This is a genomic window from Sulfurimonas hydrogeniphila (assembly GCF_009068765.1).
Classification (GTDB): domain Bacteria; phylum Campylobacterota; class Campylobacteria; order Campylobacterales; family Sulfurimonadaceae; genus Sulfurimonas; species Sulfurimonas hydrogeniphila.
Genome location: NZ_CP035534.1, coordinates 690,039 through 804,224 on the forward strand (window position 1 = coordinate 690,039; position 114,186 = coordinate 804,224).

Annotated in this window: 122 protein-coding genes, 7 tRNA genes and 1 pseudogene (1 of these 130 cut by a window edge); 75 read left to right on the plus strand and 55 right to left on the minus strand. The window is 37.6% G+C overall.

Annotation, left to right across the window (positions count from 1 at the left end):
- The first annotated feature begins 14 nt into the window (after nt 1–14).
- From rplU to ETP70_RS03770, 27 genes are all read left to right on the plus strand, one after another.
- Nucleotides 15–323: a 50S ribosomal protein L21 gene (gene rplU, locus ETP70_RS03640; protein ID WP_151899903.1), complete on the plus strand. Its 309-nt coding sequence runs from the start codon at nt 15–17 to the stop codon at nt 321–323.
- 19 nt (nt 324–342) lie between these two features.
- Nucleotides 343–600 carry a 50S ribosomal protein L27 gene (gene rpmA / locus ETP70_RS03645; RefSeq protein ID WP_151899904.1) on the plus strand — a complete coding sequence of 86 codons (258 nt, stop codon included), beginning with the start codon at nt 343–345 and terminating at the stop codon, nt 598–600.
- A gap of 149 nt (nt 601–749) precedes the next feature.
- A complete protein-coding gene (gene obgE, locus ETP70_RS03650; protein ID WP_151899905.1) occupies nt 750–1,850 on the plus strand; it encodes a GTPase ObgE in 1,101 nt (366 codons plus the stop codon).
- 4 nt (nt 1,851–1,854) lie between these two features.
- Nucleotides 1,855–2,616: a glutamate 5-kinase gene (gene proB / locus ETP70_RS03655; RefSeq protein WP_151899906.1), complete on the plus strand. Its 762-nt coding sequence runs from the start codon at nt 1,855–1,857 to the stop codon at nt 2,614–2,616.
- Between the two features lie 2 nt (nt 2,617–2,618).
- Nucleotides 2,619–3,533 carry a methionyl-tRNA formyltransferase gene (gene fmt, locus ETP70_RS03660; protein ID WP_151899907.1) on the plus strand — a complete coding sequence of 305 codons (915 nt, stop codon included), beginning with the start codon at nt 2,619–2,621 and terminating at the stop codon, nt 3,531–3,533.
- Nucleotides 3,514–4,149, plus strand: a complete 636-nt coding sequence (locus tag ETP70_RS03665; RefSeq protein ID WP_230973304.1) for a biotin--[acetyl-CoA-carboxylase] ligase — start codon at nt 3,514–3,516, stop codon at nt 4,147–4,149. Before fmt ends, ETP70_RS03665 begins: the two co-directional genes overlap by 20 nt.
- Nucleotides 4,146–4,928, plus strand: a complete 783-nt coding sequence (locus ETP70_RS03670) for a ParA family protein (RefSeq protein ID WP_151899909.1) — start codon at nt 4,146–4,148, stop codon at nt 4,926–4,928. Before ETP70_RS03665 ends, ETP70_RS03670 begins: the two co-directional genes overlap by 4 nt.
- Nucleotides 4,928–5,776 carry a ParB/RepB/Spo0J family partition protein gene (locus ETP70_RS03675; protein ID WP_151899910.1) on the plus strand — a complete coding sequence of 283 codons (849 nt, stop codon included), beginning with the start codon at nt 4,928–4,930 and terminating at the stop codon, nt 5,774–5,776. The genes ETP70_RS03670 and ETP70_RS03675 overlap by 1 nt, the downstream gene beginning before the upstream one ends.
- 84 nt (nt 5,777–5,860) lie before the next feature.
- Nucleotides 5,861–6,283: a FoF1 ATP synthase subunit B' gene (locus ETP70_RS03680; protein WP_151899911.1), complete on the plus strand. Its 423-nt coding sequence runs from the start codon at nt 5,861–5,863 to the stop codon at nt 6,281–6,283.
- 9 nt (nt 6,284–6,292) lie between these two features.
- On the plus strand, nt 6,293–6,805 hold the full coding sequence (locus ETP70_RS03685; protein WP_151899912.1) for a F0F1 ATP synthase subunit B: 513 nt from the start codon (nt 6,293–6,295) through the stop codon (nt 6,803–6,805).
- A 1-nt stretch (nt 6,806) separates the two neighbouring features.
- Complete coding sequence (locus tag ETP70_RS03690) at nt 6,807–7,340, plus strand: F0F1 ATP synthase subunit delta (protein ID WP_151899913.1); 534 nt, start codon at nt 6,807–6,809, stop codon at nt 7,338–7,340.
- A 23-nt stretch (nt 7,341–7,363) separates the two neighbouring features.
- A complete protein-coding gene (gene atpA, locus ETP70_RS03695) occupies nt 7,364–8,881 on the plus strand; it encodes a F0F1 ATP synthase subunit alpha (RefSeq protein ID WP_151899914.1) in 1,518 nt (505 codons plus the stop codon).
- 10 nt (nt 8,882–8,891) lie between these two features.
- Nucleotides 8,892–9,782 (plus strand): ATP synthase F1 subunit gamma, encoded by an 891-nt coding sequence (gene atpG, locus ETP70_RS03700; RefSeq protein WP_151899915.1) that lies wholly within the window; start codon nt 8,892–8,894, stop codon nt 9,780–9,782.
- A gap of 11 nt (nt 9,783–9,793) precedes the next feature.
- Nucleotides 9,794–11,188 (plus strand): F0F1 ATP synthase subunit beta, encoded by a 1,395-nt coding sequence (gene atpD / locus ETP70_RS03705; protein WP_151899916.1) that lies wholly within the window; start codon nt 9,794–9,796, stop codon nt 11,186–11,188.
- A 27-nt stretch (nt 11,189–11,215) separates the two neighbouring features.
- Nucleotides 11,216–11,608 carry an ATP synthase F1 subunit epsilon gene (gene atpC, locus ETP70_RS03710; RefSeq protein ID WP_151899917.1) on the plus strand — a complete coding sequence of 131 codons (393 nt, stop codon included), beginning with the start codon at nt 11,216–11,218 and terminating at the stop codon, nt 11,606–11,608.
- 7 nt (nt 11,609–11,615) lie between these two features.
- Nucleotides 11,616–12,182 carry a MotA/TolQ/ExbB proton channel family protein gene (locus ETP70_RS03715; protein WP_151899918.1) on the plus strand — a complete coding sequence of 189 codons (567 nt, stop codon included), beginning with the start codon at nt 11,616–11,618 and terminating at the stop codon, nt 12,180–12,182.
- A gap of 7 nt (nt 12,183–12,189) precedes the next feature.
- Nucleotides 12,190–12,579: an ExbD/TolR family protein gene (locus ETP70_RS03720; protein ID WP_151901492.1), complete on the plus strand. Its 390-nt coding sequence runs from the start codon at nt 12,190–12,192 to the stop codon at nt 12,577–12,579.
- A complete protein-coding gene (locus tag ETP70_RS03725) occupies nt 12,572–13,288 on the plus strand; it encodes a TonB C-terminal domain-containing protein (RefSeq protein WP_151899919.1) in 717 nt (238 codons plus the stop codon). Before ETP70_RS03720 ends, ETP70_RS03725 begins: the two co-directional genes overlap by 8 nt.
- A gap of 3 nt (nt 13,289–13,291) precedes the next feature.
- On the plus strand, nt 13,292–14,542 hold the full coding sequence (gene tolB, locus ETP70_RS03730; protein WP_151899920.1) for a Tol-Pal system protein TolB: 1,251 nt from the start codon (nt 13,292–13,294) through the stop codon (nt 14,540–14,542).
- Between the two features lie 72 nt (nt 14,543–14,614).
- On the plus strand, nt 14,615–15,172 hold the full coding sequence (gene pal, locus ETP70_RS03735) for a peptidoglycan-associated lipoprotein Pal (protein ID WP_151899921.1): 558 nt from the start codon (nt 14,615–14,617) through the stop codon (nt 15,170–15,172).
- 9 nt (nt 15,173–15,181) lie between these two features.
- Entirely contained in the window at nt 15,182–16,087 is a 906-nt protein-coding gene (locus ETP70_RS03740; protein WP_151899922.1) for a tetratricopeptide repeat protein, read from the plus strand.
- 75 nt (nt 16,088–16,162) lie between these two features.
- Nucleotides 16,163–16,687: an FKBP-type peptidyl-prolyl cis-trans isomerase gene (locus ETP70_RS03745; protein ID WP_151899923.1), complete on the plus strand. Its 525-nt coding sequence runs from the start codon at nt 16,163–16,165 to the stop codon at nt 16,685–16,687.
- Nucleotides 16,635–17,438, plus strand: coding sequence for a Fis family transcriptional regulator (locus tag ETP70_RS03750; RefSeq protein ID WP_230973305.1), 804 nt, complete (start codon nt 16,635–16,637; stop codon nt 17,436–17,438). Before ETP70_RS03745 ends, ETP70_RS03750 begins: the two co-directional genes overlap by 53 nt.
- Nucleotides 17,435–18,373, plus strand: coding sequence for an ACP S-malonyltransferase (fabD, locus tag ETP70_RS03755; RefSeq protein ID WP_151899924.1), 939 nt, complete (start codon nt 17,435–17,437; stop codon nt 18,371–18,373). Before ETP70_RS03750 ends, fabD begins: the two co-directional genes overlap by 4 nt.
- Nucleotide 18,374: 1 nt before the next feature.
- A complete protein-coding gene (locus ETP70_RS03760) occupies nt 18,375–19,097 on the plus strand; it encodes a nitrilase-related carbon-nitrogen hydrolase (protein ID WP_151899925.1) in 723 nt (240 codons plus the stop codon).
- 2 nt (nt 19,098–19,099) lie between these two features.
- Nucleotides 19,100–19,792 (plus strand): 5'-methylthioadenosine/adenosylhomocysteine nucleosidase, encoded by a 693-nt coding sequence (locus tag ETP70_RS03765; protein WP_151899926.1) that lies wholly within the window; start codon nt 19,100–19,102, stop codon nt 19,790–19,792.
- 16 nt (nt 19,793–19,808) lie between these two features.
- On the plus strand, nt 19,809–20,531 hold the full coding sequence (locus tag ETP70_RS03770) for a tRNA 2-thiocytidine biosynthesis TtcA family protein (protein WP_151899927.1): 723 nt from the start codon (nt 19,809–19,811) through the stop codon (nt 20,529–20,531).
- Here ETP70_RS03770 and ETP70_RS03775 read toward each other — a convergent pair.
- A complete protein-coding gene (locus tag ETP70_RS03775) occupies nt 20,515–21,018 on the minus strand; it encodes an RDD family protein (RefSeq protein ID WP_151899928.1) in 504 nt (167 codons plus the stop codon). The two genes, ETP70_RS03770 and ETP70_RS03775, sit on opposite strands and share 17 nt — an antisense overlap.
- Before the next feature lie 86 nt (nt 21,019–21,104).
- On the opposite strand from ETP70_RS03775, the gene ETP70_RS03780 reads away from it, so the two are divergent.
- Both ETP70_RS03780 and ETP70_RS03785 read left to right on the plus strand, forming a co-directional pair.
- Nucleotides 21,105–23,156, plus strand: coding sequence for a TonB-dependent receptor (locus ETP70_RS03780; protein ID WP_151899929.1), 2,052 nt, complete (start codon nt 21,105–21,107; stop codon nt 23,154–23,156).
- Nucleotides 23,150–24,493 (plus strand): PepSY domain-containing protein, encoded by a 1,344-nt coding sequence (locus ETP70_RS03785; protein WP_151899930.1) that lies wholly within the window; start codon nt 23,150–23,152, stop codon nt 24,491–24,493. Before ETP70_RS03780 ends, ETP70_RS03785 begins: the two co-directional genes overlap by 7 nt.
- Here the strand turns inward: ETP70_RS03785 and ETP70_RS03790 are convergent.
- The 6 genes from ETP70_RS03790 to ileS all read right to left on the minus strand — a co-directional run bounded on the left by ETP70_RS03790 (nt 24,486) and on the right by ileS (nt 33,675).
- Nucleotides 24,486–26,972: an EAL domain-containing protein gene (locus ETP70_RS03790; RefSeq protein WP_151899931.1), complete on the minus strand. Its 2,487-nt coding sequence runs from the start codon at nt 26,970–26,972 to the stop codon at nt 24,486–24,488. The genes ETP70_RS03785 and ETP70_RS03790 overlap by 8 nt on opposite strands.
- 80 nt (nt 26,973–27,052) lie before the next feature.
- A complete protein-coding gene (guaB, locus tag ETP70_RS03795; protein ID WP_151899932.1) occupies nt 27,053–28,498 on the minus strand; it encodes an IMP dehydrogenase in 1,446 nt (481 codons plus the stop codon).
- A gap of 65 nt (nt 28,499–28,563) precedes the next feature.
- Entirely contained in the window at nt 28,564–28,914 is a 351-nt protein-coding gene (locus ETP70_RS03800; RefSeq protein WP_230973306.1) for a hypothetical protein, read from the minus strand.
- 84 nt (nt 28,915–28,998) lie between these two features.
- Entirely contained in the window at nt 28,999–29,406 is a 408-nt protein-coding gene (locus ETP70_RS03805) for a hypothetical protein (RefSeq protein WP_151899933.1), read from the minus strand.
- 51 nt (nt 29,407–29,457) lie between these two features.
- Entirely contained in the window at nt 29,458–30,798 is a 1,341-nt protein-coding gene (gene gatA / locus ETP70_RS03810) for an Asp-tRNA(Asn)/Glu-tRNA(Gln) amidotransferase subunit GatA (RefSeq protein ID WP_151899934.1), read from the minus strand.
- A gap of 108 nt (nt 30,799–30,906) precedes the next feature.
- Complete coding sequence (gene ileS / locus ETP70_RS03815) at nt 30,907–33,675, minus strand: isoleucine--tRNA ligase (RefSeq protein ID WP_151899935.1); 2,769 nt, start codon at nt 33,673–33,675, stop codon at nt 30,907–30,909.
- Nucleotides 33,676–33,789: 114 nt separating this feature from the next.
- Here ileS and ETP70_RS03820 point away from each other — a divergent pair, with 114 nt between their 5' ends.
- The 7 genes from ETP70_RS03820 to ETP70_RS03850 all read left to right on the plus strand — a co-directional run bounded on the left by ETP70_RS03820 (nt 33,790) and on the right by ETP70_RS03850 (nt 35,991).
- Nucleotides 33,790–34,878 carry a CinA family protein gene (locus ETP70_RS03820; RefSeq protein WP_151899936.1) on the plus strand — a complete coding sequence of 363 codons (1,089 nt, stop codon included), beginning with the start codon at nt 33,790–33,792 and terminating at the stop codon, nt 34,876–34,878.
- Nucleotides 34,879–34,952: 74 nt separating this feature from the next.
- Nucleotides 34,953–35,028 (plus strand) — tRNA-Lys (locus ETP70_RS03825).
- 15 nt (nt 35,029–35,043) lie between these two features.
- Nucleotides 35,044–35,119, plus strand: a tRNA-Val gene (locus ETP70_RS03830).
- Nucleotides 35,120–35,372: 253 nt separating this feature from the next.
- A tRNA-Asp gene (locus ETP70_RS03835) sits at nt 35,373–35,449 on the plus strand.
- 32 nt (nt 35,450–35,481) lie between these two features.
- A tRNA-Glu gene (locus ETP70_RS03840) sits at nt 35,482–35,557 on the plus strand.
- A 28-nt stretch (nt 35,558–35,585) separates the two neighbouring features.
- Nucleotides 35,586–35,661 (plus strand) — tRNA-Val (locus ETP70_RS03845).
- A gap of 253 nt (nt 35,662–35,914) precedes the next feature.
- Nucleotides 35,915–35,991 (plus strand) — tRNA-Asp (locus ETP70_RS03850).
- Between the two features lie 139 nt (nt 35,992–36,130).
- Here ETP70_RS03850 and ETP70_RS03855 read toward each other — a convergent pair.
- Entirely contained in the window at nt 36,131–37,213 is a 1,083-nt protein-coding gene (locus ETP70_RS03855) for a glycosyltransferase family 9 protein (RefSeq protein ID WP_188110043.1), read from the minus strand.
- Nucleotides 37,214–37,305: 92 nt separating this feature from the next.
- Between ETP70_RS03855 and ETP70_RS03860 the strand changes: the two genes are divergently transcribed.
- The gene (locus tag ETP70_RS03860; RefSeq protein WP_188110044.1) at nt 37,306–39,018 is read left to right on the plus strand and encodes an ABC transporter ATP-binding protein; all 1,713 of its coding nucleotides are present in this window, start codon (nt 37,306–37,308) and stop codon (nt 39,016–39,018) included.
- A 9-nt stretch (nt 39,019–39,027) separates the two neighbouring features.
- On the opposite strand, the gene ETP70_RS03865 is transcribed toward ETP70_RS03860, so the two are convergent.
- Nucleotides 39,028–40,140 (minus strand): FtsW/RodA/SpoVE family cell cycle protein, encoded by a 1,113-nt coding sequence (locus ETP70_RS03865; protein WP_151899939.1) that lies wholly within the window; start codon nt 40,138–40,140, stop codon nt 39,028–39,030.
- Nucleotides 40,141–40,193: 53 nt separating this feature from the next.
- Here ETP70_RS03865 and ETP70_RS03870 point away from each other — a divergent pair, with 53 nt between their 5' ends.
- The 8 genes from ETP70_RS03870 to ETP70_RS03905 all read left to right on the plus strand — a co-directional run bounded on the left by ETP70_RS03870 (nt 40,194) and on the right by ETP70_RS03905 (nt 48,375).
- Nucleotides 40,194–41,168 carry an RluA family pseudouridine synthase gene (locus tag ETP70_RS03870; RefSeq protein ID WP_151899940.1) on the plus strand — a complete coding sequence of 325 codons (975 nt, stop codon included), beginning with the start codon at nt 40,194–40,196 and terminating at the stop codon, nt 41,166–41,168.
- On the plus strand, nt 41,116–42,501 hold the full coding sequence (locus ETP70_RS03875; RefSeq protein WP_151899941.1) for a fibronectin type III domain-containing protein: 1,386 nt from the start codon (nt 41,116–41,118) through the stop codon (nt 42,499–42,501). The genes ETP70_RS03870 and ETP70_RS03875 overlap by 53 nt, the downstream gene beginning before the upstream one ends.
- Nucleotides 42,501–43,673 carry a tRNA (guanosine(46)-N7)-methyltransferase TrmB gene (trmB, locus tag ETP70_RS03880; protein WP_151899942.1) on the plus strand — a complete coding sequence of 391 codons (1,173 nt, stop codon included), beginning with the start codon at nt 42,501–42,503 and terminating at the stop codon, nt 43,671–43,673. Before ETP70_RS03875 ends, trmB begins: the two co-directional genes overlap by 1 nt.
- Nucleotides 43,666–44,337: a cell division ATP-binding protein FtsE gene (locus ETP70_RS03885; protein WP_151899943.1), complete on the plus strand. Its 672-nt coding sequence runs from the start codon at nt 43,666–43,668 to the stop codon at nt 44,335–44,337. The genes trmB and ETP70_RS03885 overlap by 8 nt, the downstream gene beginning before the upstream one ends.
- A complete protein-coding gene (locus tag ETP70_RS03890; RefSeq protein ID WP_151899944.1) occupies nt 44,324–45,136 on the plus strand; it encodes a cell division protein FtsX in 813 nt (270 codons plus the stop codon). Before ETP70_RS03885 ends, ETP70_RS03890 begins: the two co-directional genes overlap by 14 nt.
- Entirely contained in the window at nt 45,136–46,362 is a 1,227-nt protein-coding gene (locus tag ETP70_RS03895) for a murein hydrolase activator EnvC family protein (RefSeq protein ID WP_151899945.1), read from the plus strand. Before ETP70_RS03890 ends, ETP70_RS03895 begins: the two co-directional genes overlap by 1 nt.
- Before the next feature lie 40 nt (nt 46,363–46,402).
- Complete coding sequence (thrC, locus tag ETP70_RS03900; RefSeq protein WP_151899946.1) at nt 46,403–47,875, plus strand: threonine synthase; 1,473 nt, start codon at nt 46,403–46,405, stop codon at nt 47,873–47,875.
- 89 nt (nt 47,876–47,964) lie between these two features.
- Nucleotides 47,965–48,375, plus strand: coding sequence for a hypothetical protein (locus ETP70_RS03905; RefSeq protein WP_151899947.1), 411 nt, complete (start codon nt 47,965–47,967; stop codon nt 48,373–48,375).
- Nucleotides 48,376–48,387: 12 nt separating this feature from the next.
- Here ETP70_RS03905 and ETP70_RS03910 read toward each other — a convergent pair whose 3' ends face one another.
- Nucleotides 48,388–49,146, minus strand: a complete 759-nt coding sequence (locus tag ETP70_RS03910; protein ID WP_151899948.1) for a pyrroline-5-carboxylate reductase — start codon at nt 49,144–49,146, stop codon at nt 48,388–48,390.
- A 66-nt stretch (nt 49,147–49,212) separates the two neighbouring features.
- On the opposite strand from ETP70_RS03910, the gene ETP70_RS03915 reads away from it, so the two are divergent.
- From ETP70_RS03915 to ETP70_RS03935, 5 genes are all read left to right on the plus strand, one after another.
- Nucleotides 49,213–50,445 (plus strand): glutamate-5-semialdehyde dehydrogenase, encoded by a 1,233-nt coding sequence (locus tag ETP70_RS03915; protein ID WP_151899949.1) that lies wholly within the window; start codon nt 49,213–49,215, stop codon nt 50,443–50,445.
- Nucleotides 50,442–51,089 (plus strand): Crp/Fnr family transcriptional regulator, encoded by a 648-nt coding sequence (locus ETP70_RS03920; protein WP_151899950.1) that lies wholly within the window; start codon nt 50,442–50,444, stop codon nt 51,087–51,089. The genes ETP70_RS03915 and ETP70_RS03920 overlap by 4 nt, the downstream gene beginning before the upstream one ends.
- Before the next feature lie 86 nt (nt 51,090–51,175).
- Nucleotides 51,176–51,523, plus strand: coding sequence for a hypothetical protein (locus tag ETP70_RS03925; protein ID WP_151899951.1), 348 nt, complete (start codon nt 51,176–51,178; stop codon nt 51,521–51,523).
- An 8-nt stretch (nt 51,524–51,531) separates the two neighbouring features.
- A complete protein-coding gene (locus ETP70_RS03930) occupies nt 51,532–52,770 on the plus strand; it encodes a hypothetical protein (RefSeq protein WP_151899952.1) in 1,239 nt (412 codons plus the stop codon).
- Nucleotides 52,771–52,792: 22 nt separating this feature from the next.
- Nucleotides 52,793–53,095: a metal-sulfur cluster assembly factor gene (locus ETP70_RS03935; RefSeq protein WP_151899953.1), complete on the plus strand. Its 303-nt coding sequence runs from the start codon at nt 52,793–52,795 to the stop codon at nt 53,093–53,095.
- Nucleotides 53,096–53,105: 10 nt separating this feature from the next.
- On the opposite strand, the gene ETP70_RS03940 is transcribed toward ETP70_RS03935, so the two are convergent.
- The 4 genes from ETP70_RS03940 to ahbA all read right to left on the minus strand — a co-directional run bounded on the left by ETP70_RS03940 (nt 53,106) and on the right by ahbA (nt 54,967).
- On the minus strand, nt 53,106–53,399 hold the full coding sequence (locus tag ETP70_RS03940; RefSeq protein ID WP_151899954.1) for a hypothetical protein: 294 nt from the start codon (nt 53,397–53,399) through the stop codon (nt 53,106–53,108).
- On the minus strand, nt 53,396–53,530 hold the full coding sequence (locus tag ETP70_RS12650; RefSeq protein ID WP_269138907.1) for a hypothetical protein: 135 nt from the start codon (nt 53,528–53,530) through the stop codon (nt 53,396–53,398). The genes ETP70_RS03940 and ETP70_RS12650 overlap by 4 nt, the downstream gene beginning before the upstream one ends.
- A 16-nt stretch (nt 53,531–53,546) precedes the next feature.
- Nucleotides 53,547–53,861: a hypothetical protein gene (locus ETP70_RS03945; RefSeq protein ID WP_230973307.1), complete on the minus strand. Its 315-nt coding sequence runs from the start codon at nt 53,859–53,861 to the stop codon at nt 53,547–53,549.
- A gap of 101 nt (nt 53,862–53,962) precedes the next feature.
- Nucleotides 53,963–54,967, minus strand: coding sequence for a siroheme decarboxylase subunit alpha (gene ahbA, locus ETP70_RS03950; RefSeq protein ID WP_151899955.1), 1,005 nt, complete (start codon nt 54,965–54,967; stop codon nt 53,963–53,965).
- Nucleotides 54,968–55,102: 135 nt separating this feature from the next.
- On the opposite strand from ahbA, the gene ETP70_RS03955 reads away from it, so the two are divergent.
- Genes ETP70_RS03955 through ETP70_RS03975 form a run of 5 tightly spaced genes read left to right on the plus strand, consistent with a single transcriptional unit; the run spans nt 55,103 to nt 59,458 of the window.
- On the plus strand, nt 55,103–55,669 hold the full coding sequence (locus tag ETP70_RS03955) for a precorrin-2 dehydrogenase/sirohydrochlorin ferrochelatase family protein (protein ID WP_151899956.1): 567 nt from the start codon (nt 55,103–55,105) through the stop codon (nt 55,667–55,669).
- Nucleotides 55,669–56,046: a hypothetical protein gene (locus ETP70_RS03960; protein WP_151899957.1), complete on the plus strand. Its 378-nt coding sequence runs from the start codon at nt 55,669–55,671 to the stop codon at nt 56,044–56,046. The genes ETP70_RS03955 and ETP70_RS03960 overlap by 1 nt, the downstream gene beginning before the upstream one ends.
- Before the next feature lie 31 nt (nt 56,047–56,077).
- On the plus strand, nt 56,078–57,280 hold the full coding sequence (locus ETP70_RS03965) for a cytochrome-c peroxidase (protein WP_151899958.1): 1,203 nt from the start codon (nt 56,078–56,080) through the stop codon (nt 57,278–57,280).
- Nucleotides 57,277–59,082: a multiheme c-type cytochrome gene (locus tag ETP70_RS03970; protein WP_151899959.1), complete on the plus strand. Its 1,806-nt coding sequence runs from the start codon at nt 57,277–57,279 to the stop codon at nt 59,080–59,082. Before ETP70_RS03965 ends, ETP70_RS03970 begins: the two co-directional genes overlap by 4 nt.
- A complete protein-coding gene (locus ETP70_RS03975; RefSeq protein WP_151899960.1) occupies nt 59,075–59,458 on the plus strand; it encodes a thioredoxin family protein in 384 nt (127 codons plus the stop codon). The genes ETP70_RS03970 and ETP70_RS03975 overlap by 8 nt, the downstream gene beginning before the upstream one ends.
- Nucleotides 59,459–59,478: 20 nt before the next feature.
- Here the strand turns inward: ETP70_RS03975 and ETP70_RS03980 are convergent, their stop codons facing one another.
- Together ETP70_RS03980 and ETP70_RS03985 are read right to left on the minus strand one after the other, a co-directional pair.
- Nucleotides 59,479–60,372, minus strand: coding sequence for a glycosyl transferase (locus tag ETP70_RS03980; protein ID WP_151899961.1), 894 nt, complete (start codon nt 60,370–60,372; stop codon nt 59,479–59,481).
- 55 nt (nt 60,373–60,427) lie between these two features.
- A complete protein-coding gene (locus tag ETP70_RS03985) occupies nt 60,428–60,775 on the minus strand; it encodes a hypothetical protein (protein WP_151899962.1) in 348 nt (115 codons plus the stop codon).
- A gap of 65 nt (nt 60,776–60,840) precedes the next feature.
- On the opposite strand from ETP70_RS03985, the gene ETP70_RS03990 reads away from it, so the two are divergent.
- Both ETP70_RS03990 and ETP70_RS03995 read left to right on the plus strand, forming a co-directional pair.
- Nucleotides 60,841–61,035 (plus strand): hypothetical protein, encoded by a 195-nt coding sequence (locus ETP70_RS03990; protein WP_151899963.1) that lies wholly within the window; start codon nt 60,841–60,843, stop codon nt 61,033–61,035.
- Nucleotides 61,036–61,048: 13 nt separating this feature from the next.
- Complete coding sequence (locus ETP70_RS03995) at nt 61,049–61,528, plus strand: tetratricopeptide repeat protein (RefSeq protein ID WP_151899964.1); 480 nt, start codon at nt 61,049–61,051, stop codon at nt 61,526–61,528.
- Here the strand turns inward: ETP70_RS03995 and cobA are convergent.
- From cobA to ETP70_RS04040, 10 genes are all read right to left on the minus strand, one after another.
- Entirely contained in the window at nt 61,525–62,259 is a 735-nt protein-coding gene (cobA, locus tag ETP70_RS04000; RefSeq protein WP_151899965.1) for a uroporphyrinogen-III C-methyltransferase, read from the minus strand. The two genes, ETP70_RS03995 and cobA, sit on opposite strands and share 4 nt — an antisense overlap.
- Complete coding sequence (locus ETP70_RS04005) at nt 62,252–63,358, minus strand: cytochrome D1 domain-containing protein (RefSeq protein ID WP_151899966.1); 1,107 nt, start codon at nt 63,356–63,358, stop codon at nt 62,252–62,254. The genes cobA and ETP70_RS04005 overlap by 8 nt, the downstream gene beginning before the upstream one ends.
- Nucleotides 63,358–64,479, minus strand: a complete 1,122-nt coding sequence (locus tag ETP70_RS04010) for a radical SAM/SPASM domain-containing protein (RefSeq protein WP_151899967.1) — start codon at nt 64,477–64,479, stop codon at nt 63,358–63,360. Before ETP70_RS04010 ends, ETP70_RS04005 begins: the two co-directional genes overlap by 1 nt.
- Complete coding sequence (locus tag ETP70_RS04015; RefSeq protein ID WP_151899968.1) at nt 64,479–64,787, minus strand: c-type cytochrome; 309 nt, start codon at nt 64,785–64,787, stop codon at nt 64,479–64,481. The genes ETP70_RS04010 and ETP70_RS04015 overlap by 1 nt, the downstream gene beginning before the upstream one ends.
- A 207-nt stretch (nt 64,788–64,994) precedes the next feature.
- Nucleotides 64,995–66,632 (minus strand): nitrite reductase, encoded by a 1,638-nt coding sequence (locus tag ETP70_RS04020; RefSeq protein WP_151899969.1) that lies wholly within the window; start codon nt 66,630–66,632, stop codon nt 64,995–64,997.
- A gap of 56 nt (nt 66,633–66,688) precedes the next feature.
- Nucleotides 66,689–66,841 (minus strand): hypothetical protein, encoded by a 153-nt coding sequence (locus ETP70_RS12375; protein WP_188110045.1) that lies wholly within the window; start codon nt 66,839–66,841, stop codon nt 66,689–66,691.
- 9 nt (nt 66,842–66,850) lie between these two features.
- The gene (locus ETP70_RS04025; protein WP_151899970.1) at nt 66,851–68,284 is read right to left on the minus strand and encodes a cbb3-type cytochrome c oxidase subunit I; all 1,434 of its coding nucleotides are present in this window, start codon (nt 68,282–68,284) and stop codon (nt 66,851–66,853) included.
- Entirely contained in the window at nt 68,274–68,927 is a 654-nt protein-coding gene (locus tag ETP70_RS04030) for a c-type cytochrome (protein WP_151899971.1), read from the minus strand. Before ETP70_RS04030 ends, ETP70_RS04025 begins: the two co-directional genes overlap by 11 nt.
- Nucleotides 68,928–68,969: 42 nt before the next feature.
- Nucleotides 68,970–69,296, minus strand: coding sequence for a hypothetical protein (locus ETP70_RS04035; RefSeq protein WP_151899972.1), 327 nt, complete (start codon nt 69,294–69,296; stop codon nt 68,970–68,972).
- A 231-nt stretch (nt 69,297–69,527) separates the two neighbouring features.
- Entirely contained in the window at nt 69,528–70,508 is a 981-nt protein-coding gene (locus ETP70_RS04040; RefSeq protein WP_151899973.1) for a response regulator, read from the minus strand.
- Between the two features lie 108 nt (nt 70,509–70,616).
- On the opposite strand from ETP70_RS04040, the gene rsmH reads away from it, so the two are divergent.
- The 5 genes from rsmH to ETP70_RS04065 all read left to right on the plus strand — a co-directional run bounded on the left by rsmH (nt 70,617) and on the right by ETP70_RS04065 (nt 75,510).
- A complete protein-coding gene (rsmH, locus tag ETP70_RS04045) occupies nt 70,617–71,543 on the plus strand; it encodes a 16S rRNA (cytosine(1402)-N(4))-methyltransferase RsmH (RefSeq protein WP_151899974.1) in 927 nt (308 codons plus the stop codon).
- Complete coding sequence (locus ETP70_RS04050) at nt 71,540–71,818, plus strand: hypothetical protein (protein ID WP_151899975.1); 279 nt, start codon at nt 71,540–71,542, stop codon at nt 71,816–71,818. The genes rsmH and ETP70_RS04050 overlap by 4 nt, the downstream gene beginning before the upstream one ends.
- Before the next feature lie 9 nt (nt 71,819–71,827).
- Entirely contained in the window at nt 71,828–74,929 is a 3,102-nt protein-coding gene (locus ETP70_RS04055; protein ID WP_151899976.1) for an efflux RND transporter permease subunit, read from the plus strand.
- Between the two features lie 2 nt (nt 74,930–74,931).
- Entirely contained in the window at nt 74,932–75,369 is a 438-nt protein-coding gene (locus ETP70_RS04060) for a globin domain-containing protein (protein ID WP_151899977.1), read from the plus strand.
- Between the two features lie 64 nt (nt 75,370–75,433).
- Nucleotides 75,434–75,510 (plus strand) — tRNA-Ile (locus ETP70_RS04065).
- Between the two features lie 250 nt (nt 75,511–75,760).
- On the opposite strand, the gene ETP70_RS04070 is transcribed toward ETP70_RS04065, so the two are convergent.
- From ETP70_RS04070 to ETP70_RS04095, 6 genes are read right to left on the minus strand one after another with little or no spacing between them, the layout of a single operon-like run.
- Nucleotides 75,761–76,435: a HesA/MoeB/ThiF family protein gene (locus tag ETP70_RS04070; protein WP_151899978.1), complete on the minus strand. Its 675-nt coding sequence runs from the start codon at nt 76,433–76,435 to the stop codon at nt 75,761–75,763.
- Nucleotides 76,435–77,250, minus strand: a complete 816-nt coding sequence (locus tag ETP70_RS04075; RefSeq protein ID WP_151899979.1) for a carbon-nitrogen hydrolase family protein — start codon at nt 77,248–77,250, stop codon at nt 76,435–76,437. The genes ETP70_RS04070 and ETP70_RS04075 overlap by 1 nt, the downstream gene beginning before the upstream one ends.
- Nucleotides 77,247–77,435: an exodeoxyribonuclease VII small subunit gene (gene xseB / locus ETP70_RS04080; RefSeq protein WP_151899980.1), complete on the minus strand. Its 189-nt coding sequence runs from the start codon at nt 77,433–77,435 to the stop codon at nt 77,247–77,249. Before xseB ends, ETP70_RS04075 begins: the two co-directional genes overlap by 4 nt.
- Complete coding sequence (gene metX / locus ETP70_RS04085; RefSeq protein WP_151899981.1) at nt 77,428–78,534, minus strand: homoserine O-acetyltransferase MetX; 1,107 nt, start codon at nt 78,532–78,534, stop codon at nt 77,428–77,430. The genes xseB and metX overlap by 8 nt, the downstream gene beginning before the upstream one ends.
- A gap of 51 nt (nt 78,535–78,585) precedes the next feature.
- Nucleotides 78,586–79,851 carry an O-acetylhomoserine aminocarboxypropyltransferase/cysteine synthase family protein gene (locus ETP70_RS04090; RefSeq protein ID WP_151899982.1) on the minus strand — a complete coding sequence of 422 codons (1,266 nt, stop codon included), beginning with the start codon at nt 79,849–79,851 and terminating at the stop codon, nt 78,586–78,588.
- 3 nt (nt 79,852–79,854) lie between these two features.
- Nucleotides 79,855–80,304 carry a hypothetical protein gene (locus tag ETP70_RS04095; RefSeq protein ID WP_151899983.1) on the minus strand — a complete coding sequence of 150 codons (450 nt, stop codon included), beginning with the start codon at nt 80,302–80,304 and terminating at the stop codon, nt 79,855–79,857.
- A 73-nt stretch (nt 80,305–80,377) separates the two neighbouring features.
- On the opposite strand from ETP70_RS04095, the gene ETP70_RS04100 reads away from it, so the two are divergent.
- Nucleotides 80,378–81,088, plus strand: a complete 711-nt coding sequence (locus ETP70_RS04100) for a YebC/PmpR family DNA-binding transcriptional regulator (protein WP_151899984.1) — start codon at nt 80,378–80,380, stop codon at nt 81,086–81,088.
- 12 nt (nt 81,089–81,100) lie between these two features.
- Complete coding sequence (locus ETP70_RS04105) at nt 81,101–81,679, plus strand: YigZ family protein (protein ID WP_151899985.1); 579 nt, start codon at nt 81,101–81,103, stop codon at nt 81,677–81,679.
- On the opposite strand, the gene ETP70_RS04110 is transcribed toward ETP70_RS04105, so the two are convergent.
- The 18 genes from ETP70_RS04110 to ETP70_RS04195 form a co-directional block, all read right to left on the minus strand.
- A complete protein-coding gene (locus tag ETP70_RS04110) occupies nt 81,680–82,927 on the minus strand; it encodes a type II secretion system F family protein (protein WP_151899986.1) in 1,248 nt (415 codons plus the stop codon).
- Entirely contained in the window at nt 82,924–84,660 is a 1,737-nt protein-coding gene (locus ETP70_RS04115; protein ID WP_151899987.1) for a GspE/PulE family protein, read from the minus strand. Before ETP70_RS04115 ends, ETP70_RS04110 begins: the two co-directional genes overlap by 4 nt.
- Before the next feature lie 8 nt (nt 84,661–84,668).
- Entirely contained in the window at nt 84,669–85,214 is a 546-nt protein-coding gene (locus tag ETP70_RS04120; RefSeq protein WP_151899988.1) for a hypothetical protein, read from the minus strand.
- Nucleotides 85,211–86,035, minus strand: a complete 825-nt coding sequence (locus tag ETP70_RS04125; RefSeq protein WP_151899989.1) for a CDC27 family protein — start codon at nt 86,033–86,035, stop codon at nt 85,211–85,213. Before ETP70_RS04125 ends, ETP70_RS04120 begins: the two co-directional genes overlap by 4 nt.
- Nucleotides 86,028–86,834, minus strand: coding sequence for an ATP-binding protein (locus tag ETP70_RS04130; RefSeq protein WP_151899990.1), 807 nt, complete (start codon nt 86,832–86,834; stop codon nt 86,028–86,030). Before ETP70_RS04130 ends, ETP70_RS04125 begins: the two co-directional genes overlap by 8 nt.
- 3 nt (nt 86,835–86,837) lie before the next feature.
- Nucleotides 86,838–88,478, minus strand: coding sequence for a pilus (MSHA type) biogenesis protein MshL (gene mshL / locus ETP70_RS04135; RefSeq protein ID WP_151899991.1), 1,641 nt, complete (start codon nt 88,476–88,478; stop codon nt 86,838–86,840).
- A gap of 9 nt (nt 88,479–88,487) precedes the next feature.
- Complete coding sequence (locus ETP70_RS04140) at nt 88,488–88,934, minus strand: hypothetical protein (RefSeq protein ID WP_151899992.1); 447 nt, start codon at nt 88,932–88,934, stop codon at nt 88,488–88,490.
- Nucleotides 88,934–89,566, minus strand: a complete 633-nt coding sequence (locus tag ETP70_RS04145; protein WP_151899993.1) for a hypothetical protein — start codon at nt 89,564–89,566, stop codon at nt 88,934–88,936. Before ETP70_RS04145 ends, ETP70_RS04140 begins: the two co-directional genes overlap by 1 nt.
- Nucleotides 89,563–91,098, minus strand: coding sequence for a hypothetical protein (locus ETP70_RS04150; RefSeq protein WP_151899994.1), 1,536 nt, complete (start codon nt 91,096–91,098; stop codon nt 89,563–89,565). The genes ETP70_RS04145 and ETP70_RS04150 overlap by 4 nt, the downstream gene beginning before the upstream one ends.
- A gap of 11 nt (nt 91,099–91,109) precedes the next feature.
- Nucleotides 91,110–92,402, minus strand: coding sequence for a M99 family carboxypeptidase catalytic domain-containing protein (locus tag ETP70_RS04155; RefSeq protein ID WP_151899995.1), 1,293 nt, complete (start codon nt 92,400–92,402; stop codon nt 91,110–91,112).
- Nucleotides 92,403–93,395 carry a L,D-transpeptidase family protein gene (locus tag ETP70_RS04160; RefSeq protein ID WP_151899996.1) on the minus strand — a complete coding sequence of 331 codons (993 nt, stop codon included), beginning with the start codon at nt 93,393–93,395 and terminating at the stop codon, nt 92,403–92,405.
- Entirely contained in the window at nt 93,385–94,269 is an 885-nt protein-coding gene (gene era, locus ETP70_RS04165; RefSeq protein ID WP_151899997.1) for a GTPase Era, read from the minus strand. Before era ends, ETP70_RS04160 begins: the two co-directional genes overlap by 11 nt.
- A gap of 46 nt (nt 94,270–94,315) precedes the next feature.
- A complete protein-coding gene (hslU, locus tag ETP70_RS04170; protein WP_151899998.1) occupies nt 94,316–95,644 on the minus strand; it encodes an ATP-dependent protease ATPase subunit HslU in 1,329 nt (442 codons plus the stop codon).
- Nucleotides 95,641–96,186 carry an ATP-dependent protease subunit HslV gene (gene hslV / locus ETP70_RS04175; RefSeq protein WP_151899999.1) on the minus strand — a complete coding sequence of 182 codons (546 nt, stop codon included), beginning with the start codon at nt 96,184–96,186 and terminating at the stop codon, nt 95,641–95,643. The genes hslU and hslV overlap by 4 nt, the downstream gene beginning before the upstream one ends.
- Before the next feature lie 6 nt (nt 96,187–96,192).
- Nucleotides 96,193–96,639 (minus strand): 50S ribosomal protein L9, encoded by a 447-nt coding sequence (gene rplI / locus ETP70_RS04180; protein WP_151900000.1) that lies wholly within the window; start codon nt 96,637–96,639, stop codon nt 96,193–96,195.
- 20 nt (nt 96,640–96,659) lie between these two features.
- On the minus strand, nt 96,660–97,397 hold the full coding sequence (locus tag ETP70_RS04185) for a ferredoxin-thioredoxin reductase catalytic domain-containing protein (protein WP_151900001.1): 738 nt from the start codon (nt 97,395–97,397) through the stop codon (nt 96,660–96,662).
- A gap of 15 nt (nt 97,398–97,412) precedes the next feature.
- Nucleotides 97,413–98,636: an argininosuccinate synthase gene (locus ETP70_RS04190; RefSeq protein WP_151900002.1), complete on the minus strand. Its 1,224-nt coding sequence runs from the start codon at nt 98,634–98,636 to the stop codon at nt 97,413–97,415.
- A gap of 163 nt (nt 98,637–98,799) precedes the next feature.
- On the minus strand, nt 98,800–99,201 hold the full coding sequence (locus ETP70_RS04195; protein ID WP_151900003.1) for a flagellar protein FlaG: 402 nt from the start codon (nt 99,199–99,201) through the stop codon (nt 98,800–98,802).
- A 121-nt stretch (nt 99,202–99,322) separates the two neighbouring features.
- Here ETP70_RS04195 and ETP70_RS04200 point away from each other — a divergent pair, with 121 nt between their 5' ends.
- From ETP70_RS04200 to ETP70_RS04215, 4 genes are read left to right on the plus strand one after another with little or no spacing between them, the layout of a single operon-like run.
- Nucleotides 99,323–100,528, plus strand: a complete 1,206-nt coding sequence (locus ETP70_RS04200) for an MFS transporter (protein ID WP_151900004.1) — start codon at nt 99,323–99,325, stop codon at nt 100,526–100,528.
- Nucleotides 100,528–100,773 (plus strand): hypothetical protein, encoded by a 246-nt coding sequence (locus tag ETP70_RS04205; protein ID WP_151900005.1) that lies wholly within the window; start codon nt 100,528–100,530, stop codon nt 100,771–100,773. The genes ETP70_RS04200 and ETP70_RS04205 overlap by 1 nt, the downstream gene beginning before the upstream one ends.
- The gene (locus tag ETP70_RS04210) at nt 100,770–101,042 is read left to right on the plus strand and encodes a hypothetical protein (RefSeq protein WP_151900006.1); all 273 of its coding nucleotides are present in this window, start codon (nt 100,770–100,772) and stop codon (nt 101,040–101,042) included. Before ETP70_RS04205 ends, ETP70_RS04210 begins: the two co-directional genes overlap by 4 nt.
- A gap of 29 nt (nt 101,043–101,071) precedes the next feature.
- The gene (locus ETP70_RS04215; RefSeq protein WP_230973328.1) at nt 101,072–102,355 is read left to right on the plus strand and encodes an MATE family efflux transporter; all 1,284 of its coding nucleotides are present in this window, start codon (nt 101,072–101,074) and stop codon (nt 102,353–102,355) included.
- A 316-nt stretch (nt 102,356–102,671) separates the two neighbouring features.
- Here the strand turns inward: ETP70_RS04215 and ETP70_RS04220 are convergent, their stop codons facing one another.
- Complete coding sequence (locus tag ETP70_RS04220; RefSeq protein ID WP_151900008.1) at nt 102,672–103,706, minus strand: coproporphyrinogen III oxidase; 1,035 nt, start codon at nt 103,704–103,706, stop codon at nt 102,672–102,674.
- A gap of 70 nt (nt 103,707–103,776) precedes the next feature.
- A complete protein-coding gene (locus ETP70_RS04225; RefSeq protein WP_151900009.1) occupies nt 103,777–104,022 on the minus strand; it encodes a hypothetical protein in 246 nt (81 codons plus the stop codon).
- 101 nt (nt 104,023–104,123) lie between these two features.
- Between ETP70_RS04225 and ligA the strand changes: the two genes are divergently transcribed.
- From ligA to ETP70_RS04240, 3 genes are read left to right on the plus strand one after another with little or no spacing between them, the layout of a single operon-like run.
- Nucleotides 104,124–106,076, plus strand: coding sequence for an NAD-dependent DNA ligase LigA (ligA, locus tag ETP70_RS04230; RefSeq protein WP_151900010.1), 1,953 nt, complete (start codon nt 104,124–104,126; stop codon nt 106,074–106,076).
- Entirely contained in the window at nt 106,073–106,789 is a 717-nt protein-coding gene (gene tlyA / locus ETP70_RS04235; protein ID WP_151900011.1) for a 23S rRNA (cytidine-2'-O)-methyltransferase TlyA, read from the plus strand. Before ligA ends, tlyA begins: the two co-directional genes overlap by 4 nt.
- 34 nt (nt 106,790–106,823) lie before the next feature.
- Nucleotides 106,824–107,645, plus strand: a complete 822-nt coding sequence (locus ETP70_RS04240) for a bifunctional riboflavin kinase/FAD synthetase (protein WP_151900012.1) — start codon at nt 106,824–106,826, stop codon at nt 107,643–107,645.
- A 29-nt stretch (nt 107,646–107,674) separates the two neighbouring features.
- Here ETP70_RS04240 and ETP70_RS04245 read toward each other — a convergent pair whose 3' ends face one another.
- Nucleotides 107,675–108,115 carry an FAD synthase family protein gene (locus ETP70_RS04245; protein WP_151900013.1) on the minus strand — a complete coding sequence of 147 codons (441 nt, stop codon included), beginning with the start codon at nt 108,113–108,115 and terminating at the stop codon, nt 107,675–107,677.
- 95 nt (nt 108,116–108,210) lie between these two features.
- On the opposite strand from ETP70_RS04245, the gene ETP70_RS04250 reads away from it, so the two are divergent.
- The 3 genes from ETP70_RS04250 to ETP70_RS04260 are packed head-to-tail and all read left to right on the plus strand — an operon-like array spanning nt 108,211 to nt 111,164.
- On the plus strand, nt 108,211–108,840 hold the full coding sequence (locus ETP70_RS04250; protein ID WP_151900014.1) for a CDP-alcohol phosphatidyltransferase family protein: 630 nt from the start codon (nt 108,211–108,213) through the stop codon (nt 108,838–108,840).
- 46 nt (nt 108,841–108,886) lie between these two features.
- Nucleotides 108,887–110,155 (plus strand): PHP domain-containing protein, encoded by a 1,269-nt coding sequence (locus tag ETP70_RS04255; protein WP_151900015.1) that lies wholly within the window; start codon nt 108,887–108,889, stop codon nt 110,153–110,155.
- 4 nt (nt 110,156–110,159) lie between these two features.
- Complete coding sequence (locus ETP70_RS04260; RefSeq protein WP_151900016.1) at nt 110,160–111,164, plus strand: tRNA pseudouridine(13) synthase TruD; 1,005 nt, start codon at nt 110,160–110,162, stop codon at nt 111,162–111,164.
- Here the strand turns inward: ETP70_RS04260 and ETP70_RS04265 are convergent.
- The gene (locus ETP70_RS04265; protein ID WP_151900017.1) at nt 111,159–112,841 is read right to left on the minus strand and encodes a bifunctional diguanylate cyclase/phosphodiesterase; all 1,683 of its coding nucleotides are present in this window, start codon (nt 112,839–112,841) and stop codon (nt 111,159–111,161) included. The genes ETP70_RS04260 and ETP70_RS04265 overlap by 6 nt on opposite strands.
- Before the next feature lie 27 nt (nt 112,842–112,868).
- Nucleotides 112,869–113,761, minus strand: a pseudogene (locus ETP70_RS12800) (cation diffusion facilitator family transporter).
- Between the two features lie 61 nt (nt 113,762–113,822).
- Between ETP70_RS12800 and cmoB the strand changes: the two are divergent.
- Nucleotides 113,823–114,186: the start of a tRNA 5-methoxyuridine(34)/uridine 5-oxyacetic acid(34) synthase CmoB gene (gene cmoB, locus ETP70_RS04275; RefSeq protein WP_151900018.1), read on the plus strand. The gene runs 530 nt beyond the window's last position; the window shows 364 of its 894 coding nt (coding positions 1–364); it begins with the start codon at nt 113,823–113,825; its stop codon lies beyond the right edge, outside the window.

The window sequence follows — 114,186 nt, forward strand, 5'->3', positions numbered from 1 at the left end:
TGTAAGGACCATAGATGTACGCAATTATTAAAAATGGTGGTAAGCAGTATAAAGTTCAAGAGGGTGATGTTTTATCATTAGATAAATTATCTCTTGACACTGGTGCTACGGTAGAGATTAAAGAGGTTCTGGCTGTGAATGCCGGAGAGCTTAAGATCGGGACTCCTTTTGTAGAGGGTGCAGTTGTAACTGCTGAAGTTATTGCAGAAGGACGTGACAAGAAAGTTGTAATTTTCAAAAAGCGTCGTCGTAAAGATTCTAAAGTAAAACGTGGTTTCAGAAGAGACTATACTCGTGTTAAAATCACGAAAATAGCTGCGTAATAAATTAAGGAGATAAGTAATGGCACATAAGAAAGGTCAGGGTAGTACACAGAATAATCGTGATTCGGCTGGTAGAAGACTTGGTGTAAAAAAATTTGGTGGAGAGGCTGTAGTGGCCGGTAACATCATTATTCGTCAAAGAGGAACAAAAGTTCATCCAGGCAAAAATGTAGGTATGGGAAAAGATCATACTATATTTGCTTTGGTTGACGGTGTTGTTGCGTTTGAGCGAAAAGACAAAAAGCGTCAACAAGTTTCCATTATACCTGCTGCGTAATTTCTACAGTATAAAACCTCTTGTTTCCATCATATCCGATGGAAACATATTCCACAAAGAAAATTCAAAATATTTAATAAGTTACTTTATAATTCATAGTATTTTCTTAAGTATTTACAATGGCATAAAGCCATAAAAAGGATTCACGAATGTTTACAGATAGTGTCGAATTAACAGTTAGTTCTGGAAAAGGCGGGCAAGGGTGTGTGGCTTTTCGCCGTGAAAAGTTTGTACTCAATGGTGGTCCAAACGGTGGCGACGGCGGAAAAGGCGGTGATATATGGTTTAAGTGTGACAACAATACGCATACACTTTCACACTTCCAGAGAAAAATGCATATAAAAGCTGAAAACGGCAAACCCGGCGAAGGTTCAAACTGTACCGGAAAATCAGGGGCAAAAAAAGTCATTATTGTCCCACCCGGAACACAGATTATTGACCAGGAAAGCGGTGAAGTTCTTTTTGATATGGTTGAAGACGGACAGGAAGTGAAATTTCTGCAAGGCGGAAAAGGCGGACTCGGCAATACACACTTTAAGTCACCTACAAACCAAAGACCGACGTATGCACAGCCTGGTGAAAAGGGTGAAACGAGAAATATCAAGCTTGATTTGAAACTGATTGCAGATATCGGACTGGTCGGTTTTCCAAATGTCGGAAAGTCTACGCTTATTTCTACTGTGTCCAATGCAAGACCTGAAATTGCAAATTATGAGTTTACAACATTAACGCCGAAACTCGGTCAGGTAAATATCGGAGATTATGAATCATTTGTTATGGCAGATATTCCCGGAATTATCGGCGGAGCGCATGAAGGCAAAGGCCTTGGAATAGAATTTCTTCGTCATATCGAAAGAACAGAGATATTGCTGTTTATGATAGACTTGGCATCGTACAGAGATCTCAAAGAACAGATAGAGGTACTCAAAGACGAAGTAGCTTCTTTTTCGCAAAAGTTGGGCACTTCGCGATATGCAATAGCATTAACACGAACAGATATAGTGCCTCAAGAAGAAGTTTCCCAAAAAATCGCCGAATTTATCAAGATGCTTGATCTTGAGTCCAGCAAGGGAAGTGAATTTGATTTTGATGAGGATTTGCCTTATTTTATTCAGGGGAGTGTTGATGAAACATTAGGGTATGATAGAGAAAAACCTTATTTTGTTGTGCCTATTTCTTCCGCGATTAACAAAAATATTGAACCTTTAAAGTACGCACTCTTTAATTTAGTACAGCAAACAAGGCAGTAATTCCATGCGTGTTGTAGTCAAAGTAGGCAGTGCCGTCTTAACCCAGGATGGCAATATAGCACTTGATCGTATGCGTTCTCTCGTAGAATTTCTAAGCGAGTTAAAAAAAGAGCATGAAGTGATTTTGGTCTCTTCCGGTGCAGTTGCGGGTGGTTATACCGAGCTGAAACTTGATAGAAACAATATTGCGAACAAACAGGCTTTAGCTGCAATAGGCCAGCCTGTTTTGATGAATAAATATGCGAACAAGTTTTCAAAATACGAAATACTGACAGCACAGGTGTTAGTGACTGCTGCAAATTTGAATACTCCTTCTGATATTAAGCGTGTGCGCGCAACTGTTGAAACACTTTTGCAAAACAGTGTGCTTCCTATTGTCAATGAAAATGATGCAACGGCAACAGATGAACTTGAACTTGGTGACAATGACCAGCTCTCAGCATATATAGCAAAAGACATGCAGGCCGATATGCTTGTGATTCTTTCAGATATTGATGCCTATTATGACAGCGATCCGAGAAAAAATCCCGAGGCAAAAGCATTCAAAACAGTAAACAAAATCAGTGAGGAAGAACTGCATAAAGAAGTCACTCCAAACAATGTTTTTGCAACAGGGGGTATCGTTACGAAACTAAAAGCCGCAGAATATCTTCTGCAGGCAAACATAGATACATTTCTTGCCAGTGGTTTTGATTTAAGTGATGTGAAAAGTTTTATGCTTGAAGGTTCCCACAAGGGCGGTACTCTCTTTACATGTAAAGGTTAGCAATGAAAAATATAATATTTATGGGGACACCTGAGTATGCCCAGAAAATTCTTCAAAAAGTAATAGCAACAGAAGATATAAATGTTGTTGCCGTCTATACACAGCCTGACAAACCTGTCGGGCGCAAAAAAGTACTTACGCCTCCTCCTGTGAAGCTTACTGCGCAAGAGCATAACATTCCGCTCTATCAGCCAAAAAAACTTCGGGATGAGGAAACTGTAAAAGAGATTCTGGAAATTCCCTGTGATTTTATAGTGGTGGCCGCATACGGGCAGATTTTACCACGAGAAATTTTAGATCATGCACCCTGTATCAATCTTCACGCTTCGGTTTTACCGCAATATCGCGGAGCAAGCCCGATACAGCAAACCTTGTTAAACGGTGACAAGGCAACCGGTGTAACTGCCATGCTTATGGAAGAGGGGCTCGATACGGGTGACATTTTAAAAATCGAGAAAGTCTCTGTCGGTGAGGAGATGATGGTTGAAGAGTTGTTTGAAAAGCTTACACAGACTGCTGCTGATCTGACGATAGATGTGCTGCGCAATTTTCATACATATACGCCCAAAAAACAGGATGATGCGCATGCTTCTTATTGTAAAAAAATAACAAAAGCAGACGGTGCAGTTGTTTTTGACAATGCGCAGGAGATTTATAACAAATACCGTGCTTTTACACCATGGCCGGGAATTTATCTTGCAAGCGGACTGAAACTAAAAGAGATACAGCTTGAAAAAAAAGATGAAGAACATGCTGATGCCGGCAAAATAACTGCAATAGACAAAAAAAGTATTGTCGTTACATGTAAGCAGGGGGCTCTTCGTATTTATAAGGTACAGCCACAGTCAAAAAAAGAGATGGATGTTATCTCTTATATTAACGGGAAAAGACTCGGACTTGAAGATACATTACTATAATACACTGCCATCAACGCAGCTTTTTTTAAAAGAACAGTTGAAAAACAAGAAGCTGACTGCTCCTGTGGCTGTGGTTGCAGATATTCAGACAAAGGGAATCGGCAGTCGAAACAACGAATGGAGTTCCCAAAAAGGAAATCTTTTTTTGTCCTTTGCACTCGATACAGAACAATTGCCTCATGATTTAAAATTAGAATCTGTGTCACTGTACTTTTCTTATCTGCTCAAAGAAACTTTATCTGAATTTGGTTCAAAAGTTTTTTTAAAGTGGCCGAATGATTTTTATATCGGTACAAAAAAAACAGGCGGAATGATTACAAACAGAGTAGACGATACACTTGTCTGCGGTGTGGGAATAAACCTTGTAACAGCACCACAGGGCTTTGCATCATTGGATATTACGCTCAACAGAAAAATATTAATTGCAGCATATTTGAAAAATATAGAAAAAAAGGTTTTATGGAAGCAAGTTTTTAGCAAATATAAGTTAGAATTTGAAAACAACAAGGAGTTTTTTACCCATAGTGATGGTAAAAAAATATCACTTGAGTCTTGTGTACTCGAGAGTGATGGCAGTTTGAATATAAATGGTGAGAGGATATACAGCAGGCGATGAGTGAAGTAATAGTAATTGCAAATCAAAAGGGCGGAGTAGGCAAAACGACTACCGCTGTAAACTTGGCAGCGTCACTTGCTGTTGCAGAAAAAAAAGTGCTTTTGATTGACTCAGATCCGCAGGCAAATGCCACGACATCATTGGGCTTTCACAGAAATGATTATGAGTTTAATATTTATCATGTGCTTATAGGTACAAAAAAGCTCAAAGAAATTATTCTCAAATCAGACCTGCCTACCCTGCATTTAGCACCTTCAAACATAGGTCTTGTGGGAATAGAAAAAGAGTATTATGATGCAGACAAAGCCAAAGGGCGTGAACTTGTTTTGAAAAAAGCGATTGCAAATGTACAAAAAGAGTATGATTATATTATTATAGATTCTCCGCCGGCGCTTGGTCCGATGACGATCAATGCACTTTCAGCGGCAAACTCGGTCATTATTCCGATACAGTGTGAATTTTTTGCACTTGAAGGGTTGGCACAGCTTCTCAATACTGTCAAGTTGGTAAGAAAATCAATTAATCCGAAACTTGCGGTAAGAGGCTTTCTTCCAACTATGTTTTCATCACAAAACAATTTGTCCAAACAGGTATTTGCAGATTTGCGTCAGCATTTTAAAGGCAAACTGTTTAAAGATGCTGCAGATAAATATATAGTGGTACCGAGAAATGTAAGACTTGCAGAATCTCCGTCATTCGGAAAACCTGCAATCTTGTATGATGTAAAATCAAGCGGTTCTATTGCATACCAAAATTTAGCACAGGCGATTATACGATAATGAAGTCACAAAAACTAGGCAGAGGGCTGGACGCTCTTCTTGGAGAAATAGACGAAGCATATGAAAATGAAGGAAGCCAGTATGATGCTGTATTGGAGATTCCGCTCAAAGATATCCGACCGAATCCTTTTCAGCCAAGAAAATCCTTTGACGAAACTGCTCTTCTGGAACTTGCCGAATCCATAAAAAATGACGGACTGATTCAGCCTATAGTTGTAACAGAAGATATTGACGGCTATATCTTAATTGCAGGAGAGCGGCGACTACGCGCCTCAAAGCTTGCAAAACTCAAAGAGATACGGGCAGTAGTTCTCAACTCTGATGAACAAAAAATGCGGCAATTCGCGTTGATTGAAAATATTCAAAGAGAAGAATTAAATGCTGTAGAACTGGCAGAGGCATATACAGAACTTATAAAGCTGCATGATGTAACACATGACGAACTTGCCAATATTATTCATAAAAGCAGAACCCATATAACAAATACTCTGCGTCTGCTGCAGCTTGCTCCAAAGACACAAAAGGCACTGGTTGAAAAAAAGATTTCAGCAGGACATGCAAAAGTAATGGTTGGGTTAAATGAAAAAGACCAGCAGCTGATACTCAATTCGATTATAGGGCAGAAACTGAGTGTACGCGAAGTTGAAGCTATGATAAAAAACATGAAAAATGTAGAGCCTGCACCAACTGAGTCTGTCAAAAAGAGCGATACCGATTATGATTTTACACAGATAAAAGAAAAATTCAGTGCACTTGGATTCCATGTAAAGGCTTCTAAAAATAAAATAAGCGTCAGTTTTGCATCACAAGATGAAATTGATGAATTTTTGACACATTTTAGAAACTAATCACTCAAATAACAAATTTATACCTCCATTTAACTATCGTTTCAATTTTATAATAGTATAATCACGCAACTTTTAGGAGGTGCTATGTTAGATATAAATCCAATACTACTTTTGGCTACATTTGTTGTATTTGTTTCCCTTATAGCCGTTCTGAACAGTTGGCTTTATAACCCATTACTTTCTTTTATGCAAAAGCGTGATGATGACATTAAAAAAGATCTTGAAAAAGTAGGATCAAATGACAATGAAATCAATGAGCTCAAAGCAAAAGCAGAGTCAATAATTATGAATGCCAAGCTGGAAGCTGCGGCCCTAAGAGAAAAAGTTATCGCGGATGCTAAGGAATTAGCTGACAGTAAGTTAGAATCAAAACGTGCTGAACTCGCGGCAGAGTATTTAGAGTTTGAGCAATCACTTGCAAAATCTAAAGATGAGTTGACTTCTGACTTAATGTCACAAGTTCCGGTATTTAAAGAAGCTGTAAAAGCTAAATTTAGTCAGATATAAAGGTGTAATGTGAGTAGAATTTTAGTATTAATGCTAATGATATCAACTTATGCATTGGCATCTGGGCACGAGCATGCAGGAACAGACATAGTTCAAAGAACTGTAAACTTTCTGTTATTTGCCGGGCTTGTTTGGTATCTAGTTGGGGAACCTGTAAAGAATTTCTTTGCATCAAGAAGTCAGGCAATAGCTGACGAATTGAAAAAGGTTCAGGAAAAGCTGAATGAATCAATCGCTCTTAAAAAAGAGGCATTGGCAAAAATTTCTGAGGCTGAAAAGTTTGCTGAAGAGTTGGCGATTGTTTCTAAAAAAGAGAACAAAATTTTGAATGACACGATTATTGCACAGGCAGAAAGTGATATTGAAGCTATGGTGAAAAAATTTGCTCTCAAAAAAGAATTTGAAGAAAAGAAAATGATTCGCAGTGTTGTTGAAGATGTCTTAAAAGAGACATTGAAACAAAGCAGTGATAGTTTTGACAGAGAAACTATGGCTAATATCATTTTGAAAAAGGTTGCCTGATATGGAAGAACTGATTGCAAAACGATACATAAAAGCTTTAGGTATGGGTTCTGACTTAGCATCTATGCAAAATATGACAACAGTATTTTCTGCCTTGGCAGAGTCATTTAAAAATGACAAGTTTGTCAGTATTATTGCTAACCCAAGCATAAAAGCTCAAGAAAAATCAAAGATTTTGTTAGAGGCGGTAAAAAGTGCCAACTCTGATAAAATCAACAACTTTATCAAGCTGTTGGTAGAAAACAAACGTATCAATATTATTCCGGCAATTGCACAGGAATTGAAAAGTGATTTGGCAAAAGCGGCTAAAACTTATGAAGGTGTTATTTACAGTGATACAGATATCAATTCAAAAGTAATAGAAGAATTGAGTGCCGGCTTAGGCAAAAAGTATGATGTAACTATCAGCCTGACATTTGTTAAAAATGACTTTAACGGTATAAAAGTAGAAGTAGAAGGTCTTGGTATAGAAATTAATTTTTCTAAAGACAGAATAGACAGACAAATTATAGAACATATAATAAAAGCAATTTAACTTTCAATGAGAGGAGAACAATAGTGGTAGCAAAAATTCAAGCTGATGAAATCAGCTCAATAATTAAAGAGCGTATCGACAACTTTGAACTAAGTGTTGATATCAATGAAACAGGTAAAATTGTTTCTTATGCCGATGGTGTTGCGAAGGTTTACGGACTGAGCAATGTTATGGCGGGAGAAATGGTAGAATTTGAAGAGGGAACAAAAGGTTTGGTTCTAAACCTGGAAGAGAGCAGCGTTGGTGTTGTTATTCTCGGTTCTGGTCCTGAACTTCGTGAGGGAATGAGCGTGAAGCGTTTGGGAACACTTCTAAAAGTTCCTGTAGGGGATGCCCTTCTTGGCCGTGTTGTAAATGCACTTGGCGAACCGATTGACGGTAAGGGTCCGATTGATACTACAGAAGTTCGTTTTGTAGAAGAAAAAGCACCTGGAATTATGGACAGAAAATCTGTACATGAGCCACTTGCAACGGGTATCAAAGCAATTGATGCACTTGTTCCGATTGGTCGCGGGCAACGTGAACTTATCATCGGTGACAGACAAACCGGTAAAACTACAGTTGCGTTAGATGCAATCATCAACCAAAAAGGCAACGGTGTTGTATGTATATATGTTGCCATCGGTCAAAAAGAGTCGACTGTTGCACAAATCGTTCGTCGTCTGGAAGATCACGGAGCAATGGAGTATACAATTATTGTATCTGCTACTGCTGCTGAAGCTGCTGCACTTCAATTTTTAGCTCCGTATACCGGTGTTACTATGGGTGAGTATTTCCGTGACAATGCAAGACACGGTTTGATTGTATATGATGATTTGTCAAAACATGCGGTTGCATATCGTGAAATGTCACTGATTCTTCGTCGTCCTCCGGGTCGTGAAGCATATCCTGGTGATGTTTTTTATGTTCACTCCCGTTTGCTTGAGCGTGCTGCAAAAATGTCTGACGAAAACGGAGCCGGTTCTTTAACTGCTCTTCCTATTATTGAAACACAGGCCGGAGACGTTGCGGCATATATTCCTACGAATGTTATCTCTATTACCGATGGTCAGATTTTCTTGGAAACTGACTTGTTTAATTCAGGTGTTCGTCCTGCGATCAATGTCGGTCTTTCAGTATCTCGTGTTGGTGGTGCTGCGCAAATTAAAGCTACAAAACAGGTGGCAGGTACATTAAGACTTGATCTTGCATCATTTAGAGAATTGCAGGCATTTGCCCAGTTCGCATCTGATCTTGATGAAGTTTCACGTAAACAGTTAGAGCGTGGACAAAGAATGGTTGAAATCCTAAAACAGGGGCCTTTTTCACCACTTCCTGCTGAAAAACAGGTTGTTATTATATTTGCCGGAAATGAAGGTTTCCTGGATGATATGGATGTATCAAATGTTGTTCGTTTTGAAGCAGAACTGTATCCGTTTATAGAAGCATCATATCCTCAGATCTTTGAAAATATCAGAAGTACTAAAAAAGTAGATGATGAAACAAAAACACTATTGATGAAAGCACTAGAAGAGTTCAAAGCCAGCTTTGTAGCTAACTAAGGAATAACTTATGGCAAACTTGAAAGATATTCAAAGACAGATTAAGAGTGTTTCAAACACTCAAAAGACGACTCGTGCGATGAAGCTTGTATCGACTGCCAAGCTTCGCCGTGCAGAAGAACTTGCAAAACGTTCTCGTCTTTATGCTCAAAAAATGAATCAGGTCATTGCCGAAATAGCTGGACGCATAGAATGCAACAGAGTTGGAGGGTTGGAAAATCGCTTTTTTACAGCAATTGAAAACCCAAAAATGGTTGACATTATTTTTGTAACTGCAGATAAAGGTTTATGTGGCGGTTTTAATATTCAAACAATTAAAGCTGTGAATAAACTTCTAAAAGAGTACAAAGAGAAAAAAGTAAAAGTGCGTTTACGCGGAATCGGTAAAAAAGGGATAGAATACTATAAGTATAATGAAGTTGAAATGTTTGATACTGTCATAAACTTAAGTTCTAAGCCGAATAAAACGAGATCTGATGAATTTATAAAAACTTCTATCGAAGATTACAAAGAGGGTAAAACGGATGCTGTTCATATTATTTATAACGGCTATAAAAACATGATAACACAAGAGTTACATGTAAACAATGTTTTACCTATTGATGTAAATGATTTTGATTGTAAAGAAGTGGAATCAAAATCAATGATGGAAATTGAAGCAGAAGATGAAGATAAAATGCTTGAGTCTTTAATTGAAAAATATGTAAATTACAATATGTACTACTCTTTGATTGATTCAGTTGCTGCAGAGCATTCTGCACGTATGCAGGCTATGGATACAGCAACGAACAATGCAAAAGAGATGGTAAAAAGTTTAAATGTACAATACAATAAAGCGCGTCAAGCCGCTATTACTACAGAGCTGATAGAAATTATCAGTGGTGTGGAGTCTATGAAATAATGGAGAAAAATATGATTGGAAAAATTAGCCAGGTAATGGGTCCTGTTGTTGATGTTGATTTTGATGGTTATCTTCCAGTAATTAACGAAGCAATTGAAGTGAATGTTAATTTAGAAGGTAGTGAACATCGTTTGGTATTAGAAGTTGCAGCACACTTAGGTGACGGTCGTGTTAGAACGATTGCAATGGATATGAGTGAAGGTTTGGTTCGTGGTATGGACGCAAAAGCTACAGGTGCACCGATCAGTGTTCCGGTTGGCGAAAAAGTACTCGGTCGTATCTTTAACGTAATTGGTGAAACAATTGATGGAGGAGAGCAGGTTACTGATGCTCCAACATGGTCAATTCACCGTGATCCTCCACCATTGGTTGATCAGTCAACAACTACAGAGATGTTTGAAACAGGTATTAAGGTTGTTGACTTGCTTGCTCCATATGCAAAAGGTGGTAAAGTCGGACTCTTCGGAGGGGCTGGTGTCGGTAAAACAGTTATCATCATGGAGCTTATCCACAATGTTGCACACGGGCATGACGGTCTTTCTGTATTTGCCGGTGTCGGTGAGAGAACTCGTGAAGGAAATGACCTGTATTATGAAATGAAAGAGTCAAACGTACTGGACAAAGTTGCACTGTGCTACGGTCAGATGTCTGAGCCTCCAGGAGCACGTAACCGTATTGCGCTTACAGGTCTTACTATGGCTGAGTATTTCCGTGATGAGAAAAAACTTGATGTATTGATGTTTATTGACAATATTTTCCGTTTTGCGCAGTCAGGTTCTGAAATGTCTGCACTTCTTGGGCGTATTCCGTCAGCTGTTGGTTATCAGCCGACATTGGCTCGTGAAATGGGTGCACTGCAGGATCGTATTACATCAACTAAAAACGGTTCAATTACTTCTGTACAGGCAGTATATGTACCGGCAGATGACTTGACTGACCCTGCTCCGGCTTCAGTTTTTGCCCACTTGGATGCAACAACGGTTCTTAACCGTAAAATTGCGGAAAAAGGTATCTATCCTGCGGTTGATCCATTGGATTCAACTTCAAGACTGCTTGATCCGCAAATTTTGGGTGAAGAGCACTACAATGTAGCTCGCGGTGTACAGCAAACACTTCAAAAATATAAAGATTTGCAGGATATTATTGCGATTCTTGGTATGGATGAACTTAGTGAAGATGACAAAAATGTTGTTGAACGTGCTCGTAAAATTGAGAAGTTTCTTTCTCAGCCATTCTTTGTTGCAGAAGTTTTCACTGGTGCTCCAGGAAAATATGTTAAACTTGAAGACACAATTGCAGGTTTCAAAGGCATCCTAAACGGTGACTATGACCACATGTCTGAAAGTGCATTCTATATGGTCGGAAATATGGATGAAGCTATTGCTAAGAATGAGAAAAATAAATAAGCATATTGCTTAAGACAAAGGACTGTAATGGATACATTTAAACTTGAAATCCTAACGCCTGACGGTGAAATCTATAATGGTAAAGCTGTCAGTGTTGTTCTTCCTGGAAAAGAGGGAGAGTTTGGTGTTCTGGCAGGTCATGCATCTCTAACTACATTGTTAGAAGCTGGCGTGGTAGATATCGAAAAAGAAGATAAATCAGTCGAGTCTATTGTTGTTAACTGGGGTGTTGTTCAAGTTGATGAAGAAAAAGTTGTTATTTTGGTTGAAGGTGCTGCTGCAATTCGCGGTGAAACTGAATCTGAGATTGCGCAGGCACTTGATGCAGCAAAAAAACTTATTAATGAAATTGCAGATTCAAGCACTGCTATCGCATCAGTATCAGCAAAAATAGAATCTGCCGCACAAAAGTTAATATAGTAACCGTATGATTAATAATTTAATAGATTTTTATCTAAAAAGCCACCCTGTGACTCTCGGAGTATTGCTACTGCTCTCTTTATACTTTATAGTATTGAACTGGGTGTTTTTTTACCGCTATTTTTCTCTTAATAACTGGCTTTCTAGTGAAAGTGCTTCTCTTGAATCACTTTTACTTGGAGCTACTACTGTAAATGAAAACTCTTTTTTAAATAATTTTATAAAAACCAGTAATGTTGTTTCAAAAGAAGTTTTAGGACTCGGTATGCTTGCTGCGACAAAAGAAGCGACAAAAGGACTTTCTGTACTTTCTATTTTTGCTTCTACCTCTCCTTTTATCGGACTGTTTGGTACAGTTGTTTCTATTTTAGATACATTTTCTCATATCGGACAAAACAGCGGAGGTATGTCAATTATTGCCAGTGGCGTTTCGGATGCATTAGTGGCAACCGCTTCAGGTATATTTGTAGCCACATTCGCCTATACATACCATCAGGTTTTAAAAAGAAAGTCATATGAACTTATAAGCTATCTCCAAATGCAAAGTGATGCGATTTTAGCACGTAAGGCGTAAAACAGTGCTGTATGATTGGGAAGAAAAACCGGAGCTTAATATTACTCCCCTTGTGGATGTAATGCTTGTATTGCTTGTCGTTTTAATGGTTATCGCTCCAAATATTATATATGAAGAAAATATAAAACTGCCGCAGGGCTCAACAACTGAGCAACTCTCGAAGATTCCTCCTGTGCATATAACAATAGACAAAGACAGAAATATAAAAGTCAATAAAGACAACTATCTCTTAAATGCTTTTATGGATAACTTTTCATTGTATGCAAGAAAGTTAAATAAAAAAGCAACTGTATTAATCAGTGCAGATAAACGTTTGGACTATGGTATAGTTATGTCAGTGCTTGCTGCGGTTAAACAGGCAGGTTTCACTGAGGTATCTTTAGCTACAAATGGATAACAACAGCCGTTATTTTTACATAAGTGGCTTTTTGTCACTCTTTCTTTTTGCATTTTTTTTATTCTCATTTCTTTATATGATGTTTCATGCTTCCAAAACAAAAGCATATGGCTATAAAAAAGAAAATTATATTTCTGTTTCAATTAATGTCACAAATACAAAGCACCCGATGAAAAAGAAAAGTTCCAAAACAGTTCCCGCAACTAAAAAAGTTGTAAAAAACATAGATATCAATAATCTGTTCAGTGATGTATGGACAAAAAAAATAGACAACAATGTAAAAAAAGTTAAAAAAACTGACAATAATAGACGGATAGAACAGATTACAAGAAAAATCAGGCCCACAAAACAAGAAGACAGAGAGTCTGTCACACAAAAGATCAGTACACTTCAGGCAAGTCATGACCCGTCAAAAAGTGAAGCAACATCTGCTGCGAATGAAGTTAATGAATATTTGGCTAAAATTCAGGATATTGTTTATCAACATTTTAATGTGCCGCAAAACAGTGAGGGCAACAGTGTAAAAACAGTAATCGAACTTGACCCTTTTGGTAAACTTATTGATTTTAGAATACTGAGTTATTCTAAGAATGAAGCACTCAATGAAGAAGCAGACAGGATTAAAGAACGATTAAAAGATGTTGTATTTCCTGTTAACCCGAAAAACAGACCGAGCAGAACGATTGTTATATTAATTTCTAAGGAGTAGATTTTGAAAATATTTTTTTCTTTGTTCATTTTAATCAGCCTTGCTTTTGCAGGTGATGCAACTATAGAAGTAGTGAAAAAAGCAGACTCTTTGCCTTCCTTGGCAGTTGAAGATGCGTCGATCAGCTATAATGACACATTTAAGCTGCGTTTTTTTAAAGCTTTGATAGCAGATTTAAATGTTATTTCTTTATTTAATGTTGACAGACATCACAGGTTTGCCGATTTTGATGATACAAATGTACTTGTTGCCAATAAAGATATGAATTATGTTTTGCGCTATAAACTGTTTGAGGATGACAACAAAGCTTTAAATATTGAAATGACTCTGTTTCACCAAAATGAAGTAGTCTTTTCAAAACGATACAGAGTAAACAACAAAAAAATCTATATGTTTATATCTCATGCAATGGCTTATGATATCAATGAGTTTATGGGTGAACCTTCTGTTGGATGGATGAAGAGAAAAGTTATATTTTCCCGTATAGTTGCGCCTAAAAAAAGTGAAATCATTATTGCGGACTATACACTCTCTTACCAGCATGTAATCATCTCAGGCGGATTGAATATCTTTCCAAAATGGGCGAACAAAGCACAGACCGCATTTTATTATACATCTTTGGATTCTTTTGAACCTACTTTGAAATATGTTGACATTAAAACTGCAAAAGTGAAAAACATTATATCTTCTGACGGGATGATGGTATGTTCAGATGTCAGCGAAGACGGAAAAAAGCTGCTGCTCACAATGGCAAGAGACGGTCAGCCGGATATTTATCTTTACAATACAGAGACAAAAAAATATAAAAGAATTACCACATACAGCGGAATAGATGTGAACGGACAGTTTATGGGAGATGATAAAATTATTTTTATTTCATCCCGTTTAGGCTATCCCAATGTGTTTTCCAAAAGATTGGACAACGGGCTTGTGGAACAGCTGGTCTATTACGGAAAAGCAAACTCTTCATGCAGTGCGCAAGGACATTATGTAGTCTATGAGGCCCGTGAGAGTTCAAATGCTTTTAGTGCAAATACATTTAATCTGCATCTTATCTCCACAGAGACCGATTTTATTCGCAGGCTCACTGCGACAGGAGTGAATGAGTTTCCAAGGTTTTCCAAAGACGGTGATGCGATTATATTTATAAAAAACTACAAATCGCAAAGTGCCATTGGCATTATTCGGCTGATGCACAATAAAAACTATCTTTTTCCTCTAAAATCAGGAAAAATACAATCTATGGACTGGTAAAGTTTTAAGTGTTCATCACTTATTACATTTTTTTGGTATAATATATCAATTTTAAAAGCAAGGAAATAAATAATGAAAAGTATAGTTCTTTCAAGTGTTGTAGTAGCACTTTTGGTTTTCAGTGGTTGTAGTACAAAAGAACCGGCAGTCGACACAAAGACTGAAGAAGTCACAGCACCGGTAGCACAAGAAGTTGAAGAAGTGATGACTGAAACTGTGACAGGTGAAAATGCGGAAATTAGTTCATCTTCAAATACACTCAACAGCAATCAGTTAAGTGCCAGTGCAATTGAATCAAAATTCCCTACAGTCTATTTTGATTTTGACAAGTATAACATTAGACCTGACATGCAGGAGAAAGTGGATACTGCAGCAGAACTTGGAAAAACTACTGCAAAGTCTTTTAATATAAAACTTGAAGGCAACTGTGATGAGTGGGGAAGTGATGAGTACAATTTTGCACTTGGACTCAAACGTGCAAACAGTGTAAAAAAAGCTTTGGTTGCCGAGGGCATTGACGCTTCTCGTATTTCTATGGTCAGTTACGGAGAGAGTAATCCTGTATGTACTGAGCACACAAGAGAATGCTGGGCTAAAAACCGTCGTGTAAATTTCAAACTTTTACCATAAGTTTTATAGATGAAAAGTAATATACGCACTTTATTACTTCTTACTTTTGTCTCTTCTTTATCGTTTGCTTCTGAACCTTCTGCGTTCGGAGCAGGCGACTTGACCGCACCGACACCCTACGGACTTACTCAAAGTGAAAAAGTTATTTTGCAAACAAAAGATACTTTAAAAAAAGTTGCCATAAATACAAAATCACAAGCCAGCAAACTTGATTCATTGCGCGAAAGGGTAGACGGTATACAAAGTGTTGTAGAGAATCTGAGTGTACGCTCTCATGAAAATAAGCGAGAATTACAAAAATTCAAAGAGCAAAACAGAGTAAATCTTGACAATATTCATGAGTTTCAAACCAGGCTGGCTGAAAAAGTACAGAAGAATCAGGATGAGATAGCAAAACTGCAAACTATGATCTTTGAGCTTTCAAAAGTCGTAGATAAAATAAATGCTCAGTATGTAAGCAAAGATACATTCAATACTCTTGTAAAAGATATCAATGATTTTAAAACATTGATTGCAAAAGAGATGCAGTCTAGAAAAAACAGTGTGAAACCGGGCAAAATAAGCAGTGCGCAGTTATACAACCAGGCAAAAGCAAATTTTGACAAAAGATACTATACAAAAGCGATTCAAAACTATAAAGAACTCATTAAAAGAAAATACAAACCGGCCTATGCACATTATATGATAGGTGAGATGAACTTTAAAAGAAAAAATTATGCAGAGGCAATTTCATATTTTAAAAAAAGTGCTTCTTTGTATGACAAAGCTTCGTATATGCCAAAACTGTTGTTACATACTGCAATTGCGATGGATAAAACAGGAGACAAGGCACATGCAAAGGCATTTTACAATGCTGTAATTGCAAAATATCCTCATTCAAAAGAGGCAAAAGAGGCTAAGAAACATTTAGACTAAACTGGGGTAAAAGATGCTTTTCAGCAATAATATAGATTATTATGATAAAATCCCAAAAAAATAAAAGGTAAAATAATGGCAATTCAAGACAATCAAATTGTATCAATGGAATATGAAGTACGTGATGGCGATCAAATCGTAGACAGTAACAAAGGTGGAGCTCCATTGGTATTTATGTTCGGAAAAGGACAAATTATTCCAGGACTTGAAAACGGAATCAAAGATATGAATACAGGTGACAAAGCTGACATTTTAGTTAAAGCAGCAGATGCCTATGGTGAATATAATGCAGATGCAACGCAAGAGGTTCCAAAAGAGCAGTTTGCCGGAATTGATTTAACTGAGGGCATGACTCTTTACGGTCAGGGTGAAGATGGCGGAACTGTGCAGGTTATAGTGAAAGAAATCAAAGATGATACTGTTGTCATTGATTTTAATCATCCTCTTGCCGGAAAAGATTTAATGTTCACTGTTGCCATTAACAATGTAAGAGATGCCTCTGCTGAAGAAGCAATGACTGGTGTTCCGGAAGAAAACAAACCTTCTGATGAAGAGGGTTGTTGTGGAACAGGTGGCGGCAGCGGTTGTGGATGTAACTAAATTTCTAACTGCCTGTGAGGCTTCCTCCCAGGCTAAAAAGACAGCGACTCTTTTAAAAACACTTACGGTAAATGCACTTATTACAGGTGAACACGGTGTTGGAAAAAAGACCTTGGCTTCTTTTATTCTCCCTGATGCATTTATAATTGACGCATCTAATTTTGATGAGCTGCTTCTTTCGTTAGAAAACACACAAGCTATCATAATCACAAATCTTGACAATTCACCCAATATTGAACGTTTGGTACAGGCTGTAAAAGAAAACAATGTAAGAGTTATAGCAACGGCAAAAGACTCTTTTTCCCACCGGGCAATTGATGAACTTTTCAGTGTGAAGTTTAATATTCCTCCTTTACGAGAGAGAATGGAAGATGTCAAAGCATTAATCGAAAAGTTTGTGAGCGAAGCTATTGTGTTATTTGGTGAGTGCAGTAACTTTGACGTAAGTAATTTTAAGCCTGATTTGTCCCAAAATGCCATCTCTTTAAAAAGACAGGTGATGATAAATTATTTACTTCAAGATATTCAAGACAGTGAGCTAATGGACATTATTGAACATTATCTTTACGACAAACTTGGTTCTAAGAGTGATTACAGAAACTATTTGTATCTTTATGAAGTACCGCTTCTCAAAGCAGGTCTGCATAAGTTTAAATCACAGGTACAGTTAGCTGAAAGTCTGGGTTTAAACAGAAACACATTACGAAAAAAGATAACAGAAAATAAAAAATATATAGAAGGAAAAATATGAAAAAAATAGCTATGATATTTGCAGGACAGGGTTCTCAGGCAGTTGGTATGGGAAAAGATTTTTATGAAAATTCTGAAACTGCACGCGAAATGTTTGATAAAGCCGGTGAAAGAATCGGTGTGGATTTTAAAGAACTTATTTTTGAAGAAAATGAAAAACTGGGACAGACGGCCTATACACAGCCGGCAATTTTACTTGTTCAGATGATAGCATACAGACTTTTCAAAGAGGCCTGTCCCGACACTAAAGCCGAACTTTTTTTAGGACACTCTCTGGGTGAGTTTTCTGCTTTATGTGCAGCAGGTGCCATTGATTATGTAGATGCCGTAGAACTTGTGCATAAACGCGGTGCTTTTATGCAAGAAGCCTGTGAAGGAAAAAATGCCGGTATGATGGCAATTGTCGGCCTTGATGACGCAAGTGTGGAAAAAATCTGCAGTGATGCACAAAACGAAGGCAAACAGGTATGGCCTGCCAACTATAACCAGGACGGACAACTTGTAGTTGCGGGAAATAAAGAAGACCTGGCATCACTGGAGCAGACTTTTAAAGAAGCAGGAGCAAAACGAGTCTTGCTTTTAAATATGTCTGTTGCATCACACTGTGATATACTGGCACCTGCACAGGAATCTCTTGCCGAAATTATGCAAACACAGATACAAGAGAATTTTGAAGCCCCTGTGATTTCAAATGTTACAACAAAACCCTACAGTACAAAAGCGGAAGCAGTTGACCTTTTAAAAGAGCAGCTTGTAAAACCGGTAAAATACAAACAGTCAATTCAGGCAATAGCGCCTGAAGTTGACCTGGCCATAGAATTTGGCAACGGAGTTGTACTAAAAGGTCTTAACAGAAGAATTGCAAAAGAGTTGAAAACACTCAATATATCAGATATGGCATCATTACAAAAAGTGAAAGAGGAAATTTGCTCTTAATATGAGAGTCACACTTGCACAAACTTCACCGAAGTTAAACCGTACAAATATTACCGAGGCAGTTGTCTGGATAAATGATGTCAAAGAAAGTTCAGATCTTATAGTCTTTCCTGAACTCTCTTTAAGTGGGTATTTGCTTCAGGATAAACTTTTTGAAGATGCCTATTTGCTTGAAGAACTGAGTGTTTTTGAAGAGTTGAGCAAAGATATTGATATTGTTGTCGGCGCAGCACTCAAAGACGGGAATGTTTTTAGAAATACAGCACTGTACTACAGCGGCGGAAAACTTCTCTCCAAACATATAAAAGTACACCTGCCAAATTACGGAATGTTTGAAGAAGCACGCTATTTTGAAGGCGGTGACAGATTTGAATCATTTGTTGTGGGGAGAAAAAAAGTTTCGATGCTCATCTGTGAGGATTTGTGGCATACCAGTGTGCATGAAGAACTCACCAGCCTTGATCCGGACTTGATTATCGTTCTTGTGGCATCCCCTGCTCGCGGATTTAATGAAAAATCTTTGGATATTCAAGACAAATGGTATGGAATTATCAGCAATGTTGCAAAAGAGTGCCGTGCAGAGCTTCTTTTTGTCAACCGTGTGGGATTTGAAGACGGACTTGGCTTTTGGGGCGGAAGCTGTATCGTTCAAAAAGAGGGCAAAAGAGTGCATCAGTTGCCACTGTTTGAAAAATCAATACAGACATTTACAATCGAGGAATAAATATGACAATAGCAATAATGGGTGCAATGCCTGAAGAAATCGCACCGATTTTAGAAAAATTAGGTGAATACAAAGCGACTGTATATGCAGGAAACAAATATTATGAAGCAAATTACAAAGGCACAGATCTTGTCATAGCCTATTCAAAAATAGGAAAAGTATTTTCAACATTGACGGCAACCACCATGTGTGAACATTTTGGAGCGCAAAAACTTCTGTTTTCAGGTGTTGCCGGAGCAATATCGCCAAAGCTAAAAGTAGGAGATTTGATTGTAGCTACAAAACTTGCCCAACACGATCTTGATATTACAGCCTTTGGACATCCTTTTGGATATGTGCCAGAGGGTGCTGTTTATGTTGAAGCAGACAAAGAACTGACAGCCCTGTCAAAAGAGGTTGCAAAAGAGATGGGCAAAAATGTCCAAGAAGGTATTATTGCAACGGGTGATCAGTTTGTAGCAGATGAAAAAAGAAAAAACTGGATTGGAGAGACGTTTCATGCAGATGCACTGGAAATGGAAGGGGCAAGTGTCGCTGTTGTATGTGATGCTTTGGATGTGCCTTTTTTTATTCTTCGTGCAATAAGTGATGCGGCAGACATGGATGCAAGTTTTTCTTTTGATGAGTTTTTAGAGACCAGTGCCGTGGAATCCGCTGAATTTATTATGAAAATGGTTGATAAACTTGTCGGTTAAACTTTCCAAAAAAATTATGTCAAAACTCGGTAAAACAAATGCCAAGTTTTCCTTGATAGAAGAGGGGGACAAAATTCTTGTCGGACTCAGCGGAGGTAAAGACTCTCTGACAATGATTCATGCGATGAAAGAGCAGCAGCGCCGGGCCCCTTTTGCCTTTGATTTTATTGCCGTTACCGTAAGCTACGGAATGGGTGAAAATTTTGACAAACTCTCCGCACATTGCAGGGAATATGGTATAGAACATATAGTAAAAGAGACCCAGACCTATGATTTGGCAAAAGAAAAAATTCGCAAAAATTCTTCCTTTTGCAGCTTTTTTTCCCGTATGCGGCGAGGGTATCTTTACAGTGTTGCCAAAGAACTGGGATGTAACAAGGTTGCACTTGGCCATCATATGGATGATGCGGCAGAGAGCTTTTTTATGAATTTTATTTACAATGGACAGATGCGCAGTCTTGCTCCGAAATATACAGCCCAAAACGGGCTTGTTGTGATTCGTCCTCTGATTCAGATGCGTGAACGTCAGCTGCGTGCTTTTGTGGAAGACAACGGCATAGAAGCCATAGGCGATGAAGCCTGTCCTGCCATGCGTTTTGATGTCAAAATGCCCTATGCAAGAGCACAGATGAAAGAGATGCTCTCATCAATGGAAAAAGAACACCCTCAGCTTTTTACTTCACTTAATGCCGCTTTTAAAAACATCTCAGTCGATAGTTTTTTTATGAGTGAGGAGTAGCATCTTCATCATAGATTACAATGGTTCCGGCAATTAAATCATGCAGTCCTCTTTTGTCTTTTCGAAAAGCCACCATCAAAAACCCGAGTCCGAACAACAGTAATGAGGGGATATAGGCCAAAGAACGTGTAATCGCCTGTTTGTTGTTTATATCTTTACATGTAAAGGCGTCAACTATCTTTACATGTAGAAATTTTTTCCCGGGGGTCGCTCCGCGCCATTTTTCCCAAAAAAGAATTGTTACAAGCAAAACTGAAATCTCAAAAACAAATTCCCATGTTAAAGAGGTATGGGGCTGTTGGTCAAGAGCATGTATATTCCCGTTCATTGCCATTTGAATATTGTTTTGGTACTGTACAAAATCAAACCAGTTGCCATCACTTACAAAATAAATAATGATACCTACAGGCAGAGCCAAAAAGAGCGTATCAAAAAATGAAGCAAAAAAGCGTATCCAAAACCCTGCATATCTAATATTTTTTTTCATACCCTAAAGATAGCGTAAAAAATCTTACTTAATACTAATGTAACACTTTTTCTATACACTTTTACATATTTTGCGGGAGAAATGTAATGAATAGAAAAATTTTGTTTTTATCTTTGTGTGCATCGTTGGCATCAGCAGAGAGTGTGGTAGAAATCAGTCCTGTCAGTGTGATAGCAACAGGTGTGAAAGAAAGTGTTTTAGAACAGCCTCTGAGTATAAGCACGAAAGGGGAAAAGGAGATAGAGCTTGATCAGGTTATATTTCAAAAAGACCTGCTCAACTCCCTTTCCGGTGTGCGTATTGAACAAACCGGTTCTGTTATCGGACATATGACATCCATTCGTATGCCTGTGAATACCGGTCCCTATTATCTCTTTATGCAGGACGGAATCCCTGTGCAGTCAAGCGGTTTTTTCAATCATAACGGGCTTGCCTATACTACATTTCAGAGTGCTTCGTCTGTTGAAGTGATAAAGGGAGCAGGAACTGCTTTGTATGGATCCGATGCCGTTGCTGCCACTATTGATGTACAATCCTTGAAAAAACCTTCAAAAGAGAAGGTTGTTTTACTCAAAGGTATGGGCGGAAGCTACGGATACGGCCTAGGAAGTGCGGAGGTGAGTGATGCTATAGACAAAGAGAGCGGATATCGTGCAAATATATCTTATATGCACAGTGACGGTTGGCGGGAGCATACAAAAACTGACAGAGTTGAGTCCAATTTTCGTTATGACAAAAGAGTGAACGACGATAATGATATAAAAATTATTGCAAATTTTTCTAAAACTGTGGCACAACAGGCTGACAGCTTTAATAACTATGCAAATATAACAAACGGCTCAACGGCTGCAAGTGATGATCCGAATTATTATACAGCCTTGCAAAAAACAGATGTAGAGAGAAAGTTTGACTATGCGAGGGTCAGTGTTGAACTGAATAATTACAGGTATAATGATTTGGAAATTTCTCTGATTCCGTATCTGCGTTACAACAGAAACAGATATGTTGCAACCTGGGAAACAAATCTTCCAAGCAATGATAATGAAATTTATACCTTTGGCCTGCAACAGAGAAATACTTATGAAAAAGAATGGGGGAAAATAGTTTTTGGCTTTGATACAGAATATACACAGTCTTCTCTGAAATACAATCAGGATTTTGATATTACAACGACAGGATGGGGCGGTGCTACCTATCTTACAGGGGCATTGTATGACTATACGGTAAATTATTTTGCCATAGCCCCTTACATCCACACAGAATACAAACTGTGGAGTGCCCTGGTTGTGAGTGCCGGCTTGCGATATGACTATAACAGTTACAGTTATGATAATAAACTCGCAGATAACAGTTATGACGCCTCGGGAAGATATTACAGACCTGCAGACAGGGATGACAGCTATAATTATCTAAGTCCCAAACTGGCTTTGAGTTATTTTCCTGCGAAGGATTTAAATCTTTATGCACGGTATGCAAACGGTTTTAGAATTCCACAGGCAACACGTCTGTATTCTGTAAAGGCAGGATACGAACAGATAAACCTTGATCCCGAAACATCAAATACCTACGAGATAGGATTAAAAAAATCTTTTTCCAAAAAGACATCTTTTGAATTGGCAGTCTATTATATGACTATAGAGGATACCATCATACGAGATAGAAATACCGGCGGTTACCGCAATGGTGGCAGTTCTATACACAGAGGGATAGAACTGACACTCAAAGAGGAGATATCTCGGGAACTGGAGACGGCAGTTGCATATACCTATACAAAACACAATTATGACAATGATCCTGTTCTTGGCGATAATGAAATGGCAGGAGCACCGAACAATATAGCAAATGTACGTCTTTTTTATATGCCGGACGCTCTCAAAGGAGTTACCCTGCAGGGCGAATGGCAATATGTCGGTTCCTATTGGATGGATGATGCACATACGGTTGAGAAATATGACGGATACAGTATCGGTAATGTTAAAATGAATTATAACTACTCAAAGAGGGTAAGAGTTTTTGCCAAAATTACCAATATTACAGATAAAAGATATGCTGTCAATGCTCGGTATGCCTACGGAAGAGAAGACTATACACCCGGTGATCCAAGACAGTTTTATGCGGGCTTAGAGTATAAATGGTAAAAATCTATAAACTTCATAAAATTGTCGGATTGAGTTTTGCCGCAGTATTGGCTCTTTTGGCTTTTACGGGATTTTTACTGGATCATGACAAATGGAGTTTTTTATATACGATAACTTTCAAGAGTGTGCCGCAAAAGAGTATGGAGGCGGACAAAAGGCTTTTTGAAGCGTATTATATTGATAAAAAAAACCCCGGTACTGTTATAGCGGGCGGTAAACGGGGTCTGTTTAAAAGCACGGATGCAGGAAAGCATTTTGAAAAAATCAGTTCTCTGCAGTGTAATGCGATAAGGGAGCAGAAACACACACTGTACATAGCAACATCGCAGGGCGTATACTGCTATGATTTTAAAAAACTGACACCGTTGGTCCTTAAAAACAGATATATAAGCTCCTTGGCCTTATATGAAAATAAACTGGTAGCGGTTGAAGAGAAAGAGAGAGTGTATGTAGTAGATATAAAGAGTAGAAAAGTTACAACAAGCACAGAAATACTTCTGCCAAAAGAAGCACTGCAAGAAGATATAAAACTTTCAAGATTTATACGGGATTTACACTATGCAAGAGGACTTTTTGACGAAGACCTTTCTCTTTTTCTCAATGATTACGGGGCACTGGTTTTATTATGGCTCAGTATAAGCGGATATATCATTTGGTATTTGATACGCTCTAAACAAAAGGCACAGTTTGCAAGAAAAATGATAAAAACACATGCAAATATTTTTGTTATTTTTTCTATATTCCCTCTTTTTATTTTATTGACAACCGGAATTTTTTTAGATCATGCGTCAGCACTTGGAAAATTTATGAAATCTGTGACAATTTCACATAAAGTTTTACCACCAATATACAATACTCTAAAAGCTGACATCTGGGCTGTTGACTACGACGGGAAAGTGTATAGAATAGGGAATCGTTACGGTATCTACAAAAGTAGGGATTTAAACAAATGGCAATTGGAAAACAGAGGTTTTGCGTACAGAATGATACGAAGAGGAAAACGCCTCTATGTCAGCGGAATGGGAGCCCCCAACCGTATTTTGGATGCAAAGCATTTTAAAATTTTAAAAAATGCACCGCATATGTTCCGTGACATTATAGAAAAAGAGAACAGAGTAGAATATTTCAGCCCTGTGCAAAAGAGTGTAAAGTTACCACAGTTTCATGAGGCAACACTCTACTCTGTACTTTTAACACTGCATGATGGCAGTTTTTTCGCTTCCTGGTGGATATGGGTAAATGATGCAGCTGCTTTGTCTTTGCTGTTGCTGCTGGTAAGCGGGTTTCTACGATGGAGACACAAAAGAAAGCATTTCAAGTATCTTTTCTTTAAGTGAGCCCATAGTACTTTGGAGCCTGCGGTTCTCCATAGTAATAACCCTGTAAAAAATCGACGCCAAACTCTTTGACAAGCAGCGCCAGTTCTTCTGTGCTGACAAATTCGGCAACGGTACGAATATCAGCCTGTTTGGCATACTGTATAATCCCCCGTACCATATTGTTAATATTTTCATCTTTATTGAGCTGTGTTATCAGTGAGCCATCGAGTTTTATATAGTCAAGATGCAGTCTCAAAATATTTGTAAAGTTGGAATAGCCCGAACTAAAATCGTCAATAGCCACTTGGCATCCGTATTTTTTTACAAATAAAATAAAGGCTTCGACAACAGCATAATCGTCAATATCTTCTGATTCGAGTATTTCAAATGTAATTCTTTCCCCTCCGTATTTTTCCAAACGGTTTTTTATATAATCAAGCATAGAGGCAGAGTTGAGGTTCTCATAACTGAGATTGATAGAAATTTGAATATTGTTTTTTGCATAGACATTAAATACTTTTTGCATCATCTGTCGTGTAAAAAATTCAAATGTTTTATCTTCTTTTGCCGCATCCAAAAAGTAATAAGGCGAGATAATTTCACCGCTGCTTGTCTGTATTCTTGCCAATGCTTCATATTTGACAGTTTTTCCGCTTTTTGCCTCTATAATAGGTTGAAAATACGGAATGATGTCACCGTTGTAAAGTGCTGTTTTATAGACTTTAAGTCTCTGAATTTTCTGTGCTTTTTCATCTTTGAGGGACTGTCTGTTTTTATAGATTTTGTATTTTTTTTGTGAAATAAGTGCTTCTTGCAGTGCAATGTTTGCATGTGCCAAAACAGTATCTATACCGTAGGCAATACCTGCTGTAAAGTCAGCCACTATAGATTCATTGCTTTCATTTTCCTCTGCTTCAGTCGGAAGCAGTAATGAGTGCTGCATTAAAAGTAAATACTTCTCAAAAAGATTTTTATTTGTGATTAAAAATGCGAATTCCTGCAAATTAAGATTATATAAGGTCACTTCTTCATCATGGACTATATTATGCAGTTCTCTGGTTTTTTGTCTAATGATATCCTGGACAACAGCATTGCCGTAAAGGTCTTTTAACACATTCAGCTGGTTTACATGTAAAATTATCAGCATCGCCTCTTTTTTAAGCAGAGAAAGATCTTCATGCAGTGCGGTATGATTTGGAAGTTTTGTAAATCTATCCAGGCTTTTGAGATTTTTAATGGCATATTCGTTGACATCAAGCATCACAGTGTTTTTTTGCGCTTTATGCAGGTTTTCATCGGCTATGCTGTATAAATCATCACAGTTAAGATAAAATTTTGACGTATCAAGATTAATGCCACCTACTGAAAGATGTAAGGATTTTAGAGTATTCAATTCAAGAATATTCTTTGCTGTGTCATTTATATATTCATCTTCTTTGTTGTGCACAGTCAGAGCAAATTCATTGTGTGCTATCCGAAATAATTCAGAATTTTGCGGGTTTCGGAGTTCTTGTAAAAAATGAGATACCTGCAGGATTGTCTCATCTTCAATGGGTTCATCATCGATTTTAATCAGTAAGAGGGCAAACAATTCCTCTTTCCAAATGGCATGCTTGTATTCTGTTTTGAGGTAGTTATGAAAGTATTGTTTGTTATATAAAGAGGTAATCGGGTCAAGAGTAGAAAAATATTCCAGTCTTTTTTGATAGGTGATGTCTTTTAACAAAGAGGTATAACCGATGATGTTTTTGCTTTTGTCATGCAAAGGTGTAATAACTGCATGTACCCAATACTCTTCACCTGTACTTTTTGTATTTTTTAAATCACCTTCCCAGGTATTATTGGCAGAGACAGTCTCCCACAAATTTTTTATGGTTTCTCTGTGGATATCATGGTTTTTAAAAATACTGTGGTTTTTGCCAAGTATTTCTTCTTTTGTGTAGCCTGTAAAATCCAAATAGGCCTGCGAAATATTTGTTATATTTCCATGAATATCCGAAACTGTCAAAAAGATATTTTCATCAATCATTTTCTCTTTTTGCAGTAACAAAAATGCTTTATTTTCCAACTCCTGTACAAGGAGAGATTTTTTTGCAAGTTCCAGTAGGGCAAGCAGTGTATCATCTGTATTTTTAAGAGGTTCACTGATATATTTGTCTATTCCTAAACCGATAGCCTCCGGAAAAAAATGAGAGCTTCCTTTTTGTGTTATAAGGGCAATAACCTGATTTTCATGCTGTTTTTTAATCTCTTTTGCCAGTTCTATGCCCTGGGAGTTTGTGAAATCCAGGCTAAGGACAACTATATCATAATATTTACTGTGTTTGGAATAGTATGTTTTATAAAGAGAAAGCGCCTCTTTGACATTATCACTTACCGTTACATGTAAAGAAAGGTTTTGCAGGAGAGAATGAATTTTGTTTCTTACCGAGAGTCTGTTCTCGACATATAAAATTCTTAAATCTGTGTACTCTCTTACATCTTGCAGAAGGTTCATACTTTAATTCCTCAGTGTTATAATCTATTATATATTATAATACATTGATTGAACATTAAAGTATGTATTTAAAAATTTAACTATACGTGATAGTTCGGTGCCTCTTGCGTGATAATGACATCATGGACATGAGATTCTTTCAAACCTGCTGATGTGATTTCAACAAATTCTGCCTTGTCCCAGAAAGCTTCAATGCTTTCACTGCCGCAGTAGCCCATAGCGGAGCGTAATCCACCCATCATCTGATGCACAATTCCGGCGATTGAACCACGAAAGGGAACACGTCCCTCAATTCCCTCTGGAACAAGTTTGTCAGCGGCTGTACCTTCCTGGAAATATCTGTCATTGCTTCCTTTTTGCATAGCCCCGATAGAGCCCATACCGCGGTATGATTTGTACTGACGTCCCTGAAACATTATCGTCTCACCCGGAGACTCTTCCGTACCCGCTAAAAGAGAACCTGCCATAATACAGCTTGCACCGACAGCAAGTGCTTTGGCAATATCGCCGGAGTATTTGATACCTCCGTCTGCGATAACAGGCACACCGTGGGGACGGGCAACTTCCGCACACTCATCTATGGCGGAAATCTGCGGTACACCGACACCTGCTACAATACGTGTTGTACAGATTGAACCGGGACCAATTCCCACTTTTACAGCATCGGCGCCTGCTTCTATTAGTGCAAGAACTGCCTCTTTGGTTGCAATGTTCCCGGCAATTACATCAACTTCCAAAGACTCTTTAATCGCTTTGACAGTATCTAAAATACCTTTGGAATGACCATGTGCAGAATCCAGGACAAGAACATCCGCACCGGCATCAACAAGGGCTTTGGCTCTGTCCATCTGACCGACACCGATAGCCGCGCCAACTATCAGACGACCGAAGGCATCTTTGTTTGAGTTTGGATACTCTATGCGTTTTTTGATATCTTTGATGGTTACGAGCCCTTTTAAAAAGCCTTCATCATCTATGATAGGGAGTTTTTCTATTTTGTTTTGGTGCATTATATCAGCGGCTTCATCCAGAGAGATCCCTTTTTTTGCAGTAATGAGCGGCATTTTTGTCATCACTTCGTCTGCACGTTTTCGCATATCTTTTTCAAATCGCATATCACGGTTTGTTAAAATACCAAGAAGTTTGTTGTGTCCGTCTACAACAGGAACACCGGAGATTTTAAACTCTTTCATCAACGCTTCTGCATCCGCTAAAGTAGCATCCGGGTGGACATAAATAGGGTCAATGATAATACCGCTTTCAGATTTTTTTACTTTTTTGACCTGTTTGCACTGTGTTTCGACATCCATGTTTTTATGAATAATTCCGATACCTCCGAGTCTTGCCATTGCAATAGCCGCACGGTATTCTGTAACTGTGTCCATAGCAGCCGAAACCATAGGAATTTTAAGAGTGATATTACGAGTGAGTTTTGTCTCAAGTGAGACCTCTTTAGGAAGTACTTCCGAATACTGTGGTACTAAAAGTACATCTTCAAATGTCAGGGCGCGTTTACGAATTCTCATGGGGTATCCTTTTGCAGAGTATAAAATTAATTATTAGAAATTTTTGCATTATACCTCTTTTGTGGTTAAAAAGAGGTAAAATCTAAAAACATAAACTGGGAAAGTAAAATGATAATAACGACAAGAACAAAAGGGAAAATATGGCTCTTGAATACCCATGGCTGTATACCGAAAAATACCTGATTGACACCGCGAAAACCAAGCCAAAGACCTAAAAAGGCTTTGATTGAAAGAGCTATCTGAAAACTGCTTAATCCATCAGGGGAAATTTTTCCAAAAACCTGTGAAAAAAGATACATTCCCGAAAGTACAGCAACAATAAGAGCCTTCGGTACAACTTTTCGTACATGTATCATAATGGCTTCACGGGCCTTTTTATGTTCTTCTTCCGTTAATGACTGTTTCATCTTTGCCATAAAAAGATTATCGGTAAAGAGAAATCCTCCGTAAATAAAAACAGCAAAAATATGTATGGTATGAATGATTGTATATGTGATGACTTATCCTTTTTTAGGTGTTTTTCTAAAGAGATGATAGTTCTCAGATTCGAGCATATCTTCAACATAACTTGCTACACATTTTGTACAGTTTGTCCATATTCCCGAAGGGAGTCTGACTTCAAGCTTTTTCTTTTCCCGGAGTTTAATGATTTTTTTAGGACTCAATACTTTTGTGACAGGGGCAAAATCAACATCTGTCAAATCTATATCATCTTTGTAAAAGATCGTCTGTTTTTTGAAATTTCCCCAGCCTGGTATACCGTCTTCTGTATAAGGAACCTCATGCCCGTTTTTAAATTTTACCATCATTTTGTAATGAGAATCTTCAAAAACCTGAGAAACCTTTCCCCGGCCAAAAACCAAGCCGTAGAGTTTGTCTTTTACTTTTAGATTGTCAAAATATGCCATTTTACTTCCTTTTTTAAAATAGTAGCAAAAAATTATCTCATTGTCATTACATTATTTATAGGCAATCTCTTTTTCAAGGCTCATAGCACCGTCAAAGAGTGTCTGCTCTTCATAGGCGTTTGCTATAAGCTGCAGTCCGACAGGCATCCCTGCTGCATTTTTCATTATTGGCAATGAAAGGGCAGGCAGACCTGCAAGGTTGACACTGATTGTATAGATATCACTCAGATACATCTCCATCGGATTTGCAAGTTCCCCGAATTTTGGAGCAACATTCGGAGCAACCGGAGAGAGAATCAAGTCAACATCGTTAAAGATTTTTGCATACTCCTCTTTTATCAAATGGCGTGTTTTTTGTGCTTTTACATAGTAGGCTTCATAGTAGCCGCTTGAGAGCACAAAATTGCCAAGCAGGATACGGCGTTTGACTTCATCCCCAAAACCTTCGCTTCTTGTTTTGTAGTAGGTCTCTTCTAAATTTGCACCTTCAACACGGTTGCCGTAACGTATACCGTCATATCGCCCAAGATTGGTTGTTGCCTCTGCTGTAGCCGTCACATAGTATGCAGAAATATCATATTTTGCATCCATCATCTCTTTTTCAACAATGGTGTGTCCCTGTGCCTTGAGTGCTTCAACTGCTTTGCGGTAAGCCTCTTTCACATCATCACTCGCATTTTCTATATACTTTGGCAAAATGGCAATAGTGAGTTTTCTTTCAGGATTGAGATTGTCACTGACTTTGTCATCTCTCATGGCATTTGTTGAATCTTTGACATCACTCCCACTGATAATGTCATACAAAATAGCAGCATCTTCTACATTTTGTGTCATCGGTCCGATTTGATCCAGACTTGAAGCATAAGCCCCCAAACCGTAACGGCTGACTCTTCCGTAAGTCGGTTTCATGCCTACGATACCGCAATACGCTGCGGGTTGGCGAATACTTCCGCCTGTATCACTGCCAAGTGCAGCTATAGCCAAACCCGCTCCAACTGCAGCGGCACTTCCTCCCGAACTTCCACCGGGAACATGCTCAGGATTGACAGGGTTAAGTGTTTTGCCGTAGCAGCTTGTCTCAGTTGTCGAACCCATGGCAAATTCATCCATGTTTGTACGACCAAAAGGAGAGAGCCCGGCAGCTAAAAGTTTTTCTATGACAGTGGCATTGTAAGGCGCAATGTAGCCTTGCAAAATTTTTGAAGCAGAAGTAACAGACCACTCTTTGACTTGAATATTGTCTTTAATGGCAACAGGCACACCCTCACCAAAAGTATTTACATCTATATAAGCATTTAAATCTTTGTTTGCTTCTATTTTTGTTTGTAATTCATCTTTAAATTTATTAAGTTCATCTTTGCTCATTGCAAGCGCTTCTTTTAATGTAATCACTAACTTTCCTTTTTAAATTTTTTAACAGCTAAAATACCTATGCCAATCATAACAAATACAGCAAGTATGGTTGTTCCGATAAATGTTGTACTAACGGGCTCACTGTAATTAATCATTGACTACGCTTTGGCATCTTTTACAAAGGCACTCCTCTGCTTCAGCCTGGTATTTCCAGCATCTTGGACATTTGTGCAGTGTGGCTTTTGCGATGCTGAAGGTGTCTTCATCAACTTTAAAGCTGGCTATAATCTCTTCTTCTGGTTTGTCTTCAAAAATTCCGGAAACAACAAACCAGTCTTCTGCATCGGTACTGTTCATCTCAAGGACAGTTTTTGATTCTGTGTAAATGACAAGTTCAAGGGTGTTTTTGATGATTTTTTCTTTTTTGAGTTTATCAACTTCTGCTCCGAAACCTTCACGGGCTTTTACCATATACTCAGCATCAAAAGGTATGTCACCGGCTTCAATTTTTTCATAGGTCATGTCAAAAATATCTTCGGCATCACCTTTGATGATGGCAGGGGCATTGTCTACTATCTCATCTGCTGTGTAGGTTATAACAGGAGCCATAATCAAAAGCAGTGTTTTTGTAATGATTGCCATTGCACTTTGGCTTGCACGTCTTCTCGTAGAATCTTTAGCATTACAGTAAAGATTGTCTTTTGTCATATCGATATACATGCCGCTGAGTTCGTTAACAATAAAGTTGTTGAGTGTGCTCATACCGTTGACAAAGTTATATTCACTAAAATGTTTATGTACTTCATCAAGCGTGTTTTGTGCAACATTTAAAATCCATTTATCCAAATCACCCATATCTTCGTACGGTGTCAGGTTCTCGAGGTCATTGATATTGGCAAGCATAATTCTAAAGGTGTTTCTCAGTTTACGATAGTTTTCAGAAGTCTGTTTTAAAATCCCCTGAGAAATTTTCAAATCACCCTGATAGTCCGATGAAGCAACCCATAGGCGTAAAATTTCACTGCCGTATTCTTTTAAAACTTTCTCGGGTGCGATGACATTGCCTTTTGACTTGGACATCTTTTCACCTTTTTCATCTACTGTGAAACCATGCGTCAATACACCTTTGTAGGGTGCTTTGTGCTCAACCGCAGAAGATAAAAAGAGTGATGACTGGAACCAGCCGCGATGTTGGTCAGACCCCTCGACATACAAGTCAGCAGGATAGTCTCCCGCATCATAATTACGGGATTTCAGTACCGAATTCCAGGTAGAACCTGAATCAAACCATACATCCAAAATATCTGTTACTTTTTCAAGCTCTTCGGGCTTGTAACCGCTTCCCGGGTAGAGAAGCTGTGCGATGTCCATAGAGTACCAGGCATCACTTCCCTGCATTTCAAATATCATGGCTACAAAGTTGAGCACTTTTTCATCAAGTAAAACTTCACCGGTCTCTTTTACTCTGAAAAATGCAATAGGAACACCCCAGTCGCGCTGGCGGGAAATACACCAGTCAGGACGATTTGCAACCATAGAAGTCAAACGGTTTTTTCCGGTTTGCGGTATGAAAAGTGTTTTTTCAATCTCATCAAGGGCGATGTTTCTGAGTGTCTTCTCCTCGTCTTGCGGTTTTTCATCAACAGAGATAAACCATTGTTTTGTAGCACGGTAGATAAGCGGTGTATGACTTCTCCAGCAATGCGGATACGAGTGCATAAATTTGCTTACATGTAACACGCTCTCACCCATCATCTCAATGATATCTTCATTTGATTTAAAGATGTGACGCCCTACAAAATCCTGCGCATTCGGAATCAAAGCATCACGCACAACAGTTGCATCATAACATCCTGTTTCATCCACAGGCATAACAACTTCAAGGTCATATTTCAGTCCGACACGGTAGTCATCTTCACCATGACCCGGAGCGGTATGTACACAACCTGTACCATTGTCAACTAAAACATGCTCCCCTAAAACAATACGGGAAGTTCTGCCATTGAGCGGGTTGATGGCGTTGAGGTTTTCAAACAGAGTCGCATCAAAAGTTTTGGCGACACCGCCTTTGAGAATGCCGTCTTCAACCAAAGCATTCAATAGTTTTTTTGCAACAATATAACCCTCAGTTGTAAGAACATACTCTTCTTCAGGGTTTAGCGAAATCCCCGTATTTGCAGGAATTGTCCATGGTGTAGTCGTCCAGATAACCGGTGCTGCTTTTGTTTCTTTGTCCAGTCCGAGTTTTTCTTTGGCTTCATTGCTGAGTTCAAATGCTACAAAAATCGAGTAGTCTTCTTTGTCCTCATATTCAACTTCGGCTTCTGCCAGTGCAGTTCGTTCAGCCCATGACCAAAAGACAGGTTTGCTGCGCTCAATCAAAAGACCTTTTTTTGCAACACTGCAGAGTGTTCTGAAAATATTTGCTTCAAATCTGTAGTCCATTGTCACATACGGTTTTTCCCAGTCAGCAATAATTCCAAGTGTCTTAAACTCTTCTTTTTGAATGTTTACAAACTTCGCAGCATGTTCGCGGCAAAGTTTTCTTATCTCGGCAGTTTCAAGCTGCTCTTTTTTCTGTTTTCCGCCAAGCTTTTTTTCAACCTGCTGCTCAATCGGCAGTCCGTGACAGTCCCAGCCCGGAGTAAAACGGACAGATTTACCGTTGAAATAGTTGTTTTTGATGATAATATCTTTGAGAATTTTATTGAGTGCATGACCTATGTGAATATGCCCGTTTGCATAGGGAGGACCGTCATGAAGGGTGAAGTGTTTTGCACCGGCACGTTTTGCCTTCATCTTATGATAAACTTTCTTTTTGTCCCATGCAGCATAACGCTTCGGTTCATTGTTTATTAAGTTGCCTCGCATGGCAAACGTAGTTGTTGGTAAAAGTAGTGTGTCTTTGTAGTCCATTGAAACCTCAAAATATTATTATAAATTTTTGCAGTATACCTTTTAAGTGTTTAAAACCTAATAAAAGTGTTATAATAAGCCAAATAAAATTCTTCAAACAAGGCTGTACAGAGTATGAAAACACATCTGATAATCATTGGAAATAAATTTGTTTATAACAAATCGTTACAGGAATATATTTTGCGGGATATTGAAAAAAACAGTGGTTTTATAGATAATATAACTTATTTTAAGGACAGTGACAACTCCTTTTTTCTTTATCTTGAAGAAGAACTCCATGCATCCAACCGGGTTATTATCGTTACATGTAAACAAAACTTTTCAACTGTCGGAAAAGTGATATGTACTGCAACCAGTGATAATCAGATTTTAAAAGAGGGGATGCTCATACCGCAGAAAGCTTCATTGTTTGCAGAACGTTCCTATCTTTTGGAATTTCAAAGCTCTTTGATAAATGTAGTACAGATGGATGAAGGACAAAAAATGCCCGAATTGCTTTTGAAAAATGAAGAGATACGGGCAACCATACATATATTTGAAGAAGACAAATCCACTATAGTGACAATTTTGACTCCAATCGCACAAACATATGAAGTCAATATTGATGTAACACAGGAGGTGCAAGGGTGGCACAGAGTAGATGTGACGAGTAACAAGTACGGGGATATTACCAAATTTATTCATGCAGCAAAAAACCTGTTGCCTAAAAAGCTTATTGCATCATCAAATATTATTGAGTATATCATAGAAAAACTTTCACATTCAGGAAAAAAAATAACATTTGCCGAGAGTTGCACAGGAGGACTGCTCAGTTACTTTTTTACAAAACACAACGGCGCATCAAAAATTTTAGAGGGAGGCTTGGTAACTTATTCCAATACACTCAAAGAAAACTGGTTGGCAGTTGATCATGCCATACTTGAAGAAAACGGTGCAGTCAGTGCCGAAGTTGTCAGAGAAATGAGTGAAGGTGCACTCAATGTCAGTGGAGCAGATTATGCTTTGGCAGTAAGCGGAATCGCCGGAGACACAGGAGGTACACAATTTAAACCGGTCGGTACGGTGTATATAGGTGTACGAAGTAAAACACAACACACTGAGAAGCATCTGCATTTTCACGGTGACAGGAATTATGTGCAGGAACAGAGTGCCCTTATGGCAGTAAAAATGTTGCTTTTGCTTGATAAAGAGACTTTTTTCTAAATTTAGGAGAAAATATCTTGACAATTAAAATCTATTTGTCTATAATTTCGACCTCTTAACAATAAGAGGCAAATGTCTTGTTAGCTCAGCTGGTAGAGCACGTCACTTTTAATGATGTGGCCGATGGTTCGAATCCATCACAGGACACCATTTATTTTATTGAATGGGCGCTTAGCTCAGTTGGTAGAGCGCTACCCTTACAAGGTAGATGTCACTGGTTCGAGTCCAGTAGTGCCCACCATTTTTTGATTATTTGCACTCAAATTTTTAGTTCACGTACTTAAGTGCGCTTCACTAAAAACTTAAGCACAACTAATGCAAAAAACAAGTTTTTTCTTTCTTTAAAAAAGAAAATGTGACAATTTTTTATAAAATTCTTGATTTTTGTTTTAATCAAGGCAGGCTCTAGAGTGAAAGAGGAGCATAGTTATACTATGTGACGATTGAGCGAAAGGTTCTAACGCCGAGTAAAGCAAAAAGCATAATTTTAGGTTGCGGTGGTAGTTCAGTTGGTTAGAATACCTGCCTGTCACGCAGGGGGTCGTGGGTTCGAGCCCCATTCACCGCGCCATATGTTTTAATAACCTTGTTATTGAAGAAAGTGACCCTTTCGTCTAGTGGCCAAGGACACTATCACTTCATGGTAGTAACAGAGGTTCAAATCCTTTAGGGGTCGCCATTTTAATTGGTGTTTGAAACATAATTTTGGGCGCTTAGCTCAGTTGGTAGAGCGCTACCCTTACAAGGTAGATGTCACTGGTTCGAGTCCAGTAGTGCCCACCATTTTTTGATTATTTGCACTCAAATTTTTAGTTCACGTACTTGAGTACGCTTCACTAAAAACTTAAGCACAACTAATGCAAAAAACAAGTTTTTTCTTTCTTTAAAAAAGAAAATGTGACAATTTTTTATAAAATTCTTGATTTTTGTTTTAATCAAGGCAGGTTCTAGAGTGAAAGAGGAGCATAGTTATACTATGTGACGATTGAGCGAAAGGTTCTAACGCCGAGTAAAGCAAAAAGCATAATTTTAGGTTGCGGTGGTAGTTCAGTTGGTTAGAATACCTGCCTGTCACGCAGGGGGTCGTGGGTTCGAGCCCCATCCACCGCGCCATTCTCTTTTCATTCATTCAGTATACTTATTCAATCATCAAATTCTGTTTTCACATCATCTATTCAAATGTATATTAATACTGTTACGTTAAACAGTTTTTTCGGAGCCCGTACTTCACTGCGGTGGCATTGAGACTCAATTAGTCCGGACTGACAGTACTGAGAAAGTCAGTTGTAATGTGTGCAACATCCCCGGGTGAGAGTTTTTCTATGTTTATGGTTCTGTTCTGTTTTCCCAAAGCACCGTAGACTTGAATATCTGTCTTGTTGAAAAGTGCCAAAACTTTTGCACCTGAAGCGACTGCAAGATGCATAGGTCCTGTGTCCGCACTGACATACAGATCACATGCCTGAAAAAACGCCCCTAAAACTCTTAAATCTTTGTTGGCATATTCCAAAACTTTTTCGTTGAGTTTTGTAGGAATATCGGGTGAAAGGATATCTATGATAACAATATTCTCATCAAGTTTAAGGAGTGTATCTACCCATTCATTCCACCATTCATCACTTATTTTTTTGTCAAATCTTGCATTTCTGAAGATGGCTATAACCTTTGTATCGGTATCAATGTTGTTTACATGTAACAGTGAAAGCAAGTCTTGCTTTGCCTTTTCTTTCTCCTCTTGTGTCGGTTTTATATCAAGCGTTGGCATTTTTTTGGGAAAATCAATTTTGAAAAACCGTAAAAATTCCAGACTTTCAAGTCCCATATGCCTGTAGGTCTTTAAGCCTCTTTCTTGAATATGTGTGAAATTTGCCCAGAGTTTGTCACTTGCGAAGCTGGCTTTGTATTTTGCTCTTGTGAGTGCCGTGACGATTTGGGCACTGGTGGAACCACCGGAAATATTTAACGCAATATCATACTGTTTTGTTCTGGCCTGTTTGATATAGGCAAACATTTCAAGCGGATGCAAAAGCAGTTTTCGGGGGATGTCTATGACTTTGTCAACATTTGGCAGAGGTTCAAGAATTTTTCCGGCAAGTTTCATACCGACAATGATGTCTATTTTGGCATTTGGCATCTCTTTTGAAAGTTCGTTGATAAGAGGCGTTAAAAAAAGCAGGTTCCCTATTCGGTAATTTGGCCGTATTATGACAATGCTTTTGATGCGCTCTTTGTCAATATATTGAGCAGGCTGTGATTTGTGAGAAAATAAAGAAAGCACACCATTGAGAATACTCGAGAGTTTTTTTCTTAGGGTTACATGTAAAGGATATTTCATAGGAATCTTTGTTTTTTTTGTGTAATTATAGCCAATTAACATTTATATAGGATAGTTAGTGTAAAATGTCATATTAACTTAACGGAGTGCATTTGAAAGAGATTGTTAAACGGTTTTGGCCTTATATAAAAGAGTATAAACTCTACTATTTGCTTGTCATTTTTGGTGGGTTGCTCATTCTTGTGTCAACTGTGGGAACTGCACAGATTATGAAGCCAATGATGGATGATATGTTCATTAAAAAAGACAAGACAATGCTCTACATTATTCCTCTTGGGCTTATTGCCATTTATGTGACAAAAGCGATTGGAAAGTATATTCAGACAATTTTCATGGAGTACATCGGACAGAGTATTGTGACCCGTTTTCGTGAAATACTTTTAGACAAAATGATTCATCTTGATATGGCATTTTTGTATGCAAACCGGAGCGGAGAGCTTATTTCTCGTGTGACAAATGACATAGGCCGAATTCAGTATTTTGTTTCAAATATGCTTCCTGATATGTTTCGTGACCTTTTAACGGTTATTGCACTCGTGGGGTACATTGTCTATCTCAACCCTTTACTCTCTTTTTATACACTTATTGTTGTGCCTTTGATTATTTACCCTTTGATGCTTATTGCCAAAAAACTCAAAAAATATTCACACCGTTCCCAGAGTAAAAATGCCGATTTGGTATCGCGTTTGACAGAAGTTTTTAACAACAGTGAAATCATTAAAGCCAATGCAACAGAAAAATTTGAAGTCTCCCGTTTCAGTGTAGAAAACTGGAACTTTTTCAAGATAAATATGAAAGCCATTTATGTCGGTGCCCTTGTTTCGCCTATTATGGAGATCATAGCAGTTTCAGGACTTGCCATGGTCGTGTATGTCGGGGGTAAAGAGGTTTTTGACGGTAAAATGACTGTTGGTGAGTTTACAGCATTTATCACGGCAGTAGGACTTGTATTTGAACCGATTCGCAAACTTGGCGGAACCTATTCGAAAATTCAGGATGCGCTTGCGGCAAGTGAGCGTGTTTTTGAAATCATAGACAAAGAAAACAGTGTCGTCGAGGGTACAAAAGAGCTCAAAGAGGATATTAGGAAAATTGAATACAAAAATGTTGTTTTGCAGTATGAAAATATCAATATATTAGATGGTATTACTTTGACAATCAACCAAGGAGAGCATATTGCTCTTGTAGGGGACAGTGGCGGGGGCAAATCTACTTTTATGAATATGCTTTTGCGTTTTTATGATCCCGACAGCGGAGAGATTCTCATTAACGGCATCAATATCAAAGAATTCAAGCAAAAGTCACTCAAACATCATATTGCACTTGTTTCACAGCGTATCTACATTTTTCAAGACACCCTGGCTGCCAATGTTGCCTACGGTGAAGAAAGTATAGATGAGGCAAAAGTCATAGAAGCTCTGAAACTGGCGGATGCCTATGATTTTGTGATGCAGCTTGAAGAGGGTATCTATACTATGATGAGTGAAGCAGGGGCAAATCTTTCAGGTGGGCAGAGACAACGCATTGCCATTGCCAGAGCAATATACAAACATGCTTCACTGCTGCTTTTTGATGAAGCAACATCGGCACTGGACAATGAGAGTGAAAAACGTATACAAAAAGCACTTGATGCTTACACGAAAGATAAAATCACACTGACAATCGCACACCGTCTCTCTACAATTGAGCATGCTGACAAAATTTTGGTACTGCAAAAAGGGCTTATAGTGGCGAGCGGTACACATAAAGAGCTTTTAGAGTGTTCCGCTGTGTATCAAAGACTGGCGGGAGAACTGAAAAAATAGTCTGTGAGACTATACAAAGCTTTTTGTCCCACCTTTGTCATACATATCTTTGTATCGGAATGTGATGAGATTTTGCATGATGGCAAACAGTATCATAAAATTTAAAAAACTGCTGCCTCCGTAGGAAAACATAGGCAGAGGTACGCCGACTACAGGGGCATAGCCTATAGTCATGGCAATGTTGACACCCATATATATGAAAATCATAAAAGAGATAGCGACAGTTACAACTTTAATATAGTAGTCATTGTTAAATATACTCAGACTCAAAAGATGCAGGATGAGCATAGCATAGAGTAAAATGAGTGCTAACGCTCCTAAAAAGCCGGTTCGCTCAACAACAAAGGCAAAAATAAAATCACTTGTGGCGATAGGCAAAAATTTCATCTGTGTCTGTGTCGCATTCTCTTTGTCTTTTCCTGTCCATCCGCCAGAGCCTATAGCGATGATAGACTGCTGTACGTGATACGATGGTTTTTCACTTAAAAAATCTGTAATTCTCTCTTTTTGATAATCATGCAGCATAAATTTATAGGCAAGCGGGGACAGAATCAAAATTCCTGCAACAATAGTGGCTATTATTTTCCAATAAACACCTACATAAAACAAAACGCTATAGCCTATAAGCAGTAAAACAAGGGCTGTACCCAAATCCGGTTCTTTTGCAATAAGAACAAAAGGGAGCAGTATGTAAAAGCTTATGCGTAAAAAATCTTTGAGTCTGTAGCCTTGTTGAGGAGGAGGATTTTTATGTATAAGATAGGCAAGCATTAAAATAAGCGCAGGTTTTACAAATTCTGAGGGCTGTATGGTGGCATTGATGAAGGGTATTTCTATCCACCTTTGGGCTCCAAGGCGTGAGTGTCCGAAAAGTTCTACTGCAAAAAGCAGGGCAATATTGCCCCAGTATATAAAAGGGATAAGCCAGCTCATCCGTCTGATAGGCAATAAAAATACAACCAAAAAAGCCAAAAGTGCAACACCGACATAGGCAAGCTGTTTTTCAGCAAGAGCAGGGACAGCTTCACCGATGAGCCAATGAGACATAATTATCAAAGGAATGATAAGAATGATGGAAAAAAAGTCAAATTGTGATAAAATACTCTTATCAAATCTCCACAAATTTGTAACTCCAAAATAAAATTATTATGATTGTATCATAAAGGCTGTAAAGAATGATAAACACACAAGAATACAAATGCGTAAATCCTGAACGACTGGATACTTTTTTGACTGCACAGATAGGACAGACCCGTTCGCAGATAGCAGGACTGATCAAACATGAATGTGTCTTTGTAGATGGAAAAAAAGTTCCCCGTCCGGGTGTAAAACTTAAATCAGGACAGACAGTCAGGGTAGAATTTCCTGAGGCGAAAGAGGAAAAAGCACTTGATGTAGATTTTGATGTTGAAATTTTATATGAAGATGATGACGTTCTGGTCATAAACAAGCCAAGCGGCGTGACAGTTCATCCTGCACCGAGTGTCAAAGAAGCAACACTGGTTGACTGGCTCAAGCACAAAGGTATCAGACTTTCTACTATAAGCGGGGAAGAGCGTCACGGTATCGTGCATCGTCTGGATAAAGGAACGAGTGGCACAATGGTTGTTGCCAAAAACAATGCTGCCCATGAATTTTTGTCAAAACAGTTGCAGGACAAAAGTATGGGGCGTTACTATATAGCTGTCATAGTGCCTCCTCTAAAAGAAGAAATTACCACAATAGAATCAAACATAGGCAGAAGTGCCCATAACCGTTTGAAAATGGCATCCGGACTGGAACATGCAAAGTATGCAAAAACGATGTTTAAACATCTGGCTTTGAGTGAAGATGAACAGACACAGCTTATAGCCTGTAAGCTTTTTACCGGAAGAACCCATCAGATAAGGGTACACCTTGAGAGTATGAACCGTCATATTTTGGGGGATCATATCTATGGATTGAGCCCAAAACAGGAGAACTCGGAACGTATTTTGCTGCATGCCTATATGATTTACTTTATTCATCCTTCAACAAAAGAAAAGTTAACTTTTCAAGCAGAGTTTGATGCTATAATGCGAGAAACAATTTATAAAAAATTTGATACGGAGATTTTAAATGAAGTTATTGAGCCTGAGTACATTATGCGCAGTTTCACTGCTGATTCTTAGTGGCTGTCAGGGAATAAGCCCGCTGCCAAAGAAAAAAGTTGCTATAGACTCTACGCTGCCTGTTGTAATGCTTACAAAAAATGGAATCATGCGTGATATGAAAACGGTAGCCTTTGAATGGAAAAGTATAAAAGATCCGCGTGTAAACGGTATTTATGTCTATAAAAGAATTCTAGGGAAAAAAGCCACAAAAGAACTGGATTATTATGACCGTATAGACAATAGATTTAAAACACATTATCTTGATACAAAGAATGAACCGGGTACAAAATACAGTTATGCTTTCAGGGTGGTTTCCAAAGATGCCCAGGGCAAACTCAGTAAAGTATATAATGTCAGCACTCTCCCTGTCCTGGAATCTGTAGCCTGGATACACTCCATTGCCGGACTTCCTCGAAGTGCGAAAATTATATGGAGACCGCATGAAAATCAACGGGTTGCATCCTATATAATTGAACGCCAGAGTGTTGAAGATGAATCATTTAAAAAAATTGCAATACTGAAAGGGCGCTTGAATGCCGAGTATATTGATGAAGGTTTAAAAGACAATGCCGTATATCTGTACAGAATTCGGGTAAAGACCTATGATGGAATTATTTCAAAACCTTCACAGATTGTAAAATCTGTAACAAAGGCACTGCCAAAAGGTGTAGAACATATAAGTGCAAGCAAAAATTTGCCAAAAATGATAAAAATCAGCTGGTCTGCTTCAAAACAAAAAGATTTTCATCAATACTATTTATACAGAGGCGAAGACATAGACAGCTCTTTTGAACTGATAGCCAAACTGTATAACAACAGCTTTACAGATCATATTAACAAAGACGGGCAGGTTTATTTTTACAGAGTCAGTGTTGTGGATAAAGACGGGCTTGAAAGCGAACATGATAAAAATACCGTTATGGGGATGACACTGCCAAAGCCTGATGCTCCTGTTATTACCTCAATACAGCTTACTGATTCAGGAGTAGAACTTTCCTGGAAAACTGCAGACGCAAGAATCAAATCTTATGAAATTGTCAGAAAGCGCCAGATAGGCTGGTTTAAAGAGACAAAAAAAGAGTATAAGAATATTCATACAAACAGGTTTATTGATACAAACATTGCTGCAGACAGTATGTATGCATATACTGTTTACGGTATAGATGAAAACGGTATAGTTTCAAAACCGAGTACTGAAGTCAAAATAAAAGTTGGTGCATTTACCAAGGTGGTAGATGGAGAAAAGAGTTCGCCGGTGAAAGAGGTTCCTGTCAAAACTTACACAAAGGATACAGACAGCACACAAGAGAAAGTGACTCCTGTAAAAGATTTAGATTTAAACGAGATTTAATGCCACATTTACATATAGAAAAATTTAAACAAATTGATTTTCCAAAGCTTTGTGATGAGGTGAGTTTTAATTTTATTGCATCAAATGTTTTGCATGCCGATGAAAAACTCATTGCAACAACTGTAGAAGGTGAAGATTTTTTTCTTTTGGTTAAAGAAGAAGAGAACAGAAGCCTGCTCAAAACTGACAAGCTTACGCGTCCCGCTTCCATACACAATGTACATAAAGCACTTTTGGCATATGCAAAAGCTGCAGGGTTACATGTAATCGCTTCAAATGTACCCCAGGCACCGAAGAATATACATCTGCAGGAAGTAACGGCACTCAAAAAAATAGAATATTTTGCCAATGAATTTCCACAGGACAAAGAGGTCCGCATTGAAGTAGGCTTTGGCTCTGGACGGCATTTGCTGCATCAGGCAGCAAAGAATCCTGATGTGCTCTTTATAGGTTTGGAGATTCATCGTCCTTCCATAGAACAGGTACTCAAACAGAGCGTTATACAGAAGCTGGATAATTTACTTGTGCTTGATTATGATGCGAGGCTTTTTATGGAGCTTGTTCCTTCAAATATCGTCGGGGCTATTTATGTGCATTTTCCTGTTCCGTGGGATAAAAAACCGCATCGCAGAGTTATTTCAACTTCTTTTATCCAAGAGGCCCGTCGTGTATTGAAAGTTGGCGGGACTTTGGAGCTTAGAACAGACAGTGAAAACTATTATGTGTACTCTTATGAAACCTTTATAGCATTTGACAAAACAACACTGCAAATTAATAAAAACAAAGATATAGCCATCAGTTCAAAATATGAAGACAGATGGAAAAGACAAGAAAAAAACATTTATGATGTGACAATGATAAATGATGAGTTTTCTCAGGAATTGGCTATTGAAGGTGACTTTACTTTTACAAAACCCGGCTTGAGTGTGGAAGAAATCATTGCACTGCATAATAAGACTTTTCGTTTTGAAGGCGGTTTTATACATTTTGAACGTGTATACAGACTCAAAGAAGGGGTTATGCTGCGTTTGTCAATGGGGAGTTTTGACAGACCGGAACATTTGTATCTTATTATCAATAATGAAGAAGTTTTTTACTATCCAGAGTACCCATTAAAATCACGCAGTAATCTCAAAGCACACAAAGAACTGAACAAGGTGTTACATGGATAAAGTTATTATTGCTCAAAACCTTTCTCTTGCTTATTCCAAAGATGAAACCATTATAAACAAAGCAAATTTTTCTATAGACTCGGGAAGTTTTGTTTTTATAACCGGAGCAAGCGGTAGCGGAAAATCAACACTGTTAAAGTCACTCTATGGTGCGCTCAAACCCATAGAGGGAAGTCTTGTTGTCGGAGGTGTTGAACTCAAGGGTGTTTCAAATGCAAAGCTGAATTTTTTGCGAAAGCATCTCGGCATTGTTTTTCAGGACTATAAACTTGTAAAAGAGTGGACGATAGAAAAGAATATCATGCTGCCGCTGATTATAAACGGCTATGAAAAAAGTATCACACAGAGTCAGGTTGACTCTCTGCTTAAGCATGTAAGACTGCAGCATCAAGTGGGGAAGTATCCTTTGGAACTCAGCGGCGGAGAGCAACAGCGTGTAGCCATGGCAAGAGCCTTGGCACATAATCCGATTTTGATACTTGCCGATGAGCCGACAGGTAATCTTGATGATTACTCTTCACAGCTGATCTGGAATCTTTTAGAAGGTGCAAATGAGCAGCTTAAAACTACTGTTATTGTGGTAACACACCATATTCCTGAAACAATGAAGGTTGATTACAAGCACTATCATATAGAATTCGGAGAGGTACATGAAGTCATTTAAAAACCATATCTCTCTTGTTATTGCTCTTGTGAGTATACTTTTTTCATTGCAGATTTTTACTATAGTAGACAGATCTATCAATGCCTATAAAGAGAATCTGGCAAACAACTATTCACTTGTGGTCGTCAGTCAAAAAACATTGCAGCCAAAAGAGTTGACGGATAAGATAACAGCACTCTCTTCTGTCGAACAGCTTTCTCCTGATGAGATTATAAAAAAACTCAATACCGGGATAAGCAAAAAAAATATAGAACTGTTGAAAATAACATTGCCAAAATTTTATAAATTTAAATTAAAAAGGTATCCGACACCTGTTGAGTTGCAAAAAATAAAAAAAGAGCTTTTAGCATACCCGTATATTACAAAAGTGGAAACTTTTTCAAATACACATGACACAACCTATAAACTGCTGCTGCTTTTTAAAAATGTCATATCTGTTTTGGCTGTATCTATTTTGCTTGTTACGATACTTTTAATATTTAAAGAACTTCGCATATGGCAGTTCAAACACAATGAAAGAATGAATATAATGGGATTGTTCGGTGCGCCTACATGGTTGCGTTCAGCAGTTTTGTTTCGGCTTTCCATTGTTGATGCATTTATAGCCTTTGGTATTTCATTTGTAGCTTTTTCCTATTTTGCCTCAAGTCCGTGGGTAAAAGAACAGTTTGTAAACATAGGCATATCTGTTGTGATTTTTGACAAAGTGTATGATTCACTGATTATGCTTGGTGTTTCTATAACAGTCTCTATTTTACTGGCAGGTTTTATAGTTTTAGGGCATAAAGAAGAGGTCTGATGAGAGCTGTATTATTTTTTTTACTCTTTATATGCAGCAGTGCTGTATTCGGATCAACAGCAATAGATAAAAAAATAAACAAAACAAGTTCTGCGCTGCAGTCTTATACGAAGAACTATTCTGTACTTAATGCGAAAATGGCACAGACGGCCAAAGCTATCATCAAACAAAAAACAGAGTTGGCAAAAAAAACGCGTTATCTCAAACAGTTGGAAAAAGAACTCTCTCTCAAAGAGAGCAGTCACAGTGAGAATATACAACAGTTGAAAATTTTAAAAAAATCCCAGGAAGCACTTCAAAAAAAACGACAAAAACTCGAAGAGGATCTGATTTTTGTTATAGCCAAAACTGTCTCTTTATCAGTTGTTCTGGAAAAAGAGTATCCTGAAAACGAAGAAGCCATCATGGAGTTTGAAGTTTTAAAAGCTATGCTGAAAGCTTCAAAAGACAAAGCAAAACTTTTAAGCAGAAAATTTTTTGAAAATGAAAAAAATATAGATTTAATCAGTTTACATGTAAGTTCACTCGAAGTGGCAATCGCAAATATAGATCAAAAAAGAAAAGAAGTAATCCGAAGAAAAAAAGAGAACAAAAAAGCGTTAAAAAAACTGACTTTGGCAAAAGAGTCCTACAAAAAAGAGTTAAAAAGTCTTATCAGAAGGCAAAATGCTTTAAAAAGGACTCTTTCTAAGCTTAATCTTATAAAAATAGATGAAATTAAAAGAGCAAAAGAAGAAAAGATGAGAAAACTGGCTTTTGCAAAACGTCAGAACAAACTTGGAAAGAACCTGCCAAAAGTAAAAAAACATGGCAGCAGTTATCAGGCAATAAAGACAATCAGGTACAGAGGACGAAAAACGATTGCTCCGCTTAATGCGTATACAATTACAAAAAAATACGGTACCTATACAGATCCTATTTACGGTATAAAGATATTTAATGAGTCTATCTCTTTGAAACCAAAATATCCTAATGCAAAAGTAAAAACTGTTTTCAACGGTAAAGTGATTTATGCGGCAAAGACAGCGGTTTTAGACAATATTGTGATTGTCGAACACAAAAACGGACTCCATACGATTTATGCAAATCTTTCACAGATAGCACCAAATGTCAAAAAAGGGAAAAAGATTGCCAAAGGTGCAACAATCGGCAGGGTTAAAGATGAACTTGTTTTTGAAGTCACACAAAAAACAAATCATATTAATCCGATACGTTTATTTCAATAGATTTTGATATAATTGCAAAAATAAAAAACAGAGAAAAAATATGAACTTTATTCAAACACGCGGCGTAGATAAGAAAAAGCCGCAAACGGTTACCTTTTCGGAAGCAATATTGAGTCCTATAGCATCTTTTGGCGGTTTATATGTCCCGCAAAATCTTCCTGCTCTCGGAGAAGAATTTTTACAAAAGCATTTGAACTCTTCTTATAAAGAACTTGCAGCAGATATGTTGGATCGTTTTGAAATAGATATAGCAAAAGAAGTGATTGATGAGGCACTGAGTCTGTATGACAAATTTGATGATGCATCCAATCCTGTCCCTGTTGTAAAAGTCAAAGAAAACCTCTATATCAGTGAACTGTATCACGGGCCTACTCGCGCATTTAAAGATATGGCACTGCAACCCTTTGGTGTAGTTCTTTCTTCTATCGCACAGAGATTAAATGAAAATTATTTGATTTTGGCTGCAACAAGCGGAGATACCGGTCCTGCGGCACTTGAAACTTTTAAAAACAAAGCAAATGTAAAAGTTGCATGTCTCTACCCGGATGGCGGAACAAGTGATGTGCAGCGTCTGCAGATGGTGACAGAAGATGCACCAAACCTAAAAGTCATCGGGATAAACGGTGTTTTTGATGATGCACAAAGCGCTTTAAAACGTTTACTGGCTTCACAAAGTTTCAAGAATGCATTGCAAAAAAAAGATATGAAACTCTCAGCAGCAAATTCAGTCAATTTTGGACGTATAATATTTCAGATTATTTATCATATTCACTCTTATCTGGAGCTGGTTCGTCAAAATGCAGTCACAATGGGTGAAAAAGTGTATCTGAACGTCCCAAGCGGGAACTTTGGAAATGCTCTTGGGGGATATTATGCCTGGAAAATGGGTCTGCCTGTTGAAAAAATCATTATTTCATCGAATGAAAACAATGTGCTTACGCGTCTGATTCGTGACGGGAAATATGATTTGAGAAATTGTGAAGTTATCGGTACGACATCACCTGCTATGGATATTTTAAAGTCATCAAATGTTGAAAGAGTTTTGTTCGATCTGTTTGGAGAAGACAGAACAAAAGAGTTAATGCAAAATCTTGAAGAAAATAATTTCTATGAATTGACAGCGGATGAACTTACAAAGCTTCGTGAGTGTTTTGATGCTGATTTTTGTACAGGAGAAGAGGGTAAAAAATACATCAAAGAGACTTTTGAAAAATATAACTATTTGATGGATCCGCATACGGCTACATGTATGAAATCCTATGAAACATGTTCAAAACCTGAGATTAAGACTATTGCCTATTCGACAGCTGAGTGGACGAAATTTTCTCCGGTAATTGCAAATGCACTGACAGGAGAGATTGATATGAAAGATATTGATGCGTTAGAATCAATATCGAGAGTGGCAAATTTTGAAATTCCAAAGATGATACAAGAGTTGTTTACAAAACCGATAGTGCAAAAAACAGTGATAGAAAAAGAGGAAATAGAAGAAGAGATACTTAAATTTTTATAACATTTTCAAAAAGTGATAAATCATTATTATTAACAGTTTAAGTTGTCATTAACTATTAAAGATGTAAAATAACTTTAATAGGAAAAATTATGAATAAAACAACAACTGAGGATAAGTTAAAGCAGAAGCGGAATATGCTTTATTACAATCAGCTGATACTGAATGAAAGACGTGCAAAGTCTTTTCATGGAAGAAAAGCAAAAACAGCTAAAAAGCGTACAAGTTTTGGTTCTCAAAAAGTCGATTTTAAAGATTATCTGTTTATTCCCGAACAATGGGAATTCGTTGCATACATACTCTATTTTGTCGGTATCCCCTATACCGTTGGAGCTTTGTTTTTATTTTTATTTATAGCAAATGCAAATTGGGAAAGCTTTCAGTTACTGAATCTCAATGCATTTCCTGTAGTTTGGCTGATAGGGTATGAAATAGTCTCTGTCTGTCTGTTGATCTGGATTATGATTCTGTATTTAACCTATGAAGCAGAAGACGGGTATTAAAGCAGCCCAGCCTTACAGCTTCACTGCTTTTTTATAGGCTTCTTCTATTGCTTGGATGCAGGCATTGCGAACATTTCCTTTTTCGAGTGCAGCATATCCTGCTGCTGTTGTTCCTCCCGGGCTCATGACACCATCTTTAAGCAGTGCAGGGTGTATTTCCTGGATAAGCTCTCCAAAACCGTCAAACAAACCACGCATAATAGCCATGGCATCTTCGCGTTTGAGTCCCTGTTTGACTGCTCCGTCGCTTAAAGATTCTGCAATAAGTGCAAGATAAGCAGGACCGCTGCCGGCAAGAGCTGTTGCTATGTCTATTTCTTTCTCGTTTGCCAGCCATCTTGTTGATCCGATAGAATTAAAAAGCGTTTGTGCTTCTTCTTTATAGGCGGTATCTCCTGTAAGTGTTGTCATGGATTTTCCAACACTCGCCGCAAGGTTTGGCATAGCTCTTACAACTGCAGATGTGTTAAAATGATCTTTGAGTTTTTGAATGCCTGTTCCTGCCAAAACCGAATAGAGTATCTCTGCTCTGCCTTGCAGTTTTTTTGACACTTCTTCTACATTTGCCGGCTTTACACACAGGAGAATATTTTTATCTTCAATATTAAAATTATCAAGAAGAGATTTCTTTACATGTAAACCGAGTTTTTCTTCAAAACTGTCTAACTTTTTACGGTCTCTTCCAACTACTTCTATTTTGTAACTGTTTTTTAAACCTTTGGCAATGCTGAGTGCCATATTGCCATTTCCGATAAATGTAATTGTTTTCATACAAGTCCTAAATGTTTTATGGTAGTATAACATTATTAAAATAAAGTCTAAAAAATGGGTGAGGATATGGAACAATTTTTAAAAGAAGCAAAGACTGCGAGTAGAGTATTTAACAGTTTGAGCGGACGTGATAAAAACAAAATACTACATGAAATGGCAAATGCTTTACGTGCCAATACTATGGATCTTATAGAAGCAAATGCTATTGATATGCTTGAAGGTGAGAAGAACAAATTAAGTTCTGCATTGATGGACAGACTTTTTTTGGACGAGGAGAGAATAGAGTCCATGGCAAAGGCTGTAGAAGAGATAGCTGCACTCAAAGAACCGGTAGGACGCGTACTTGACGGGTGGTTGACTGAAGATGGGCTGAAAATAGAAAAAGTGAGTATTCCTATTGGGGTTATCGGTATTATTTATGAATCACGCCCTAATGTTACGAGTGATACAGCTGCTCTTTGTTTTAAGAGCTCAAATGTTTGTGTCCTTAAAGGCGGCAAAGAAGCAGAACGCTCAAACAAAGCAATCGCAAAAGTTTTAAAAGCAGTCTTGGAAAATCATGATTTGCCGACATCTCTTATATCTTTGATTCCGGACAGTTCCCGTGAAGGTGTGGCCAAACTTATCAAAATGGATAAATATGTAGATCTGATTATTCCTCGCGGAGGAGCAGGGCTTATAAAATTTGTCAGTGAAAATGCAACGGTAAGTGTTGTCAAACATGACAAAGGGCAGTGTCATACCTATATAGACAAGGACGCAAATATTGAGAGCGCTGTAAAAATTGCATTGAATGCAAAAGTACAACGACCGGGTGTCTGTAATGCTATGGAGACACTGTTGGTAGACAAAACAATAGCAAAAGAGGTACTTCCTCTTTTAAAAGAGGCGTTTGACAATGCAAATACACAATTAAAGGGCTGTGTGCAAACTCAGGAAATAATCAGTGTTGCAGAGGCGACAGATGCCGATTATGATACTGAGTATTTGGCAAATATTTTAAATTTGAAGGTTGTTGAGGGTGTCAACGGGGCGATTGAGCATATAGTACGTTTCGGCTCAGGACACTCGGAAGCTATTGTTACTGAAAATATCACTACAGCAGAAAAATTTTTAAACAACATTGATGCAGCGGCAGTTTATGTCAATGCCTCTACCCGTTTTACAGACGGAGGCGCTTTTGGCTTTGGTGCAGAAGTGGGAATCAGTACAAACAAACTCCATGCAAGAGGGCCTATGGGAATAGAAGGGTTGACAACGTATAAATATAAAATTTACGGAAGCGGGCAGATAAGATGATGTTGACAATTGACGAATTAAAAAGTATTGTTTTTTTTGAAAATCTCAATGAAAAAGAGTTGAAACTGTTACTTTCAATCACAAGAAAGAGAAGTTTTTCTCAAGGTGAAATTCTTTTTTATGAAAAAGACAAAGCACAGCATCTTACGATGGTGCTTGAAGGTGTTGTGAAAATTTATAAAATAGATCCAAAAAACAATGAAATTATTCTGCATCGGTTTAGACCAAAAAGCATGGTGGCCGAAATGGCGGTTTTTGAAGGTATTCCTTATCCTGCTTCTGCTGCTTTTGAAAGTGACGGGAGTGTTTTAGAGATAGACTTTGAAAAATTCAAAGAGTATTTTCTTGGAAATCAAGATATCTCTTTGGCTCTTTTTAAATCACTGACCCAAAAAATCAAGCATCTTGACAATGTGATAGCCTTGAATGTTGTTCTGGACTCAACGGCAAGAGTTGCAAAATATATTTGTGAAAATGACGAGGCACTGAAGATGAAAAACAATCAGCTTGCACAATATCTGCACATGACTCCCGAGACACTCTCGAGAATACTGAAGAAATTTACAAAGTTAGGGTTTGTAAAAAAAGAGGCAAGTTCATACAAAATTACAAACAAAGAGGCATTAACCATCCTTTTTGAGTGATTTTTCTCTTTTTATTGATATTGGTCAACCTGTTATTACGCTTTCTTGATTACAATCATGAAATCTTATAAGTAAAAGGATTGATAATGTCACATATACCCAATGAAGCTGAAAAAATAGTTGTTGACGGTGCTACCGTTGATTTTTATAAATTGCAAAAAGATGGAGAAAGTACCTATTATTTTGATACATCAAAAGAGGGGCCGCCACACCCAATGGTAAATGCAATGGCAGGCTTGGCTCTTATAAAAGGAACTAATGACACTTTGGTGATGATAAACCATAAAGCACCGGGAGGACTTTTTGCAAAACTTGAAGATGATGTGAAGTATGATATACAAGAGCTGGATGACGGTTTGGTAAAAGTTGTTTTTTCATATAACAAAGATGCTGCAAGTGAATCTGATTTGACACAGACAAGTTGCGGCGGTTGAGTTGAGTAATGGTAAAAATATCGCAGGACTTTGCACCGCCGTTTAAACTGATAGCTCCTTTTTTCCTGATAGGGAGCCTGTTTTATTTTTTTGCATCAGTCTATCTTTTTTCATTTGATGCTGCAAATCTCTCTTTTGTCAACCCGGATATGATGGCATTTGTGCATCTGTTTTTATTGGGTTTTGTCATGATGGTGATTTTTGGTGCAATGGCACAACTGGTTCCGGTTGTTCTTGAAGTCGGACACTTTGGTGTAGAACTTTTTTATGCAATTTGGCCGTTGCTGCTCACGGGTACACTGCTCATGGTGTTCGGATTTTTGTATTTTCCCGCGCTGCTGCCTTACGGCGGTGTGACTGTATTGATATCTATGCTGATATTTGTAGGCGAAATTTTTTTAACAATATTTAAAGTCAAAAAATTAACTTTGGTGATGAGCAGTCTGCTCATTTCAAATACTTTTTTGTTTTTCGGAATAATTTTTGGGCTTTTAATGGCACTCTCTTATGCCGGAACAGTTTCTTTGGATATTGCATCCTTGCTGAAGGCCCATGTCTATGCGGTTTTAGGCGGTTACATTGCGATAACCGTTATGGGACTCTCTATTGTGCTTGTTCCTATGTTTACGCTCTCACACAGCTTTTCTTTGAAACCGTTAAAGATTTCTTTGATTATGATGAGTATGGCTGTTGTGAGTGTTGTCATATCTTCATTTTTTAAGATAGATATACTGGCCTATACCGGCTATGCTTTGGCAGCTGTTTCGATGATCGTCTATTTCTATCTTATCTATATAATTTACAGTACAAGACCAAGAAAAGAGAACGATATCTATGCGGTCTCTTTGATGTTCTCTTATATTTCCATGTTGGTTTCCATTGTGATTGTCGTGTTTTATTTTCTGACACAAAAAGAGGAATTTTTACTGGCCTCTATGTGGCTGTTCTTTTTTGGATTTTTTGCTTTTTTGATTACAGGGCATATTTACAAAATAATTCCGTTTTTGGTCTGGTTTGAAAAGTTTTCACCATTGGTAGGGAAACAGAAGGTTCCGATGCTGGCAGATATGGTACCGTACAAAAGTTCGCAGGCTCAGTTTGTATTTTGTGCAGTCGGTGTTGTTTTGATTACCATCGCAATACTTACAAAAGGTGATGCATTGCTGCATGCCGGTGCTTCTTTTCTTTTTATAGGAACATTGGCATTTATCAGAAATGTATTTTATATGATAAATTTTAAAGCATAAAATTTTAGAAGAGGAGAATTACATGTATACAAAAGATGAATTATTTCAGGCAATTTCAACGGTTATAGATCCGGAAGTAGGTTTTAATCTTGTGGAAATGGGTCTTATCTATGATGCCAGTTGTGATGAAGAGGGGAATGCTAAAGTAGTCATGACGCTTTCAACAAAGGCCTGTCCTATGCATCAGATGATTTTGCAATGGGTAAAAGAAGCAGTAGAAAAACTGCCAAATGTAAAAAGTGCTGATGTAGAAGTTGTCTGGGAACCGCAGTGGAATATTTCCATGGCTGATGAAAATGTCAAAAAAGCACTGGGTGCTGCCTGATTGTATGAGCCTACTCTTGAGGCTCATGTTTTAAATAACTGTTTTTTATCAGTATCATTTCATATACCGAAACTTTTGGCATCGCTTCGTCTATAAGTCGGTCTGTATCTTTATATTTACCCTGCATTCTTTTTATATCATCATAGGCTTTCGGCTTGACTTCACTTGTTGCAACAGAAATAACAGCAGCCCATATAAGAATAATGGCAATCCATACTATTTTTTTAGCACCGGCATACACGCCTAAAAAATGAAAGATAATTGTCAGAACAATTCCAATACTCAACAAAAATGTCAAACTCATAAATGTATCCTTTCTCCTTCTGGGGTAATTGTAATATTTGCATCTTTAAACATCTGATCTCCAAAATCTTTGACACCCAGGGTTCCCAGCAGCATTAAAATGACAACTAAAAACAAAAAAATGACAGCCATACCATATCTTTTGAATCTACTTATCATTTTCAGTCTCATCTTTTGGGGCAATAGGTGAATAGTCTACGCATCTTGCCGTATGAAAATCTCTGATAAAATCAGGATTTTTGAAGTAATCACCATCAAGTCTCCATCCAAGCTTTTTTGAAATCAAAACAGATTGTGAAATGGTTCTTCTCATTTTGTTTTCACAGATAACAGTCTTGCCTTCATTAAAGATTTCTTTGACACCCTGCATTCTTTTGGTAGTTACAAAATAATGAATACCTATCATAATGGCAAATATGGCAAATATACCAGACATTCCTTTTTTAAAGGCACCTTTTGGCATAAAATCCCTTGTTGTGACAAAGGCGGTAATGGCCAAAAAAATATTCCTATTACAATATATGCAATTTCCAGCTCAAAAAATCTTTCCATTATATTTCTCCTTTATGCAACTGTAGCATGTTTTTTTTCCCATTCGGCAAATTTGGGTGTGAAATACTCAATTCTTACCTTTTTAAACTCTTTTGATGAGTACAGAGGCATGTAGTCTTTTGATTCTATCTCCTGTGCCATCTCCGCAATCATGGCATTTGTCTCTTGGGTCGTTTTTCCGTGGACCATTGTAAAGAGATTATAGGGCCAGTTTTTGTATTTTGGACGCAGGTAGCAGTGACTTACGGCAGAAAAAGCCGCTGCCTTTGCACCTATGGCATCGCCGAGTGTTTCATCAATATCCCAGACAACCATGGCATTTGCATTAAAACCTGCTTTTCTGTGGTTTAAAATGGAAGCAAACCGTCTCATGACACCGGCTTTCTGCAACTCCTGCAGGGTATTGAAAAAGGTTTCGTAGTCTATATCAAGATCATTGATGATATCAGCAAACGGTTCGCTGACAAAGTCAATGTCATACTGTACTCTCTGAATAATTTTATGGTGTAAAGGTGTCAGTTCTATATCTTTATGGACAACCTTTTTTACCTCTTCTTTTTTTTCGTCTTTTCCTGTCGTATTGAGTTTGACATTGATCTTAAAAAGCTTCAGGGTAGGCAGAACAATATAATCATCTGCCTCTGCAAGGCTGGCAAGCGTTTGTATTGTTTTTTCTAAACCCAAAACAGAATCAGGTGCAACTGCCATGGTAAACCAGATGTTAAAATCATGGTTTCTTTCGTAGTTATGCGAAACACCGGGATGGGCATTGATAATCTTTACGGCACTGTTGATTTTTTCTTCGGGAATTTTAAACGCAACCAGAGATGATTTGTACCCCAGGCGTTTTGTGTCAAATATGGCGGAAGTCTGACGTATGATATTTGCTTTTTTTTCTGCTTGCAATATCTCTAAAACTTCATCTTCTCGCATACCCAACTCATCAGCAATCACCTCAAAAGGTTTTTGTACCAACGGAAACTTTTTCTGTATTCTTGAAAGTATCTCTTGTTTCATCTGTATTACTTTATATTAATTTTTAGCATAATGATTGTATCTATCTTTATCTAAATTTAAATTGATATTTGTCAAGAACTTTATGTCTGTATATGTTATGATTAGATTACAAAAACTTAAGTAAGGGTATTTGGAATGGCTTATTTTCCGGCATTTTTAAAATTAGACGGTAAAAAAATTCTTATAGTAGGTGGCGGAAATGTTGCGTATGAAAAGTTGGAACATCTTCTTGATTTTACAAAAGACATATATATCATTGCAAATGAATTTTCACAAGAGATGCTGCAACGTATACAGGAAGAAAATCTTGTGTATGAAAAGCGTAAGTACAGAAAAGGTGATATACGGGAGTTTGCTGTTGTAGTGGTTGCTGTGGACAGTATTGCACTGCAGGCGGAGATATTTGAGGAGTCCAAGCAGTACAATTGTTTGTGTAATGCTGTGGACTCAGTGGCCTATTGTGATTTTATTTTTCCTTCGTATGTAAAAAAAGAGGATCTGATTATTGCAATATCAACTTCAGGTGCTTCTCCTGCAATGGCAAAACATTTAAGAAAGTATCTGCAAAAGATGATTCCAGGTGGAATTTCGAAGTTTTTGCAGGAGATGAAAAAACTGCGTAAAAGTTTGCCCAAAGGAAAAGAGAGAATGAAAATGCTTGATGAAAAAGCAAAAAAATATATAGAAAATTGGAGTCAGTAATGAATGCTAAAAAAGGATTGTTTTTAGGGATGTTGTTTGCATTTTTTGCACTTGGGTTTATAGCGATACAAAAAGCTACCCCGGATACAAAGCCGCACAGAATTTACAAAGAGATTAAAGTCTACAGTCCGTATAAGTTTGAAAAAACAATCGGGGGTCTTGCCATTGTAGATACAAGAACAGGGACCAAAGAGAAACCGGATGCGGCAGATTCATTGTACCGTATGGATGAACTGGACCAGAAGTGGGGAAAAAAACATTTGAAAGTTATCGGAAATGATGTTGTCGTCCTTGGTGATGCAAATCAAACAGTGAGAAAAATCTATATAGAGACAAAAGAAGAAAGAGACTGGCTGAAAAAGTTTTTTGGTATCTAATCTTATATTCGTTTTATAAAGGGAGTGCATTATGCTACGTTTGACTTTCCTGGCAATTTTTATTATTGTTGTATGGATAGAACTGCTCCCTTATATAATCCCAAACAAACCAAAAGAAATTTACAGTGATGAGAAACTTCGGGAAATTGCCTTAAGCAGAGGTATGTCTCCTATACCAAAAGAGTATAGCGGCTTTTTAAAACTGCTTGATTCCAAAGAGAACCCGATAACAAAAGAGAAAGTTGCCTTGGGCAAAAGTTTGTATTTTGACAAAATACTTTCTCAGGACACATCAGTCAGTTGTGCTTCTTGTCATATGTTGGGTGAAAATCCGCACAATAAAAAGCAGTTTTTAGATGACCTGACTCATCCGCAGGCCAAAACTGACTGTATGGTATGCCATATAAAAGATCAAAGCGGCAGTGACAGACTTGCAACTGCTATTGGTACAGAAGGAAAAACCTCTCCCAATCATTTAAATACCCCTACAATCCTAAATTCTGCTTTGGCAAAATACAGAATGTGGGACGGGTCTGCAACAACTTCAAAATCTGCTATTGCTCCGATGATACATGGCAAATATACAATGAATTTATCAACGCAAGAGGTCGAAGAAAGAGTCAAAAAAAACAATGCATATAAACAAAAGTTTGACAAAGTTTTTGAAGACGGAGTGACTTTTGAAAATGTGTGTAAGGCTTTGGATGTATATCAGAAAACGCTGCTTACCCGAAGTGCCTATGACAGATTTTTAGAGGGTGATGACTCTGCTATGAGTGAGGAGGCAAAAAGAGGTTTCAGAAATTTCATTCAGCTTGGATGTAAGGGATGCCATACCGGTATAACGGTCGGAGGACAGACAATTCAAAAGTTTCCGACACGCAATTATAATCATATCATAGATGTAACGGGAATTTTCAGCACAGAGTTTATCGGTCGTGATGTAGCTGCTTTTGATTTCAATATCAAACCCTACAGCAGATATCCATTTGAAAATAAAGGCGGCTTTTTGGGAAAAAATAATGAACAGCTTTTTCGGGTACCTGTTTTAAGAAATGTAACGAAAACATCTCCCTATTTTCATAACGGAGCCGTATTTGATTTACGGGAAGCTGTCCGTATTATGGGGAAATATCAGTTAAGCATGGAGTTAACAGAGATACAGATAGATGAAATCGTAGCATTTTTAAAGTCACTTGAAGGTGATGTTGTCGAGTATAAGGAACTGCAATGAAAATTTTATATATAAACCTTGATATTCTCTTTATGTTTGTCAGTGGAATTTTGCTGATGAACTATTTTTCGCTGCAATGGTCCTATTTTCGAGTGATAGAATTTCTTCACATTTTTGGTTCTGTAGTCCTTACACTGTTTTTTGTGCTTCCTTTTTTATATAAGCATATTTATGAGAGTATGATAATTATGAAACACAAAAGCAAAAGCGGATTGGCATTTGCTTTTGTGTTTGTGTTTTTGCTCGTCAGCGGAACGTACCTGTTCTTGATAGGCAACAGAGGCGGTGATATCTATGGTATTATCTCATACTATATACATCTTTATGGCTCTTTTGTCTTGCTGTTCTTTTTTGCACTGCATCTGAGAAAGTTTTTTGCAGTAAAAAAAATGACAGCTGTTCTTCCTCTCTTGCTGATATTCTTCCCAAACTATGCCTATTCAAGTTCAGAGAAACTGACAAATATCATCTTTACAGACGGTGCAAAACATCACCACAGCATAGACTGGACAAACTCCGTTACATGTAAGGCCTGCCATCCGGCTGTCTTTCAACAATGGGCGGATTCAAACCACAGGCATCTTGCCGATTCCAATCCATACTATATGGTGCTTGAAAATTTAGCCGAAATGGACAGAGGCAAAGAGTTCAGACAATGGTGTATGGGTTGCCACAATCCGAGTACCGTGAGTATGCATCAGGAAAGAACTACACATTTTATGCAAGACAATATTATGCCGGAACCGCTTTTTACCAAGGGATCAAAAAATCTGATAAATGAATTTGAAAAACATCCAAACAGACTTGAACAGGGTGTCTCCTGTATTGCATGCCACCGTATAACAGATGCAAAGCCGACGGGAAACAGTTCCTACAGTCTTAATCTTACAAAAAGAAAAAAATATCTGTATGAAGATGCACATTCAGATATGAAAGTCTGGATCACGCAGAAGCTTATCAATGCAAAGCCAAAGGTTCATAAACAGGAGTATATGAAACCTTTATACAAAAAAAGCGAGTATTGTGCTTCTTGTCATAATGAGTTTCTGCCGCATAGCGGGAAAAAAGTTGTCTCAACGTACGAACAGTGGAAAAAATCACCCTACAACAATCCGAAGAAGCCAAAGGAGCACAAAGAGTGTATCGACTGCCATATGACCTATTTGAAAAACGGAAAATTCTCTCCGCTTGAAGGCAGGTCAACTCTCGGGGGAAAACATAAAAAGGATATCAAAGTACACTATTTTGCAGGCGGAAACCATTTTCTTGCCGGCTTGAAAAACAAAGAGAATGAGTCACAGTCCATACAGCTTTTAAAAACATCGGCAAAACTGGATGTGAAACTTGACAAAGGGGTTTTGTCTGTAGGTGTAAAAAATGTGGGGGCTGGACACAAACTCCCGACAGGCGCGGCAGATTTTCGGGAACTCTGGCTTGATATAACAGTAAAAGACAAAAGCGGAAAAATTGTTTTTAGCAGCGGAAAACTGAATAAAGAGGGAGAGATTCAAAAAGGTTCTGTCATTTTCAACAAAGTATTTGGAGACAAAGAGGGCAAACCGGTAGGATTGTTTTTTTGGCGATATGAAAAACTGCTCAAAGATACAAGAATCCCTGCAGGCAAACGGGTTGTAGAAAAATTTTCATTGCAAAAAGAGCTGCAGTATCCTTTACATGTAAACATAAAGCTTAACTTTAGAATTTATCCGAAATGGGTGACAAATATTGTCAAAGCGGCATACCCGCAACTTCCGGATCCGCCGGTAATTACAATAGCAGATCTGGAAAAAGATTTTGATTAGACTTCTTGTATTGCTTTGTTTCTTTTTCATGGAGGGAGAATCATTTATACTTGAAAACTCTTACAGCAATGCCCATCAAAAAGCTGTTCAGGAAAATAAAATACTGATGGTCTATCTGACAAAAAAACACTCTGCTGCTTGCAATAAAGAGCTTTTTAAAATTATCAACAGCAAAAAAGTTTCATCGCTTATTGAAAAATATGCAGTTTTTGTTATAGTCTATCAAAAACAAAAAGAGAGTTTTCCTATAGAAATGCTCTATACTGTGCAATATCCAACGCTCTTTTTTCTTGACGAAAATGAGCTCTTTCGCTGCAAGGCATTGCGAGGACATATGAAACCCAGTGATATAGCCAGGTGTTTAAAGCAAAAGTAGATGTTTACTCCTTGATGTTTTTATTGCAAAGCTTCAAAAGCATCATCAATTGTTTTGTATTGTTGGGCTATAAAAAGATAGACTGCGGCATTGAGTTTTGCCAGTTTTAAATATTCATCTGAAGGGTTGTTAAGTTGTTCGAGTGAGTCTGCAAGAGTGATCTGGTCCCAGGATTTTTTATAATGTATGCCGTAGTATTGCGGGTCTATAATGATCTCTTTGACTTCATCTGTTTCAATCATCCAAAGGCGTCCTTTGCTGAAAAGTTCCGGTGTTCCTTCATTCCCCTGAATTAAGGCAAAACGTTCATATCTGTCTGCAAAAATTTCAACATATTTCTTGACATAAGGTTTGTGAAAGACGCCTGTAATGGCATATTTGCTGTTTGCAGCTTTTGGAAGTTTCTCTATTGTATTGAACCCGCTTCTGAGTCCCAGTTTGTTTCTGATATCTGTCAGCTTATGGAGTTTGTTGCAATACTCTTTTCTGTCAAAATATTTAATATTTGGATGAAGATCTATCTCCTGGCATATATTTTTAGTGGTGATACCATCTTTTGCCGGCTGTTTTTCATCCCCCATAATGACAAGTTTCAATGCTGTCTTTTCTAACATTTGCGCAACCAGAGGAAATATATACGGATTTTTTGCTTTACCGTCAAAAGGGTATCCCAATTCTATTGAATCCGGAATATTCTCTTTGCGGGTATATTCGTCACATGCGCTTAAAGCTCCTCGGAACTCCTCTGTCGTTTCAGGCTTGAGTCTCCATCCAAGCAGGAATGCGGCAATTTGTTCGCTTGGAACACTCTGGTTCAAAACCTGCTCCATCATATCTTTGCTTTCTTCAAAGCTTAAATCTCTGTTGCCTTTTGGACCGGTGCCTACCGCATGTATATATTTAAAAAAATCCATTCAATACCTTTTGTTTTTTTCTTGCATCAAGTGTATCAAAAGTATATAAATATAACTACTCTTCTGTCGCTTCAACCTCTTTTTTTATAGCTTCTTGCAAATCAGCATCTTTTGGTGAGATATTAAAATAATTTTTTGCAAAAGTAATGGTAACTGCTTTCATTTTACCATTTTCTTCTTTTTCTCCGATAAGCATATTTTCTTTAAACTCAGTGATTCTCCAACCGTTTTTTTCACCGGTTTCGCGAATGAGAGTATGGACTTTTTTGAGTGGAATCTCATGTTTGAAGTGTATGAAATCAGCTGTTTTTACATCTTCGGATGATATTTTTGCTGTTGAGCAGGCATTGAAAAGCAGAGTGCTTAAAAGTATCGAAATCGTCGAAATTATGATTTTTTTCATAGTAACCCCTTTGTTATATGATATAATAATAATTATAAAGAAAAATTTAATTTCGAGGAATTTTGATGACACTTCACGATGTTATGATTATTTTGGTGCTGACTTTCCCAATGTTTATTTTTACAATCTATCCGGCAATCCGACTCAGTGATTATCTGGAGGCACATCACGGGATACAAGAGTCTCAAAAACGCTCTGTAATGTTAGCGGTAACATTTTTGGGTGCCCTGTTTCTCTCCTCTTTATTGTATTATATATGACAAAAGGAATTGTATGAAAAAATTACTTTCTATACTGTTGCTGAGTGCATTGTTATACGGGTCAGATGCTGCTTTTGAAGCCTTTCATGCCGGAAATTATAAAAAAGCATTTTCATTGTTAGACACAGAAGCGAAGCAGGGGAGTATCAATGCAACCTATAATTTGTCGCTGATGTATTACAACGGGTATGGAGTAGAACAAAATATCTCTAAAGCAGCCGAACTGTTAGAACGTGCGGCAAAAGCGGGGCATAAAAAAGCGCTGCAAAATGTAGGCCGTATTTATATGCAGACAATGAATTTTGACAAAGCCGCAGAGTGGCTGAAAAAAAATGCAAAAGAGGGTGATACCAAAGCCTGTTATCTGTTAAGTGAAATCTATGTTACACAAAACAAATTCAAAGAGGCAAAGAAATGGGCCCAAAAGGCTATAGACGCAGGAAATCCCGAAGCTGCACTCTTGTATAAAGAGTATAAGTTACAAAACTATTAGTGATGAAACCAGTCAAGCTGTTTTCTGAGTGTAACAACTTTTCCGACTATAATGAGTGCGGGAGTTGGTACACCTTCTGCTTTTTGCACAATATCACCGAGTGTTCCGACAACAACACTCTGGTCTTTTGTCGTACCGCGTGAAATGACAGCGCAGGGATAATCTTCAGGCTTGCCTACTTCTATCAGTTTTGATGAAATTTTAGAAAGATTATGCAGTCCCATTAAAAATACGATGGTGTCATCTGTTTTGAAATTTTCCCAGGCAATCTGGGACTCTTTTTTGTTTGGGGATTCATGCCCTGTAACTACTCGAAAACTCACGGCAATGCCACGGTGAGTGACCGGAATGCCGGCATAGGCAGGAACGCTGACTGCAGAGGTGATGCCGGGAATAATTTCGAATTTTACACCTCTTTCATGCAAATATGCTCCCTCTTCTCCGCCGCGTCCAAAGACAAAAGGATCTCCGCCTTTTAAGCGGACAACTACATTGTGCTTGAGCGAGTTTTGGTAAATAACTTCATTTATCTCTTCTTGAGGAAGTGTATGCCTGCCGTCTTCTTTGCCGACATAGACAAATTCACATCCGTCTTTTGTCATTTCTAATATTTCCGGATTTGCCAAACGGTCATATATGATGACATCGGCCTCACCGATAACTCTGTGTGCTTTCATTGTTAACAGCTCAATATCTCCGGGTCCGGCACCGGTTAAATAAACTCTACTCATTGTTTTTTTCCTCATAAATAAAAATACCTGAAGGCTTCTTGATGGTAAAAATTTCGCGTTTTAACCACCATCCTTTTGTATTTATTACAGCGATTTTGTTAGCATCATTGACAGAAACATACAGATAAGGTTTTTCCCGGGACCATCTTACATGTAACACCTTGCCGTCAAACTGAAATCTTTTAATGACTTTGAGTGTTTTTGTATCTATGATTTGAATGATCGGAAACTTTTTACCGCTGAATGTCACAGCCAAATATTTTTTATCCGGTGAAAGGGCAGTAAAAACAGGCATTCCTTCAGTTTTAATAGCTGTAATAAATTTAAATTTTGGAGTAAAGACAAAAACTTTGTTGTCTCCCACCGCAGGAATGAAGATTTTAGAATGGCTCACTGACCAGAAACCGAAATGCGGTACTTTTAAAACCGGTTCTCTTTCTCCCAACTGTAATGGAATTTTTTTAAATTTCATGGTATCCAAGTTGAGTTCGCCTATCCAGGGACTGTTGAAAAAGCCGTTGACATATTTATTGCCATCAAGTAAAGCGTCAAAAGGCATAATTCCCACATCTTTAAACTCTTTGTAGAGAACAAAATGCGGTTTGCCTTTGCCTTTGTTTGTGTCTTTGTAAACGGCAATCGTGTCTTTGTCCATCTCTGAAAAAACAAGATAGTTTTTATAGATTTTTATACCAACATTGCGTGAACCGGTTTTGAGCTTTTGTATGGGCTGCAGATTACGGGATAAAATATCTACACTTTTGTCATCATAGTTGGCAACGGCGACATAGTTTTTGTTAATGACAAACCCTATGGCACTTTTGCTTGTTTTATATTCGGAAAGTTTTTTTTCGCTGACAGGATTAAATCTTATAATATAGCCGTCGCGGGAGATAAGATAGCCGTCCTTGCCATAAAACTTCATAACACCATGATTCATATTGTGCATATGCTCCATATGGTTTCTTGGGAGCCCGTCTTCTATGACTGCTACCGAATTACTCTCTCTCTCAACAACAAAGACTTTTTCATGTGCACTTGCAATTACATGTAAAGACAAGGCTGTTAATACAACTGCTAAAATTTTTCTTATTTTCATTATACTGTCTCTCTTTCTTCTTGGGTTAAATAACAGGATGGATCTTCACTCCACAGGTCACCTGTTATTGCATACGCACGTGCGCGACTGCCGCCGTTACATATATCTATCTGCTTACATGTACTGCAAATACCGCTGATTTGTTTTCTTGGATGAATTCTCAGCTCATCCAATAATGCTCCGTTTTGCCAGATATCACCAAAGTCCTGATGAATAATATTACCGACAATGAGAGGAAAAAACGGGTCAGGACGCACATCGCCTTCGCTGTTTATGTTGAGGAGTTTTCGACCTGCGGAGTTGCCGCCCCATTTTACAAGTCTTTGTCTCATTTTATCTTTAAGTTCCGGATACTTTTGTGCAAACTTATTGAGAAATGCAACCGCATCCATCTCCATATTTCCGGTCACTATTTCTATGTCACGTCCGGTTTCATAATACTCAAATGCTTTGTTAAGTATAAAATCAACCGCTTTTTTTCTCTGCTCTTTTGTCAAATCCATTTTCAAGTTATCAAGTCCCCGTCCAGAGTAGACTAAATGGGAAATATATATTTTTGGAATATTGTGTTTTTCGACCAAATCAAAAATATATTCCAAAGAATTGATGGTGTCTTTTGTCATAGTAAATCGAATACCGACTTTTGCGCCTGTTTCATTGGCAAGCAAAACAGATTTTAATGTTTCTTTAAAAGCCCCTTTGAGCCCTCTGAAGTAATCATGTGTGGCTTCATCGCCGTCTATACTTACACCGACATAGTTAAAGGTATCGGTAATTCTTTTTATATTGCCCTTTGTAAAATAGAGCCCGTTGCTTGAGAGGTAGGTAATGATACCGTTTTCTTTGCAAAAATCGGCGATTTCAAAGAGGTCCTTTCTTGTTAAGGGCTCGCCCCCTGAAAAGATGATAAATTTGACACCATTGGCTTTCATCTCCAGGATGGTTTTTTTAATCTGCCCAGTTGTGAGGGTATCTACTTCATCCAAGGTTGATTTTGAGTAACAGTGCAGACAGGAGAGATTACAGCGGTTGGTAAAGTTCCAAATGGCGATACTGCCGTCTAAAATCCTCTCTTTTTTTTCTTCGACAACGGAGGCGATAAGATTTGACAATCGAAACATTATTTTTTACCTTTATAAGAGAGAATATAGTCACTGATGGCATCGAGCTCTTGTGCATTGAGATGAAGCTGTGTCATAACAGTTCTTTTGTAGCCAAAAGCTTTGTACATTGATTTTGGAGAAGCTATATAGGCTTCTATTTCAGATTTTGTTCTTTTTGCGGCAATTTGGGAAAACGGGGGACCAAAGGCCATTGCTGTTTGATGATGGCATCCCCAACAGTAAGTTTGAAAGACTTTTTTACCATCTGGCTTTTGTGCAAAAGCCACAGAGCAAAAAAGTAAAAAAAGAATAATCAGTTTTTTCACTCCATCTCCCTTTTTTAAGAACTGTATATTGCTTATATTGTAGCGAAAATTTACTTGAAATTTTGCTTATAAATCCCAAAAAACAGGGAAAAATTAAATAAAAAGCTTAGATATATAATTATAAAAAAATATTATGAAAAAAAAGATGATTTATATCAAGTAATGAGAGGATTTCTCCCAAAAAAGGGAGAAATATAAAAGTAGAGTCTACGCGCCAGGAATAGACTGTCTGTGTTCGATAGAATATGTAAACGTCGGTGTTGTCAAACCTTCTATATATTTAACAAATTTACCGGTTTTCGCTTCATAAATACCGATACGACCGGCATTCCACTCTGAAACCATTGTCCAATGACCATGATTAGCAGGTTCAGCATGTAAAATACGAGGAATAATTACTTTGCCTTTTTTATCTTTAACAGTAGGGACTTTCCAACTGTAAAGTGTTTTATGCGTTACAGGATCTGTAATAGTTCCTTTTTTTGTACCGACTGTCAAAATTCTATCAGTCTCTAATGTTTGTTTGTTGATAAGGTAGATTTTATTCCAGTTATCTGGACCGCCGAGTACACAATCAGACCAGATAAACGGTGTATGCTCACTTGTACCGACAAATAGACCGCCGCCTGCAGTTCTTACATGTGCAACAACATCCCAGTTGCTGTCCCAAATAACTACATCACCGACATTCATACTGTTTGTCGCATAGAGTTGACCGTATCTGTCATTATACCATGATGAACCTTGACCTGGATGCGGCTTGCTTCCCGGACCTGTGTATACTTTGGCAACCAAAGATTTTGTTTTAAAGTCAACTACACCCATTACATCACTTCCTTGAGAAGCTTGCATTAGGTAACGGCCTATTTCTTTTCCTTCATTTTCAAAACCGTCATGCAGGATTTTACCGATATTTGGAATATCTCCGACAATTGGGAAGTTTGGTTTAGAATAATCTATAATATAGACATGCCCTGCATCTTTGAGTGCAAATGCAATATATGGACCGTATGGAGTATCATAGATACCTGCTACACGAGATGAACCGATATCTCCGTCCATGTTAATTACAGATGAAGTTGGGTAAACTTTTAACGGCTCAAGTGTCATTGCATCCATTAAAATTGCACCGCCCGGAACATAGTTTCCTGCCATGAGGTATTTTCCATCAGGTGAAACTGCTAAACCACGAGAATCGGAACCGACTTGTACCTGTGCAATTTTTTGCTGACCTTTTGATGCAAGGTCAAACATAGTGACTAAACCCGAACGAGAGATTGAGTATGCATAACGAGGCTGACGTTTGTTTGTTACTGTTACGTGAACAGCGAAACCTGCAGGGTGACGTGAAAGTATTTTACCACTTGTGCCATCGATAAAAGTAACTCTTTCTGCATCACGTTCTGTAACAAAACAAATATCCGTAACATGTTTTACATCTACTGCATGCGGATATTTTTTTAATAGCTTTGCTCTATCATTAAGTTTTTTCCAGCCTTGTTTTACCGCATCGAGCGTAAGGACTTCTATTTTTTTACCTTTGAAATGCTGAAGATAATCCACCATTTTTTGTGCATCTGCTTGATTCATTTTATTTGCAAATGCAGGCATTGCAGTTCCGGGGCGACCATTTAAAATAACTTCAGCCAGACTGTATGCATTTTTCTTTTCTAATTTTGCCGGACGCAAATCCGCACCGACGCCCCCTTCATGATTTGGACCGTGACAACCCTGACACTCTTTTTCGAACATTTTCTCAACATCCATATGCGAAGTACCCGCAAACAGACCTGAACTGACAACTGCAAACGCTGCAGCTGATATAACTAATTTACCTAATCTCATTTTATTTCTCCTTCTAAAATATGATTAGATATTGACTCATAAAGAGTCAATACCGACTAGTTTTCATTTTCCAAACGTTTCTTCTCCTGAAAATAGATCCAAATCATTGGAAGTATTATTATAGTGTGCAGAAAAATTGTTAAGGTCAAAGGACCTTGGTTAAGCCAACCGAAAAAACTCGGGTTGACATCTGTAAATGGTTCAAACATTGTATCTCCTTATCTTTCGTGTACTGGATTTTTACCAGTTGTAAGTAAATCTTTTGCCAAGAATATGAAACCTGTGAATGTAACTACACCCATAATGAGTCTCCAATCCATTGCTTGAGAAAACCACATTCCGCTTTGACCGTCAAAATATCCTGCCCAAGTAGCACCCATTTGTGCACGAGAAACAAGAACCTGTACATATCCTGCAATCGTAAGTGCTACGGTCATGCCGACTACCCCACTAACTATTAGGCTAACAGCCCATATAGAGGCTTTCGTGTTTTTCATAATTTTAATCCCGTTTGTGCCTTGAACTGCAATATACATCATACCGACAAGAATAGTTGCATAAGCACCAAAGAAAGCTAAGTGCCCGTGTGCCGAAGTAAACTGTGTACCGTGAGTATAAAGGTTTACTTGAGGTAGTGTATGGAAAAATCCCCAAATACCTGCACCCAAGAAGTTACCAAAAGCATTAAGGACAAACCATGTAAATGCAGGCTTATTGTTAATAACAGAAACATTGTTTCCTCTTGCTTCTTCTCCACCTTGCGTTTTACCCCAATCATAAAGTACATGAATAAACATAGCTACAAGCGGTAACGGTTCAAGTGCAGAGAATAGTGCACCAATTTCCCACCAGTATTCAGGTGTACCAATCCAGAAGTAGTGGTGCCCAAGTCCAAGAATACCTGAACCGAAAAGCATTGCAACTTCTATCCATAACCACATTTCAACAACTTTACGGTGCGCGCCAATCATAGTAATAAGACCGTAAGCCGCAATCGCGCCAACGAAAACTTCCCAGGTAGCCTCAACCCATAAGTGGATTACCCACCACCACCAGTACTGATCAACTGAAATATTGTCCGTAAAGAACATACCGGCCAAATAAAGACCTGCAAAGGCAATCATATCTGCCATAAGAACGGTGACAATTCCTGTCTGCTCCCCTTTCATTCCTGTTAAGAAAAGATTTCCGACAAATCCAAGTGCGACAACGACAATGCCCCAGTCAGCCCAACGAGGTGCTTCAATATATTCACGACCCTCTGTAATAAACCAGATTGTTGTTGCATCTGCAGGACCTACCTGAATGAACAGGTATACAAGTACAACGACAACGATTGCTGCTGCAAAAATCCAAAACAAAAGCTTTCCGATTTTGATACCGACTGTCTCAATACCTGTCTCATCCGGCAGTAACCAGTAAACAGAACCAAACATTGCAAAGACCATCCAAACAACGAGTGCATTAATATGTATAATTCTGGCAATTGAAAAGTCCAGAACGCCATATAAAAAACCAGGCATTACATACTGAATCGCTGCCACTAACCCGAAAAGTAATTGGGCGCCAAAGAGAATAGCTGCAAATGTAAAATACCATGTTGCCAACTGTTTTGATTCACTTCCGACACCTGTTAAATATTTACTTGCCATGAACTGCTCCTTTTATTTTTCCAAAGTTTCTTGGGAAGCCATTTGTGTCAATAGATGACATATGTTTCAAGAAAGCAACTAAACCTTTAGCCTCTTTTGCTGTGATACCTAAATCCGGCATCATACGGGCATGTGTAGGATACTGGTCCGGATGCATAAGGAATTCAGCCATCGCCTCTTCTTTTGTGTTTTTCCCCGTTAAAGCCTGCATCGCACCATCTGGTCCCCATGCAGGGTCCAACCATGCTTTTGTTAAGTCAGGTGCATAGTATGCGCCATTCCCAAGAAGTGTATGACAATCCATACAGTTTTTGGCCTGTGAGCCCAACTTGCCTAAGTGAAGTAAAGCCCCGGCTTCTTCTTCAGAATAGTCATCTCGACCAAAGAACTTTTCTTTTTCCCCAATCACAGGAATTTCATGACCACGTTTTGCGCTCATTTCATACGTGATTTTGTAATTTATAACGGTAGGTCCTGGAACCCTCTTCGTCACCTTGTTTTGTAGATCCTGATCATTTCCCATTGCAATCTGAGCTGACGTATCAAACGTTAGCCAAATTAAAAGAACTGATGCAAAACCTGTAACCCACGTTGCTGTTCTTCGCCAGAAACGATTGTCACTCCATACAGATTTATTAGCCACTGTATCCTCCTATAAATTTATTGTCAAAATATATATTAACAATCAGTGTTCATTTTCTTCATGAACCTGATTTTGCATATAATAAACAGCAAATGGAAGTAAAAACAATCCAATTGCTGCGACAACTAAAGCTTTTGCAGTAAATTCCCCGACATGCATTAAACTTCCCATTAAATACAAACAATAGGCAGTCAATACCCAAAACATGTATGCAAAAAGCATACTCCACGGTTTTAGTAGTTTAACTTTTACTGCAGTATATATACCAACATAAAATCCTCCAAAAACTAACACAAGTGCTGACGATACAAATATAGTTAGAAAATCATCCAACGCAATTTCCGGTCTGATTATAGATGGATCGATCATTTTACACTCCTTAAACTCTGTTAATATTTTAGAATCATATGTATTCTAGTCTTTTCTGATACCAATAATATTGATATAAATCAATTTTATTGACTAACATAATGATTTTATCTTATTTTTATAATTAGTGTTACATTAGGTGAATGAATTTTGTTATTTATTTAAGGAATTATTTATATGTGTAGATTGGTAATAGTTTTTCTTATATGTAAGTTGCTTAGGCTTATCCCGTTACTTACATGTAAGAAAATAATTCTCAATGCTTTGGATAAGTTCTTGAACTCTTTTCTTATATAAAGTAAGATCGCTACTTTCATTTTCAGCTATTTTGTTTTTAATATCGTTTGCACAGGCAGTTAAAGCATCCGCCCCAATATTTGCAGAGACACCGATGATGTCAAGTAACAGACTGTCAGCCTGATCTGTTTTATTGTTTTTGAATAAAATTTCCAACTCCTCTGCTGAGTTGCTGTAGGCGACAAGAAACTCTTTTAAAATATCATGGTAAAAACCACTGTCATTCCCGCATACCTGCAATCCTCTGTGTGTATCTAAAGTTGGTAAATCCGAAGAATTCTCTTCAGCAGAAGAGATTCTGCTTGAGTAATGATACAAAATATCATACAAAGCACCGACCTGCAAAGGCTTTTCAAGATGTTCATCCATACCGGCTTCTTTCATTTTTCTAATGTCATCACTTGCCGTATCTCCACTCAGTGCAATGACGGGGATATGATTGTTCTGCGGATCATGTCTGATAGCTCTGGTGGCTTCAAACCCGTCAACTCTCGGCATATGCGCGTCCATGAGTATAATGAGAAAGTTTTTGTCTGTTTTGAGGATGTCAAGTGCTTCCTGTCCGTCATTTGCCACAACTACTTCTATACCGCTGTCTCCAAGGACTCCAAGGATTACTTTTTGGTTGATGAGATTGTCTTCGGCCAAAAGAATTCTTTCCCCGGCAAATATTTTAAAATCTTCTTTTGTTATCTTTGCATGCCTTGGCACAGAATGTTGTATTTTTTTTTCTTGAATCTTTTTTTGTGGTGTTGCAGTACTTTGTCCACTTTGCTCTGCTTTGAGTGCTTCTTCTTTTTTAGCCGCTTTTGTGTCAGCTTCTGTTTTGTTTTTTCGTTTTATTCCAAGATAAATGAGTATGAGCAGAAATATAGCTGCCAGAGCAAGTAACTCATTTTGATACTGTAAAACCATAAGAAGACCCTTTTTTTGTTCTTGGAGTAAATCATACAGTATAAAAAATTAAACCTAAATCAAATTTGCTGTATAATCACTAATAAATTTCTATTGACAGGGTGTCTTTTGCAAAATATTCCACATGTTCCGGTTTTATATAAAGAGGTTGTCGAAGCTTTTAAAGATTTACAAGAGGGTATAGTGATAGACTGTACCATGGGGTACGGCGGACACTCCTGTATGATACTTGAAGCCAATCCAAATATAAAACTCATAGCAATTGATCAGGATCAGACCGCTATAGACTTTTCAACAAAACGTCTTGAACAATACGGTAAGAGAGTAAGTATAAGAAAAGGCCGTTTTTCAAATGTGATGCAAGAAATTTTGCAAGAGGTTGATCCCGGCGAAATTAAAGGCATCCTTGCAGACATAGGGGTGTCTTCTTTGCAGCTTGACCAAAAAGAGAGGGGCTTTTCGTACGAGAGTGAGACACTTGACATGCGTATGGACAAAGAAGCACCACTGAGTGCTTTACATGTAGTGAATGAATATGCTAAAAGCGAACTTGAAAAAATACTTTTAGAATACGGAGAACTCAGAAACTATAAAAAAATTGCAGATGCTATTGTACAAAACCGTCCTTTTGTTTCTGCAAAAGAGTTAAGTGAAGCCGTCAAACCACATATGCCAAGAGGCAAGAAAATTCATCCTGCAACACTTTTGATGCAGGCAATCCGCATAGAAGTAAATGATGAACTCGGTGAACTCAGATCACTGCTCAAGAGCATAGAAGAAGCAAAACTGCCGGATGCAAAAGTAGCAATAATATCTTTTCACTCTCTTGAAGACAGGATTGTTAAAAGAGAGTTTTCCAAATGGTCCAAATCATGCATATGTCCTCCTGAGGCATTTCGCTGTACATGCGGAAACAATAATCAGTTAGGAAAGATTTTAACGAAAAAACCGATTACGGCTACAGATGAAGAACTCAAAGAAAATGTCAGGAGCCGCAGCGCAAAAATGCGTCTGTTCCAAATGGGTGAAAAATGAGCGAAAAGAACGAACTTTTAGATGAACTTGATAATCTGGTCATATCAAAACAAAAGTTAGGTCTGAACTATTTTTTATATATGTTGCTGGTGTTGACATTTATAGCCATGTTTGCATTTCCTAAAATTTACATTACAGAGCAAATTTACTTTAAAAGCAGAGATATTGCAAAACTCAAAGTAGAGTATGATACGCTCAAAGAAGAAAACAAACTCATCCGTGCTTCTGTTGAGTCGATAAAATTTAAAAATCAAATACTAGATACTCTCTTTTAAGGAACAGCAGTGATTCGTAAGTTTATAGAATTTGCTACAGAAAAACCACTTTTAAATCATATACTATTACTCTTTATTTTTATGCTCTCCATTTTTGCGTATATCAATATACCCAAAGAGATTTTCCCTCCGATGAATATGGATAAAATAACCATAAAAGGCGGTTATGCCGGAACATCGGCTGATATTTTGGACAAAATGGTTGTGCAGAGCATTGAAAATGATTTGCAGAATATTGATGCACTTGAAGATATAAAAAGCAGTATCAAAAACGGTTCATTCAGTATCAGTGCAGACATTAAGAACGGTTCGGACAATATTACAGTACTCAATGATGTCAAAGATGTGGTGAGCAGTGTAAAAAAAGATTTGCCGGCGGATATGAATGAGCCTGTTGCCAAAATCAAAACACATGCATTTCCCCTTGTTCTTATAGCTCTCTCCGGTGATGTTCCTAAAGAAACACTGCTAAAACATGCAGATGAACTTAAAACAGAATTAAGCAAGTTTAAAGATTTGAGCGACATTACAATTCGTGGTGATGCCGATGAAGAGTTGGATATACAGCTTAATCCGCAAAAAATAAGAGCCTACGGACTCTCCTCAACACTGGTTGTCGCACAACTCTCCAAAATAAGTTCGATTTTTCCCATAGGCACTATCAAACAAAAAGCAAATCATCTTTATATTTCTACATACAACGGTGAAAAGACACAAAAGGCGGTTGAAAATACACTGATTGATGTTGGTGGAAAAAGAGTTAAAATCGGCGATATTGCAGAGGTTTCTTTCAAGTTGAGTGATGAGGTGGAACTCTCCCACTATAATGGGGTACGAAATATTTCAATAAATGTCACAAAGAGCAAAAACGGCAATGCCATTGCTTTGGTAAAAGAGATACGAGAACTTTTAAAAAAACAAGAAGCAAAACATCCTGATTTGGATTATAACATCTACACAGATACTTCTGTATGGATTAAAAACCGCCTCAATACCGTCTTTTCAAATATAATGTTTGGTTTGATGCTTGTTTTTTTGGCAATGCTGATTTTTATCAACAGAGGTATAGCCTTTGTTGTTGCACTCGGTATTCCTGTAAGTTTTATGATAGGGCTTATCGTGACAGAGATATTGGGAGACAGTCTTAATATGCTCTCTCTTCTGGGAGCACTGATTGCGCTTGGAATGCTCGTTGATGAGGCAATAGTTGTAGCTGAGAACATCTACAGGCACCTTGAAGAGGGGATGGATAGAAAAGAAGCGGTCATAACAGGTGCGGCAGAGATGTTTCCTGCCGTACTTACGGCAACGCTTACAACAGTTTTCGCATTTTTACCTATGCTCTTGATGACAGGTGAAATGGGAATGTTTATTAAGATAATTCCTATAATGATAACGGTCCTTTTACTCTCTTCACTCTTTGAAGCTTTTTATTTTCTTCCTTTGCATGCACATGACTTTTTGAAAGTCTCCAAAGAAGGGAGTTTTACAAAACGATTTTGGCAGAAAATGCATGACTGGTACAGTACAGCCCTGCATTTTCTTTTTAGAAGAAAGTTTCTCTCTTTGAGTGTTATTGTTGTGAGCATTGTTTTACTTGAATTTGTAATGATTAAAAATGCAAAATTTCAGCTTTTTCCGGATTTTGACAATACTCAAATATATGTCTATGGAAAGGTCAATATTAACAATGAACTCAAAGATACGGAAAAAATTGTAACAAAACTGGAGAATATCATCCTTAAAAACATAAATAATGAAGATGTCTCCTCTGTAACTTCTGTTATCGGTTTTAAAATGGATGCCAAAAACAGAGCCGAACTCGGTGAAAATATGTTTCATATATTTATAGATTTACATGAGCGCGCGCCTGAGAATTTTTTTGATACATACATCAGTCCTTATCTCTCTATAGAATACAACCCTGGAGTACAAACACGTAAAAAAGATGCAAAAGAGATAGCAAAAGAGATTAAAGAAGTATTGAAAAATCAAAAATCAGCTTTTGAAGAACTTGTTGTGAAAGTACCTGGTGCAGGGGTGATAGCACATGATGTCGAAATTGGTTTGAGTACAAAAAATGCCCAAAGTGTTGTACCCTATCTGAAAATTCTTGAAAAAGAACTCGCAGGTATCAAGGGTGTTTACAATATAGCAGATGATGCAACGCTCGGTGAGAAAGAATTAAAGTTACATGTAAACAGATATGGTCAGGAACTGGGCTTTACCGAACAGGATGTTTCAAATGAACTGCGGGCATATTATCTTAAAGGGGAATACGGGAAACTTTTTAATGACCAGGGCTTGGTGCGTATACGACTTGACAGCAATGTAAATAAAGAGATACGTTCCATACATACAATTGAATTGCAGGTTCCGGGATCAGACAAATATGTTGCCTTAAAAGAGATATGTGATTTTGAGTATATACAAAGCTTTGTAACGCTTAAAAAAGAAAACGGCAAAAGAGTACGCAGTGTTTATGCTTCTACAGACAAAAAAATTATAACATCATCCGAACTCATGAAAAAACTTCAACCGACACTGCAAAAGTTTAAAAAAGAGGGCATTGCTGTAGATATCAAAGGAGAAGAAAAAGAGAATAACAAAAACAAAAGAGAGATGATGCAGTCGGCGCTTATAGCAATATTTTTAATTTTTATTACTTTGGTGTGGCTCTTTGATTCTATAAGAAAATCTTTAATTGTTATCAGTACAATTCCTCTTGTACTTCTGGGTGTTTATGTGGGACACTGGATAATGGGGCTAAACCTGACTATGCCGGGACTCATAGGTATAGTAGGGCTTGCAGGTGTTGTTGTCAATGACGGGCTTATCATGGTAGATTTTATAAAAAATGCCAAAAATACAGAAGATCTGATGAAAAGAGCGCAAACACGACTCAGACCGATTCTTTTGACATCGCTGACAACCGTACTGGGGCTTTTAACACTTATATTTTTTGCATCAGGTCAGGCAAAAATACTCCAACCGATGGCAATATCTTTGGGATATGGTATCGCATGGGCGACAGTGTTAAATCTGTTGTATGTCCCCTTGCTTTATGCTGTTGTATATAAAATCAAACCACCTCAAGCAAACAAAGGATAAAAATGAATTTAGAAATAAGTCAGGCGCAGTTTGGTGTAAGACCACCGGTGACAAAACCAATACCGGAGTTTTTGCTGGAAGTAGGGGAGGAAGGCATCAGGGAACTGATTTCCAAACACTATGATGCAATAAAACAGAGTGATATTTCTCATCTTTTTCCTCAGGATGATGCAGAATTTGAAAAAGCAAAAGTGAATTCGGCAGATTTTTTCATTCAAATATGCGGAGGACCGAAGTATTTTAATCAAAACAGAGGGGCACCGCAAATGGTAGGTCGTCACGCACCGTTTCGCATTGATGCAAAAGCACGTCAAACATGGCTGGAACTCTATAAGCCGCTCATTGAAGAGCTAAAAGAAAAAGGGGTGACAGAAACATCACTGTACTCATTTTGGAGATATTTGGATATATTTTCCATCTGGATGATAAATACGCAGTAGTAACCGCATAATAAGGATTATATAAGGAAGCTCCTTGTATAATTCCGACCTACCAACAATAAGTGGGTTCTTAGCTCAGTTGGTTAGAGCTCTCGGCTCATAACCGAGCGGTCGAGTGTTCGAGTCACTCAGAACCCACCACTTACAAACCCCCTAAACAACGAACTTTAAATTTGAATTGGTGTATTGTTTTTTCAACAAAATTTTTCAACACTCTTGGAACTATTTTTTTATGCTTTGTCAATTTTTATTTTTTGGTTGAAATAGATTAGCAGGTTATCAGTTAACCCTGCCTTTCAACTTACTTTTAAAAAATTGCACTTGATATTAGAATTGGCGGGTTAAAATAAGGGGCAAACATAACATTTTTCGTTCCCTCTTTTGTTTGTAACTAATCCGCTGTTGGCAATCCGAATTTCTGAGTAATCAATTCTCCTTCTTCATTAAAAAAAAGATAATAAAGCAAATCTTTCTTTACATGTAAACCCGCCAAGAATCTCAAAGCAAGGTTTGCCTGCAGAGATGCTATGTGCATAACAATCGGTGCTGCAATACCTGCGGGTGTTTTTTGTACAATTTTAAAGGCGTCATTAAAAGATGATTTGTCAAAAAAACAGACCTGTCCGTGAAATGCTTCTACACTTCCATAAATCCAGGGTGTATTGACTTTTTTTGCATACGTGTTAATATCCCCGCGTGTAGGAAGATTATCTGTGGCATCTAAAATGAGATCCACTGTAATGTTTTTTTTGCTCCACTCTTCAAAATTACACTCATGGGAAACAGCTTTTGTGAAGGGACATCGCTGTTGTATAATTTCAGCATTTATTTTTGCCTTGTTCTTCCCTTCATCTCCTAGTTTAAAAGCGATTTGTCTATGAATGTTATGCAGACTGACTTCATCAAAATCTATAATGTGGATTTCTCCGATTCCTGTTGATCCCAAAGCAAAGGCAAGCGAAGAACCAAGCCCTCCTGCTCCAACAATTGCTATTTTTTTTGTTTGAAGATTTTTTTGTGTCTCTTCTCCCCAAAGTTGCACCTGTCTGTGAAAATACTCCATCATTATAAATCCTTTTTTGTAAGTTTTAATGCTCTCTTGCTGATAGCTTCTTTAAATCCCCATGTGCGACGAGAGCGCACTACCTCTGTATGACTCATATCAACTATCATTAACTCTTCAGTATTTCCCAAATGGTTTAAAACTTCCGCATTCGGGGATGCCAATATAGAATCACCGTAAAATTTCCATACAAACTCTTTGTCCTGATACTCACCGATTCTGTTGGCTCTGAGTATATACATATTGTGTGTAAATGCTCTTGTGAGTATTAATGCTTTCCATCTCTCATAAGAGTCAAAAGTTGAAACGCTCGGTACAAGCAAACAGTCTATGTTTTTATTTCTAAGTTTAGCAAAAAATTCATCAAAATGAAGTTCAAATCCGTTCATTACCGCAAATTTGAAGCCGTCAATTTTAAAAACCATAGGGGAGAGCAGTGGTGCAAGTGCATTTGCAAAGAATTTTTCTTCATTCCAGTGGGCATAGTTAATAAGGATTTGCTGATTGTAGTAAGAGGCAGATGTTGGAGAAAACTTTGCAATGCATTTGTAAATCTTATCTTTTTTGACAATAACCAAGGGAGCGATTATTGTTATACTGTATGTTAAAGAGAGTTCTTTGAGGATTTTAATCTGATGGAGTGCCTGCTCTTTTATCATAGAGACAGACATCTGTTCGAGTTCTTTGAAAAAAGGATTGAGAACGTATTCACCAAGAAGTAGGACTTTGACGCCTTTTTTACTGGCTATCCGAATATAGTTATAAAGTTTTGTAGAACTCATTCCCTGTGCATTGAGCTGTAAAACTGCCGCTCTCATTGCGTAGTTTTTAAATTTTGAATTTTGATTTGAGCTTCTTCAAGCATTTTTTGTGCTTCGGCCAACTCTTTCATGCCTTTTTCATAGGCTTTTACACTTTCTTCAAGTGTAATCTCGGGGCTCATAAGTGTTTCCAAAATTTCTTTGGCATTTTGGAGTTTTTTTTCAAATTTTTCTTTAGCCATTGAGTGCATCCTTTACATTGTTTTCAAATTTATCAAGCTCTACCAAAAATGCGTCATGACCATAGTTGCTGTCAATATCTATATAATCATGATTTCTGTTTCCTATTTTTTTGAGTATCTGTGCCATTTCTTGCATTTCAGTGTTTTTAAACAGCAGATCATTTTTAAAACTTATCAGATACAGAGCAGAGGTTATTCTTTTAAGTGCTTCATCCAGCGAGTCAAATCCTCGAGACAGGTCATATATGTTAATGGCTTTTGTGATATAAAGATAGGACAAGGGATCAAACCATTTTGTAAAATTGTACCCGTTGTATTCCAGATAAGACTCTACCTGAAACTTTCCAAAAAGCTCATACAGCCCATCTGTGAGTTTATACTCTCTGCCAAATTTTTCACGCATTGATTCTGGAGACAAAAAGCTGATATGCCCCGCCATACGACCGACTGCCATCCCGGAGAGTCCCTGTTCTTTGAGAAGATTCGGATCATAATATCCCTGTTTGAAATCAGGATCATTGAGAATGGATTCCTGCGCAACTTTGTTAAAAGCTATTGCCCATGGCTGTGTTGCATGTGTTGTTGCCATTGCAATAATTTTGTTGGCAAAGTTTGGATAGTGTATGGCAAACTGCAGTGCCTGCATACCGCCCATGGAACCGCCGATTATTGCATGTACTCTGTGAATATCGAGCCTGTCAAACAAAATACGCTGTGCTTTTACCATGTCTTTTATGCTGACAACCGGAAATTTGTAACGGTAGGGTTCGTGATGGGGGTACTGCATGCTCATAGGACCTGTGGAACCAAAACAGCTGCCTATGACATTTGAGCATATTACAAAATATCTGTCAGTATCAATGGCTTTTCCCGGACCGATAAAGCCATCCCACCAGCCGGGTTTTGCATCATCTTCATACAGTCCTGCAGCATGATGTGAACCGGTAAGTGCGTGACAGACAACCACTACATTGCTCTTCTCTTCATTAAGTGTGCCATAGGTTTCATAAATAATATCATACGGTTCTAAAATACGCCCGCTTTCAAGATAAAGCGGGTTTGTAAAATGTTCTGTATGCGTTTGCAGGTTTAAAGACAAGGTGATTGCTCTCCGAAAATTAGTAACAGTATTTTAGCAAAAGAGTCTTAATTATGCTTCAAGTGCCTCTTTCATATCTTCAATTAAATCTTTTGGACTCTCCAAACCACAGGAAATTCTAATCAGACCTTCAGGAACACCACAGGCAAGCAGTTCTTCATGTGAGAGTTGCTGGTGTGTTGTCGAAGCAGGGTGCGTAATAATCGATTTTGAATCACCGATATTGACAACAAGTGAATAGAGTTTTGTGGCATTGACAATTTTTGTTGCTTCATCAAAATTTTCAACCTCAAAACTGAGCAGTCCACTGCACAAACCGTCTTGAAAGTATTTTTGGGCATTCTTATAGTTAGGATTACTTTTTAAGCCAGGGTAGTTTACTTTTTTTACTTTAGGATGTGATTCTAAAAATTCTGCCAGTAAAAGTGCATTTTTTGAATGTTCTCTCATGCGTAAGGGAAGTGTTTCCATTCCTTGAATAAAGAGCCATGAATTAAACGGAGAGACAACAGCACCCAAATCACGCAAAAGGGAAAGACGGGCGCGAAGTGTGTAGGGAGGAAGCCCGACATCTGTGTAGACAAGTCCGTGGTACGAGGCATCAGGTTCATTAAAATGAGCATATCTCGGATTGTCTTTGAGTTTTTCTGCAAGATTCTTTTTCTCAACCATGATTCCGCCTATGGCAAGCCCCTGACCTGTAGTATATTTACTGGCACTGTGTACAGTAATATCTGCTCCAAACTCAAAAGGACGGCACAAAGCAGGGGTTGCAACTGTATTGTCAACAACAGTTAAAATATTATATTTGTCTGCAATGGAGGTAATTGCCTCTATATCCGCAACATCAATACTCGGATTAGTCAATGATTCAAAAAAGATTATTTTTGTATTTTCATCAATAAGTGCTTCTATCTCTTTGGGTTGATGCACATCAAAAAATCTGGCTTCTATGCCAAAACGTTTGAGTGTATGCGTGCTGAGCGTCAAGCTTCCTCCATAAAGCTGCTTGGCGCAAATAATGTTGTCTCCTGCCTGGGCTGCATTGGCAATTGCAAAAAAGATTGCACTCATACCGCTTGCTGTAGCAATGGCTGCTTCACCCTCTTCAAGTGCTGCAAAACGTTTTTCAAAAACATCCGTTGTAGGATTGTTAAGACGTGTGTATATGTTGCCGAGTTCTTTTAATGAAAAAAGATTCGCAGCATGTTCTACATCACGAAACTCATAGGCAGTTGTCTGATAAATCGGAACCGCCATAGTCCCTTGCGTATCTTTTTCATATCCGGCATGGAGTGCTAATGTTTGTATATCCACAGGTTATCCTTTGTCATTGAGTGTTTCATCTTTAATTTTTTGTAAAAATTCTAAAATATTTTCCTGGTAGGCCAAAGTGTCCGTATCATAAGTATACTGGAGTAGTCTGCGAAGTGAATCGATATCTATTTTATGTGCGTATCTGGGAATTATTTTCAACTCTTTTTGTATGTTTAAAACAAGTGCGTCAATATTTAAACCATTGTTGTCTTGTACTTTTTTGACAAGTTCTTTTGTTGAAAGCATCAGAAGATTTGCTCTGTCAGTATCTTCTTTGTAGAGATCCAGTCCAATATTTTTTATAAGGATATAGCTTTCCACTGTTGCTTCTTTATTGGCTGCAATTATCAGGGCAAAAATTTTTGCACGAAATTCCAATGAACCGTGATGGTGTACAAAGAGTTCGCGAAAAGCACTGAAAAAATGATGTTTTAATCTAAAACTGAGCCTCATTAATGTTCCTTGTGTCGTATTATACACCTAAAATGGTATAATTTCAAAAATAATCGGAATAAGGAATTTTTTTATGGGTAGAGCGTTTGAATATAGAAAAGCATCAAAATTAAAAAGATGGGGAGCAATGTCCAAATTGTTCCCAAAACTTGGTAAAGTTATCACAATGGCGGCAAAAGAGGGTGGATGTGATCCTGATATGAATGCTAAGCTTAGAACTGCAATTTTAAATGCAAAAGCTGAAAATATGCCAAAAGACAATATTGATGCGGCTATAAAAAGGGCGACTGCCAAAGACAGTGCCGATATGAAAGAGGTAAATTTTGAGGGAAAAGCGCCTCACGGTGTACTGCTTTTTATTGAGTGTGCAACTGATAACAACACAAGAACAGTAGCAAATGTCAAAAGTATTTTAAATAAGAACGGTGGAGAAATGCTTACAAACGGTTCTTTGGAATTTATGTTTTCGAGAAAAGCTCTTTTTGAATTTCCACTTTCAGAAGATATGGATATAGAAGAACTGGAACTTGAACTTATAGATGCAGGGCTTGAAGAGATAGAAACAGAAGACGGAGTTGTTTTAGTGACAGCTGACTATACAAGTTTTGGTACGATGAATGAAGCACTGGAAAAAATGGGTGTAGAAATTACAAAAGCAACACTTGAGCGAATTGCAAATACTCCGATACAAATCAGCGAAGAAGAGCAGGCTGATGTAGATAAAATTTTAGAAAGACTCGAAGATGATGAGGATGTTCAAAAAGTTTATACAAATTTAGCGTAAAATATACTTTACATGTACTCTATAAAAGAAGAGTATGCAAATACTCTTGAAGTGAAGCAGTCAAAGTTTATTGCTTACCTGGTGCCATACGACAAATATGAAATGCTGCTTCATAAACTAAAAGAAGAACATCCTAAAGCACGGCATTTTGTAACGGCATACAGATACCTGAATAAGTATGATCAAACAGTTGAACACTCAAGTGATGACGGTGAACCTTCCGGAACATCGGGAAAACCCTCTCTGATGGTTTTGCAAGGACAGAAACTTATCAATACTGCCGTGATTGTCGTACGCTATTTTGGCGGTACAAAGTTAGGAACGGGCGGATTGGTCAGGGCATACAGTGATGCTGTGAATTTAGTAATTGAAAAAGCAGAGCTGTATGAGTATAAAAAAGAATTGACGCAAAAAATTGTTTTTGATTACAGTGATGTGCGCTTTATAGAGTATGAGTGCAAAGAGTTTGCTGTCACTGTTTCTCAAAAAGAGTTTGATGAAAAAGTCTCTTATACGGTTACAGCCAGTGAAGAAAATATGAAAAATTTTCTTTCCAAAACTGCCAGAGTAGCAACTGTTAGTGCGGTGTAGCTATCTTCTTCCCTGCACCGCATTGCCCATATCCCACATTGGCAAGAAAATACCAAGTGCCAGTAATATAACCATAGAAGCTATAATAAGCAGCATAATTGGTTCAATGGCTTCACTTAAACCGTCTATAATGGCATCAAATCGCATCTTATAGTATTCTGCAACTTTTTTAATCATCGTATCAAGGGTACCACTGTCTTCTCCGGCACGAATCATCTGAATAATCATATTTTCAAAAAGTCCTGTTTCCTCAAGTCCTTTATTCAGTGTTCCTCCTTTTTCTACAGTGCTGATGACTGATTGGAGTTTTCTTTTGAGAGGAAGATTGTCTACCATTGCTGTGGCGGTGTCAAGAGCTTCAGCTATTGGAATTCCGGCACGGATAAGTTCAGAAAATACAAGGGTAAATCTACTTAAAGTTGCAAATTTAATAATATTTTTTATGAGATAAACTCTCAGTAAAAATTTATGCCAACCGTATCTTATATGTTCATAATTGTTGATAAGATATTTGAATATTAAAAATGCTACAGCCAATCCGGCTAAAACATAGGGGCCGAAGTTATTGAAAATATATTCAAGTTTTAAAAGAATAACTGTCGGCAGAGGCAGTTCGGCATGAAGTTCTTCAAATATAGCTTTAAACTGAGGGACAACGTAGGATATTAAAACTGTAAACGCTATAGCCATGGCAATCATGACATTTCGCGGGTATGCCATCGCTTTTTTAAACTTTACAACATTGGCCCGTATCTCTTCAAGCATATTTGCCAAAGAGTATAAGGCTTCATCCAGATTACCTGTCTTTTCTCCGAGTTCGACCATCGCAATTGTAAGATTTCCAAGTTCATACCGGAAGTTCTGCATGGCAGATGAAATGGAGTGTCCTGCATTGATATCTTCTGCAATTTTTGAAAAAACACTCTTGAGGGCTTCGTCTGTTGTTGCATTTGCTATCTCTGTCAGAGAATCATGGATGGAAATACCGGCATTTGTCATAACAGCCAGTTGCCGGATAGCAGCAATAAGAGCATCAGGTTTGATTTTTCTTTTTTTTATATTTGATAAAAAATTTGTTTTAAATCTTTTAAGTTGTACTTCAAGAGGCTCCTGCGCTTCTGAAACCTTGATGATGATACCGGAAAATTTCAGTTTGGCATAACTGTTTGCTTCTTTTTTGTTTTCAGCATAGAGTCCAATCTCCTCTTTTCTTCCTTTTGTTAAAACAGTGGCTATAAAATACTTCATCCCTTGGCTACCTTTAATATCTCTTCTATGCTGGTTATTCCGTCAATTGCTTTTTGGATACCATTTTGAAAGAGTCCGACAAATCCCTCTTTTTTTGCCTGTTCAAGCATCTGTTCTTTTGATGCACCTTTGGCAATCAAAGAAGAGAGTTCTTCTGAAATATTAAGTACTTCACAAATCATTTCTCTTCCCATATATCCTGTATCTGAACACTCTTTACACCCTCTGCCTTTGTAAAAGATTGTCCCTTCAGGCACAACCCCGTCTATCTCTTCCAAAACGGATGCTGAAAGTGTGTCTTCTGCTTTGCAGTGTCTGCATATCTTTCGTACAAGTCTTTGTGCCTGAATGGCTACAAGTGCACCACTGATGAGGTAGTGTTCTATTCCCATGTCGGCCATTCTGGGTATTGCACTGATTGCATCATTTGTATGAAGCGTAGATATAACCATATGACCGGTAAGTGCTGCTTTTATGGCAATTTCGAGAGTCTCCTGGTCTCGAATTTCACCAATCATAATTTTATCCGGATCTTGTCTTAAAATTGACCTGAGCGCATCAGCAAAACTCAAACCTACTTTTGCATTTACCTGTACCTGTTGAATAAGATTCATTCTGTACTCTACGGGGTCTTCAACAGTAATAACTTTGTCTTCAACATTTCTCAGCTCATTTAATGCACCATATAAAGTAGTTGTTTTACCACTCCCTGTAGGGCCTGTAACCAGAATAATTCCATAAGGAGTTTTGAGACCCTTGAGCAGTTTTTGATAGCTGTTGGCGTCCATCCCGGCATCTTCCAGTTTTACAAGCGCTTTTTGTTTGTCTAAAACACGCATAACAATTGATTCGCCATAAAGAATGGGCAGTGTTGATATACGAAAATCATACTCTTTTGCCCCTACAGAAGTTGAAAATCTGCCGTCTTGCGGCTTTCTTTTTTCAGCTATATCCAAATTTGCAAGCAGTTTGAGTCTTGATGCCAGAGGCGGATAGATGTCTTTTTCGAAAATAAACATTTCTGTGAGTTTTCCGTCAACACGTCCACGAACCACACAGTTTTTTTCAGTAGGTTCGATATGGACATCACTTGCCCGTGCATTAATACATGTTTTTAAAACAACATCTATGAGTTGTAAAATAGAGGAGGCCTCTTGTTGCTCCTCAATAGAACTGATGGAATTTAGTTCATCACGTATTTTTTTGACCAGATCTTTAATACTGTCTTTGAGACTGATCTTATAGAGATAGGACACAATTTGTTTTTTTGTTGCCAAAGCAATTTTAAGAACTTTTCTTGGAAAGAGTCTTTGGACAGCTTCTTGTGCATCCATGTTTAAAGGATCACTAAAAGCGACAGTAACACTCAGATCATCCTGTGAAACAGGAATAGCATTATGTTTTTCAAGTTGGTTCAGAGGAGCTTTTTCAATGAGATTGTAATCCATATCAATCGAATCAAGATCAACAAAAAGAAGATTCAGCTCTTTTGCAAGCCTTTGCAGGACTGCTTTTTCTTCTATATAATCATAATTGTCTATAATGGAGAGATCATAAACACCTTCTCTTATTTGTTGCACAATAAATCTTACAAGACGATCCATAGTCATGAATCCGGAAAGTGTGATATCTCTGAGAATTAAATTTTCACTAATTCCTTTTGCCAGAAGCCTGTCAACCTGGCTTTTCATAATTGAGCCGTTGGCAAGTAAATCAGTTGTTATTCTATCCACAATAACTCCTACCAGTATATGTGACGTTTTAAAATTATTGTATCATAATATTCTTCAATAATCATCTTGCTTATTCTGTCATCTTTTGAAATATAGAGTTTATAGCTTAGTTTTTTATCTGTCGGATCATTGAACAGATAAAAGGTTCTGGGTTTGTGTTTTCCAAGTTTTACATATAAATCAAAGACTTTTGACAATATATAATCTGTTGATGGCAAAACATATTGAGATAATTCATATCCGTCGATAAGGGCATGGTACAAAAGTTTCTTTTGCATCAAAATAACTGCAAAATAGGCTGAGTTTGCACGAGCTTCTTTTGAAAATTTCAGCATTGTTATTGGTATTGACAATCTGTCTATATAGTCTGAATGTAAACAGCCAAATGCATATAAACTGACAAACTCTTCATCTTTTTTATATCTTTGAAAATTGTTAAAACCTATGGTGCAGACCTCTTCATATTTTTTATTTTGATATAGAGTAAATAAATTTTGTTTTATATTATAGGCATAAAGGTTACATGTAACCATGATTAGCAGTAGTAATTTCATCTGAATTTTCCTGATTTGATTTCATTTAAGAGAATTTCGGCATTACTTGAGTGTGAAACTTTTATGTATTCCTGCAGTGTATGGATTGCTTTGTTTTTTTGGTGAAGCTGCATAAGAGATTTTGCAAAAACAATCCAGCTTGCCTCAATATTGGAATTAATCTGATTTGTAATCAGTGCATAATTATATGCCTGTTTGTAGTTTCCAAGTTCATAATATTTTTTTGCGACAAAAAGACTCAAAGCAGGGTTCTTGTTCTTTTTAAAACGCTTGATAATTTCAAAAATATCATTTTGGGTCTCTTTTCTCTGGATAGTGATACGGATTTTTTTCTCTTTTTTTATTGAAGGCGATTTGACTGAGATATCTTGAACAGCCTCTGTAACTTTTCTTTCTTTGAAATGCTTGTGCTTTGTTTGTTCATATCTGTATTGTGGTTGTCTTACTTCATGTTGAATGTTTTTCATAAAATTCATTGATGGCTTGAGTGTTTGGAAAGAGGTTTCTTTTGTTTTGTCTGCGACAACTGTTTTAGGTTGTGCTGTTACTGGTTTTGGCTGTACAGCCATTGGTGCAGGTTGTTTTTTTACCGGCTTGACTTTTACTGCTGACGGTTGGTTTTTTGGCGGAAGAATTGATTTTTGAACTGTTTTTTTTGCTGTTACAGGCTTTTTTTGTGATACAGCTTTACTGTTGGCTGTATAAAAGTAGTAAACAGCAGGAACAATCGCGAACAAAACAATACTGACAATGAAGTAAGGTAAAAATGATTTTATTTTATAGATTTTCCAACGTTTCTCCAAATCACGAATATTAAGCATTGATAAGTCCTGTGTGTATGGCAGCCATTTCAATGAATTTGTTGGGAATATGTGTAGTACTTAATGAATAATGACTGTTTTGTTCATAAGTATGATAAATATCAAAAAGAGTATAAAGCAGTTTATTGGTATCTCTGTAATTTCCCTGTGTAAGTTTGTAGATATTATTTACTGTTTTAGTGTGAAACATATTTGCTGTATCAAAACAGTTTGCTTTCATAAGTTTTTTTTGTATATAAATCTTGAGTTCTGCTTTTGATGCATTTTCAAGTTCAAAAGTTTCCCAGATTCTTGTTTGAAAATGCTCTTTTGCGATGAGATCTTCTTTTTCTGTTTTGTGCAGGGTTATAACAAATTTAATACATCTTGTGTCTGATAAAAGTCTTATTTTTTCCATTAAAACTTCAGAATAGAGCTGTGCTTCATCAAGTAAAACAATTGGTGCCTTCTCAACAGTTCTCTCTTTTACAATTTTCATAAACTGTGTTAAGTTTAAGGTGTCATTATATTGGATGTTGAAAATATCCTGAGCGAGGACTTTATAAAATTCTGTTTCATCTAAAATAGGTGTTTCATAAAGATAGATATCGCACTCTTGCACTAAATCATCATAGAGTTTGCTCAGGAACATACTTTTTCCGGTTCCCGGTTTTCCAAAAAGAAGTACCATCTTTAATGGTTTGGATATAGAGTCTTTTAAGGATTTATAGATTGTGGAAACTCTGTCTAGTTGTATATAGTCCTTGGCATTGACTGTATCTAAGAAAACATTTTTTGAATTTGCAAAGATACTCTCCATATGTTATTTACCTTCTTCCTTGTCATCAGTCTGATTCAGTTTTATCTCTTTTTTCTTTTTTGAGGCCATTTCCAGTGTAAGTAATTCGTCGCTCAGTCCCTCATAACCTAAATCACTTAAAGAGATTGAATCTTTTTCTTTATGGATAATATGCGGTTCAATAATTATGACAAGTTCTTCAACTGTTTTTACCATTTCTTCATGTTTAAATAAATTACCAAGGAACGGAATACTGCCTAAGATTGGAACCTGATTTGAATTATTTGTGTTTTTGGAATTTATAAGCCCGCCCAAAATAATTCTGTTGCCGTCTTTGACAGTTACAACAGAAGAGAGTTGACGGCGGTTTAAATCCGGCGGCATATCTCTTCCTGTATTTGGTGTTTGGGAGATATCTGTTGTTGTTTCTGAGAGAGAGGGGTTTATTCTCAGAGTGATTGTTTTGTCATCAGAAATTTCCGGAGTAATTGTTAAAAGAACGCCGGCAAAGACAGAATTGACCAAATCGGTTTGGGTTGTAGCAGCGACTCCGCCGCCTGTTCCCTGTTGGTTGGTTGATGAGAGGATTTTATAAAAATACTCTGTCCCTGCTGTAATAAGTGCCGGTTGGTTGTTTAAAGTAAGCACTTTCGGATTCGATATGGAAGTAACATCTCCCTGTGTTTTTAAAAATTTGATAACCTCTGTCAGTTGTCCGCCGGCACTCATAGTAAAAAGTTGTGATGCACCCGCACCTGTAGCAGCGGTATCTGTAATAATTCCATTGGCAGGTATTGTCGTACCGATATTGTTATAGTTTGCTGTACTTGCAGAGAGTTTGACATTTTGCAGAGCATACAGCTGTTTCCAGTCTATACCTGTTGTTTTTCCCTTGCTCATGGTAACGGAGAGCAGTTGTACATCAATCAGTACCTGGAGTTTTACCTTGTCTTGTAATTTTTTTAGATAACTTTCAAAACGTTTGAGCTGTTTGTCTGTAGCTGTTACAGTTATCAGACCTGCATTTTTGTTTATAATTGGAGGCGTTGCTTTGTAGATGTCATTTGGACGGTTGAGAATACTCTGAAACTCTGTATCAAGTTGCTCCCAAAATTTAACTTCATCAGAACTTTCGATTTTTACACCTGTATCTGATGTAGAATTGCCTCCACCGGTTCCTGAGTTTCCACCGGCACCTCTTTGGGAATTGGAAGATCTGCCGCCGCCACCGCCAGCTCCTCCTCCCTGTTGTTGTGCATTTGAGGAAGAACTGAGCGTGACATCTGTACTGCCTGTGCTTTTTCTTTGTGAAAGAATATAGTCTATGTTGAAAACTTTTGTTGTTAAATAGGATATTTTTAAAAGGTTGTTTTCAAGAGTATAGGAAAGGTTATGCTGTGTCAATATAATATCTAACACTTCATCAATCGTTAAATTCTTTAAGTTTGTTTTATTCAGTTTGGTTTTCAGGAATTGTTCGGCATGAGGGTCAGTTACTATGATACTGAAACCACATTCATCACTCAATTGTTCTACAAAGTCAATGATTTTGGTATTTTTTGCAGAACTGATACTAAAAAGCTCATAAGAACAATCTGCAAAGCTGGTTGTTGAAAGCATCGCGGTCATTATTGTTGCATAAACCGATGTTTGTATAAATTTCATTTGAGATCCCTACTTATTATAGATTTTTATTTTTTTACTTTTACTTTTTGTTGAAAGCAGAAGTTTTTTATTTTTTCGAACTAATAGAACAGAATTTCTACCGACTTTAATCAATTTATAACCATAAATATATTTACCCTGTTTATACCATTTTCCATTAATCATTGCCGATTTGTTTAAGATGGCATCAAGCCTGAAATGCACAGTGCTGTGTTGCGTGACTTTTTTGTAGTTTGCATGCGCACCAAATACTGTTTTTTTGGTTGTTTTGTTTTTTTTGGAATCATTTTTCTTGTGTAAAAAAATAAAAGGATCTTTTATCCTTGCAATCTCTTTTTCAGAAACTCCGATTCTTGGTGGTTTAATGGCTTCAATCTGCTCATCAACCCATGCCAGATTGTTGGAAAAAAGTTGCGAAGTCAGAAGGAGCATTAAAATCAAGTAGAATTTTTTCATTAGTATGTAATCCCCCATACAGATATATTTAAATCAGAAATCAACGCCTGATCAGCTTTTATATCAAAGTTGTGGATATCAACGACCAGTTCACTCTGTTCTAATGAATTGATAAACTTCAAGGTGTTTTTATAATTCGCAGTTGATTCAATTGTAATATCGAGTATGTGTCCAAAAGAACTCTCATTTTTTGCATATTTGTTTGTCAGGGTAAGGAGTTTGACATTATATCTTTGTGCATTAGTCGCTATGGAATCAAGATATTCACCCCATGCCCGTTCATCATATATTAAAGATGAAATAGTCTCAATTTTACTTTTTATATAAGAGTTGGTATCTTTTATGACAATTATCTCATTGTTTATGTTCCTGATTTCTTTTTCAAGCTGTAGAATTTTTGATTCTGGATTATGCTGCAGAAATGTTTTATCGGCATTTATCTTTGTCTGGAGATTTTGCACACTGGCTCTTGTCTGTGTGAATTTGTCAAAGGAACTGTCCCAGAACAGAAGGTATGCAAAGGTAAAAATGATACCGACAACCATCAGGTAAGTCATATAGATGTCTTTTTGGGTTTTGTTTTTAAAAGCTGCATCTATTCTATGGAGATAGTCTTCAAGATTTATTTTCATAATATACGCACCTTTAATTCACTGAAGTATTTATTTGTTTTTTCATCAAAGACAATCTCTTCAAGGATAAACTTGTATTTTCCTTCATAAATCTTAGTGAGATATTCAACAAGTTGTGTAATCTTTCTGTCATTATTGGCAACTAAATAAAAAGTCAGTGTTTTTGTTTTATTATCTTCTGCATACTTTGCTTCTTCAATCTTTACACCATACTTGTTTAAGTTTTTAGTGAACATTGTCAAAAGTTTTGCTTTCATGGGATAATCAACTTTTACTTCATGAATTTTCATAAGAGTGTTTTTTTTCTCAGAGTATTCTGTTTGTTCTTTGGCAAGCAATTTCAATGATTTTTCTTTGTCTGCTTTCCTGTTTTTAATAGTGGCTTCTCTGGTTATTTTGATATTATGAATCTCTTTATATTTTTGTTTGAGCAGATCTTCTTGCAGAGTCTGTGCATACGTAAGTATCCAGTATGTTATAGGGTACGCAAACGCAAGAGCAAAGGAAGCAAATATTAAAATTATAAGTTTGCCGCTTTCTCGTTTGATGAATTTCGGCGGTCGTCTGTAATCAGTAAAATTGCATTCATATATTTCATCTTTGGGCAGTGTTGTATAAATATGCATAAGTGCATGAAGCTGATCAACATATTCATCTTCGGTCTCAAAACCGTAATCAAATTCAAATTCACTTGACTTTATGTTTAACTCAACTTCCAGCATTTCATAAAGTTTTGTTACAGTGGGAAGCTGTGCTCCTATATATACATGCTCAAATTTTTCAATATCAAATGCTCTTTTTGCATAGGTGAGAATATCATTGATATTTGCAAACAATTCTTTATAAAGACGAATAAAAAATTCTTTGTAATCGCTTGTAGTTTCTTTAAGATTTTCTTTTGAAAAAAAGTATATAAATTCGTTATATTCAATTCTCTCACCATACAGTTCACAAAAACGCTCATGCATTTCTACAAGAGAATATTTTAAAGATTTGGTATAAACAAATTCCTTGTTGCCGTAAATAGTCAAAAATGCATCATTTTCCTGAATATATATAAAACAGTGTACACCGTTACTGTCGATGAGTTCTTTTGTATAAAGTGATTTGATTAAAAGAGGCGAAGGAATGATGACATCAATATATTTTACTTTTTCAATAATTTTTATAAAAGTATTGGTTATGTCCAAAGGGTCTACGATAAAGACATGAAAATATCTGTTTTCTTCATCTAATGTGTCAAATGATTCTATGTACCGAATTTTATACTCAACTGCCTGATCAAGGGCCAGTTCATCATATGCTTTGTTACTGATAGCATCAAACAAATCTTCCTCAGGAATATTTTTACTGATTGCAATCTGGGCAGTTATAAATTCTTTTGTACTGATATATGAAATTACAAACTGATCTTTTGAAAATTTTGGACTTGTTGTTTCTGTGATGAAACTTGATATTCCACTAAAGTATGTCTCTTTGTATGGATTAATTGATAATACACTTGAAAAAGAGTGCTGTGTTGATGTATTCATTAACTATAATCCTATTTAAAATGAACCAATAACATGGAACAAAATTCATCATTTTTGTAAAACTCAATCCTGTATGTTTTGTTATTGTTATCAACTGAATAGTGTTTGTTTAACTCTTTTAAAGATATATTTATCTGACTCTCATCTACTCTGTTTTTTTTATAATAACCTATAACATTCACACGGTGTTTTTTACTCTTGACGATTTTAAAATCGTCACTTACATAAAATTCTGAAGCTTTTGGCAAAGAAACTTCGTTATTGTCTATAACAATTGTGTATTTTTCGGGACAATAATCCGACATTTTAAAATATTGGGGTTTGAGTGTAGTTACTAACTTATTCCCGATATATATCAAATATCTGCCTTGTTTTCTTTTTACTTCTCCCAATGGATGGGAGAAATAAAACTCATTACTTTTTGATTTTATCGGAATATAGCTTAAAGAGTTTTTTATATCATTCAAATTTAACAAAATATTGTGATTTATTACTAATGTTCCATAGTTTTTTATTATATTCGTGATTTGTGCTGCATTTAATTCAAAGTCGCGTTTGTAGGCGATTCCCATTATTTTCATATATTCTTCTATTGCCATGAGTTGATAAAAGACTTTTTGAGACAAGCTGGAGAGATTTTTACTTGTCTCGATGGCAAATGCCGGCTTGTCATTTGTAACAGCAAAGTAGGTAAGAGAAAGCTGCATTGCCTCATCTTCATACTTTGTATTGGTGTTTTTTACATTGAAACTGTGATGCTTTTTCAGGAGTTTTTTATTGATATTGTTTTTGACTGTTTCTGCAATAGTGTTTAAGTCGCCAAAAAGCTGTTTTTGTTGGAGTCGGCACTGGTCAATAACACAGGTCTGTCCCCAGGCATTCGGATTAAATATACTGCCTTGGTTCTGCTTACGGTAAAAACCATGTCCGTCGTGTAAATTTAAGACTAAAGAAACTTTTTTTGAAAGTATTATTTTTTTGACTTCTTGGATGATTTTTCTGTCTTTGTCATCTTTTTTGATATGTGAAAACTTACGATTCATATCACCATGAATGCCACGTTTGTTAGCCATAATACTTTCTTTGTTCAAGTTTGGAATAATCCATAAATTCTTAGATGTTACAGTGTAGTGTGTGGCCAATATTGAAGCTGCAAAATATCCGCCGGGTTCATTACCGTGAATTCCGCCTATAACTAAAAGAGTGGTGTTTGAGTCACTGTTTTCTTTTTTGATAAGCTGAATATTTGCATTGAGAACAGATGAAAAAAGAAGTGCCAGGCATATATTGAAAATCAGAGACATTTATTTCTCTGTTATAATGCTGAATTGATTGTTTTGTAAGCGTACAATTAATATCTTTTTTCCATGAAAAGAGAAACTGTCGGATTTGTACTCTTCGTTAAAGGTTATCTTATATAAGTTTTCAATATTGGGATATGCAATGATGTTTATATTGCGAAACAGTATGATTTTATTTTCATTTTTGCTAAAAACTCTTTGCTTGTATTGCTTGAATTTTTCAAGATTCATACCGTCAAATCTTTTAAATTCCTGTGCATAGAAGTGAAGATAATCTTCCAGATTATTATAAAGCCAGGAATAGCGCCATGCGTACAGATTGGATAAAAGCAGTGCCAGGGTCTCTTTTGATACAGTATGGTTGCTGCCTGTATCTTCTTTTATAATCAATACTGTTTTTTTGATATCAATATTTTTATTAAGACATTCTATGCTTTTGTTATTGATGGCAATACACCCTTTTGTAAATTCGTCTCTTTCCTGATTGCTTGGCAGTCCGTGAATCCAGATACCCTGTCCAGTTTTTCCTTTGTATCTGTCATAGAGGTTCGGATAGGAAGTCACAAATGCCATTGGACCGTAAAAAGAGTCGACTTTTGATAGCTTTTTTACAATATCATAAACGCCAACAGGTGTTTTAAGGTCGCCTTCTCTGGTTTTGTCTCCTTTGAATTTTCCCGTAAAAGCACTGTACTCTTTTCGCAGCCTGTATGTGTTGTTGCTGTCTCTTGAGTAAATTAACAGTTCTGATTTTGATTTGTCACACAGTAAAATATTTGTATAGGATTCAATATAGCCAAATTGGGTGTCTTTGTTTTTGAGAAACTCCTGCCAATAATTTTTATCACTAAGGCTTTTATCCAACTCTTTTTGAATATTTTTAATGCCATGCAGTCGATAGTTTGTTAAAATGTCATTGTTTGAAGCAAACACAGCAGTTGAAAAACAAAGTGTACAGATAATACTTATAACAAAAAAGTAAAATCTATTGCCCATGGTCATATCCTATCTCTTTGAGGAAATTTTTGTCTTTTGTCCACCCTTTTTTGACTGTTACCTGAAGGTTCAAATAGGCTTTTTTTCCGCTGAGTCTTTCGATTTTTTCTCGGGCAGATTTGCCTATTCGTTTGACGGATTCACCGCCTTTTCCGATAATGATTCCTTTTTGCGACTCTTTTTCTATAATTATTGTGGCATAAATTCTGTCAATTCCTGTTTCTTCTTCGATAGAGTCAATAATGACATCCGATTCATAAGGGACTTCATCACTGATGTTTTCAAAAATAGCTTCACGGATAAATCCTGCATAAATGTCACGAACAAGTTCACTTGTCAAATCCTCAGGATCATACAGATAAGGAGATTCCGGTAAATTTTTTGCAATAGTGTCCAATAAGTCTTTATGACCTACCTTACGGGGAATTGCTACAGGAATAAGCGCTTCAAAGTGATCAGCATATTTATTGTAGGCACTAATCGATTTAAAAAGTTTTTCTTGCGAAACCTGATCTATTTTGCTTAAAACAATAATATGCTTCACCCGTCCGTTGTTAATTTTTAAAAATCTTTCATAATGTTCGGTAGAATCAGTCACCGGTGCAAGGTAGACGATTAAATCACAATCACCCATTGCTTTAAGGGCTTCATCAAGCATAAACTGATTGAGCATTTTTTCTTTTTCATGCAAACCGGGCGTGTCGACAAAAATAATCTGTGCATTTTCATGCATAACAATTGCATTTGAACGCTTTCTTGTTGCATTGGCTTTTTGACTTACCATTGCAATTTTTTCGCCCAAAAGGGAATTCATTAGGGTGCTTTTACCTGCATTCGGACGTCCAATCAAGGAAACGAAACCAGCTTTAGTCATTTTTACAAACCTTACTTATTTTTACAGACACAAGTGTCTGAACTTATTATAATATATATCTTGATAAGTCTTCATCTTCTACGGCGTTATCGAGTTTTTCATGCACAAGCTTTGCTGTGACGACAAACTCTTTTCCTTTATACTCATCTGCATTGAAACTGATATCTTCAAGTATTCTCTCTAACACAGTATGCAGACGTCTTGCACCGATATCTTCAGCCGTTTCATTGGCACGGTGTGCAAGTTTTGCAATGGCTCTTACCGCTTCATCTTCAAATATCAACTCCATGCCTTCAACGCCCAAGAGAGCCTGGTACTGTTTCAGCAGAGAGTTTTGTGTACGCGTTAGTATTTGATAGAGTGTCTCTTCTGTTAAAGCTTCTAGTTCTACACGAAGCGGAAATCTTCCTTGCAGTTCCGGAATCAAATCACTTGGTTTGCTGACATGAAAAGCACCGGCTGCAATAAAGAGAATATGATCGGTATTGATTGTTCCGTATTTTGTTGAAACACTGCTTCCCTCTACGATAGGCAAGAGGTCTCTCTGGACTCCTTCTTTTGAGGGGTCATTCCGTCCCTGACTTTTTTCACTGAGTGCAATTTTGTCTATTTCATCAAGAAAAATAATCCCTCCGTTTTCCGCCCGTCTCAATGCTTCTGCATTTACTCTTGTCATATCAAGAAGTTTATTGGTTGCTTCCTGACGAAGAAGCATCTTGGCATCTTTAACCGTTACCTCTTTTTTGTTGTCTTCTTTGTTAATTGTGGCAAAGACTTTGGAGAAACTCTCTTGCACTTTGGCCATTTCCGGCGGTAAATTTGTGTCATTAAATTCGATATTGAGTTTTTCTATTTCAAGTTCTATGACTTTATCATCCATTTCACCGGATTCTATACGCTTTTCCATAGCTTCTAAGAGGCGTTGATAATCATCTTTTTTGCTTTCACTTGCACCGGCAGGAAGGGGAGGGAGCAGTTTTTCTGTGATTTTATTGATAATGTAGTTTTCTATTTTTTCTTTGTTTGCTTCTTCCTGTTCCGCTTTGACAATGCTGATGGAATTTACAACCAGATCACGAATCATAGACTCTACGTCACGACCGACAAACCCCACTTCTGTATATTTGCTTGCTTCAACTTTTATAAACGGTACTTTCATCATTTTAGCCAGACGGCGTGATATTTCCGTCTTTCCGACACCGGTTGAACCAATCATTAAAATATTTTTCGGAGTAATTTCATTCTTGAGTTCATCATCAAGCTGCATACGTCTGTAGCGTGTTCGCAAAGCAAGTGCAATGGTTTTTTTCGCATCTTTTTGAGCAATGACATAATTGTCCAGATATTCTACAATTTCTTTTGGTGTTAAATTCACTGCGCTTCTCCATCGAGTATGAGTGTTTTAATATTATGATTTGTATATATACAAAGATCTGCCGCTACATGTAAAGACTCTTTGACAAGTTCCTCTTCGTCCAATGAAGCGTGCTTTTTTAATGCGCGTGCAGCTGAAATGGCAAAATTGCCTCCGCTTCCTATAGAAGCGATTTGTCCGTCTTCCGGCTCAACCACATCGCCGTTTCCCGTCAAAATAAATATATGTTCATTGTTCAAAACAATCATCATAGCCTCAAGACGACGCAGCACTTTGTCTTTTCTCCAAGCCTTAGAAAACTCAACAACAGATTTGAGCAAATCTCCTTTTTTATTTTCTAAAAATTCTTCAAACATATCAAACAGATTAAAAGCATCAGCAGTACTTCCGGCAAACCCTGCCAGAATTTTACCGTGATGCAGCCTGCGGATTTTTGTTGCATTGCCCTTTAAAACGCTGTCTCCAAAGGTCACTTGACCATCACCGCCGATAACGGCTTTTTTTTGACCTTTGTAGGCCAGTATGGTAGTAGCATCAAACATTAATTCTTACTCTCCCTGAACATCTACATGGAGTTTTGCATGAATTCCGTGACCGAGTTTCAAATCCAAATCATGTTCCCCGATTGTTTTAATCGCTGTTTTGTCTGTAATGGCTTTTTTATCTATCTCTATGTCATGTTGTTCTTTGAGTGCATTTGCGACTTCTTCTTTGGTTATAGCCCCAAACAGGTGTCCGTTGTTGCCAACTTTTTTTGTAATGACAACTTCGAGTTTATCAAGTTTTTCTGCAATCTTCTTGAGTCTTGCTATTTCAGCTTTTTCTTCTTCTTCTTTTCTTTTGGTTTCTGCCTCATGTTCAGCAATAATCTCAGGTGTTGCAGGTTTGGCAAAACCTTTTTTAATTAAAAAGTTTTGACCATAACCTGGTTTGACCTCTTTGACTTCACCGGCTTTACCCAAACTTTTTACATCTTTAATTAATAATACTTTCATAGATTATTCCTAGTTTTATTTTATCTTTCTATTTCACCTGGATAGGCAACAATACCATTTGTCAAGTTTCCGATTTTTGTATAACCGTTGTCTGTAAGAATTCTTGCAACATGAGCAGAACGGCTTCCTACATGACAGTAGAGTATGATATTTTCATTTTTACCGTAGTTTGTTTCTTCCCATGTTTGAAAAAATGAACTTGTCGGTACCAGTTTGTCTGCACCTTTAATGTGCCCCATCTGCCATTCCATATATTCGCGTACATCTACAAGCTTAAAATCAACCATTTTCAGTTCACGTGCTTCTAAAAGGGATACAAGTTCATCACCGTCAAGTTCGTCTTTGTTCACAAGTATTTCGCACTCCTCTTTTGTCAGTCCTCTGGAATGGCTGTGTGCGGCCTCTTCCATACCGAGTTCAATACGCTTTTTCTCGGCAAATTCAGGAGTACAGAAAATTCCACAGTGACAGACGCCACCCTCCGGAATTTCTTTTTCAATGGCAGGTTTACAAGGACAGATTCTGTCATCAACCGATTTTGGCTTTCCGTCAACTTCTTCAACCATAAAACAGGGACAAAATCTTTTTTTGTACATCATCTTGTTTCGTGCAAGGCCCATCTGTACGCCTTCGTTCACTTCTTCTTGCGGGTTGTATACCCAACCGAACTGTGCATTGACCTTGTCTGTAAATTTGATTGTTTTTTCAAGTTCCGCCTGAAATTCCGGTGAATTCATATCAATTTTTATTATACTCATATCTCGTTCCTCTAGTTATTTTTTAAATTTGTTTCTTGCTTTACCTTCAATGATAAAACGCAATGCATTGAGTTTTATAAAACCTTCTGCATCTTTTTGGTTGTAAACTTCATCTTCTTCAAAAGTAGAATATTCAGGATTAAAAAGCGAAACATCAGAACTTCTTCCCACAACGGTTACATTTCCTTTGTAAAGCTTTAATCGTACTGTTCCTTCCACCCATTTTTGTGTTTGATCAATTGCTGCCTGCAGCATTTCACGCTCAGGAGCAAACCAAAAACCGTTATATATAAGTTTTGCATAACGAGGCATCATCTCATCTTTAAGGTGCGCTGCTTCACGGTCAAGTGTGATGGATTCTATTGCCCGGTGTGCTTTGAGCATAATCGTTCCGCCCGGAGTTTCATAACATCCGCGGGCTTTCATGCCGACAAAACGGTTTTCAACGATGTCAACACGACCGATTCCGTGCTTGTTGCCATATTCGTTTAGTGTCTGCAGCATTGTGGCAGGTGAAAGTTTTTCTCCGTTGAGTGCAATCGGATCACCGTTTTTGTATTCGATCTCTATGTATTCGGGAGTATCCGGTGCTTTTTCTGGTGAAGTTGTCCACAGCCACATCGACTCTTCCGGCTCTGCTGCAGGGTCTTCCAAAATACCGCCTTCATAAGAGATATGCAAAAGGTTGGCATCCATAGAATAAGGGGATTTTTTTCCTTTTTTCTCAATCTGAATTCCATGCTGTGCCGCATAGGCCAAAAGTTTTTCACGAGAATTTAAATCCCATTCACGCCAAGGAGCGATAATGGTAAGTGTAGAGTCCTGTCCAAGGTATCCCATTTCAAAGCGAACCTGGTCATTGCCTTTTCCTGTTGCCCCATGCGCTACACCGTCAGCACCGGTGATTTTTGCAATTTCTGCCTGACGTTTTGCTATTAAAGGGCGTGCAATGGATGTCCCTAAAAGATATTCCCCTTCATAAATAGCATTGGCACGAAACATCGGGAAAACAAAATCTCTTACAAACTCTTCGCGTAAATCATCAATAAAAATATTCTCAGGTTTAATGCCAAGTTCAAGTGCTTTAACACGTGCAGGTTCAAGTTCTTCACCTTGTCCTAAATCTGCTGTAAAAGTAACAACTTCGCATTTGTATTCGTCTTGCAGCCATTTGAGTATAACACTGGTATCAAGTCCGCCAGAGTATGCCAAAACAACTTTTTTAACACTTTTTTTCATGTAAAAAACCTTTGATAATAAAATAATTACCGCGATTATAACGAAAAACAGGTGAGAAGTTGCTTATGAATTTTGTATTTGTTTTTTTTAGTAAAACTTGCCAAAGGTGTGTTTACATGTAAAGAGGGTTCAAGAGTAAATGCAGTACTTTGTGAAGTACACTTTACCCCTTAGAGTCAAATAGAATTCCGCTGACCTCTTGCATTTTTGGAAGAAAATCATGTGCCTGTTCTGCCGGAAATCTTCGAATAACGGTATTTGTTTTTGTATCTATCGCCGCTACATAAAAGATGTCATTTTTGTCTACTCCAAATTTTATACTTGTATTGAGCGGAGAAAGTGCATCATTGAGCTCCTTTACCAGATTTTCAACATCTTTTTGGGCGTTTGTATTTTTTGTATTGTCAGCTGCAGAATTTTGTGTTTCTTTAATAACATCAGCCTGCTTTGTTCTTGTCTGTGCTGTCTGCTGTACCTGCTGTGACTGATTTTGTGATCGTCCTTGAATTTCTGCCGAACCTACCTGTGACTGCTGCTGTCTTGCAACATTTGCAATGCCATCCATGACATACTCCTTTGCGAAAAGTGTAATTAGTAATGACAAAATCGACAATGCCGTGAATAACTTTAGAAAATATTTTATTTTTTTGTGTTTATTCTAAAATATTTATGATAATCTTGCGTTTATGAAAGAATATATAAAATTACTCAAAGAAGAAAAAGTATTAAGACAGCTTTCGACAATTCAGCTGATTTCTTATTTTGGGGCCTGGTTTTCCAATGTAGCTATATATACTCTGCTCATTGAGTTACATGTATCCGCCTCTGTTGTCGGTTTTGTAGCAATGCTGAACTTTTTTGCCGGTGTTTTGCAGGCTCCGTTTTCGGGTCCTGTTATAGACAGGATGAATCCAAAAAAACTGATGCTGCTGCTTATCACGGTGGAAATAGTCGCTACTGTCTCTTTGATATTTGTGACACAGGTCTCGGACTTGTTACTTTTGTATGTATTGATATTTTTTAAAATGGCGGCAGCTTCATTTTATTTTACGACAGAGATGTCGCTTTTGCCAAAAATCCTGCATGGGAGCAAGCTGCAGCGCGCTAATGAACTGCATTCTATTATCTGGTCGTTTTCCTATACGCTGGGAATGGCGGTAAGCGGCTTTGTGGTTTATTGGTTTGGTATAAAAACGGCCTTTATGCTTGACGGATTGATGTTTTTTATAGCTTTTTGGCTGCTCTTTTATACAGAAATTAAAATAGAAATACTGAAAGTCGAAGAAAATATTTTTAAAATGATGCAGGAGACTTTTGTTTATCTCAAAAGAACACCAAAAGCTCTCCATCTGATGCTTATCCACTCTTTTGTCGGTCTTACCGCTTTTGATGCCCTGGTGGCCTTGATGGTTGATGAGTATTATGCCTCTTTTATTGCGGCTTCACTGGCTCTTGGGCTACTGCATTCTGCCCGTGCCGTAGGTCTTGTCATCGGTCCGGTATATATCGGAAAATGGATTAACAACACAAGGCTTGTCTATGTATTTATAGCCCAGGGGACAGCTGTCTGGATATGGGCATTTGCAATGCATAATTTTTATCTTTCTTTGGCAGCGAGCGTGCTTGTCGGTTTCTTTACAACGACTTTATGGTCTTACAGTTATACACTTTTGCAAAAAAACATAGAAAAAAAATACTATGGACGGATTGTTGCCTATAATGACATGCTGTTTTTGTCTTCGGCAGCTTTTACTTCGTATATGATTGGCTTTTTGGCAGCACATTCATTTTCTTTAGAGGCAATTACGGCTATAATTGGCAGCGGTTTTTTTGTAGGCGCGCTTTACTATAAATATGTACTCAAAAGTCAAAAAATAGAAGAGATTTCATGATGAGTTTTGCAATACTTGGCGGACTGCTGTTAAACATTGGTGCCTATCTTACCTATAAAGGAAAGATTTATCAGGCAGTGATTGTCTATCTTTTTGCAGATATCTGCTGGATAATAATGGCAGTGCAAAAAGAGGATGTGATTGGTGCGGGTTTTATTGTAACAGGCACAATATTCGGATTTTTGGCATATTTGAAAATGAAAAACGGTGCAATGAAAAAAAGTTTAGACAAGGGAGAGGAATGATTTACAAATCAAAAGAGGGTGACATCAGTTTGGAGAATTTGACACGTCTGTATGGTGCGGTTGTCATTGATATGCAGGGTGAAATTGCCGAGATGAGTCTGGAATGGTTTGATCTGTACGGTGAGAAAGTCAAGTTGATACATTATGTGCTTGTGTTTGATTATACGCCGCCGGGTGAAAATGTCAGAGATACAAAAGTTTTGGAATTTTCTACAAAAGAGGCACTGATAGAAACGATGCAAGAGGTAGCACAATTTTTTCAAAAATAATTTCAAAAGATACCAAAAAAGTTCTCTCTCTGGCTTTTCCTGCAGCGCTCAAGCATCTTGTAGATATTTTGCAGGTGCTTATAGATATGCTGATGGTGGGAACGGTAAGTGTTGCCGCACTTGCGGCTGTCGGTATGAGTATGCAGTTTATGATGATTATCAATGTGTTGATGACGCTGTATGTCATAGGCGGCAATGCGCTTATCTCGCGATTTATCGGGCAGGGCAGAAAAAACAGAGCTTCGGCACTTCTCTTTTCACTTGTTATTCTTGCCGTGATTTTGGCTTTTTTTGTAACGATTGGCGGCTATTTCGGCAGTACGCATTTTTACAGCTGGATGGGTGCGACACCTGCAGTGGTAGAGCAGGGCAGTATCTATTTTAAAGTCTTATCACTCGGTATTGTCGTGATATTTTTGGATAATCTGCTTTACAATGCCCTGAGTGCCGCAGGAGATACAAAAAGCTCTTTTTACATCAAACTCTCCTCTGCCGCTATGAATGCTTTTATGAACTACGTGCTGATATTCGGTCATTTCGGCTTTGAAGCAAGAGGTATTGAAGGTGCTGCCATTGCAACGGTCATCTCCTATATATTTAATGTTGTTGCCTACTATATACTTATAAAAAAGATGAATTCGAGTCTTGATTTTGTGCCGATTATTCGCACGCAGGATATAAAAAGAGTCCTGAAAGTCGGTTGGAGTGCAGCACTTGACCGTGGTATATCGAGTATGAGTTTTTTGGTTTTTGTCTCCATCATCACTGCTTACGGAACGGCAGAACTTGCAGGCTATCAGGTCGGACTCCGTGTTGAGGGCATTGCCTTTATGCCCGGTTTTGGTTTTGCCATCGCCGCAATGGCGCTGGTAGGGCAAAATATAGGGAAAAAAGATTTTGACAAAGCCTATAATATGGGAATAATTTCCGGAAGAATTGCTTACGTGTTTATGGGAAGTGTCGGGTTGATTATGATACTCTTTCCGGAGTTTCTTGTGAGTTTTTTTACAAAAGACGCTCTGACGATTGTAGTTGCCTCAAAGTACCTTATACTGGTAGGTTTGGCGCAGATTCCACTTGCAATTATGTTTGTCTATTCTGCAGCACTTCGAGGAGCCGGTGCCACAAAAACCACCCTGAAAGTCAATGTCTCTTCTTTGTGGCTTTTCCGTGTGATTCCTTCGTATACAGCCTATCATATGGGCTATGGAGTTGTTGTGATTTTTGCAATTATGAATATAGAAACTTTGATAAAAGGCATTATCTATTGGTATCTGTACTCGAAAAGAGAGTGGCTCTATACCAAAGTATAAATTTATTTGGGATGTGTTGTTTATAACTATTTCACCAGAGGGAGCTTCAATGCCATAAAGTTTAGCGGCTTTTTCGGAACCCGTACTGCAGTGCGGGCCGAGAGTGGCAGGAAAGTAGCAACAGTCGGCACTACAGAACAAATTTAGTTTTTCTCACAAGTTATGCTTTAGTGCTAGAAGTACTGATTCCGGGGAGTTGCTATATTCCGGAACCCGTACTTCAGTGCGGGCTTTGCGTTTTTAAAACCTAACGTCTAGGTTAAAACCCAGATTCCAAAAAAATATCAATTTTTTTTCTTAACTTAATGGCAATACATTAGTTTTGATGGTTCCCAACAGTATTTGGAATTGTGTTTCCGCTGGCTTGCATGCTGAGTGCCTGGGGGTATTTTTTGTAATGTGTACGTACTGTTTTGGCGAGTTTTTCTTTGGTGCGTGTGTCGATGACTCCGTTGTCGGCTATGGTGTCTGCAATGTTTTGTACCAGTTCATCCTGGGGTTTTTGCATTTTGCTTTTCCAAGAAAGTAAAAGTGCTTTGTTTACATGTAAAGGCAAGGAGCCCATAATGCCGATATCGTTTTGGTTATGAATGAGCAGTCCTGAGGTTGTGCCTCTGTCAAGTGTCAAAACCTGGAAAAGATAGAGTGTGTGGTAGTCAAGCTGCTGTTGGAGTGCCTCTTTTGAGATTTCTGTTCTTGTCTGCAAAGCATTTGTTATAATGTGGATGTAGGTGTCTATAATGCCCTCTCCAAAGTTTTTTGCAAAATCGGCGTCGGCTTGTTTGTTGTCTGTTTTGTAGTTTTCAAGGTAAAAATGAGAGATGCCGCGTGTACGCTGCAGGGCGGGAATTGTAAAATATTTGTCGCCCTGTTCTGCGCCTGTTGTATAGTTTTTGCTTCCTAGGTTTTGCATGGCTTTGTCAAATGCAGTTTTATCTTCTTCATAGGCAACAGCAGGATTCAAATCAGCCATAATTCGCCAATAGGAGGGTGCATTACGCAATTCTGTCAGACTGATGTGAATATGCACAGAGGGAACATGCGGATTGGCAGGATGGATAATGGTTGAAATGGCGGTGGCACTTTTGAGGTTTTTTTCAGGTTTGTCATCATAATGTACCTGTGAGACATTCACGCTTGCGGTATTGAACAGTTTTTTGTCTCTTGCTTCAAATCTGTTTCCGCCCCCGTGAAGTCCGGCATCTCTGAGCCAGGTAACTTCTTTGAACTTTTTATCGGCTCCAAAATTTTTTGAAAGAGTATCGAGTTTGTCAACAAATCTTTTTTGTAAAGCAGTGACGAGTGTGTATGCTTGCTGTGCTTCTTTTGAGTCTGCTAAAATCAGTGTCATATTTATTATCCATAATTTTTTCCTAATTTTAGCAGGTTAAGACTAAATAAAAGTCTACAGAGCAAAATATTTACCTTCTTCCTCCGCCTTTTCCGTGAGAACCCTGGTACATATTTTGAGAACCTGAACCGCTTCCCTGATTTTGGGAACCATTTTTATATTGGTACTTGTTTTGTTTTTTTTCTCCTGAACCGCTTCCGTTGTATTGTTGTGTTCTTTCTTGCATCTGTTGCATTTGTGCCTCATGTTGGGCAAAACTTTCATCTGCATAACTTATGCCTGCTAATAATAGTGACAGAATGAGTATCTTTTTCATCTTACGCTCCTTATGTTTTATAGGAGGAGTATAACAGTTTTGTATTAGCGGATTGTTAGCGGTTAGATGTTTTTTTAGCAAGTTTAAGATAATATTTCAGTATGAATAAACAAGAGTATAAACAGGCAGTAGAAAAATTAAATTTGTGGGCATATCATTATTATGTTTTGGATGATCCGATTATGACGGATGAGGTGTATGACAGACTTTACAAGGAGGTGGAGGAGTATGAAGCGGCACACCCTGAAGATGTTTTAAAAGATTCGCCTACGCAAAGAGTCGGAGATGTTGTCAGCGAGGGCTTTGTAAAAGCGCGTCATCTCTCGCGTATGTGGTCTTTGGAGGATATTTTCAATGCCGAAGAGTTGAAAAAATGGCTGGAAAAAACCTACCGGCTTGACAAAAATGTGACCTTTTACTGTGAGCCAAAGTACGACGGTGCATCGCTCAACCTTATCTATGAAAACGGTGAACTGCAAAAGGGCATTACCAGAGGTGACGGAACAGTGGGTGAACTGATTACGCAAAATGTCAAAACGATTCGCACGGTTCCTTTGAGCATAGAGCATAAAGAGCTGATTGAAATTCGCGGAGAAGTAGTTATATTTAAAGACGAGTTTGAAAAAATCAACAAAGAGCGTCTCAAACAGGGAGAACCGCCTTTTGCCAACCCTCGTAATGCTGCAGCGGGGAGCCTTCGCCAGCTTGATCCGAATATTACCGCAAAAAGAAATCTTGTCTTTTTGCCCTACGGTGTCGGTGTAAACACTCTGCCGCACAAGCTTCTGAGTGATAAAATGTCTTACATTTATGAACTCGGTTTTCGCGAACCGCCGCTTCGTGCCGTAACAAAAGGCTATGATGAGATAGAGGCAATGTATGAGCGTATGAAAGAGGAGCGTGAAAGCTACCCTATGATGCTTGATGGGATGGTTGTCAAGGTCAATGAAATCGCAGCGCAGATAGATATGGGATATACGGTAAAAGTACCGCGTTGGGCGGTGGCCTATAAATTTCCGGCAGTCGAGAAGATAACACGCGTAAAAGACATCATTTTGCAGGTCGGACGTACGGGTGTGGTAACGCCTGTAGCGATTGTCGAGCCGACAGAAATCGAGGGGGCAGTTGTTGAACGTGCGACGCTGCATAATTTTGATGAAATAGAGCGTATGGACATCCGCATAGGGGACAAGGTGATTATTTTGCGAAGCGGGGATGTGATTCCAAAAATCGTCAAAGTATTGAAACAGGAACGCAAGGGAGATGAAAAGAAAGTTCTCCGTCCGACACACTGCCCCGTTTGCGGGAGCGAACTCTTGCAAGAAGATGTGCTTATAAAGTGTCAAAATCTCAAATGTGAGGCACGGGTTGTCAACTCCATTATCTATTTTGCTTCCAAGCAGTGCCTCAATATTGACGGACTCGGCAGTAAAATAGTTGAGCAGCTTTTTAATGCGGGACTTGTCAAAAGCGTACTTGATTTATTTGCTTTGAGTGAAGAAAAACTCTTAAAGCTTGAAGGCTTTAAAGAGAAAAAAGCAAGAAACCTGCTCAATGCCATAGAGGATGCAAAAGGCTGTGAGCTTTGGCGTTTTATCAATGCGCTCGGAATCGAGCATATCGGCGAAGTGGCTTCAAAAATGATAGCCGAAGCTTTCGGGCTGGCATATTTACATGCAACGCAGGAACAGCTTGTAGGCATTGACGGCATAGGGGAAGAGATGGCACAGAGCTATTTGGAATTTATGCGTGTGAATGAAGATACCGTGCGCAAGCTTCAAGAGATTTTACAGCCGGTGCCGCCGAAAAAAAGAGAAGAAGCAGAAGAAAATCCTTTTAAAGGAAAAACGGTGGTACTCACGGGAACTATGAGCGAGCCAAGACCTGTTATAAAAGAGAAGCTTGAAGCACTCGGCGCAAAAGTTTCAGGCAGTGTAAGCAAAAAAACCGACTATCTTATTTATGGCGAAGATGCAGGCAGCAAGTATGACAAGGCTGTAAGTCTGGGGGTCAAAACACTTACGGAAGAGGAAATGAGAGAGATGCTCCCATGAGGCTTGATAACTGTTTGGTAGCAAACGGCCTGAGTGAAAGCCGTAACAAAGCGCAGGCTATGATTAAAAACGGACTGGTTCTTGTGAACAGCAAAACTGTCAAAAAACCGGCCTTTGGAGTAGAAGAAGATGACAGGGTGGAAGTGGTGCAGCATAAAAGATATGTTTCCCGTGCTGCTTTGAAGCTTGAATATTTTTTGGATGAACTGGATTTACATGTAAGCAATAAGAGAGCTTTGGATATCGGTTCTTCCACGGGCGGATTTACCCAGGTTTTGCTTGAGAGAGGTGTGCGGGAAGTCAGTTGTGTTGATGTGGGACGGGAACAGTTGCATCACTCTTTGCGTGAAGATAATCGTGTCAATACTTATGAAGGCTGTGATATCCGCCGGTTTGAGGCGGATAAACCGTTTGAGCTGGTTGTCAGTGATGTTGCCTTCATCTCTTTGCTGTATATTTTGGATGCTGTTGACAGGCTTGCTTCGGGTGATATCATTTTGCTCTTTAAGCCGCAGTTTGAAGTAGGGAGAGAGGCAAAACGTGACAAAAACGGCGTTGTACAGGATACAAAGGCAATAGAGAGGGCAATGCAAAGGTTTGAAGATGCCTGCCGTTTGAAAAACTGGCAGTTGGTGAAAAAATCTCCCTCAAAACTTGCGGGGAAAGAGGGAAACTTAGAGTATTGTTATCACTTTAAAAAAGATATATTATAATGCTGGGAGAGAAGAAAAAAATGAAGGTGCAAATATGAGAAAAAGCACATCAATCGCCATAGGCGGATTTGACGGAATGCACATCGGGCATCAGGCACTTTTTCGTGAGCTTGATGACAACGGTACTATTGTTGTGATTGAGACAGGATATGCCAACCTGACACCTGACGGATTTAGACAACGCTATACAAAGCATCGTATTGTCTATCTGAAGCTGGATGATATACGGCATTTGGACGGAGAGGGTTTTGTTGCTTTTTTACAAAAAAAGTTTCCGAAATTAAAAAAAATAGTTGTGGGATATGATTTTCATTTTGGCAAAGACAGAAAATATTCCTATGAAGATTTAAAACAATTATTTAAAGGAGATGTAGTTGTGGTAGACGAGGTCAAACATAACAACGACTCGGTACATTCGCATAAAATAAGGGCAAAACTCCAAATAGGCGACATAAAAGGTGCCAATGATTTTCTCGGACACAACTATATGATTACCGGTATAAGAGTTGACGGACAGGGTCTGGGCTCCCGGGAACTTGTTCCGACAATCAACCTGAGAGTGAAGGGTTTTTTACTGCCAAAGGAGGGAGTGTACGCAACGTTTACTCGCATTGACGATGAAGAACATTTTCATCCATCGGTAAGTTTTATAGGACACCGTATAACAACGGACGGCAGTTTTGCGGTAGAGACACACATACTTGACGGTGTGGTTACATGTAAAGAAAAAGCTGAAATAAGTTTTGTTGATTTTATACGAAACAATGAGAAGTTTGACTCTTTAAATAACTTAAAAGAGGCAATTAAAAAAGATATAACGATTGCAAATCGGATGCTAAAAAGATTGGAATTGTAAGTATCAGTTTTATTGTAACTTTTATACTGTTACAGGATATGTGCCATATATTTTCCCTTGTGTAGTTGGGCAATAACATTTTGCTTGATTTTTGTAGAAGAAGTCTGTGGATTATAACTGACCTGTACTATTTTTCTGTCTTTTGATTTGAGGTAATCTTCTACTGCTATATTATGCGGTTGATCGCCCCAGTCTTCTCCAATGACAAAAATATCTGCATTTACTGCTTCACAGGCTGTGACATATTCAAGTTCGTGGTATGCTCTTACATCATCAACACATTTGAGTGCTTTGAGCATCTCCATACGTTGGGCCAAAGGAACCACAGGAACATTTGGTTTGTAAGAGTTGACAACCTGATCAGATGCAACACCGACTACAAGTGTATTCCCCAGTGTTTTACAGTATTCTAATAAGGCCAGATGCCCCACATGTAATAAATCAAAAGTTCCGACAGTATATATAATCATTATTTTGTTTCCTTTTGTAATATAATTAAGATATTTTAGATATAATACCATAAATATATTTAATATTCAGTAAAAATTTGATAAGGATTCAATTTATGACCAAACAACCAACGATTCTCTCTTATGTGAGAGATATTCCCAACCTTTTATCGCTTTCAGGATTAGCCTGTACACTTTTAGCCATCTATTTTAGTATCACCGGTATTTATTATGCGGCTATGATTGGTATGGTTTGGGCTGTTGCATTTGACTGGGCGGATGGTTTGGTAGCCAGAAGGCTTAAAGGAAGAACTTCTACAGATGCGAAATTCGGAGGGCAGTTGGATGTTTTGATAGACATTGTAAGCTACGGTGTGACGCCTGCTGTATTGCTTTTGAGTTATGGACATTTTGAGCCTGTATACCTTATAGGCGCATTTATAATGATAAGTGCGGCTGCTGTGCGACTCAGTTATTTCAGTACATACGGACTTGCCGGAGGAACAAAATATACAGGACTTGCATTGGATAACAACAGTCTTATTTTGGTTTTCATTTTTTTGTTTGAAGGTTTTTTTACGCATGAAGTCTTTTCTGCCGTTTTATATATAAGCGGGGTAACTCTTGCGATACTGAATGTGTCAGAAATTAAAACACCAAAACTTTCCGGAAATCCGAGGAATGTCTATCTGCTAGGTATGTATACGCTTGGAATATCAGCTGTATACGGATTTTTTCTGAGATAAGCAAGTACAGAATATGCCAAAATTATAAAAACAAACAGGAAAATCAATGAAGATAACACCAAATGTAGTGGTGGAAAATGAAAATACCGCTTACAAAATTACTCTTAAAAATACGAGTAATATTGAATCTGTAGAAGTCCTCTCACGAGGGGATTATTATCATAAAGACAAGATAGACTATACTGTACAAAACAATCATATTGTATTTGCATACACCATGAACTATCTTGGAGAGTTTATTGTAAAAGTCAATTTTACCTATAAAGAGTCTAAGTCCGTTTGTCTTTACTGCGTTGACAAAGAGATGATACAGTTAAGACCTTTCAAGGGTGATTTGCATATGCATTCTGTGTATTCTGATGGTAAAACAACACCTTTTGCAATGGCTTTGGCCTCTTTGCAGGCAGGGATGGATTTTGTGAGCATTACTGACCATGACAGCTACGAAGGCTCTCTTGAGGCGATAGAAAAAGTACAACAGAACAATATAGACATTTTGGTACTGCCCGGTGAGGAAGTGAGTGTCGGCGGGAAAAAAGATATGTCGATTGCCCAGGGAAACGGACATATATTATCTGTCAATGCAGACAAATCTATCCAAAAGCAGAGAGAAAAGAGCGAAATATACGAAAAAGAGCTTCAGGATATTGTCAAAAGACTGCAAAAAGAAGATATAGATACAAAAATTGATCTTTTTCATTATGCAAAAAACATTTGGGTTATCGAAAAAATAAAAGAGGCACAGGGTGTATCCATCCTGGCGCATCCAAACTGGGTATACAGAGACGGAAAGTACCATCTTCATCAGGCTTTTTACAAAGAGATGCTTAAAAGTTCGCATCTTGACGGTGTTGAAGTTTTTGGAGAGGAAAAAATCAAAGAGTATAACAACATGACACACCTGACTGCGCTTCAAATAAGAAACAAACACAAGTATCTGGCACCGTTTGCCAATTCGGATGCGCATGACAGCGATCATGAAGTGGGAGAGCGTTTTAGCATTGTATTTGCAAAAGAAAGGTCTGCTGAAAATATTACTCATGCAATCAAAAAAGGGCTTAGCTGTGCTGTTTATAAAAGAGAAAACAATGAACATCAGTTCATAGGAAAAGATGAACTGGCACAGTATGTTTATTTTTTAATCAAAGAGTATTATCCAAAGCATAACAGTTTAAAAAGCAGATTGGCAAAACTTTATATGGACCAATTGATAAATGGGACAAGTTTTCAAAAAAAAATTGATGCGGTACAGTTGAAATTAAAAAATCATGCAAATGCATTTTTTTTAGATACAATTAGCATAAAAAAGAAGTAGACATTTGAACAGAGAATATTTAGAAAACAAAGAGACCATACATTTTAAATTTGAACAAAACAAGGAAGACTTTACAGTAGATGAGATTCCTTTGGCATTTAAAGGCAATGGTAACTTTGTTGTATTACATGTAAAGAAAGTAGAACTCACAACCTGGGATATGATAGCAGCATTTGCTGAATTTCTCAACATACCTGCTGAAAAAATAGGCTATGCAGGACTTAAAGACAAACATGCAACAACGACACAGTATATTTCTGTCGAAGCGAAGTATGAAAAACAGCTCAAAAAATTTAGGCATCCTCAGATAAAAATACTCAATACGACAAGACATACCCACTCCATACGGATGGGTGATCTGGCCGGAAACCGTTTTAGCATCAATCTTTTTGGTGTTTCACAGATTGAAGCAGGACGTATTGAAAAGCTGGCTAGAAAAAGTGAAAAAAACGGCTTGCCCAACTATTTTGGATATCAAAGATTTGGACGGGATGAAGATTCAATAGAACAGGCCCGTGCGATGATAGCCGGAGACTTACATGTAAACGATGCAAAGCTGAAAAAGTTTCTTGTTTCTATTTATCAGAGTTTGTATTTCAATGACTGGTTGAAAGAGAGAATTCTTTTGAGCAGAGAAAAAAACGGCGGAAAGTTTATGCTTTTAGAGGGGGATGTTTATCTTTCAGATGAAGAAAAACTCTTTACGCCGAAAAACACTCCTCAACAGGATTTCCAAGCAAAAAAAGTGGTACCGACAGGACTTTTGCCCGGACGGAATGTATACCGTGCCAGAGGCGAGGCAAGAGCAATAGAAGCGAAATATGATGATGAGTTTTTATATGACAAAGGCATGCGTCGGGCGGCTTTGGTCTATCCGCAAGATATTACATGTAAGTATAAAAACCATTTTGATATTTTAAACATTGCTTTTACCCTGCCAAAAGGTTCCTATGCCACAGTCTTTTTGGAAAATATCGCCAATAAAAACTTTAAAGCAAAAAGATTATAAGCCATCTATAAGAAGTTTTGTAGCAGTTTTGGCATCAACAGGTTTTGAATAGAAGTATCCTTGGATAGTATGAATACCAAGGTTGCTAAAGAAGTCAATTTGTTCTTTTGTCTCAACTCCTTCAACAACACATTTTAAGTTAAAGGTATCGGCAATTGATTTTATAATTCGAACAAGATCCTCATCCTTTTTATGTCCAGGAATTTTATCAACAAATGCTTTGTCGACTTTAATCTCATCAAGTGGCAATTTATGAATATATTGCAGTGATGAGTATCCAGTTCCAAAGTCATCTAGAGAGAGTTTAATACTTAGGTTTTTAAGTTCATCAATGGATTGGAGTTCTTGCATATTAAGGCTCATTAATTCATTTTCTGTTACCTCAATTGTGAGGTATTGTAGTAGGTCACTGTTTTCTTCAAGAAGTTTAAAAACTCTCATACTATTAAAATCTCCGGTAGTAAAATTTACCGATACTGAAACTTTTTTCCCCATATCGTGCCATTGTCTTAATTGATGCAGAGATTTTTTTAACATGATATAGTCGATATCATTAATGATATTGTTTTTAGTTGCAATACCTAAAAACAAACTTGGAGGTATAACTTTAGAATTACTTTGCATTCTTACAAGTGCTTCAAAACTGAGTATGGCTTTTGTTCTTGAATCTACTTTTGCTTGATAGTATGGAATGAAGCTTTCATTTTGAACAGATTTTTCTAATTCTTCAAGAACAAAATGTTGTTGTGCTATATTGTCTCCCATATCAGAGTTATAAAATAAAGCAGTTTCATTTTTCATATTTTTTGCTATTTGTAAAGCAGTATTTGCATCTGTTATCATATTTTGAGTACTATTTGCATCTTTGGGAAACTTTGAGATACCTATGGAAAAATTTATTTTCACCTGTATCCCAGAAACAGTAAATGGCTTCATAAATGTTAATTTTATACTTTGAAGTGCCTGAGTAATGTCATAAGAAGAGTCAAGCAATAAAACAAATTCATCTGCACTGTAGCGATATAACAAATCTTCAGAGAATAACCTTTTTAAAATTTCTGAACTTTTTTGTAAAATTAAATCACCATGTATATGTCCATATGTATTATTAAACATTTTAAAATTGTCTATATCTAAAAAGAGAAGTGAAAATTTTTCTTTTTTTGCTATGAGCGTGTCTACATTTTCAAATAAAGATTTTTTATTGAGCAGGTTTGTGAGTTGATCGTGTGTTTCAAGGTGTTTAGCATATTTATTACTTAAATCAAGTTTTTCTTTGGCTAGAATTTTATCTGTTACATCATAAACGATACCAATCATTTTGATTGGTTTGTTATTTTTGTCTTTTACAAGAAAAGCTTTTTCATGTACCCATACGACTTTACCATTTTTAAGTTTAATTTTGTGCTCGAGATTGTAGAAGTCTTTTTTCCCGCTTAAAACATCTTCAATCTCTTTAAAGACAATCGCCTTCGTTTCATCATCAATTACATTTAAAAATTTTTCAAAGGAGGGTTTATAATCATCAGCATCTTCACCGTATATTTCGATTTTTTGCCGGCTCCACAGGACATCATTTGTTTTTATGTCCCATTCCCAGTATCCGACATGTGCAACATCCATCGCTATTTCAAAAAGTTTTTTAAATTCGTTTTTATTTATATCTTGTATAGGCATGTGCAAATTATAACATATTTTTATTTATTACCATTCTTCCTCTTCTTCATTGATATCTGAATCATCATATGGGTCCATATGAGTGAGTATATGGACTTTTTTATCTGGAAAAAGTCCTTTTATTTTTGCTTCAATCCTGTCTGATATGAGATGGGCATCGTAGAGTGATATGCTCACATTAAAGACAAGATGGTAAGAGATAAAGATATGCGAACCTGCTTCACGTGTCTGCAGGTAATGGTAGGCTGTAATCTCTTTTTCATTTTTGAGAATTTCTTCTATTTTTTCGATATCTTCTTTTGGCAGGGCAACATCAAGAAGCATCAAAACTCCTTCTTTTACTATAGGTATGGCAGAGTAAATCATGTAAAATGCAATGGCAATACCTAAAACAGGATCTATAAGATATTCTCCTGTATACTGGATGGCTACAAGTGCAAAAAGAACAGCACCGTTTGAAAATATGTCTGTTTTGTAGTGCAGCGCATCGGCTTTTATAACCATGTTTCCTGTTTTTTTGCCACATATGATAAAAAGAGGACTAAAAAACCTGTGATGACAAAAGATGCCACCATTACAGTGATACTCTCATTCATGTGCTGCATTGCTTTTGGGTGCACTATTTTAGAAATTGCTTCATATAGAATAAAAAGTGCCGAGAGCGAAATTATTGTTCCTTCCATGACAGCCGCAAGCGGTTCAAGTTTTGCCCGTCCAAAGTGAAATTTGTCATCCGGGTGTTTTTCTGCATTGTGAAGCGCAAAATAGTTAAAGAGCGAAACCGTTAAATCGAGGAGAGAATCAATGGCAGATGCCAAAACGGCGATAGATCCGCTTAATATTCCGACAGTGAGTTTAAGCAGTATCAATACAGTAGCCACACTGCTTGAAACAACGGTCGCTTTCTTTTCTAATCGCATAAAAATCCTTAATTATTATTTAGATATAATTGTACTTAAACTTAACTATAAAAAGCATAAAATGAACTTAGAAGAATTAAGACAAGAGAGACAAAAATGGATGCAGTGGAAAAACATAGCACCCCTGAGAAAAGCGATTGAGAGCCTTGCGGCAGTTACATGCAATGCTACGTTTGGGGATGTGGTAAAAATCAGCGGTGTCTGTGATGAAAAAAAAGTGTATGAAACGGCAAAAATGCTGATGCCATGGCGCAAAGGACCCTTTCAAATCGGTGAAACATTTATAGACAGTGAGTGGAAAAGTAATATAAAATACAATCTGCTCAGACCCTATTTTGATTTAAAAAACAAAAGAGTTGCCGATATAGGCTGTAACAACGGGTACTATATGTTTCGGATGCAAGAAGACGAACCAAAACTTTTAG

What these genes read in the sequence shown, in the direction of transcription:
- ETP70_RS03785 (WP_151899930.1), top strand. Translation starts at nt 23,150, where the DNA reads ATGGTAAAAATCTATAAACTTCATAAAATTGTCGGATTGAGTTTTGCC.
- ETP70_RS04035 (WP_151899972.1), bottom strand. Translation starts at nt 69,296, where the DNA reads ATGATCGATCCATCTATAATCAGACCGGAAATTGCGTTGGATGATTTT.
- ETP70_RS04010 (WP_151899967.1), bottom strand. Translation starts at nt 64,479, where the DNA reads ATGTTTCGATTGTCAAATCTTATCGCCTCCGTTGTCGAAGAAAAAAAA.
- ETP70_RS03725 (WP_151899919.1), top strand. Translation starts at nt 12,572, where the DNA reads ATGGATAACAACAGCCGTTATTTTTACATAAGTGGCTTTTTGTCACTC.
- rpmA (WP_151899904.1), top strand. Translation starts at nt 343, where the DNA reads ATGGCACATAAGAAAGGTCAGGGTAGTACACAGAATAATCGTGATTCG.
- ETP70_RS04265 (WP_151900017.1), bottom strand. Translation starts at nt 112,841, where the DNA reads ATGCCTATACAAGATATAAATAAAAACGAATTTAAAAAACTTTTTGAA.
- ETP70_RS04155 (WP_151899995.1), bottom strand. Translation starts at nt 92,402, where the DNA reads ATGTCTCTGATTTTCAATATATGCCTGGCACTTCTTTTTTCATCTGTT.
- atpG (WP_151899915.1), top strand. Translation starts at nt 8,892, where the DNA reads ATGGCAAACTTGAAAGATATTCAAAGACAGATTAAGAGTGTTTCAAAC.
- ETP70_RS03690 (WP_151899913.1), top strand. Translation starts at nt 6,807, where the DNA reads ATGGAAGAACTGATTGCAAAACGATACATAAAAGCTTTAGGTATGGGT.
- fmt (WP_151899907.1), top strand. Translation starts at nt 2,619, where the DNA reads ATGAAAAATATAATATTTATGGGGACACCTGAGTATGCCCAGAAAATT.
- ETP70_RS03955 (WP_151899956.1), top strand. Translation starts at nt 55,103, where the DNA reads ATGGCTTATTTTCCGGCATTTTTAAAATTAGACGGTAAAAAAATTCTT.
- ETP70_RS04070 (WP_151899978.1), bottom strand. Translation starts at nt 76,435, where the DNA reads ATGATGGAGTATTTTCACAGACAGGTGCAACTTTGGGGAGAAGAGACA.
- ETP70_RS03920 (WP_151899950.1), top strand. Translation starts at nt 50,442, where the DNA reads ATGATGTTGACAATTGACGAATTAAAAAGTATTGTTTTTTTTGAAAAT.
- ETP70_RS03925 (WP_151899951.1), top strand. Translation starts at nt 51,176, where the DNA reads ATGTCACATATACCCAATGAAGCTGAAAAAATAGTTGTTGACGGTGCT.
- mshL (WP_151899991.1), bottom strand. Translation starts at nt 88,478, where the DNA reads ATGAAATTTATACAAACATCGGTTTATGCAACAATAATGACCGCGATG.
- ETP70_RS04210 (WP_151900006.1), top strand. Translation starts at nt 100,770, where the DNA reads ATGATTTACAAATCAAAAGAGGGTGACATCAGTTTGGAGAATTTGACA.
- ETP70_RS03750 (WP_230973305.1), top strand. Translation starts at nt 16,635, where the DNA reads ATGAAGAGGGTTGTTGTGGAACAGGTGGCGGCAGCGGTTGTGGATGTA.
- rplU (WP_151899903.1), top strand. Translation starts at nt 15, where the DNA reads ATGTACGCAATTATTAAAAATGGTGGTAAGCAGTATAAAGTTCAAGAG.
- thrC (WP_151899946.1), top strand. Translation starts at nt 46,403, where the DNA reads ATGAACTTTATTCAAACACGCGGCGTAGATAAGAAAAAGCCGCAAACG.
- ETP70_RS04105 (WP_151899985.1), top strand. Translation starts at nt 81,101, where the DNA reads ATGTACTCTATAAAAGAAGAGTATGCAAATACTCTTGAAGTGAAGCAG.
- ETP70_RS04185 (WP_151900001.1), bottom strand. Translation starts at nt 97,397, where the DNA reads ATGAGTATAATAAAAATTGATATGAATTCACCGGAATTTCAGGCGGAA.
- ETP70_RS03890 (WP_151899944.1), top strand. Translation starts at nt 44,324, where the DNA reads ATGAAGTCATTTAAAAACCATATCTCTCTTGTTATTGCTCTTGTGAGT.
- ETP70_RS03915 (WP_151899949.1), top strand. Translation starts at nt 49,213, where the DNA reads ATGGAACAATTTTTAAAAGAAGCAAAGACTGCGAGTAGAGTATTTAAC.
- ETP70_RS04075 (WP_151899979.1), bottom strand. Translation starts at nt 77,250, where the DNA reads ATGAGAGCGGCAGTTTTACAGCTCAATGCACAGGGAATGAGTTCTACA.
- ETP70_RS04205 (WP_151900005.1), top strand. Translation starts at nt 100,528, where the DNA reads ATGAGTTTTGCAATACTTGGCGGACTGCTGTTAAACATTGGTGCCTAT.
- ETP70_RS04190 (WP_151900002.1), bottom strand. Translation starts at nt 98,636, where the DNA reads ATGAAAAAAAGTGTTAAAAAAGTTGTTTTGGCATACTCTGGCGGACTT.
- ETP70_RS04140 (WP_151899992.1), bottom strand. Translation starts at nt 88,934, where the DNA reads ATGAAAAAATTCTACTTGATTTTAATGCTCCTTCTGACTTCGCAACTT.
- ETP70_RS04240 (WP_151900012.1), top strand. Translation starts at nt 106,824, where the DNA reads ATGAGAAAAAGCACATCAATCGCCATAGGCGGATTTGACGGAATGCAC.
- tlyA (WP_151900011.1), top strand. Translation starts at nt 106,073, where the DNA reads ATGAGGCTTGATAACTGTTTGGTAGCAAACGGCCTGAGTGAAAGCCGT.
- ETP70_RS04050 (WP_151899975.1), top strand. Translation starts at nt 71,540, where the DNA reads ATGAGCGAAAAGAACGAACTTTTAGATGAACTTGATAATCTGGTCATA.
- ETP70_RS03680 (WP_151899911.1), top strand. Translation starts at nt 5,861, where the DNA reads ATGTTAGATATAAATCCAATACTACTTTTGGCTACATTTGTTGTATTT.
- trmB (WP_151899942.1), top strand. Translation starts at nt 42,501, where the DNA reads ATGCCACATTTACATATAGAAAAATTTAAACAAATTGATTTTCCAAAG.
- ETP70_RS03820 (WP_151899936.1), top strand. Translation starts at nt 33,790, where the DNA reads ATGAAAACACATCTGATAATCATTGGAAATAAATTTGTTTATAACAAA.
- ETP70_RS04130 (WP_151899990.1), bottom strand. Translation starts at nt 86,834, where the DNA reads ATGGAGAGTATCTTTGCAAATTCAAAAAATGTTTTCTTAGATACAGTC.
- ETP70_RS04120 (WP_151899988.1), bottom strand. Translation starts at nt 85,214, where the DNA reads ATGAAATTACTACTGCTAATCATGGTTACATGTAACCTTTATGCCTAT.
- cobA (WP_151899965.1), bottom strand. Translation starts at nt 62,259, where the DNA reads ATGAGTAGAGTTTATTTAACCGGTGCCGGACCCGGAGATATTGAGCTG.
- ETP70_RS03780 (WP_151899929.1), top strand. Translation starts at nt 21,105, where the DNA reads ATGAATAGAAAAATTTTGTTTTTATCTTTGTGTGCATCGTTGGCATCA.
- ETP70_RS03885 (WP_151899943.1), top strand. Translation starts at nt 43,666, where the DNA reads ATGGATAAAGTTATTATTGCTCAAAACCTTTCTCTTGCTTATTCCAAA.
- ETP70_RS04100 (WP_151899984.1), top strand. Translation starts at nt 80,378, where the DNA reads ATGGGTAGAGCGTTTGAATATAGAAAAGCATCAAAATTAAAAAGATGG.
- ETP70_RS03765 (WP_151899926.1), top strand. Translation starts at nt 19,100, where the DNA reads ATGACAATAGCAATAATGGGTGCAATGCCTGAAGAAATCGCACCGATT.
- proB (WP_151899906.1), top strand. Translation starts at nt 1,855, where the DNA reads ATGCGTGTTGTAGTCAAAGTAGGCAGTGCCGTCTTAACCCAGGATGGC.
- ETP70_RS03895 (WP_151899945.1), top strand. Translation starts at nt 45,136, where the DNA reads ATGAGAGCTGTATTATTTTTTTTACTCTTTATATGCAGCAGTGCTGTA.
- ETP70_RS03985 (WP_151899962.1), bottom strand. Translation starts at nt 60,775, where the DNA reads ATGAAAAAAATCATAATTTCGACGATTTCGATACTTTTAAGCACTCTG.
- ahbA (WP_151899955.1), bottom strand. Translation starts at nt 54,967, where the DNA reads ATGAAACAAGAGATACTTTCAAGAATACAGAAAAAGTTTCCGTTGGTA.
- ETP70_RS03980 (WP_151899961.1), bottom strand. Translation starts at nt 60,372, where the DNA reads ATGGATTTTTTTAAATATATACATGCGGTAGGCACCGGTCCAAAAGGC.
- ETP70_RS04200 (WP_151900004.1), top strand. Translation starts at nt 99,323, where the DNA reads ATGAAAGAATATATAAAATTACTCAAAGAAGAAAAAGTATTAAGACAG.
- ETP70_RS03990 (WP_151899963.1), top strand. Translation starts at nt 60,841, where the DNA reads ATGACACTTCACGATGTTATGATTATTTTGGTGCTGACTTTCCCAATG.
- ETP70_RS03760 (WP_151899925.1), top strand. Translation starts at nt 18,375, where the DNA reads ATGAGAGTCACACTTGCACAAACTTCACCGAAGTTAAACCGTACAAAT.
- ETP70_RS04150 (WP_151899994.1), bottom strand. Translation starts at nt 91,098, where the DNA reads ATGAATACATCAACACAGCACTCTTTTTCAAGTGTATTATCAATTAAT.
- ETP70_RS04145 (WP_151899993.1), bottom strand. Translation starts at nt 89,566, where the DNA reads ATGAAAATAAATCTTGAAGACTATCTCCATAGAATAGATGCAGCTTTT.
- xseB (WP_151899980.1), bottom strand. Translation starts at nt 77,435, where the DNA reads ATGGCTAAAGAAAAATTTGAAAAAAAACTCCAAAATGCCAAAGAAATT.
- ETP70_RS03875 (WP_151899941.1), top strand. Translation starts at nt 41,116, where the DNA reads ATGAAGTTATTGAGCCTGAGTACATTATGCGCAGTTTCACTGCTGATT.
- ETP70_RS04160 (WP_151899996.1), bottom strand. Translation starts at nt 93,395, where the DNA reads ATGGGCAATAGATTTTACTTTTTTGTTATAAGTATTATCTGTACACTT.
- ETP70_RS04125 (WP_151899989.1), bottom strand. Translation starts at nt 86,035, where the DNA reads ATGCTTAATATTCGTGATTTGGAGAAACGTTGGAAAATCTATAAAATA.
- ETP70_RS04245 (WP_151900013.1), bottom strand. Translation starts at nt 108,115, where the DNA reads ATGATTATATATACTGTCGGAACTTTTGATTTATTACATGTGGGGCAT.
- ETP70_RS03745 (WP_151899923.1), top strand. Translation starts at nt 16,163, where the DNA reads ATGGCAATTCAAGACAATCAAATTGTATCAATGGAATATGAAGTACGT.
- ETP70_RS03970 (WP_151899959.1), top strand. Translation starts at nt 57,277, where the DNA reads ATGAAAATTTTATATATAAACCTTGATATTCTCTTTATGTTTGTCAGT.
- hslV (WP_151899999.1), bottom strand. Translation starts at nt 96,186, where the DNA reads ATGTTTGATGCTACTACCATACTGGCCTACAAAGGTCAAAAAAAAGCC.
- ligA (WP_151900010.1), top strand. Translation starts at nt 104,124, where the DNA reads ATGAATAAACAAGAGTATAAACAGGCAGTAGAAAAATTAAATTTGTGG.
- ETP70_RS03805 (WP_151899933.1), bottom strand. Translation starts at nt 29,406, where the DNA reads ATGGCATATTTTGACAATCTAAAAGTAAAAGACAAACTCTACGGCTTG.
- ETP70_RS04060 (WP_151899977.1), top strand. Translation starts at nt 74,932, where the DNA reads ATGAATTTAGAAATAAGTCAGGCGCAGTTTGGTGTAAGACCACCGGTG.
- ETP70_RS04025 (WP_151899970.1), bottom strand. Translation starts at nt 68,284, where the DNA reads ATGGCAAGTAAATATTTAACAGGTGTCGGAAGTGAATCAAAACAGTTG.
- ileS (WP_151899935.1), bottom strand. Translation starts at nt 33,675, where the DNA reads ATGGACTACAAAGACACACTACTTTTACCAACAACTACGTTTGCCATG.
- ETP70_RS03790 (WP_151899931.1), bottom strand. Translation starts at nt 26,972, where the DNA reads ATGAACCTTCTGCAAGATGTAAGAGAGTACACAGATTTAAGAATTTTA.
- atpD (WP_151899916.1), top strand. Translation starts at nt 9,794, where the DNA reads ATGATTGGAAAAATTAGCCAGGTAATGGGTCCTGTTGTTGATGTTGAT.
- ETP70_RS03770 (WP_151899927.1), top strand. Translation starts at nt 19,809, where the DNA reads ATGTCAAAACTCGGTAAAACAAATGCCAAGTTTTCCTTGATAGAAGAG.
- ETP70_RS03800 (WP_230973306.1), bottom strand. Translation starts at nt 28,914, where the DNA reads ATGGCAAAGATGAAACAGTCATTAACGGAAGAAGAACATAAAAAGGCC.
- ETP70_RS03775 (WP_151899928.1), bottom strand. Translation starts at nt 21,018, where the DNA reads ATGAAAAAAAATATTAGATATGCAGGGTTTTGGATACGCTTTTTTGCT.
- ETP70_RS04040 (WP_151899973.1), bottom strand. Translation starts at nt 70,508, where the DNA reads ATGGTTTTACAGTATCAAAATGAGTTACTTGCTCTGGCAGCTATATTT.
- ETP70_RS03870 (WP_151899940.1), top strand. Translation starts at nt 40,194, where the DNA reads ATGATAAACACACAAGAATACAAATGCGTAAATCCTGAACGACTGGAT.
- ETP70_RS03965 (WP_151899958.1), top strand. Translation starts at nt 56,078, where the DNA reads ATGCTACGTTTGACTTTCCTGGCAATTTTTATTATTGTTGTATGGATA.
- ETP70_RS04225 (WP_151900009.1), bottom strand. Translation starts at nt 104,022, where the DNA reads ATGAAAAAGATACTCATTCTGTCACTATTATTAGCAGGCATAAGTTAT.
- ETP70_RS03930 (WP_151899952.1), top strand. Translation starts at nt 51,532, where the DNA reads ATGGTAAAAATATCGCAGGACTTTGCACCGCCGTTTAAACTGATAGCT.
- ETP70_RS04110 (WP_151899986.1), bottom strand. Translation starts at nt 82,927, where the DNA reads ATGAAGTATTTTATAGCCACTGTTTTAACAAAAGGAAGAAAAGAGGAG.
- ETP70_RS03935 (WP_151899953.1), top strand. Translation starts at nt 52,793, where the DNA reads ATGTATACAAAAGATGAATTATTTCAGGCAATTTCAACGGTTATAGAT.
- ETP70_RS04005 (WP_151899966.1), bottom strand. Translation starts at nt 63,358, where the DNA reads ATGAAAATAAGAAAAATTTTAGCAGTTGTATTAACAGCCTTGTCTTTA.
- ETP70_RS04195 (WP_151900003.1), bottom strand. Translation starts at nt 99,201, where the DNA reads ATGGATGGCATTGCAAATGTTGCAAGACAGCAGCAGTCACAGGTAGGT.
- ETP70_RS03855 (WP_188110043.1), bottom strand. Translation starts at nt 37,213, where the DNA reads ATGAAATATCCTTTACATGTAACCCTAAGAAAAAAACTCTCGAGTATT.
- fabD (WP_151899924.1), top strand. Translation starts at nt 17,435, where the DNA reads ATGAAAAAAATAGCTATGATATTTGCAGGACAGGGTTCTCAGGCAGTT.
- ETP70_RS03740 (WP_151899922.1), top strand. Translation starts at nt 15,182, where the DNA reads ATGAAAAGTAATATACGCACTTTATTACTTCTTACTTTTGTCTCTTCT.
- ETP70_RS04020 (WP_151899969.1), bottom strand. Translation starts at nt 66,632, where the DNA reads ATGAGATTAGGTAAATTAGTTATATCAGCTGCAGCGTTTGCAGTTGTC.
- ETP70_RS03995 (WP_151899964.1), top strand. Translation starts at nt 61,049, where the DNA reads ATGAAAAAATTACTTTCTATACTGTTGCTGAGTGCATTGTTATACGGG.
- ETP70_RS03910 (WP_151899948.1), bottom strand. Translation starts at nt 49,146, where the DNA reads ATGAAAACAATTACATTTATCGGAAATGGCAATATGGCACTCAGCATT.
- ETP70_RS04255 (WP_151900015.1), top strand. Translation starts at nt 108,887, where the DNA reads ATGAAGATAACACCAAATGTAGTGGTGGAAAATGAAAATACCGCTTAC.
- ETP70_RS03675 (WP_151899910.1), top strand. Translation starts at nt 4,928, where the DNA reads ATGAAGTCACAAAAACTAGGCAGAGGGCTGGACGCTCTTCTTGGAGAA.
- ETP70_RS04095 (WP_151899983.1), bottom strand. Translation starts at nt 80,304, where the DNA reads ATGAGGCTCAGTTTTAGATTAAAACATCATTTTTTCAGTGCTTTTCGC.
- atpC (WP_151899917.1), top strand. Translation starts at nt 11,216, where the DNA reads ATGGATACATTTAAACTTGAAATCCTAACGCCTGACGGTGAAATCTAT.
- guaB (WP_151899932.1), bottom strand. Translation starts at nt 28,498, where the DNA reads ATGAGAATTCGTAAACGCGCCCTGACATTTGAAGATGTACTTTTAGTA.
- ETP70_RS04250 (WP_151900014.1), top strand. Translation starts at nt 108,211, where the DNA reads ATGACCAAACAACCAACGATTCTCTCTTATGTGAGAGATATTCCCAAC.
- ETP70_RS03715 (WP_151899918.1), top strand. Translation starts at nt 11,616, where the DNA reads ATGATTAATAATTTAATAGATTTTTATCTAAAAAGCCACCCTGTGACT.
- pal (WP_151899921.1), top strand. Translation starts at nt 14,615, where the DNA reads ATGAAAAGTATAGTTCTTTCAAGTGTTGTAGTAGCACTTTTGGTTTTC.
- obgE (WP_151899905.1), top strand. Translation starts at nt 750, where the DNA reads ATGTTTACAGATAGTGTCGAATTAACAGTTAGTTCTGGAAAAGGCGGG.
- ETP70_RS12375 (WP_188110045.1), bottom strand. Translation starts at nt 66,841, where the DNA reads ATGTTTGAACCATTTACAGATGTCAACCCGAGTTTTTTCGGTTGGCTT.
- ETP70_RS03960 (WP_151899957.1), top strand. Translation starts at nt 55,669, where the DNA reads ATGAATGCTAAAAAAGGATTGTTTTTAGGGATGTTGTTTGCATTTTTT.
- ETP70_RS03670 (WP_151899909.1), top strand. Translation starts at nt 4,146, where the DNA reads ATGAGTGAAGTAATAGTAATTGCAAATCAAAAGGGCGGAGTAGGCAAA.
- ETP70_RS12650 (WP_269138907.1), bottom strand. Translation starts at nt 53,530, where the DNA reads ATGGCTGTCATTTTTTTGTTTTTAGTTGTCATTTTAATGCTGCTGGGA.
- ETP70_RS04220 (WP_151900008.1), bottom strand. Translation starts at nt 103,706, where the DNA reads ATGACACTGATTTTAGCAGACTCAAAAGAAGCACAGCAAGCATACACA.
- ETP70_RS03905 (WP_151899947.1), top strand. Translation starts at nt 47,965, where the DNA reads ATGAATAAAACAACAACTGAGGATAAGTTAAAGCAGAAGCGGAATATG.
- rplI (WP_151900000.1), bottom strand. Translation starts at nt 96,639, where the DNA reads ATGAAAGTATTATTAATTAAAGATGTAAAAAGTTTGGGTAAAGCCGGT.
- era (WP_151899997.1), bottom strand. Translation starts at nt 94,269, where the DNA reads ATGACTAAAGCTGGTTTCGTTTCCTTGATTGGACGTCCGAATGCAGGT.
- ETP70_RS03940 (WP_151899954.1), bottom strand. Translation starts at nt 53,399, where the DNA reads ATGAGTTTGACATTTTTGTTGAGTATTGGAATTGTTCTGACAATTATC.
- ETP70_RS03945 (WP_230973307.1), bottom strand. Translation starts at nt 53,861, where the DNA reads ATGCCAAAAGGTGCCTTTAAAAAAGGAATGTCTGGTATATTTGCCATA.